This is a genomic window from Hasllibacter sp. MH4015, assembly GCF_020177575.1.
Taxonomy (GTDB): domain Bacteria; phylum Pseudomonadota; class Alphaproteobacteria; order Rhodobacterales; family Rhodobacteraceae; genus Gymnodinialimonas.
Genome location: NZ_JAHTBK010000001.1, coordinates 2,560,734 through 2,674,217 on the forward strand (window position 1 = coordinate 2,560,734; position 113,484 = coordinate 2,674,217).

A 113,484-nucleotide genomic window follows, 5' to 3' on the forward strand; every position below is an offset into this window, starting at 1 on the left:
GTCACCGAGAACGCGATCGAGGTCTATGTGGGCCGCCTGCGCAAGAAGCTTGACGGGGCGGGCGTGCGGATCGAAACGGTGCGCGGCCTGGGCTATCGGATGAGCGCATGAGCGTGCAGACCGGATGGCCCATTGCGCGGAAACTGACGCTTTTTCTGGCCGCGATCGTCGCGCTTCTGGCGTTCATCAGCTGGGGTATGGTGACCAGTTTCGCGCGGGAGGCGGCGGGCCGGACCCAAGACAACATCCTTGCGGCGTCGGCCACATCCATCGCCGAAACCCTGCGGTCCGAGGCCGGGGCGATCCGGTTGGAACTGCCCTATTCCGCCTTCTCCATGCTCGGCGCGATCAGCGAGGATCGGGTGTTCTACCGCGTGACCGCGGCGGGTGAAGTGCTGACGGGATACGACGATCTGGTGGTGGAAGGCGGCGCGGAGGCACCGGGGCAAGTCAGTTTCGCCACCCTGCCCTATCGCGGCACGTCGGTGCGCGCGGCGCAGGTCACGCGGGTGATCCTTGCCGATGGCGAGGCGGTGCCGGTCACCGTCACCGTCGCCCAGACCCGCGCGGGTGTGCAGGGGATCGCGGCGGGGCTGTCGCGGCAGGCGGCGATCCTGTCAGTGGGGATCTTCATTCTGGCGGTTGGCCTGTCGGCCTATGCGGTGCGCGCGTCCCTGCGTCCGCTAAACACCATGGCGCAGCATGTCGCCACGCGCGGGCCGTCCGATCTGCGCCCGTTGCGCAGGCAAGGTCCGCCGGAACTGATGCCGCTGGTCCGCGCGCTCAACCGTTTGATGGATCGCCTTGGAGCCGCACAACGCCGGTCCGAGGATTTCATCGCGGAGGCCGCCCACCGCGTCCGCACGCCCCTTGCCATTGTCCGGACGCAAGCGGAAATCGCGCTGCGCTCCACCACCGATGAGGATCAGAAACGCACCCTGCGCCGGGTGATCCGGGCCGTCGACGACAGCTCCCGCTCCGCCGGGCAGTTGCTGGATCATGCGATGGTGTCGTTCCGGGCCGATGATCTGGCGCGCGAACGTGTGGACCTGCCCGCGCTGGCCAGCGCCGTGGCCGATGCCCTGCGCCCCACAGCGGAGATGAAGGATATCGACATCGCGCTGGACGCGAGTGCGGCGGCAGTGGAGGGCGACGCGATCCTGATCCAGAACGCCCTGCGCAACGTGCTGGACAACGCGATCAAATATTCTCCCGCCGAGACGATTGTGCATGTGGCCGTGTCCAATGGCGGGGGGGAGGCGATTGTCGCCGTCAGCGATGAGGGGCCGGGATTTGGCGACGGACCGGCGGGGCATCTGACCGAACGCTTCCGACGCGGTGAACGGGCCGAAGGTGTCGTCGGATCGGGCCTTGGCCTGACCATCGCGGAAGAGGCCGTGCGCGCCCATGGCGGGCGTCTGGACCTGGGACCGGCAAAGGGGGGGAGCGGCGCATGTGTGTCACTGATCTTGCCCGCCGCCTGATCGGCGCCGCGTGTCTGGGCCTGTTGCTGGCATCGCAGGCCGTGGCGCAGGATTTCGAGATCGAGGACAGGCGCGTCTATCCCGGCGCGGACGGCCCGATGCTGCGCGTCATCTCCACCGCCGATCTGGATGTGTTCGAGCCGTTCCTGTTGCGGTTTCAGACGGACAATCCCGGCGTGGGCATTGATTACAATACCGTATCTTCGTCCGAGCTGAACCGCGCGATCCGGGGCGGCGCGGTGTTCGACCTTGCGCTGTCGTCGGCCATGGACCTGCAATTCTCGCTGGCCAATGACGGATACGCGCAAAGCTACAGCTCCGGCGCGACGGCGGCGCTGCCCGATTGGGCGCGGTGGAATGACCAGCTTTTCGCATTCACCGCCGAACCCGCCGTCATCGTCATCAACGCCGCCCGTTTCGAGGGGCTGACCCTGCCGCGGAGCCGTGCCGAATTGGTGACATTGCTCCGCGACAATCCCGACCGCTTCGCGGGGCGTCTTGGCACGTATGATCTGCATGTCAGCGGGTTGGGGTACCTTTTCGCCACGCAAGAGGCGCGATCCTCGGACGCCTATTGGCGCCTGACGGAAGTGATGGGACGGCTGGATGCGCGGCTTTATTGCTGTTCGTCCCAGATGATCGACGACGTGCAGAGCGGCGATCTGGCTCTGGCCTACAACGTCTTAGGCTCCTACGCCGCGCAGCGCCTGGATGCGGAGGCGGGGCTGACCGTGTTGCCGTTGGAGGATTTCACCAACGTCATGCTGCGCACGGCGCTTATCCCCGCCACGGCGGAGGAGATGGATGCGGCGGGTCGGATGCTGGACGCGCTGCTGAGGGAGGGGATGGGGTTCGGCCCCGCCACACCCGTCTTGCCGCCCCTGCAAACCCGCGGCGCGGCGGAGCAATCGCCGTTCGGTCCGATCCGCCTTGGGCCCGCGCTGATGGTCTACCTCGACCGTTTGAACCGCGCGAGTTTTCTAGAGGCGTGGGATGCCGCGATGGTGCAGCAATGATGCAGACGTGGTGAAGACCGCGCGGTGACGCCGCGCCGAAGAGGCCGGTCCATCACGCGACAGCCGCCAAGAGCGCCGCGTTGCCGCCCGCGGCGGTGGTGTCGATACAGGTGTGCCGTTCCAGGATCAGGCGGCGGGTCGGGTCGGCCTCCGTAATCAGGGGCAGGATCGGGCCGTCGCGCGCCGCCAATGCGGTACGGTAAGCGCTGGCAGTGTCGTCGTCGCCCCAATGGATCGCGGCTTCGAACGGCGGCAAGTCGGCGATGGCTTCCGGCGGCAGGTCCGGGGCGAGGGCCGGGGCGCATCCCGTGGCCGTGGCGAACCGGGCCTGCGCGCGCACCGCCGCCTCACCCGGGCCCAGGCACAGAACCCGGCCCCTCGGATGCGTGGTCAGCCGGTTCGTCTCCCCCGTCGGGCCCGGCAGGTCTTCGGTGCTCAGGACGCGCGGCGCGGCGATGGCGATGCGCAGATCACGCGCGGCCTCCTCGGGATCGCTTGCCGGACCGGGCGTACCCTCACCTTTTGCGGCCCGGGTAAACCGCGGCACGTAATGTGGCCCGCCCGCCTTGGGGCCAGTCCCCGACAGGCCCTGCCCCCCGAACGGCTGACTGCCCACGATTGCGCCGATCTGGTTGCGGTTCACATAAAGGTTGCCCGCCTGGACACGGCCCGTGACGTCGGCGATGCGGTCGTCGATGCGGGAATGGATGCCGAAGGTCAGGCCATAGCCGGTTGCGTTTACCTGATCGACCACGTTGTCAATTTGATCCGCCGCGAAAGTCGCCACATGCAGGACCGGGCCGAAGACTTCTTCTGCAAGATCGGCAATGCCGGAGATCCGGATAACGGTCGGTGCAATGAAGGATCCCTTCTCCGGCGCGCCCAGTTCGCGCAGCACCCGCCCGTCGGCCCGCGCCGTGTCGATATGTGCGGCAATGCGGTCCCGCGCCGCCTGATCTATGACCGGACCGATATCGGTTGCATGGGGCCATGCGGGGCCGATGCGCAGCTCCTCCATCGCGCCGTAGAGGGCCGTGAGGAAGGGTTCGGCCACATCCTCCTGCACATAGAGGCAGCGCAGGGCGGAGCAGCGTTGCCCCGCGGATTGGAACGCCGATTGGATCACGTCCTTCACCGCCTGTTCGGGCAGGGCGGTGCTGTCGACGATCATCGCGTTCAGCCCGCCGGTTTCCGCGATAAGCGGCGCAGAGGGGGCGAGGTTCGCGGCCATCGCCCGGTGAATGGCCTGTGCCGTCGCCGTGGACCCGGTGAAGGCGACCGCGTCGATCCGCGGGTCGGATGTGAGCGCGGCGCCGATTGTCGCCCCCTCCCCCGGCAAGAGATGTAGCGCAGTGTCCGGCACCCCGGCTTCGTGCAAAAGCGCAACCGCCCGCGCGGCGACCAGGGGCGTCGCCTCCGCCGGTTTGGCCAAGACGGCGTTTCCGGCCGCAAGGGCCGCGGCGATCTGACCGGTGAAGATGGCCAGCGGGAAATTCCACGGCGAGATACAGGTGACGCGGCCCAGTGGGGGATCGGTCAGATCGGCGATCCGCGCGGCGTAATAGCGCAGGAAATCGACCGCTTCGCGCAGTTCCGCCTCGCAATCGAGAAGCGTTTTTCCGGCCTCCCGCGCAAGCAGGGCAAAAAGCTCCGCCGCATGTGCTTCATAAAGATCGGCGGCGCGGTTCAGGATGGCGGCCCGGTCGGGTGCATCCCAAGGCGTGCTGGCGGCGATGGCGGCCCGTGCGCCGCCTGCCGTGGTCAGCGTGACATGGCCCACCAGATCATCCGGGTCGGCGGGGTTGCGAATGTCGTGCGTTGGACCGTCCGCCTGCGCCCCTGCCCCCATCGGCCCGGCCGTCCAGACGTGATCGCGGAACGGCGCGCGGGCGGCTTCGATCTGCGCCAGCGCCATGGGATCGCTCAGGTCATAGCCCTTGGAATTGATCCGCTCCGGCGCGTAGAGGGCGCTTGGCGGCGTCACAGCGTCCGGGGCCCGCCCCAGCAAGGTGAAGGGATCGGCTGCCACGTCTTCGGGGCGGACGCTTTCGTCCATGATCTGATGCACGAAGGATGAATTCGCGCCGTTTTCCAGCAGGCGGCGCACGAGGTAGGCCAGAAGGTCCCGGTGCGCGCCCACGGGCGCGTAGATCCGGCAGCGCGCGGCGTTGGACCGGCGCAATTGGTCGTGCAGGGCCTCACCCATCCCGTGCAGGCGTTGGAATTCGAACGTGTCTGGGTCATCGGCCATTTCCACCACGGCGGCGACCGTATGGGCGTTATGGGTGGCGAATTGCGGATAGATCCGGTCGGTCATCCCCAACAACTGCCGCGCGCAGGAGAGGTAGCTGACATCGGTTGCCGCCTTGTGGGTGAAGACGGGAAAATCCGGCAGACCCGCCACCTGTGCGCGCTTGATCTCCGTATCCCAATAGGCGCCTTTCACCAGCCGCACCATGATGCGACGGTCGAGCGTGTCGGCCAGCGCATAGAGCCAGTCGATCACCGGGGCCGCGCGTTTGCCATAGGCCTGCACCACCACCCCGAACCCGTCCCACCCGGCAAGGCTTTCGTGGCGCAGCACCGCCTCAATCACATCGAGCGACAGGTCCAGCCTGTCGGCCTCCTCCGCGTCCACGTTCAGGCCCATCCGCGCGGCCTTGGCCTGTTGGCACAGCTGCAAGAGGCGCGGCGCAAGCTCGGCCATCACGCGGTCGCGCTGCGATTCCTCGTAGCGGGGGAACAGGGCGGACAGCTTCACGGAAATGCCGGGGTTCTTCCGGATGTCCTCGTGTTTCGCGTGGCCCGAAAGGTGCGCGATGGAATCGGCATAGGCATCAAAAAACGCCTCCGCTTCTTCCGCCGTGACCGCCGCTTCGCCCAACATGTCATAGGAGAACGTGTAGCCCTGCGCGGCACGGTCCGCACCGCGGCGGACGGCCTGCTGGATCGTTTCACCCAGGACGAACTGGTTGCCCATCTCCTTCATGGCGCGGCGGGTGGCGGTGCGGATCACCGGCTCCCCCAACCGTTTCACGGCACCTTTCAGCGTCCCGGCAATGCCCGCACCATCCTCATCCGACAGGACCCGGCCCGTCAGCATCAGCGCCAAAGTGGAGGCATTGACGAGCGACGATTTGGAGCGGCCCCGATGGGCAGACCATTCGGCGGGGACGATTTTGTCCTCGATCAACGCGTCCACCGTTTCGTCATCTGGCACGCGCAGCAATGCCTCCGCCAGTCGCATCAGCGCCAACCCTTCGGAGGTCGACAGCCCGTATTCCGCCAAGAACACCTCCATCAATCCGCCGCGATCTTCTGCCCGTATCTCCGCCACCATGCGCGCCGCGCGGGTGGAGGCCGCTTTGCGCATTTCCGTGGGAATAGGGTGGCCGTCGATCAACCGGGAAAGCGCGCGCTCTTCCGGCTCCAGGTAAGCGGCGTGGATGGCTTGGCGGTGATCGGTCAGGCGGGACATGGCGAAAGCTCCGTCAGAATCGCGGCGATGCCTCAGACTAGCATTTTGCCGAAAGGCTGTTTGCCTGCAATCAGGCCGCTGGATAACATCATTTCCTGAAATGCCCACGGAGATTGGCCCAGGATGCCTTTGAATGCGCGTATCGACAGCCCACTTGACGCCGCCGATCTTCGGATCCTCAGCGTGCTTGCCCAAGACGGGCGTATCCCGGTGACGGAATTGGCGAACCGGGTCGGATTGTCCAAAACGCCCTGCCAGACCCGCATGAAGCGCCTTCAGGAACAGGGCTATATCCTTGGCTTCCGCGCGATCCTCAACCCCGCGCGCCTGGGCCTCGCCCATGTCGCCTTCGTGGAGGTCAAGCTCAGCGACACGCGCGAAGCCGCGCTGCGCGCCTTCAACGAGGCCGCCCGCGATGTGGCGGAGATCGAGCAGATCCACATGATCGCGGGGGCCTTCGACTACCTTCTTAAAGTGCGGTCCACCGATATCGGCGATTACCGGAAGATCCTGGGCGAGGTCATATCCCGCCTGCCCCATGTCGCGGCGACGTCCACCCACGTCTCAATGGAGGCGGTGAAGGACGAAATCGGGCGCGGGTAATCACAGGACTTGCGTTCAGGGATGGGACGGGCAAGCTGTCGTGCGGGACCGGGATGAGGGGGGATCATGGTCAAGGCGACATTCGATGCGAACCCGACACGCACAGCTTATGATGTGGTGGTTGTCGGCGGCGCGATCATGGGGTCGTCCACCGCGTGGTGGCTGACGGAAAACCCGGATTTCGATGGCACGGTGCTGGTGGTGGAGCGGGACCAATCCTATGAGAATTGCTCCACCGCGCACACGAATTCCTGCATGCGGCAGCAGTTTTCGACCGAATTGAACGTCCGTATCAGCCAGTTCGCCGCCGATTTTGTCACCAATATCCGGGAGCGCATGGGTGGGGACGACCGAATCCCCGACTTGCCGATCCGATCCTTCGGCTACCTCTACCTCGCCGATACCGAAGACTTCGCGAATGTCCTGCGCCAGAACATCAAAGTACAACACGCCGCCGGGGCCGCGACGGAGCTTCTGTCGCATGACGAGATCCTGTCGCGTTACCCGTTCTACAATGTGGACGACATCGTCCTAGGCTCCATCAACACAGTGAATGAGGGCTATTGGGACGGGGCCGCCGTCTTCGATTGGTGGAAAAGACAGGCGCGCGAACGCGGCGTGGAATACATCGCCAATGAAGTGGTGGCCATGACGCGCGGCGCGTCCGGCATCGAAAGCATCACTTTGGGAAGCGGAGAGGTCGTGGCCTGCGGACAGGTCGTCAATGCGTCGGGCCCCCGCGCCGCCGTGACGGCCCGGATGGCGGGGATCGACGTGCCGGTTGAGCCGCGCAAACGCTATACCTGGGTCTTCAAGGCGGAAACGCCGCTGGACCGTGACCTGCCGCTGACCATCGACCCGTCCGGTGTGCATTGTCGCGAAAACGGCGGCGGCACCTACCAGGCGGGCGGCCATGCAGACATCGACCCGGCGGTGGAGTTCGACGATTTCCGCATGGATCACAGCCTTTGGGAAACCCATGTCTGGCCAATCATCGCTACCCGCATTCCCGCCTTCGAGGCGGTGAAGGTGCAGGCGGAATGGGCCGGGCATTACGCGGTCAACACGCTTGACCACAACGCCATCCTCGGCCCGCATCCGGATGTGCCGAATTTCATCTTCCTCAATGGGTTTTCGGGCCACGGCCTGCAGCAGAGCCCTGCCATGGGCCGCGCAACCGCCGAATGGCTGACCTATGGTGAATACCGCACGCTTGATATGCGGCCGTTCGCCTATGAACGGATCGTCGCAAACGATCCCATTCTTGAAACCGCCGTGATCTGAAAGGCCCTTCGCCATGCTCAAGAAAATCGTTCTGACCGGGGCCGCGGGCCGTTGCGGCACCATCTTGCGGCCCGCCTTGGCCGCGATGTGTGAGGAGCTTGTGAGTTCCGACATCACCGACGACATCGGGGAGCTGGCGGCAAACGAGACCTACGTGAAGGCGGACCTTGCCGATCACGCGTCAATCGCCGCGTTGATGGACGGGGTGGAGATGGTCTGCCATTTCGGCGCGATCGTGGATGAAGGACCATTCGAGGAATTGCTCGGCCCCAATTTCATCGGGTCCTACAATGTCTGGGAAAGCGCGCAGAAGGCAGGCGCGCGGCGGATCATCTATGCCTCCTCCATCCACGCGGTCGGCATGCATCCCCGAAATTCTTGTATAGGAATTGACGCGGAGCACCGTCCCGACACGTTCTACGGCCTGGCCAAGTGCTTCACGGAGGATCTGGGCCGCATGTATTGGGAGAAGCGCGGGATCGAGAGCGTGCATCTGCGCATCCTGTCCTGCGCGCCGGTGAAGAACGCCCGCGCCCTTGGCACATGGCTGAGCGACGGGGACCTTGTGCATCTGGTCGAACGCGCCATCGACACGCCCACGACCGGGTTCAGCGTGATCTACGGAGTTTCCGCCAATGACCGCGCACCGGTGGACAATTCCAAGGCGGCCTATCTCGGCTATCGCCCGCGCGACAACGCAGAGCAGTTCGCGGAGGAGGTGCTGGCCAATGAGGGACCGAGCGACCCGACCGATCTGGCGCAGATGGTCCACGGTGGCCCGTTCGGAACGGTCCCGTTGGGTCAGGGCGGTGCAGCGGCGGCGGCCAAAGGCGACGATTAAAGGCGTGCCTCACATCGCGGCTGCGAAAAGTGCACGCATGTTTGCTTCGGTCAGGTCCACAGGGTTACCGCCACAGGACGGATCGCGGAGGGCCGCCGCCACAAGATCGTCGATCCGGTCCGCCGTCACCCCCATCTCTGCCAGCCCCTTCGGGATGCCGAAACGGGCGTTGAAATCGTCCACGAAGGCCCGGAACCCGGCAAACCCGCCCTCGATCCCAAGATAGCCCGCGGCGCTGTCAAACCGCGCGGCAATCTTGGGTGCGTTCAGGTCCAGCACGGCGGGCATGCAAACCGCGTTCGTCGTGCCGTGATGGGTGTTGAAGATGGCGCCCACGGGATGGCTCATGGCGTGGATCGCACCAAGGCCCTTCTGGAAGGCCGTGGCCCCCATCATCGCGGCGCTCATCATATGCGCGCGCGCCTCCAGATCCGCGCCGTCGTCATAGGCGCGGGGCAGGTTCTCGATCACCAGACGAATCCCTTCCAGCGCAATGCCTTGGGACATCGGATGATAATGGGGGCTGGAAAACGCCTCCACACAATGGGCGAAGGCATCCAGCCCGGTGCCCGCCGTGATCGCCTTGGGCATTCCGACGGTCAGTTCCGGGTCGCAGATCACAACGGACGGCAGGACCTTGGGGTGGAAGATGATCTTTTTCACATGGGTCGCGCTGTCGGTCAGGACGGAGGCGCGGCCAACTTCCGATCCGGTGCCCGCGGTGGTCGGCACCGCCACGATAGGCGCGATCCTTTCGGCATCGGCCCGCGTCCACCAATCGCCGATATCCTCAAAATCCCAGACCGGGCGCGATTGCCCCGCCATGAAGGCGACCATCTTGCCCAGGTCGAGGCCCGACCCCCCGCCAAACGCCACCACGCCGTCATGGTCGCCCATCCGGTAGGCCTCTATCCCGGCATTCAGGTTTTCCTCGGTCGGGTTGGCATCGACTTCCGCGAAAATCGCCCGGCCAAGGCGCGCTTCGGCAAGGCAATCCAGGGCAAGTGTGGTGATCGGCAAAGCGGCAAGGCCCCGGTCCGTCACCAGAAGCGGCCGGGTGATCCCTGCCTGTTCGCAGGCATCGGCCAATTCAGCAATGCGCCCGGCCCCGAACCGGATCGACGTGGGGTAGGAGAAGTTTGCCGTAAGGTTCATGGTCCCGACGCTCCGTCTTCGATGGCCTGACCCGCCATGAACAGGAACGGACCGTGGATCACATGAAATTCCCGCTGGTTATAGGGCCGGTCAAAGGGCGCGCGGTAATGGCCGTCTGGCAATTTCACGATCTCCGCCTGATGCGTGGCCCAGAGCGTGTCGACATCATCGCAATCAAGGTAGATGACGATCTGCCTGGCCGGGTCATGCATATCCGCATCGGGCGGCGCATTTATGAACCGCACAGCCCCCTGCCCGCTTTCGCAATAGGCATAGCCGTCGCTTCGGTAGGTCGTCTCGAACCCAAGGCAGTCGCGCATGAAGGCACAGGCCGCATTGATATCCCGGACCGGCAACAGGGCTGTCGCATCTCGGATCATGCCTTCTCGAACCCGCGCTTGATCTCGTAGTCGGTGACCGCCCGGTCAAATTCCTCGATCTCCCATTCCGCGGCCCGCGTGTAATGGTCGATGACGTCGTCCCCCATCGCATCGCGCAACATCGTGGAGCCGTTCATCGCGTCCCGCGCGTCCCTCAGCGTGCGAGGGATATGGCCCCCCTCCTTTGCCGCTGCATCCTTGCCGTAGGCGTCGCCGTCGAACGGATCGGGCAGGCTCAATTCCTCCTCGATCCCGGCAAGGCCAGCGGCCAGCACGGCAGGCAGCCCCAGATAGGGGTTCATGTCCGAGCCGGGGATACGGCATTCCACGCGGATACCCGCCGTCCCCTCCCCCACCAACCGGAATGCGGCGGTGCGGTTGTCGATGGCCCAGACGATCTGCGTCGGCGCGAAGGTCCCCTTCGCGAATCGCTTGTAGCTGTTGATGTAGGGCGCGAGGAAACAGGTGATGTCGGAGGCGTACTTCAACAGGCCCGCCATGTAGTGATCCATCATCCGCGACTTACCCATCGGACGGTCGGGATCGGCGAATGCATTCTCGCCATCCCTGAAAAGCGATTGGTGAATATGGGCCGCGGAGCCGACGCTGTCTTGGCTGAGCTTGGGCAGGAAGGTCGCCGCATAGCCGTTGAGATGCGCGATCTCCTTGACGCCGTGCTTGGCAAGCGTGTGGTGATCGGCGCAGGCCAGCGCGTCCGCGTACCTTATGTTCAGCTCTTCCTGCCCGGCCTCCGCCTCCCCCTTGGAGCCTTCGACCGGTATGCCCATCGCGCGCAAATGGTTGCGGATCGGGCGCATCACCGGTTCTTCCTTGGTGGTCTGGAAGATGCTGTAATCCTCGTTGTAGTGGCTGATCGGGCGCATATCGCGAAAGTTTGCATCGGCGATCTGATCATGGGTGCCGTGGAACAGGAAGAACTCCAGCTCCGTCGCCATCACGGGAGACAGCCCCATCGCCTTGGCGCGGTTCACCTGCTGCTTGAGCATCTCGCGCGGCGAATGAGGCACCGGCGCGTGGGTGAGGTGGTCGAGGACATCGCAGAGCACCATCGCGGTTCCATCGAGCCACGGCACGGGGCGCAAGGTGGAGAGATCCGGGCGCAGCGTGAAATCGCCGTATCCCCGCGCCCACGAGGCCGAAGCGTATCCCTCCGGCGTCGCCATTTCGAGGTCTGTCGCCAGCAGGTAATTGCAACAATGCGTCTCCCCCTCCGCGATGTCGAGAAACGCTTCGGCCTGGAACCGCTTGCCCGCCAGCCGTCCCTGCATGTCCACGATACAGACCAGGACCGTGTCGATCGCACCGGACGCGATCTGCTGCTTCAAGGCGTCGAAATCGTAGTCGAATTGCATGTCGGATAGGCCTCATCGAAGTCCACACGGAACCACGGCCCCGCCTGCGGCCATCTTCATCCCAATCGGGGCGGGATGTCCAACAATCTGCCGCGCGCCGGACAGCAATATCAGCTTCCGTTCGGGCGTGTTGCGGCGCTAGGGCGCGCGCAGGCCCAGGATCGCGCGCGCCTGTTGCCAGGTGGCGACGGGGCGCTCATTGCGGGCGCAGATCTCTGCCGTGCGGGCGACCAGGGCCGCGTTGGACGGCGCAAGCGTGGTCTTGTCGAGCCGCACGTTATCCTCCAGCCCCGTCCGCGCATGGCCGCCCGCCGCAATCGCCCATTCGTTCAGCACGATCTGGCTCGCCCCGATCCCCGCCGCACACCACGGCGCGTCGGCCCCGAAGAGGCGCGCGTGGGTCTTCACGTAGAAATCGAAGACATCCCGGTCGGCGGGCATCGCGTTCTTCACCCCCATCACGAACTGCACGTAGGGCGTTCCGGCCAGCTTGCCCTGGTCGGCCATCCCCTTGGCGTGCAGGATATGGCTCAGGTCGAAGGCCTCCACCTCCGGCTTCACGCCGTGCTCCAGCATCTCCGCGGCCAGCCAATCCACCAGGTCGGGCGGGTTCTCGTAGACGCGGGTCGGGAAATTGTTGGAGCCCACCGACAGCGACGCCATGTCGGGTTCGAGCGGCAGCATCCCGCCGCGTTCCCGGCCCGCACCGGACCGCCCGCCGGTCGACAGCTGGATGATCATGCCGGGGCAGTGTTTTTCCACGCCCTCCTTCAGGGCCGCGAATTTCTCGGGATCGGAACTGGGCGTCTCGTCGGGGTTGCGCACATGGGCATGCACGATGCTCGCGCCCGCCTCGAAGGCCTCCTGGGTGCTCTCGATCTGCTCGGACACGCTGATCGGCACCGCCGGATTGTCCGCCTTGCGCGGCAGCGAGCCGGTGATCGCCACGCAGATGATGCAGGGGGCGGTCATGGCCGGGCCAGGACAAAATCGTGCTCGACCAGATAGAACGGACCGTCGAAACCGGCTTCCGCAATCGCCGCGGGATCCTCGATCAGGTCGAACTTGGCCATCAGGCTGGCTTTCACCCCGAAGACGCTGTCGGAATGGATGTAGGGATCGTCCGGATCGAAAATGTGCGTTGTCAGGCTTTCGAACCCATCCGCTTCGAGGATGTAATGGAAATGCGCCGGGCGGTACGGGTGTCGCCCCAACTTGCCCAGAAGCTGACCCACCGGACCGTCATCGGGGATCGGGTAGAATTTCGGCTTCACCGCGCGGAAGCTATAGACCCCGTCCGCGCCGGTCCGGAACACGCCGCGGAGGTTGAAATCGGGCTGAATGCCCTTCTGTTGCACATCGTAAAAGCCTTCGTCATTTGCCTGCCAGACGTCGATCTTGGTGCCGTCGATGGGATTGCCGTCAATGTCGAGGATGCGGCCGCGCACCAGCATCGGCTCCCCCTTGCCATCTAGACAGATGTTGGTGCCCATCGGCAATTCCGGCGCATCGGCCACGTGGAATGGTCCCAACACCGTCGATTCAGACGCGCCGGAGGGTTTGCGGTTGTTGATCGCGTCGACCAGCATCGACACGCCCATCACATCCGAGAGCAAGATGAATTCCTGCCGCCAGTCGTCGCACATATGCCCGGTTCGGGTCAGGAACATGACGGTCTCGAACCATTCCTCCTGGGTGGGCTCGATCTCCTTGATGGCGGCGTGGATGTGGCGCACCAGGATGTTGACGCTGTCGCGCAGGCGCGCGTCCTTGGCGTCCGCGTTACGTGCGGCGACCACGTCGGCGCTGTTTTCCTCGGTGAAATATCCGTCGTTCTGTATCGTCATCGCGCTCACTCCGCCGCCATGGCGGCGCCATCGCCGCGCCCGAGGATAAATGTCAGGACCCGGCGCAGGTCAGCGGTCGGATCCTCAGTCAGGTCTTCGGCCCGCCACGCCACGTGGTGGTCGGGCCGCACGAGGATGCAGCCTGTATCGTTGATCTCGCTCGCGCGCGCCCAATCGCCGGTGTGATCCACGTGGTCCCGGCGCGGCCCGATGACATGGACGTTGATGGGAAGTCCGAATTCGGCGCCAACACTTCGCGCTGCGTCGGCCCACGCCTCCCCACCCGGCCCGGTCAGAAGGGAGAACGCCCCGTGCCCGCACAGATCGAGGGTGGAGACTTTGTCGCCCGTATGGTGATCGAAGACCCAGACATGGGGCAGTCGCGCGCCCGGCCAGGTGGTGGGCTGGTAATGCAATTCGGCATCCAGCTCGAAAGCCGGTTCCATCTGCCCATCGGTAACGATCGCGTCAGAGCGGTAACGCTGGTTCATCTCGACCCCGTGCGCGTCGAACTCGTATTTCTTGAAGGCGATCGCTTCCCGGATCGCCTCTCGCTGCGCGGCGGATTCCGGGGTGGGATCGCAGCGCGCGTCCATGTTGGCCTGGATGACCTCATGATCCGAACCGCCTGTCATGCCGAGCGCATTGAAGATCGGGCCGAACTCGCCGATGGATTGGTTTGCCCGCGTCACGATCTGCTTGGCGACCGGTGCGCGTTCGTCCGAATAGCTTTCCAGCAGCGCCGGGCTGGCTTGCCCCTTGAGGACCGCGGCCAATTTCCACGCAAGGTTGAAGCCATCCTGGATCGACGTGTTCGACCCCAGACCGTTCGACGGCGGATGCCTGTGGGCCGCGTCGCCCATGATGAAAACGCGGTCCCTCTGCATGTGTGTTGCGTACATGTTGTTGACCGTCCAGGTATTCGCCGTCAGCAGCTCGATCTCCAGCTCCGGGTCGCCGACAAGCTGCCGCGCCACCTGTGTCGCGAGCGCCTCATCCACGACCGGCGGTTCCTCGTTGATGTCATAGCCCCAGACGATCAACCACTCGTTCCAGGGCCGGACCATCCGTACCAATCCCATGCCGATCCCGCCTACGTCGGAGCCCGGCTGCATCACCCAGTAAAGCACGCTTGGCCGGTGGGCGACGTATTTGGAAAGGTCTGCGCGAAAGACGATATTCATCGACCCGCCGACACCCATCTGTCCCTCGAAGGGCAGGTTCTCATGGTCTGCCACAAGCGAATTGCCACCATCCGCCCCGACCAGGTATTTCGACCGGATCTCGAATTCGCGACCCGACAGGCGGTCGCGGCACGTCGTTGTCACGCCATCTGTATCCTGCACGTGGCTCAGATACTCGGTGCTCATCCGGGCCTGCGTGCCGCGCTTGCACGCCGTGCCGAACAAGATCGGCTCCATGAAGGTTTGTGGCAGATCGTTCATCATCGTCGGGCTGCTGAGCAGATGCTCGGCCTTGCTGAGCGGATGGTTGCCCCAGCTTTTCATCCGCCCGATCTCTTCCCCCGCCAGGCTTTCGCAAAACACGTTTTCGCCCATCAGGTCCTGGTGGGCGGCGTGCATGTAGGCCTCGTCCTCCACCTCGCGGCCCAGATCGCGCAGCACTTCCATCGTGCGCTGGTTGGTGATGTGGGCGCGCGGTGTGTTGGCCAGCCACCGGTAGCGGTTGATGGCCATGTTCTCGATCCCGTAGGAGGACAGCAGCGCCGCAGTGACCGAGCCCGCGGGGCCGGTGCCGATAATCAACACGTCAGTTTCGATTTCAGCCATGATTAATCCTCCTTCAGGGATCCGCCGCTCAAACGACGACGGACGGGAAACAGTTGAATGCCGGTCTTGTCAGTGATGAGACCCCAGATCCCGCGGGGTGCCACAAGCATGACGACGATGCCGATGATGCCGAGCGTAAACAGATACCAGGAGCCGTAATCGGCCAGCAGGGATTGCAGCAGGAAGAAGACGATCACGCCGATGATCGGCCCCTCGATCGTGCCGATCCCGCCGATGATGACGATGAAGAGCACGTAGGCGGTCCAGTCGGTGACGCTGAAGGCCGCATCGGGGCTGATCCGCGCCTTCTGGACGTAGATCAAGGCGCCCGCCAAACCGGTGCCGAAGGCGGAGGTCAAGAAGACCACCCATTTCATCCGTCCCGCGTCCACGCCCACGGATCGCGCCGCCTCCGGATTGTCGCGCACGGCCGAGAGCGCGAGGCCCCGCTTGGACCGCAGAAGTGCGTAAATCGCGGCAATGGTCGCGGCGGCCAGCGCAAGGGCAAGCCAGTAGGTCAGGATATCCCGCGCGGCGGAATTGCGAACGTCGAACAATGCAGCGACCCATTCCGTCGCCCACATCTCCCGCGTGGCCGAGCGCGGAAGCGACGTACCTGTCCCGCCTCCCAAGGCCTGCACCTGCGCCATGATGAGGCGCATAACTTCTGCGATGACCCAGGTGCCGATGGCGAAGTATGGACCTTGCAGACGGAAGGCGAAGAATGCCGTTGGCACCGCCACGACGAGCGCGGCCCCGCCCCCCAGGAGGATCGCCGGGATCGGATCGACACCGGCCAGGATCACGCCGCCGAACATGGCATAGGCGCCCATCCCCACAAAGGCCTGCTGACCGATGGAAACAAGGCCACCGTAGCCCGCCAGAAGGTTCCAGAACTGTGCCAGAACCAGCATCGTGAGAATGAAGAACAGGTCCTGGATCAGGCCGCGCCCGGCGAAAAACGGCAAGAACACGAGCAGCGTGACCAACGCCACCGCTGCGACCGCCGTGATCTGCGACGCGCGGGTGTGGGTGGATACGATGTAAGCGGGTTGGGATGTATCGGTCATCAGTCAACGGCCCTCGGAAACAGGCCCCTCGGGCGGACCAGAAGAACAAGCAAGAAGGCGACGTGCCCTGCAAGGATCTGCCATTCGGGATTGATCGCCGCGCCGACCGTCTGGGCGAGGCCGATGATGATCCCGCCGGCCAACGTCCCCCACAGGCTGCCAAGCCCGCCGATAATCACGGCCTGGAACGCGTAGATCAGACGCGCCGGCCCGACGGAGGGGTCGAAATTCGATCGCATCCCGAGGTAAAGCGCCGCCAGTGTCACGACCAGCATCGAGATGCCCGTGGCCTTTGCGAAGATGTTTCCAGGCTTGATCCCCATCAGGCTCGCCGTCGTCGGATCGTCCGAGGTCGCGCGGAAGGCGCGGCCAAGCTCCGTGCGATAGAACAGCTGGTTCAGGCCCACGATGACCGCAACCGCCGAGCCAAAGGTCAGAAACGGCAGGACGCCCACGTTGATTACGCCCAGATCAAGGGACGCCGTCGAAATCGCGCCGGTCGGAAGCCGCTGGCTGTCGGCAGTGAAGCCTTCCAGCAGCGCGTTCTGAAGCGCGATGGACAGGCCGAACGTCACCAGAAGCGGCGGCAGGATGTCGGTGCCGAGGGTCCGGTTCAGCAGGTGCTTCTGCAATCCCCATCCGATCAGATACATCACCGGGGCGGCAATGGCGGCGGCCACGAACGGCGACAGGCCCAAAAGCGTGACCAGAAGCAGAATGAGGTAGGCCGCCATCACGATGAGATCGCCATGGGCAAGGTTCACCAGCCGCATGATTCCGAAGACGAGGCTCAAGCCCGCCGCGAAAAGGGCATAGAGCCCACCCAACAGCACGCCCTGCACGAATGTATCAATCCAGATCATGCGCCCACTCCGAAATAGGCCGCGTGAATGTCCGCGCGGCTGAGGCCCTCGGGCGTGCCATCCAGCGTCACGCGGCCCTCCATCATGCAATAGACCCGGTCGGCGACTTTCATCGCCTGCCCGATATCCTGCTCGACCACGACAAGGCTGGCGCCGCTTTCCTGGATTTTCGGGACCGCCGCGTAGATGTCCTTGATGACAACGGGGGCGAGGCCGAGGCTGATCTCGTCACAAAGCAGCACCTTGGGGTTCGACATCAGCGCGCGGCCGATCGCCACCATCTGCTGCTGCCCGCCCGAGAGGGCCGTGCCGGGATTGTGCCGCCGTTCGGCCAGGATCGGGAAGAGGTCATAGATTGCGTCGAGCGACCAATGGCCCGGCACCTTGCGGCCATAGGTGCCGATCAAGAGGTTCTCTTCCACGCTCAACGACGGGAACAGCCGTCGCCCCTCCGGCACCATGGCGAGGCCGAGGGGAAGAATTTCGTCGGCACTCATCCCGCCGATCTGCTGGCCGTCCAGTGTGATCATCTCGGGCGCATTCCTCAATACGCCCGAAAGCGAACGCATGAGCGTTGTCTTGCCCGCGCCATTCGCGCCGATGATCGCGACCGTCTCTTCCTCGCTCAGGGTGATATCCACACCGAACAGCGCCTGAAAATCCCCGTAATGGGCGGTCAATCCATGGGTCGAAAGCAGGCTCATACCTCGATCCCCAGATAAATCTCGCGCACGTCCTGCCGCGCCATGATCTCGTCCGGGGCACCGATACCGATGACCTTGCCGAAATCGAGCACAAGCAATCGTTCGACCACGCGGGTCAGCGCATGGAGCACGTGCTCGATCCAGATGATCGTCACGCCGCGTGCGTGAACCGACTTGATCGTGTCGATGAGCGCGATGCACTCCCCTTCCGTCAGTCCGCCCGCGATCTCATCGAGCAAGAGCAACTTGGGGTCGGTGGCCAGCGCACGGGCCATCTCCAACCGTTTGCGTTGCAGAAGCGACAGGCCCGCCGCCGGATTGTTGGCGACCGGCAAAAGCTCCGTCTGTTCAAGGATTTCTGCGCAGGCCTGCTGCACTTCTGCCTGGCCCATGTTCCGGCCATGCATCGCCGCGACCAGAAGGTTCTCGAACACCGTCAAATTGTCGAAAGGCTGTGGGATCTGGAACGACCGACCGACACCGGCGAAACAACGCTGCATCGCCGCGACCCGCGTCACGTCTTGCCCCTCGAAATGCACCGACCCGCTGTCGGGTGAGAGATTGCCGGTGATCAGGTTGAAAAGCGTCGATTTGCCCGCGCCATTGGGCCCGATGATACCAAGCGCCTGGCCCTGCGGGACATCGAAGCTGACATCGTCGGTCACCTTCAATTGCCCGAAGCTTTTCGACACGTTCCTGAGTTCGAGGATGGACATGAATTGCTCCTGCCGGGGCGTTGGGGACGCAGGCGCCCCCAACCGCGCTCAGGCCGTGATCTCTTCCATCGTGCCGCCGGTCGGAATGTCCGGTTGGTCGGAATTGTCCACGATCACAAGGTCATATCCGCCGCCGTCGCGCAGCCGCCACTGGCCACCGACCAAGGGCGTTTTCGCCACGTTCGCGGCGGCGAAAGGCGGCAGGCCGGCGCCGTCGAAGGCGATCCGCCCCACAAGGCTGTCGAGTTGCGTCGCCGCAATCGCCTCGGCCACCGCGTCGGGGTCCCCGCTGTCATCCACGCGGCCCATGACGTTGGCCGCCATCTCGAAGAGCGCATGGACAAAGCCGATGGGCTGCGTCCATTGCCGCCCCGTCGCCGCGGTGAACCCGGCGGCAACCTCTTCGGCGCTCTCGCCCGTCACCGAGGAGCTGAACGGGTGCGAGGGCGACCACCAGACCTCGGAGGAGAGGTTGTGGCCGGTATCACCCAACGCTTCCACCGCCTGCGGGAACAGGATCGCCTTACCAATGGAAGCCGCCTTGGGCGTGAAGCCCTGCTGCTTGGCCTGGGTCCAGAATGTCGTGAAATCGGGCGGGATCGGCACGCCGGTCACGATCTCCACATTGTTCTGGCGGAATGCGTTGATCTGGGCGCTGAAATCATCGGTCAGGTTCTGGTAGCGGCCCGGATCGGTCAGACCGAAGCCCTGCGCCTCCAACACCGGCGGGAAGCCGACGTTTGGATCGCCCCACGCATTGCCATCCCCGTCATTGGGGAACAGGCCACCGACCTGCTTGTTGGTGTCCAGCTGGTTCCACATCGACGTGAAGACGGAGATCACATCCTCCAACCCCCAGAAGAAATGGTAGCTGTAGTAGAACCGCTCCCAACTTCCCGGATCGCCCGGATTGCCCTGTTGGCCGATGAAATAGGGCTGCCAGGGCGCGACGGTGGAAATGCACGGGATCTCTTCCGCCTCGCAGGTCGTGGCGACCGGGTTGGTGGTTTCCGGTGTGGAGGCGACGAGCATCAGGTCGATCTCGTCGTCGATGATCAATTCGCTGGCGACATCGGCGGCGCGGTTGGGGTTGGACTGGCTGTCCTTGACGATCACTTCGAAGTTCGCCCCGACCTCGGAATTGGCGAAGGCGTCGAGGATGAAGCTGTCGGCTTCCGAAAACGCGGCCAGCGGTCCCGATTGCGGGCTGACATAGCCCAATCGGATACGCGCGCCCTGCGCGATGGCCGGAGCGGCCAGCCCGCTTGCGGCCATCGTAAGGCCTGCGGCAGAGGTGGTTTTCAGCAATGTACGACGTGTGATCATGGTTCGTCCTCCCAAACGAATGGTGATGTCTCAGGCCTGCGGGGGTCGTCCGGCCCAGGCGCGGTGCAAGAGGGCTCTGATCCCCTCCGCGGTGATCTTGCGGGGGTTCCAATAGGGGTTTTGCGTGGCCAGATCGGCCATGCGATCCAGATCGCCCTCCGTCACGCCGAGGTCCTTGAGCGCCATGGGCGCGCCCAAAGACGCCGCAAAGTCCCACATTGCCCGGGCCGGATCGTCTTGGCCGAACACGTCCCTCAGCGGGGCCAGTTCCTCGGCTGCCGCCGGCGCGTTGTAGGCCAGGGCATGGGGTAAGATGATGGTGTGTGTTTCCGCGTGGGGCAGGTTCAATGCGCCACCCAGCGTGTGGCAAAGCTTGTGGTGCAGCGCCATGCCGACCTGACCAAGCACGGTGCCACAGGCCCATGCGCCTTCTTGCGTGGCCTGCCGCGCGGACAGATCCGTCGGGTCGGCCAGAACCTCGGGCAGCGCGCGGCGGAATGCGGCCAACCCGTCCAGCGACAACTGGGTCGCGGCCTCGTTCCGGTCCTTGGCGTAGAGCGCCTCAACCGCATGCGCCATGGCATTGAAGGCGCTGGTTACGGTCATCTCGACAGGTAGGGTCGCCACCAGCTCCGCGTCATAGAGCACGACCTGCGGGCGCAGTTTGGGATCGCTGATCGTTGTTTTCACGCCATTTTCGGTCTGGCCGAGGATTGGGGTGCATTCACTTCCGGCATAGGTTGTCGGCAAAGCGATCTGTCGTGCGCCCGTACGCAGGGAAATGGCCTTGCCCAGCCCGATCGTGGAACCGCCGCCGACCGACAGCACCGAATCCGCGCCCGCATCTTGCAGGTGGGACAGCGCCTCCGCCGTGACATCGGTAGGCGTGTGCATCGCGGCCTTGGAGAATATTCCAGCAGCCATCGGTCCCAATATCTCAGCAAGCTCAAGCCCGAGGTCCGATTGATGCGGGGTCGTCAGGACAAGGACCCGGCCGCATCCCGCCGCATCGGCGTGGTCGCGGGCCTTCCGACGTATTCCCGCGCCGAACGCCACGGTCTGATCGGAGGCAAGATGGTCAATGTCCAACACGCTGCTGTATCCCTTCCGGTTGAAGCGACTATGCCCGCCCGAAACCGCAACTTGATCGAATCTGGAACGCACTTCATAACTTGATGTTATGAAACTCGATCCACATCACCTCGAAATGCTGTTCGCCATCGTCGATAGGGGTGGATTGGGCGAAGGGGCGGAGATGCTGGGGAAGTCCCAGCCAAGCGTCAGTCGATCCCTCGCGCTCTTGGAGAAACGCATCGGGATCGCGCTCTTCGAAAAAGATCGTCGCCCGTTGCGACCGACCGAACTGGGCCTCGCGCTGGCGGCTGAGGGGCGCAAGATCCATGAAGCCGGTCGCAGCAGCGCGGCCCTTCTCGCGCAATATCGCGATGGCAAGACCGGGGCGGTGCGGGTCGGCGGCACACCGTTTTTCATGGACGGCGTCATCTCAGGCATGTTGGCGGGGTTCCAGTTTGCGCGGCCCGACGTGCGGATCGACCAGATCTATGGCTACCTGAACGACCTGCTGCCGCGCCTTGAGGATGGCAGCCTTGACCTTGCGATCCTGCCGATGCGGGCCTCGATCATCCCCGAGGGGTTCGACTTCGACCAGATCCTGCCGGGGCGCAATGTGATCGCTTGTCGGACGGGCCACCCCCTCGCGCGGCGCGGCTCCGTCAAATTGTCCGATATCGGCCAATATCCCTGGATTGCGCCACCGGCGGACAGCCCGCTGTACCAAGACCTTCGCACCGTGTTGAAGGAGATCGGCATCCGGGATTTCAAGGTCAGCTTCACGGGCGGATCGCTTAGCGCCACGGTCAACATCCTCACCGGATCGGACGCCCTGACGGTATTGCCATTCTCCGTGGTTTTCATGATGCGCGCCCAACGCTCCGTCGGTGCTTTGTCGATCCGCATCGGTGATCCGGACCGCCATCTGGGAATCCTGACCCGGAACGACGCCGATCTGAAGCCCGCGGCGCAGCGGGTGCGGAACCATATCCGGCAGGAATTCGATGCGCTTTCCAGCAGCATCATCCGGGTCAGTCAGGATATGGTGTGGCGGCCTTAGTCACACCCTTGGGCGGCAAGCGCAACGAAGGTGCGGTTCGGCCCGCGCTCATGGCAAATCCGGCGCCTTAATCTGGAGAACCATCCGGCCCCTGCGCCCGTGCGCTCAATCCAAGCTCGTGCAGAAGGCTGTCGGTATCCGCGCCAAGGTCGCGCGGTGGGTGGGCTGGGGCGAAGCCGTGCCCGGCGATCTGGAACGGCAAGGTCGGAACCGATGCACCGCTAGGCAGCGGATGAAACAGCCCCCGCGCCGCCGCATGGGGGGAGGCGACTGCGTCGTCCAGCCCGCGCAATTCGGCCGCCGCGACGCCCGCTTTGCGCAACCGATGCTCCCACGTGCTGGCATCCTCCACGCTTAGCGCGTCCAGCAGCTCCGCCTCCAGCGCCTCGGCATGGTTTGCGCGGGCCGCACGGTCGGTGAAGCGCGGATCGGACAGCCAGACCGCCCGGTCCACGGTCCGCGCCAGCGCCTCGAACTGCGCTTCCTCGTTCACCCCCAAGGACAGCAGGCCAGAGCGACAGGGAAATGTCCCCGACGACGGGCTGCGGGAGTTGGCGGCGTTGCCCCGAGGCTGCGGTACGTGGCCCGTGGCGGACATGTCTGTCACGGCCGAGGCCATCAGCACCATCGCGGTGTCGAACATGGAGACGTCCAGAAATGCGCCACGCCCCGTCCGCTCCCGCTGAAGCAGGGCAGAGACGACGCCGAACCCGGCGGCGAGTGCGGTGCCGTAATCCATCACCGGCGCGCCCGTGCGCAACGGCCCGCTTTCGGCGGTCCCGGTCATGGTCATCAGGCCGCAGGCTGCCTGAATATTCACGTCATAGGCAGGGGCATTCTCCATCTCGCCGCCACGGCCATAACCCGTCATCGCACAGTGGATAAGGCGCGGAAACCGGTCGGTCAGGTTGGTCAGGCCGAGGGTGCGAAGGGTCTGCGGAAGATGGTTTTCGACAAGCACATCTGCCGTGGCCAAAAGCCGGTCCATCGCGTCGCGCCCGAACGGCGTTTCAAGGTCCAGCACCACCGACCTTTTTCCTGCGGCCTGTGTCGACCAGGCGGTCGATCGCCCCTCCGCCGCTGCCGCCTTGTCGGTGCCGCCACGCCAGCGCATCGCGTCGCCGCGCGGGCTTTCGACCTTGATGACCTCCGCGCCCAGAAGCCCCAGCATGTAGCCGCAGGCAGGCCCGGCAAGGACATGGGTGAAATCGACGACCCGGATGCCGGAGAGTGGCAGGGGCGGATCGCGATCCTCGCTCATTGCGCGTTCGCCCGCCGCTGGCGGCGCTGGCCGATCATGCGGGCCAGCAGGACAAGGACGCCCACGGCCAGGAAGCCGCCCGCCACAGGCTCCTTCAGGAAAATAAGCGCACCATCGTCGCTCAGCAGGAGCGCCTGGCGAAAACTCTCCTCCATCGGGCGCGCAAGGACGAAGGCGATCACGAATGCGGCCGGTGCGAAATCGGTGCGCCGCATCGCGTAGCCGATCACACCGAAGAGAAGCGCGATAGCCACGTCGAGGATCGACGCGCGGGCGGAGAAGCTGGCCGCCACGGCCGTCAGGAAAATGAACGGATAGAGGTAGCTTGGCGGAATCCGCGCAATGGTCTTGCCAATCAGCGGCCCACCCCAGAAGCCCATCACGCCATAGGCGGCGATGCCCACGAGACCGGCGGCGAACAACGCGAAGACCAGCTCGCGGGACGAGAAGAAATCGCCGCTATCGGTGATGATCATGTTGCTTTCGCTGAACAGGAGCGGGCCGACCTGGATGCCGTGGATCAAGAACACGCCGATCAGCACTGCCGCCACAGTGGAGCCCGGCACACCCAGCGTCAAAAGCGGGATCATCGACGGTCCCGACACGGCGTTATTCGCGCTTTCCGGGGCCGCGATGCCCTCGATCACGCCGGTCCCCCATTGCTCGGAATTCGCGGCGCGGCGCTTTTCCTCGCCATAGGCCACGAAACAGGCCACGGATGAGCCCAGCCCCGGCATCATGCCGATGAACGATCCCATGATCGACGAGCGGAACATTAGCGGCACCAGCCGCCGCACCTCAGCAAGTGTCAGGCGGTCGCCGCGATGGTCATCGGCGAGCCCTGCGTCGATCACAGTCTCCTTTCCGCGCTTTTCGGCCTGGATTATGATCTCCGAAATCACGAATACCCCGATCAGAAGGGGAACGAGGCTCATCCCGTCGCGCAGGTCCTGGGTTCCGAAGGTCAGGCGCGGGGTATTGGTAATGACGTCCGTGCCGATCAGGGCAACAAGCGCGCCAAGGATTGTGGACAGGATGCCCTTGGTAATGGATTTCCCCACCACCGATCCAATCACGACAAAGGCCATCAGGTAGATCGCAAAATATTCGGTCGGGCCGAATGTGCGGGTATATTGGGCGATCCAGACGGCGCCGAAGATCAGGATGATCTCGCCCGTGTAATCCCCGAAGACACTGGCGACAGTTGCCGTGCGCAGGGCGCGGTTCGGCTGGCCGCGCTTGGCCATCGGGTGCCCGTCCATCATCGTCGCCGCACTGGCCGCCGTGCCGGGCGTGTTGAACAGGATCGCCGCGATAGAACCGCCATAACGCCCCGATTTCCCGATCACGTAGAGAAACGCCAGCGCGGGCAGCGGCCCGAGGTAGAAGGATAGCGGCAGCAGCATCGCGATGGCCGCACTCGCCGTCAGGCCCGGAAGCGCGCCGAAAATGATGCCGACGAATGCCGCGAGCAGGGTGAAGAAGATCGCCTGCGGATCGGAAAAGAGCATTCCGAAGCCGCCGATCAGGTCATTGAACGCGTCTATCATTCAGGACCCCGGCGTGATCAGGCGCGACAGCCAGCGCAGGTCCACAAGCTCCCCCCGCGGATCGAGCAGGCCCATCAGACCCATAAATACGAATTGGTAGACGATACCGGCCAGGATCGGCAGGAGCAGCAGGATGATCGGCCGCCGCACCCCGAAAACCCATAGCATCAGGCCGGTCCCGACGATCATCGCCACCATGTATCCTGCCGCCCAGAAGATCGCGGTACAGATCGCACCGACGGCGATCACCGACAGCACCCGGCGCACATCGCTGTTGCGGAAACCGAAGCTCTCGGCCTCCTCCTCCGGCGCGCCACCAGCGACAGCGCCGATGGCGATTATCGCCCCAAGCGCGATCATCAGGACGGCCAAGAAGACCGGCACGGATCGCGGCCCCACCGCCTCATAGGAGGCCGGGTCGATGCGCCATGCCTCCACCGCGAAGACCGCACCAATGGCGATGACGGTAGCGGCGACACCAAGGTCGATGCGACTGCGATAGGTCATGGGGTACGGGCCGATCGGACATAGGCGTCCCGGGGCCGCGAACGGCACCCGGGACTGGGGAGAGAGCTTATTCCTGCGCCGCCGCGATCTCGGCGATCACGGGCTCGAACGTCTCCATCAGGCGGTTGAGGTTCTCGGCCCCATCCTCCGGCGTCAGGTGCATCGCGGCCAGGCCGGAGCGACCCATGAAACGGCCGAAGCCTTCCAGTTCGACGACCGCTGCGACGGCGGCGGAGACATCCTCCATCACCTCATCGGGCAGGCCGACCGGGCCGTAAAGGCACATCGGCCCCGTCACGTTCAGGGCGTCCAGACCCTGTTCCGCGAAGGTCGGCACGTCGGGGTTGGCCGGGTCGCGCTCCAGTGACGGCACGCCAAGCACACGAATGTCATCCTCGAAGCCTGACACAAGCTGGTTGCCATTGAAGCTGGCCGTTACATCGTCGGCCACTAACGCATTCCGTGCGTTCGATCCGCCACGGAAGGGCACGACCTGGTGGTCGATGCCGTTGGCATTCATGAACAGGTGGCCCACAACCGCATGCATCGTCGCCGCGCCCGAGGTGGACCAGCGCACGGTCTCACCGCTGTCGCGCACCATCTCCACCCATTCCGCAGCCGTCTGTGCGGGATGTTCGGCAGGGATTTGCAGGCCGGTGACAAGCTGCGTCACACAGCCCAGGTTCACCAGGCTCTCGCGCGGGTCGAACTCCGCCTCTGGCGTCGAAAGCGAACTGCCCGACAGCGTGCCATTGTTGATGATGTAGAGCGTATAGCCGTCCGCGTCCGCCTCGGCGACGGTCTGGGCGGCTTGCAGGCCCGAACCGCCGGGCTGGTTCACGATCACCATCGGCATGCCGTTCATGCTTGGTGCCTCTGCCGCGAAGGAGCCGAAGCCCCGCGCGGATGTGTCGGTGCCGCCGCCCGCCGAGAAGCCGACGATAAGCCGAACCGGACGTTCGGGATAGTCGGCGAAGGCCGCCGTTGCGGTCAGCGCGATAGCCGTGGAAAGCAGAAAAGTCTTCATGATGGTCCTCCCTTGCAGGCCGCGTCTTGCTTGCGCAGTGCCTGATCCGAAAAGGGTTGCATGGTGTGAATGCATTTACAATTGCTAAGGTTCTGGGTTTACTTGCGCAAAATGCAAGAGAAGGAACGCCGTTGCGCACCGACACCCTCAAGGCCTTTCAAACGGTGGTCGAGCTGGGGTCCCTCAGTTCCGCAGCCCGCGCCCTCAACCTGTCGGAGCCCGCCCTGTCGCGCCGCATCCAGGCCCTGGAGGCCGAGCTGGATCTGGTCTTGTTTGACCGGTCGCGCCGGCAATTGCGCCCGACGGAGGCCGGTCAGGCCTTCTTGCAGGAGGTTCAACCGATCCTGTCGGGATTGAACCGGATCTCCGATTTCGCCAACGACATCCGCACCGGCGCGCGGCGGCGGTTGCGGCTGGTGTCGATGCCGCGCCTGGGCGCCGCAATCACCGCGCCCGTTGTGGCGCGTTTCAAGGCCTCCCATCCCGATGTCGCGCTCAGCGTCGATATCCAGCCGCGCCGCTTCTTGGAGACTTGGATCACCGGCCAACGCTTCGACATCGGGTTGTCGAGCCTGCCGGCGCGCCATCGTGACATCGACACGCGCCTGCTGTTCGAGCTTCCTGCCGTGGCGGTGCTTCCCGTGGGCCACCGCCTGGCCGATGCGCCGTCGCTGAGCGTGGAGGACCTCTTGGCGGAGGACAATTTCCTGACGCTCGGCAGCGGCACGCTTTTGCGGCAGCAGACCGAGACGATCTTCGGCCATGCCAATGCGATGCTGCGCCCGAGGCTGGAGGTCAGCCAGGCGCATCTGGCCTGTCACCTCGTGGCGCTTGGCGCAGGCGTGACGATTTGCGACCCGCTGGTCCCAACTGGGTTTCCGGAGCAACTGGCCACCGTGCCGATCGTGCCGCACTACCCGATGGCATTCGGAATGCACTTTTTGCGCGGCCATACGCTCAGCGACGAGGCGCTGACCCTTGAAGGGATCGTGCGCGCGCGCGCCGACGAATTCATCGAAGAATTGGGTATCACCCCATGATCGCGATGCGGAAGAAGTTGAGCCCCCCGAAAACGGTCAGCACGTCGATGGCCACCTTATGCCAGCCCTCACCCATACCGCGCAGCACCTTCTGGCCGACCCAGTTGCCCGGGATCGTGGCCAGCCCGCACAACACGCCAAGCGCGAACCATCCGTCCCCCAGCATGTCTGTTCCCCCGTAAACACTCGTGCGAGTGATGTTCATCGTCAGCGCGATGGCCGCCAGCGTTCCGACGAATTCCCGCCGGTTCAGGCCGTGGCCCGTCAGGAACGGGATCAGCAGCATCCCCGCCCCGATCGACGCGCCCGAAGCCACACCATAAACCGCACCCGCCCCCATCAGCGCGCGCGGTCCGGCCTCGATCTGCCGCCGCGCGGCCCAATGGCGCACGGGTACAGAGGCAAGGATCGTCGTGCCAAGGATGATCGCGATGGCCGTGGCGTTCAGGTTCGAATAGATCAGCGCCGCAAGGATCACGCCGGGGATCGTCGTTATCATCACCAGCCTGTAGGCCCCCCAATGCAGCGCGTCGCGGTTGAAGAACACCCGCGCCACGCCGCTGATCGTCAGGGCCACGGCCAGCACCGGCACAGTCGCGACGACACCGATCAACGGCGCCAGCACGATGGCCATCAGGAACCCGCCGCCGATCCCGGTGCCGCCGTGAATGATCGAGGTGACGAAGGCGGCCAGCAGCACCGCCGACAGGATCAGCGGATCCATCGCAAGGATCGCGGTCAGGTCCATCCCTTGCCCTCCGCCCGCAGGGTCCGCACTATCGGCGCATGTCTGATCTGCATGTCGAAACCCGCGATGGCGCACCACATTTGACGTTCGCCCATGCGCTTGGCACCGGGGCATGGGTCTGGCAGCCGCTGCTCGGGCATCTGCCGCCTGACTGGGGTATCACGACCTACGATCTGCGGGGCCACGGACAATCCGGGGGCGCAGGCGACCGGATGGCGGATCACGCGGCGGACCTCACCATGCTGGCCCCGAATGGCGCTTGGCTCGTGGGCTTGTCGATCGGCGGGCAGATCGCGATGCAGGCCGCGCTCGATGCGCCGGGGCGGTATGCAGGCCTGATCCTGTGCGACACCGCGCCTGTCATCGGATCGGCGGAGTATTACGCGGCCCGGGCCGCACGCATTCGGAGTGAGGGGATGGCCCCTTTCGCCGCCGATCAGGTGAAACGCTGGTTCGCGCCCGCCTTCGCTGCCGCCCATCCCGAAGTCGTGGCCCACGCACAGGCCAGGCTCGCCGCGCAGCCGGTCGACGGCTACCTCGCCGCCTGCGCCGCCATAGGCGAGACCGACCTGTCGGACGACCTGAGCGCGTTGGACTTGCCGGTGCTGTGCCTTGGCGGGTCCGAGGATGTCTCCACCACGCCCGACACGATGTGCGCGCTGGCCCGGTCCCTGCCACGGGCGGAGGTTCGGATCATCGACGGTGCGGGGCATCTGCCCCTGTTGGAGGCCCCGCAGGCAATGGCCGACGCCATTGTGGAGTTCATCACCAAGGATCACGCCACCTCATAGATCAGCCGCAGACGTGCCCGATGGGCGGCGCGGATATGGGCGCGCGCGGCCTCTTCGGCGCGGTTCGCGTCGCGCGCGGCGATCGCGGCGAGGATCGCGCGGTGTTCGTCCCGCGCCGCGTCGATGCGGCCCTGCATGCTAAGCGTGGTGGGCCCAAGCAGCGTCAGTGCGCTGGAAATCCCGTCCATGGCAGACAACAGAAACCGGTTATGGGCGGCCTGCCCGATGGCCCCGTGGAAGATCGCGTTACGGCGACTGGCCTCCGCCGCGTCCAGATCGGCGCTTTCCGGTGGCTGTGTCGCCAAAACCTCCTCCAGCGCGTCGATCTCCGCCGAGTTCGCATGTTGGGCGGCAAGGCGGGCTGCCGTCCCCTCCAGCACTTCACGGATCGTATAAAGCTCGGTGATCGAGGATTGGTCGAGGCTGCGCACGACCGCGCCCTTGTGGGCGGCATGTTCGACGATCCCGTCCTGTTCCAGCCTCCGGATCGCCTCTCGCACCGGGGTGCGCGACAGGCCCAGATCATCGGCCAATTCCACCTCGCGCAGGCGGTCGCCCGGCCGGATCTCTCCGTTCAGGATGCGGGCGCGGATCTGTTCATAGGCGGAGGCCGGGGCCGGGGATTTTGTCATGGGCTCAGAATTGATACCTCCGCAGGCCCCCGTCCACCGCAATCATCGTGCCCGTGATATAGGCGGCCAACGGCGAGGACAGGAACACGGCCAGGTTGGCCAGCTCCTCCGGCTCCCCGTAGCGGCCGACGGGAATTTCGGTGCGCGACTGCTCAGCGCGGTATTCGGGCGAATAATTGCGGCGGATCTGGTCCGACATGATCCGACCGGGCGCGATGCAATTGACGGTCACTCCGTCATTCCCGACCTCGCGGCTCAGCCCTTTGGCCCAGGAATGGATACCCGCCTTGGCGCAGAACGCGCCGTTCACGCCCTCGGGCTCGGACTTACCGGTGATGTTGATAATCCGACCCCACCCTGCATTCTGCATTCCCTCCAGAAAAGCATGGGCGATCTGGCGGGGCCGCGTGAAATTCAGCGTCAACGCCTCGTCCCATTGCTCCTCCGTCGCGTCCTTGCCGAAAGGGCGAGAGCCGCCGGCATTGTTCACAAGGATGTCGACCTGCCCGAGCGCGTCTATCGCGGCGGCTTGGATCTTGGTGGCGACCGCATCGTCGTAAAGGTCGGCGACCATCGTATGGGCCTCGCCGCCCGCGTCCAAGATCTCGGCCTTGCCGCTTGCGAGTGTTTCCTCGTTGCGCCCCGTCAGCAGCACACGGCACCCTTCCTCGGCCAGGATACGCCCGATGGCGCGCCCGATCCCCGCATTGCCGCCGGTCACAACCGCCGCTTTGCCCCGCAGTTCCAGATCCATGGCCACCTCCCTGTTGCATTGGATTGCATACATCTGTATCCAATATCGAAAGTCGTGACAAGGAGACACCTCTTGAACCTGTCCGAGGCAACTGTCCGCAGCCTGCAAGCCGTTGGAACAAAGACGATCTTTGGCTATCCTGGCGATCCCTCCGTGGGCTTCCTGGAAGCCTGTCGCACTGAAGGGACGGAGTTCATACTGGCCCGGCGCGAAGGCACGGCGGGTCTGATGGCGGAGGCTTGGGGGATGCTTACGGGGCGGCCCGGCTGCGTGTTGTCAACGCTTGGCCCCGGCTCCACGAACCTCGCGAACGCCGTCGCTAACGCGTACCTGGATCGAGTGCCGATGGTGGCGATTTCCGGACAGATCGACACGGGTCGCGTGGCGACATTCACCCACCAGGTCGTCGACCAACGCGCCCTCTTCACGCCGATCTCCAAATGGGCCGCGGACCTGACGCCCAACGCCGCCGACCCCGTCCTGCGCCGCGCGCTGCGCCTGGCGATGGCCCCGCGCCCCGGCCCGGTTCACCTGTCTATGCACGCCGATCATGTCACGGCGGAGGTTGCGGGCGACGTGGTGCCCCCGCCATTGACACCCTTCCATCACACCTCCGTCACCCATTCCGGCACCGCGCCAGAGGCGATGATCGCCCGCGCGAAGCGTCCCATGATCCTCTTCGGGATTTCCGCGATGCAGGAGGCCGCGGGCGATGAAATTGTCGCGCTGGCTGAACGGATCGGCGCGGCAATCGTCGCCGCCCCCATGGCCAAAGGGACTGTGGCCGAAGATCATTCACTCTTTGCCGGCACGCTCGACATGGCCTGCCAGGCGCTGATGTGGGATCTGATGCAATCGGCGGATCTCGTGATCTGCGCCGGGTTCGATCCGGTCGAGTTGATCAAGCCGTGGTCGGTCAAGGCTCCGGTCCTCCACATCGACCAGGTGCCGAACACCGATCAGGTCTATGCCGCCGAGGCTGAGGTCGTGGGGCCCATCGCGCCCGCGCTGGCGTGGCTTACCGATGCGGCTTCCGCAGCGGCGGGCTGGCCTTTGGCCGAGATCGCCAGCCATCGCGATCACCTCGCTGCCGCGTTCGACGATGGGCGCGTCAGCGGCACGCTCAACCCCTCCGACGTGATCCGCGTGGCGCGGGATGTCCTTCCCGCCGACACCATCGCCAGCGTCGATGTCGGCTCTCACAAGCTGCTTGTCGGACAGGGCTGGCGCCCCTCTGCGCCCCGCAGGTTCCTGATGACGAACGGCCTCAGCTCCATGGGGTTCAGCCTGCCCGCCGGGATCACCGCCAAGCACCTGCACCGCGACGCGCCGGTCGTGGCCTTCACCGGCGATGGCGGATTGGCCATGGTCCAGGGGGAGCTTCGGCTGGCCGCAAGCCTGAAACTGGGCCTCAAGGTGCTTGTCTTCGTCGACAATTCGCTCAACCGGATCGAGTTGAAGCAGATGGCCAAACAGGTCCCCTCCACCGGCACGATCATCGAGGAGACGGCGATCGAGCCGCTGGCAGCCTCCATGGGCTGCAACGGCATCATGGCCGAAACCGAATCTCAATTGGCTGAGGCGTTGGCCGTGGACCCCGGTGACACCCCGCTCGTCATCGGCGCGCGCATCGACCCCGCGCAATACGCGGCGCAGTTCTGATGCGGGTCGCAAACCTCATCGACGGCGCATGGCGCGCGGACGGGTCGGAAATCGCGGTGTTCGACAAGTACCATTTGTCCGAGGCCTACCGCCTGCCCAGCGCGACCCCGCGCGACGTAGATGATGCATTGGCCGCGGCCACCAGCTACGCCGCGGCCCCGCCCCCGGAACGGGCGGCCTGTCTGCGCCGCGCCGCCGATCTGATAGAGGACCGGCGCGATGCGATCCGCGCCGCCATGGTTGTGGAGGCCGGCTTCCCCCTCAAGGACGCCGATGGGGAAATCAATCGCGCACTGGCAACCCTGCGCCTGTCGGCGGAGGAGGCGACGCGGATTGCGGGCGATGTCGTACCCTTCGACGGGGCCATCGCGGGGCGCATGGGCTTCACCATCCGCGTACCCGTTGGCGTGGTCGTGGCCATCACGCCGTTCAACGCCCCGCTGAATACCCCCTGCCACAAGCTCGGCCCCGCGCTTGCCGCCGGGAACGCCGTCATCCTGAAGCCGTCCGAGAAAACGCCCGGCCCAGCCGCCCATCTGGTCTCGGCACTTCTGGACGCGGGCTTCCCGCCCGGGGCGGTGCAGATGCTCCATGGCGGGGCAGAGGTCGCGCGCGCGCTTCTCGCCGACCCAAGACCCGCCTTCTACGCCTTCACCGGCTCCACCAAGGTCGGTGCCGCGATCCATGCCGCTGCAGGGCTCAGACGTACGCAGATGGAACTTGGCTCCATCGCGTCCACGATCATCGACGCCGACGCCGATCTGGAGGTCGCGGCGAAAAAATGTGCCGGTGCCAGTTTCCGCAAGGCCGGCCAGGTTTGCACCTCGATCCAAACCCTCTACGTCGCGCGCTCCGTCCACGACGCCTTCCTCGGTCACTACGTGACAGCCGCCCGACAGCTCGTCGCCGGGGACCCGACGGACCCCGCCACCGATATCGGTCCGATGATCTCCGAAGACGCGGCGGAGCGGGTTGAGACAATGTTCGACGGCGCGCATATCCTGCTTGGCGGCACGCGAGAGCGCAGCCTCATGCAGCCCACGATCATCACCGAGCCGACCGACGCTTTCCTGACGGAGGAGGCTTTCGGCCCAGTCGCCGCCGTGATCCCCATCGACACCCTGTCCGATGCCATCAACCGCGTGAACGCCACGCCCTACGGCCTTGCAACGGGCCTCTTTACACAAGACATCACCGCCGCCCTGAACGCCGCGCGGCGGCTCCACGTCGGTGGCGTGCACATCAACGAAACCTCCTCCTCCCGCGTTGACCTGATGCCGTATGGCGGCGTGAAGGCCAGCGGCTTCGGCCAGGAAGGCCCGCGCTACGCAATCCGCGAGATGACGGAAGAGCGGCTCATCACCGTGTCGGGTCTTGCATGAGCTATGACGTCCTGATCGCAGGCGGTGGCAATGCCGCACTCTGCGCCGCGATCTGCGCTGCGCGGGGAGGTGCGCGGGTCCTGGTGGCCGAGGCCGCGCCCATGGCCATGCGCGGCGGCAACACGCGCCACACCCGCAACTGCCGCATCGCCCATGACGAGGGCAACGGCATCCTGACCGGCCCCTATCCGGTGGACGAATACCTCGACGATCTGATGCGCGTGACCAAGGGCAACACGGACGCGGAGCTTGCGGAACTGACCCTGCAACGCTCCACCGAGGTTTGGGATTTCCTCGAAGCGCAGGGCGTCCGGTTCCAGCCGTCGCTGGGTGGCACGCTAAGCCTGGGGCGCACCAACGCCTTCTTCCTCGGTGGTGGGCGCTCAATGCTCAACGCGCTCTACCGCATGGCGGAGGACCTCGGCGTCGAGTGCCGGTACGAGACCCGTGTGGCCGACATCGAAATCGAGGATGGCTTTTTCCTAGGCGCAACGCTGGAGGCGGGCTGGGAAACCGACACGCCCCGGCGCGAAACGGTCACGGCACGCACCTTCGTCGCTGCAGCCGGGGGATTCGAATCGAACATCGACTGGCTGAAGGAAGGCTGGGGCGAGGCGGCGGAAAACTTCCTGATCCGCGGCACGCCCTACAACACCGGCGGCGTCCTGCGGCTGATGCTCGATGCCGGGGCCGACAAAGTCGGTGACGTGGACCAATTCCATTCCGTCGCCATCGACGGGCGCGCCCCGAAATTCGACGGCGGTATCGTCACGCGCCTTGATTGCGTGCCCTTCGGTATCGTGGTGAACCAGAACGGCGAACGCTTCTATGACGAGGGCGAGGATTTCTGGCCCAAGCGATACGCCATCTGGGGCCGCCTCGTTGCCGCGCAGCCTGACCAGGTGGGCCATGTCATCATCGACGCGAAATCAGCCGACCTGTTCATGCCGTCCGCCTTCCCCCCGGAGATGGACGACACGTTGGAGGGGCTGGCCGGCAAGATCGGCATCGACGCCAACACCTTCATCAAGACCGTCGAGCGATTCAATGCCGCCTGCCTGCCGGGAGAGTTCGACCATACGACCCACGACACGTGCCGCACCGAGGGGCTGGAGCCACCGAAGACCCATTGGGCGCGACCGATCGCCGACCCACCGTTCCGCGCCTACACGCTGCGCCCCGGTATCACGTTCACCTATATGGGCCTACGGGTGAACCGTGATGCGCGCGTGCTGTTCGACGGCGCGCCCTCCCCGAACATCTTCGCCACGGGCGAGATCATGGCGGGCAACATCCTGGGCCAGGGCTACTTGGGCGGGCTCGGCATGACGATCGGCACGGTTTTCGGGCGCATCGCGGGGACAGAGGCCGCGCGCAGCCTGACCAATGACAGGAGCAGCCCATGAGCCGCGTCGATCTCCCCTCCCTCGCCACCGCCGCCCAGGACGAGGTCGCGCGCCAGATGACGATCTGCAACGCTTGTCGCTATTGCGAGGGGCTCTGCGCCGTTTTTCCGGCCATGGAGCTTCGGCGTGTCTTCGAAGGGTCGGACGCCGACTACCTCGCCAATCTCTGCCACAATTGTGGGGCGTGCTATTACGATTGCCAATACGCCCCGCCGCACGAATTCGCCATCAACGTGCCCCAGGCAATGGCGGACCTGCGCGAGGAGAGCTACGCACGGTTTGCTTGGCCCGGCGCTCTCGCACCCTTGTTCGCGCGCAACGGCATGTGGATCGCGGGCCTGTCCGTGCTGTCTGTCGCGGGCTTCATCCTAGGCTTCGCGCTCTGGTCCGATCCGGGCGCGCTGACGGCGTCGGGTGATTTCTACGCCGTGATGCCACACAACGCGATGGTGGCGCTTTTCGCCCCGATCTTCCTGTTCTCGCTCCTGGCGATGGCACTTGGGCTGCGCAACTTCTGGCGCGCCGCCGACGGGGGCAATCGCGTGCCGGTGACGCTTCCCGCGCTCTGGCAAGCGGCGCGTGACGCGGGTCGGATGCGCTATCTCGATGGCGGCGGGATGGGCTGCATGAGCCAATCGTCGCGCCCGGACAAGCACCGCCGCCTCTTCCACCAACTCACCATGTACGGCTTCCTGCTTTGCTTCGCCTCCACCTCCAGCGGGACAATCATGCATTACCTGCTGGATTGGCCCGCGCCCTACGGCTTCTGGACACCACCGAAACTTCTGGGTGTTCCGGGCGGGCTGGGGCTGGTTATCGGAGCGGCGGGTCTGATCTGGTATGATCTCCGCCGCGATCCCGCGACGCGTCCCCGTGACCGCACCGGCATGGGACCCGCCTTCACCTGGACGCTGCTGGGGCTCGGCGCCACTGGCCTTGCCCTTTACGGCCTGCGTCAGACACCCGCCATGGGCCTGTTGCTGGCCCTGCACCTGGGCTGCGTCTTCGCCTTCTTCGTGACCATGCCCTACGGCAAGTTCGTCCATGGCCTCTACCGTTTCGCGGCGCTGACCCGCCACGCCCACGAGCAGACTGCCGGGCATCAAACCATCGCCGCCGCCCCCGTGGAAGGATGGAGCCGTCCATGAAAGTCGCCTTCATAGGATTTTCGGAGGCCGGTCCCGCCTTCGCCGACGTGATGATCCGCAACGGTGCCGAGGTCAGGGCCTTCGACCTCCGCTCACTCGATCCCGAAACGGCCGTCGACCAGCGGGCGCGCACTGCGCGGGTCGGCGCGAAGCATTCCGGCAGCATGGCCGCGGCCTTCGATAGCGCGGAGCTGATCTTTTCCACCGTCACCGCCAGTGCCGCATTTGCCGTGGCGCGCGACGCCGCGCAGCACCTGACGCAGACGCAGATCTTCTGCGACCTCAACTCCGTCGCACCCGCGACCAAGCTCGCCATACGCGATGCGATCACTCCCAGCGGGGCGCGATTCGTGGAAGCCGTCGCCATGGGCCGCACCGCCGAAGGACGTTTGCCGCCGCTCCTGCTTGCCGGCCCCCACGCCGCAACGCTTGCGCCGATTTTGCTGCAACTCGGGATAGACGCAGCGGTCGCGGGCGAGGAATGGGGCGCCGCCGCGACGGTCAAGCTCCTGCGATCCGTTGTCGTCAAAGGGGTCGAGGCGGTCTTGTCGGAGGCAATTGAGGGGGCCGAGACCATCGGCGCAACGCCCGCCCTGTTCCACACGCTCTCCGACTGGGCACCGGGCATCGACTGGCCCACCTTCTCCGCCTACCACCTGAACCGCGTGGCCAAACACGGCACCCGCCGCGGCGCGGAACTACGTGAATGCGCGGCGCTCCTGAAAAGCCTCGGCGTCGATGCCCCCACGACAAGCGGAGCGGCCGAACGTCAATCCAACATGGCAGGCCGCAAAGTGGTCCTTGCGAAGAATATCTGAAAGCACCCCGAGGCAAGACTCGTAGGTCATCTTTGCAAAACCAGACGAATTAGTGGCCACCGAATGGGGCGCTTGCGTCGGGTTAGGCTGCCTTTCCAACGGCAGCCGCAAGATTTCCAATCGGCCCGCCTGAGGCCGAGAAACCAGCGGTCCTCAGCCAAGCTATAGGGGCCACAATCGGGGCATATTTCTCGGTTGGGTGGTGGGTGGCGGAGACGAAGTCCGAAAGTTGCTCTATATCAGTGACTTAAGTCGTTGTATTCGTTGGAGGCTCGATCTCCGCGTGTTGCGGGTTGTGCAGCATAGTGTGCAGCAGAATTAGGCAGTTTTCGCTGCTCTCAGTCTCCGGTTGGGACTAATAATGCTGAGTGTCGATCGCATTTAAGACTGATGGCTTTCGCGGTCTTTTCGGTCAACAACTGAAGTGTCGGGTCGCAGATAAGGGTGCTTCAAAGCGACGTTCTCGGCCCGTAGCGGACTTTGACAATTCTTTGTTCGCGGCATCGCAACGACTACAGAGCCGACGTTGGCAAATAGCTTGATGCCCGATGCAAACTCTTCGTTAACCTTGTCGTGCAATAAGAAGTCATGCTTCAAGTTTGGAAAATCGTTGTGCCTTCCGAGTGTGGGCAATTGTCTTCCGCCCTAGGATGGGCAGTGGCCAGTACAGCCGAAGAAGCGAAACAGCTATCAGGGACGCCGAAAGCTATCGTGAGTGCCGATCCGGAGCGCCTTTGGATCGCAAATGAGCGGGTTGTTTGGCAAACATCTACTGTTGAAGCCTAATCTAACTCGGCCGAAAGCCGCCATCCGCCGGTAAGCAAGGGTGCTGCCGTCGCAGCACCAGTTGCGGACATTCGCCGCAAATGCGCAATCTCGACGGTACCAAAGCTCATTGTAGCTCGGAATCTGGTTCCCGGCCGCGTCAAGAATTTCAACACCGGCAGCGATATGCGAAAGGCGTCTTTCAGCGAATGGTGCATTCGCAGCAAGACATCTTGCCTACCCGCGCTTCTCTCATGCTAGAATTTTCGCAAGTCTTCTGAAGCCATCCATTCACCGTGGAAAAAAACACCATGCACACTGGCCTGACCCATTCCATTCGCCGTGCCACAGCGATCTGCCTACTGCTCGGCGCACCCGTAGGGGCAATGGCCGCCACGTGCGGCAATGACGCCTCCGGTTTCGCCAGATGGCAGCAGGAATTCGCAGCGGAAGCTGCCGCCGCCGGTATCGGTCCAGCCGGGTTGCAGGCTCTAGCCGCTACCACCTACGCCACACGCACGATCTCGGCAGACCGCAACCAGCGCTCTTTCAGTTATTCACTCGAAGAATTCATGCGAGTTCGCGGTGCCGATACGATTGTGCGACAAGGCCGACAGCGGATCGCCGCAAATCCTGCGTTCTACGACTCTCTCGAGCGTGCCTACGGCGTACCCGCTGCAGTGATCGTCGCAATTCACGGAATGGAAACCGGATTTGGCAATTTCATGGGCGATGCAAACGTCCTCTCGGCCATCGCAACTCTTGCCTATGACTGCCGCCGCTCTGCCTTTTTCAGCGAACATGCGCTGGCCGCGCTTACGCTCGTAGATCGTGGCACAATCAGCCCCAATGCAATCGGCGCGATGCATGGTGAACTGGGACATACGCAATTCTTGCCGGGCAACGTTCTGCGCTACGGCGTAGATGGCAATGGCGACAGGCGCATAGACCTGAATAATCTCACCGATGCCCTGGCCTCGACCGCGAATTTCTTACGCCAGAATGGCTGGCGGCCTGGCCAAGGGTATCAGGAAGGCCAGCGCAATTTTAGGGCAATCCAAGCCTGGAATGCGGCGCCGGTTTATCAGCGGGCAATCGCGATCATGGCGAGCCAGATAGAAGGCTGACCTTGGTTGCGGATTAGACAAAAGCGGGTCGGCGAAGCGAAGTCGGAGAAAGCTTGGAATTGCGAAATACTTTGAGCGAGCGGCCCATAGCCGCCATTTGAAGTTTAGTACAATGCCGCGCCACAGCATCCCAAAAGCAGACGCCCAATCCGCTATGCGCTGGGGAAAAACGTTGCTGATTTGGACACGCCAGTGACACTCGCTTCGTTCAATCTTACGGAGCACCAAAGACATGCGAAAATCTGCACACGCCCCTTCGTTGTCCTCTCAGGAGAACGTGAGAAAGCTACAGCCAAGAAACAGCCCCTATTGGAACATCCTGGAGTTCTGCCGTCACATTGGCCTGCAGAAGCAAGCTTCTGACAGATTGTATTGGATGGCCCGAGTTCGTCGGTTGGACGGCGGCTATTCCCAGACAAGGCTTGGGCCGCACATGATGATGGAGGATGATGGGCTGACCTACAAACAGGCATTGCAGCGCGCAAAGATTTGGTTCGCCGAACCAAATGTTATTGCCACTGCTTCGGAGCCTTACTCTGCAGGGGTCAATAGCAAGCTGAACTACACCAAATCGGAGAACCGTTTCACAGTAGGCGACGCGATGCATGCCTTTGTGGAATGGAAACGTATCGCGGCAGCAAGGACATACTTCGAGACGTCCCTGTCGCTAATCAACCATCACATCATTCCTCGTCTCGGTCATTTGCCCGTCGAGGACCTCAGCCAATCTATTTTCACCCAGTTCTGCATAGACGTCCTTGAGACCGCGCCTAAGAGGGGTCGAGCCAACCAAGGGAGCCGCGTGCGCCTCGAGCATCTCGATCATGAACGACTTCGCAAAAGGAAAAAGACCCTCAACACTGTCATCGGACTTCTCCGAACTGCAATCGAGATGTCATGGGAAAACGGCGATGTCAAAAGTGAGCTGTACTGGCGGCGCCTGCGGCGGGTGCCACACGCTGATACCCCGCGGCAGTTCTTTTTGACCCGCGCCCAAGCAAAACGACTTATCGCCTCCTGCCGTCCCGATTTGGCGCTCTTAGTACAGGGTGCACTCTACACGGGCTGCCGAGTGTCCGAATTGGCGGGCCTGAGAGCTCGACATGTCGGCGGACACGTTTTTGGAATCTACCTCGAACCAATGAAGAGTTATCGCGGACGATACGTAGTACTGCCAGCCGAGGGCATGACATTTTTCTTGGATCAAATTGAAAACTTAGGTGACGAAGACCTCGTCTTCCGGATGTCCTCGGGTCGGTCATGGTCTGGATGCCATAAGCACTTGTTTAGGGAAGCCGTTAGGCGGGCTGGTTTGCCGGAAGGCTTCGTTTTTCACGGCCTTCGACACACCTACGCTAGCCAACTGGTTCAAGCCGGGACGCCACTTGCAATGATTGCCAAGCAGCTAGGTCACACCAACACTGATACTGTTAGCCGGACTTATGGTCATCTGTGCTGCGATGGACTGGAATCCGAAATCTCACGCCGATTTGCACCTCTTAAGGTGGCCGTGGATGATCCGAGACTAAAGCGCTTGCGGGATGCACTACAAAGCAAAGCAGAGCCCCAATGGTCTTGGCCAAGAAGGAATAGGAGCAAGGCCTCTGGTGAATTGGTAAGTCTGCTCCGAGAACGCGAGGACGAACTAAGGTAAAGTACGGCCAAAGCAGTGGTTCGTTCGCGGTAGGCGAGCTGCAGGTCAAGGGGCTGCCGTTTTGGTTTCAACGGATTGATACCGCTTAGATAAACAGAATTGGGCTAGCAAAAATGCCGCCAGCAATGCCTCCCCAAAAAACCTGCGAAACTGGCGGAGAGAGCGGTTTGGATATCCGTGAAAGCCTTCTCTATAACGGCCACTTCACCCATACGGCGACACCAGGACTACTGCCTCAGTTTGATCCAATTGCAGAATTGCCGAACGGATTACGTCTACGTGTCAGAAATAATAGGTTCTACGCCTTTGCCGACTGACTACACCAAGAAAGTTGTGGTATCACCACACTCTAGCCAATCCAAGAAATGATGGCATCTGGCGTGATTATCGATCTGCACTCAATCCGCGTCATCGGATGGGATGTGCTGCGGTCCAATTATGTCTTGTCTCTTACAAAGCAGTACAAGCGCTGTCTCAGCTCAACGTATGGAATGCCAGTGTCCTCGCTCAGTCCTCGAATTGTTCCGTCATAAATATCCAGTGCAGCGAACGTCCCGTGAATTTCGGAGTAGTCCAGCGCCATCTCCGCAATCAGATGAAATACCCTGTCAACGACAACCATCCCCTTCCTTCCCTCCACTCTTTGCCAGATCACATTGGTGGAGTTTGGTTAACAATTTCCTAACCAGCTCCGGCAACGTTGCAGCCTCCCTATCTGGGCTTTGTCCTATGCTCGGAGAGACGTAAAGGTCGGCGAGCTTCGGCGACGTCTAAAAGGTATTGTTCTCGGTGTTGGTTGAACTCGACGTGTCACCGTTGCCGCATGCTTGACCTGCAACTCCGCCGCTCTGACACATTGCAAGAGCGTTGTCACAATTGGACAGGTGCAAGGGTGTTCTCGAATAGTGCTACGGAACCACAGACCGCGATACTGCCCGAAACGCACGCATATTGTATCGACTGCGCTTTAGGTCAGTGTTTGTCTCACCTGGGCGACTATCACATCGACGTTCGTCGCCGTTTGCGCTGCGCAAATGACCAACTCTCACTGTAGTGAGCGTGCTCTTTGAACGGACACGGATCGAATAAGCTCCTCAAGTACTAATCCGAATTGACCAACAGTCTACGCTACAGCCAACAGGACGGCGATCGTTGGGCTCCAGCCGTCTTTATCAATTTCAATTGCGCGAAATGGCCTGCCTAGTCTGAGCTTCATTACGATGACGTTGATCACGCCTTGACGGCAACACTAAGGCCAAAAATGCAGGGACGGGTTCTACACCTGAACGGCCACGATTGGGTTGGGTCACCAGTTCAAAAGGTCGCATCGCAGATGCATACGCGCTGCAAACATCCGGCGCGTTCGTGCCCGTCCGGCGCTACTACAGGATGGCCATCATTTGCGGGTCGCAAAAGTCGCTTCTCTTCATAGTCTGTATGAATTTATTTGAAGAACAGGCTCTCCGCAAATCGAGGTCTTCTTTGGAGCAGCAAAACAACTCATTCATACTGAGTGTACGTCAAATATCCGTGTGGTGGCAAAGAGACGTTGACCTAAGGTAAGGATATCAATGGTGCCAATACTGGCTCCACCTACCACATATCGGCGACTTTCCGCCAACGGCACCCCGAATTAACCTGATGTTAACTATTCTTAGATCAACCTTAAATTGTAGTAAACACGGGTGCTCTTATGGATATCGACACAAAATTCCTCGCACGCTTGAAGCACGCAGAACTGGTTGCCCGGGAGTACGGGTTCGACCACACCGCTGAAGTTTTGCGCAAGCTCGCCAACGCGGAGGCTTCAAGCGCAGACCGAGCAGACAAGACGCAGCTGAGTGTACAAGAGCGTGAATCATTGCCACAGCAGTAACAGCACGACTTTACGGTTTATTCACGGGTGCATGAAAAATACTGGAATCAAATGCACCGGAGGCCGATGTGAATTTTCATGAAATTCTTTTTAGAATTGTCGCCGATTTGGCACGAGATGAAGCGGCCCCGAGAAGCAGTGCGTTTACAATAGGCTATGACGAGCTCATTTCAGCTGCACAGGAGGATACCAAGCTCACACTTGACGAAGTATTGCTCGGCATCCACAGGGCCGATACGAAAAGCCGCCTAGAAGGCTCCTACTATCGGATTGCACCAAAGCAATCCGATAGTGTGAAACCAAGTGCCAAAAAATCCCATTTGTGATTAGGGTATTTGGAACGGGAGCGGCCAGCGTATTTTTCTCGGCTTGTTTTTGTTTCCAAAGATTTTCTAGGGCTTTGCAAAATTGGAGCTACATCACATTTCTATTTTGTGCTCAACTGCGCTTCAGGCACTCTCTTTTCTTCCGGTTCTGTCGCTTCGGATCCTTCAGCCGCCCACTTGTATTCTGACTCGGTTGCCCGTGACCTACCCCCTGAAACGTCTTGGATTCGACGTTAGCTTGTTCTCCAACAAAGGAAACAGACGATGAAGAGAAACTGTTTCAGCGAAGCGCAGATCATTGGGATTCCGATGTAGCACACACCGCGCATGAGCTCGCCTGACCTGTACTGCAAGCATGGGATCGGTGATGCGGTGTTCAACCACTGACGGCGAGGGTACTTCGACGTGCGGTCGCCTACCCCAAGCGGCTGATGGCGTTTGACGGCCAGAATGCGAAACTCAAGAAATTACCGGCCGTGCAAATGATTTACGTGGCAACGCTGGAAGAGATACATGAAAAATCTTCTGAAGCCCAGCTCATCGAGCAAGGCTGTGAAATGGGCCACGAAGAGCAAAGGTTTCACTCAGCGGCAGGCTTGCGCGTTTGTCGGAGTCGATCTGCACATACACCGGCGTGCATCGAAGCGCCAGACTGACAGGGAGCTGCGGGACGTGTGAAGAAACGCGCGTCTATACGGCGGCGGCTCGTCTATTAAAGGCGTCACATCCCGCTCGAGCGCGACGGCAAAAGGGTGAACGGGCATAAGGTCTACCGGATCTACCGCGAAGAAGGGTCAATCGCCCATAAACGTTACGAACACAAGCGGGCGATCGGAACCAACAGACGGACTGTCACGCCTCGAGAACCGAAACAGCGCTGGTCGCTCGACCTCGTATCGGACGCCACGTCGGATGGACGTCAGTTTTGCATTCTCTACGTGGTCGACGACTTCACTCGCGAACGTCAGGCGGCGGCCCTGGACACTTAGGTCTCCAGTGTCCGGGTCGCCCACTAACTGGACCGGCTCCCCGGAAATAGTCTGGTAACCCCAATTGATAGTCGGCGATATCGGAGACGAGCTTACTCCAAACGCGATGCTTAGAGGAGAGGAGAAGCGCCGGGCGTAAATGCGCTACATTCCGCCAAGCAAGCCACTGCAGAACGGCTTCTTCGGAAGCTTCACCGCCCGCCTCCGCATCGAGTGACTCAACTAGCACTTGTCGCACCCACGCGCGATGCCCGCCATCTGATTGCGGTATGGCACTGCGACTACAATCAACTGCGCCCCCACGCTACTTTCGACCGGCTCACACGCTGGAAGTATCATCAACGGATGAGAGAGTACCAAACTCTGATCAGAGCCAATTTGTATACGTGGAGCCCACAGGAAGCCGGTTATAGCCTCCGAGCTTAGGCTGAAAATCTTAATAGGACCATTGGCCGTAACCGATGAGGCAGCATTGCCACGCGGTCACCGTGTAAGTCATCCAGCATCCCTCCAAAGTTTCGTAGTAAAACGAATCTAAACAGTAAGTGGAAAACTGTCGAAACATGACCAAGATCTGACCCAAAGAAGATCCGCTCACCACGAATTTCCGCCATGTGGACCATGCATCTTGGCAGCGACCGAACACTGATGGTGGCTCCAAATGGATTACGTAACAATAACAGATGTCAATGAAACCAACCAATACATGGAGGCGGGCTACTTCAATACGAACCTCTTGCCGTACGCGAACACCGGTGAGACTCCATTCGGAGGCAATGGTGGAAACGAACTAGGGATCGTTACGAATGAATCCAACTCCGCAGTTCAGTTATTTGATATCGAATATGTCAGGTTTCCCGCAGGACAAGAAAAGGCGGCCTTCTCCGAGTCGGGAATACTTGAAGACGGCGAGATTCCACAATTCCTCGCAAACTTCCTGGACTATGCCTTGGAAAATGGAATAGGTGTAAACATCGTAATTCCAGTCGAAGGATTAGAAGCTTATGGGGGACAGAATCAAGAAGAGATTCTCACCCAACTTCCAGTTCTCGTTGAGAAAATTTCTGAAAAATATGCCGACGTCGTGAAGGGATTTGAACTTGGGAACGAATATTGGTTTGGACGAACGCCAGGCGATGAAAGCCGAGAAGTTGAATATGGAATGGCCGCTGCAAAGGCGGCACTAGCAATCAATTCCGGTATGCAAAACGGATTTGACGCGTCAATCATTATCCAAGCGAGCGGAAATCTCGCGGCTTCCTATGGCAACAATTTGACCGAAGCAAATCAAGCCATACGGGATGCATTTTCCTCCGTGGCAGATCCAGCTGACCTGATTGATGGGGTGGTACGCAACTTTTACTGGCGCGATGGTGATACGGGTGCTTTCGATAACGATTCTGGAATCTTCAAAGAAGATCGTGGAATCTATGAGAACCTGCACGACGAGTCAGGTACGGGATGGAACGACTGGGCAGGTACCGATCTCACCACCTACGTTGGTGAGTACAACTTAACAAATCGGATGTCCTTTGCGGAAAACGAGCTAGACCTTGGTGTCCATGGAGCTTCCATGCTGCTTGAACACTACACGAACATGATTGAAGCCAACGTCGATTACGCTTTTGCTTGGCCAATTCTGCACAACACGAGAAATGCGTTTCTTCATCGACATGAAGAAATTGAAGTATCCACTATCGGAGAATTGGAGATAGTTTCCAACACCACTCGCGCTGCAATGTTTGACTTGCTTAGGCAAACTGTGGTGGGGCACGAGCTCTTGGATATCGATTGGGATAGCAACTCTGGGCTTGAACTTACCGCCTTTAAAGGACATGGGAGAGAACCCGTCTCCGATCAAAATACAGCCTATGATATCACAATCTTCTTTAGCTCCCGATCCGAAACCTCGGTTCTTCACGCAATTGATCTTTCTTCTCTGGTAAATTCCTTTACTGGGTTTTCTGGCATAAGTATCTTTTATGGAAATGAAGATGATCACCAACGCGATGCGCTGCTTACTGAGATTGAATTGGACTTTCTTGGTGACATCACCGCATTCGAGCTGCTTCTTCAACCGTATGAAGTTGTTCAAATTACCTTTTCGCTCGGGTACGAGGTATCGCCCGAGGGAACAATGCGATTTACAGAGAGCGACGACCATTATGAGTCGAATTCAACTTCTGGCAGTTATGATCTCGGCGAAGGAGACGATACTATCATTGGTGGAATTGGCTCAGACACAATAATCGGTGGGACGGGAGATGATCTCATATTTTCTGGAAACGGCGATGACGTCATTAACGGTGACGGAAGTTCAGATACCATTTTTGGTGAAGCGGGTAATGATCATATCCGTGGCGGTTGGGGCCGCGACTCGATTAATGGTGGTGAAGGAAACGACAGCATTTTTGCCGGCTCAATGAACGATACAGTAGATGCGGGAGCCGGCAATGATTGGATTACTGGTGATGCTGGTAAAGACCAATTGTATGGCGGTTCGGGACATGACCTAATTGACGGGGGTGACGACGCGGATCGCATGTATGGGGGAGCTGGGGTGGATACTCTCTATGGGGGCTCGGACTCTGATCTCTTGCACGGCGAGGCTGGTGATGATCTTGTCTGGGGCGGCGAAGGTGACGACGCTTTGCTTGGTGGAAACGGGAATGACCGATTGTTTGGGGAAATCGGCGAAGATACCATAATTGGTGGGCGCGGTGACGATTTGGTTCGCGCCGGATCTAATAGTGACGTGGTCAAGGCAGGATCCGGTTCGGACACCATTTTTGGTGGCGGTGGATTTGACTTCCTAGATGGTGGTGAAGGAAACGACTGGATATCTGGGGGCTTCAATGCTGATCGCTTCATATTTGGAGAGAACCATGGAGACGATACCATAAGCGACTTTGAATATCAAAATCCTGCAGAAAAGATTGTGATCTTTTCAGGGGATGTACCCCTCGATTTCTCAATGCTTCTTGATGGCGCTGTCGATTTAGAAAGTGGGGTCGTCCTAGATACAGGTATCGGTGGTTCGATCCATTTATTGGGAGTTTTTGCGGCGGACTTGGACCCTTCGGACTTCGCCTTTTTCTAGGTCGGGCGAGCTTCTGGCAACAACATCGTTTGTATTCGATCGAGCTGACAGGTGATCCGTTAACTACGACGTAAACCCACTAGGTACCTGAACATAGGGACGTGATATGAACCTAGTACGTGGAGGTTTTCGATGATTGCATTCCTTGCTTTACTGACCATGGGACTTGGCTTGGTAGCTATGCTGCCGGATGGGGAAGATGAGATGATGTCGGCCACTGAAGAAGAAGGCGCCGACGCGGATTTGGGAAGTGACCTTCTTCCCTACGATGCTGATGGACAAGATCTTCTGGATAGTATTGACCCACCTTTGACAACTGACAGTTCTGTCAATGATCTCGAGACTGGAGAACTGCCAATCACCGGTGACGCTCAACTTGAAGATATCTTGGATGGGTCCGAGGCGATGGATCCGGTAGTTGACCCAGGTGGATCGGTTGGGGACGCGACTTATGAGGTGGAACTCGACGTAAATGAATTCGACATCGTCGATTTGACGGGAGATGACAGCGATCTGCTAAGCGGTGGGGCGGGCGGAGATCTTCTTGTGGGAACCTCAGGCAGCGAAGAAATTTCTGGCAACTCTGGTAATGACTTCATACATGGCGGAGGCGGCACTGACACTCTTTTGGGCGGCGACGGGGATGATACATTGATTTCACTTCACCACCCTCATTTTTCCGACGCCAGTGAGCCAGCTCGGCTAGTCGGCGGTTCTGGTGACGATGTCCTCGTTGCTGAGGATGGGGATATTCTGGTGGGAGGTGAAGGCAATGATCTTTTTAATGTCTTTTCAGATGAGATCACCGAGAGCGATGTAGCTGAGATCGAAGACTTCGAGATTGGAAAAGACCGCATACTTTTGGAAATTCGAGATAACCTGCTCGGGGGAACGCTAGACTATACGCTTAGTGTCGACGAAACCGGCGTCACAGTATCGGTTGATGGTACGCCGGTCGCTCTGTTGAAAGGAGTTTCGACCACGGAAGGTCTCGATATTGAGGTTAGAAGCGTAGGGCACTAGATGCGCTGCAAATTGTTCTACCTTGTGGCTATCCGCGCAGGCCTCCTGAGTATTGTCGCGATACAGTCGCTGTGATCCTTGTATGGTAAGTCGTGAACCAGTGCTCCAGGATAGGACTAGTTCCTTTTTGTTGGAGCTTTTCAGTTCACAAATTTGCGGGCAAGTTAACGTTGTGTTTACAGTATTTGTGCCATCAAGTTTTAGGCAGTCACTAAACAAATCAACTTACTGAAAAACCTGAAAATTCTCAGCTAGCCCGCCGATCAGGCGTGGCTAGCTCAATTTTCAAAGATTTACTGGAAATTTCTTGCGCGCATCTGCCCCCTTGCCATCTCGAAAGCTCAATTTCGGGTACTCGGCGCAGTACTTGAAAACAGCGGATTGGAACAAAAGAGGGAAACTTAGCACGGCTTCAGATCGAAGCGTGTCCGCGAACCATTTGAATTGGAGTTCCGCAGGCATCAAGCTCATTGCGCAACAAGACAAGCTCAGATCCGCACTGTCGAAAGAAGGATCACGAGATGTTCAAAATAGCTGGTTCTCTCGGTATCATAGCAGGTTACCGAGGTTGCATCTCACGACAACAGTTGCGACCAGGTATCGTCAACGTTCTTCACTGCATAGTTCTGCTCCACGCCGGCCAACATCCCATTAACGAGTAAGCGTTGAACTTCCTCACCCGAACACACACTATCGGCACTCATTGCCTCGACTATTTCATCGAAGTGTTCGGCCAACGCGAAACGACTGCAAAGTTCTGCCTTAACCAAGAGCTCTGCCATGAGGCTGATCGTCTTTCTAGGAATATTCAAGTTGCCCTCCAACCACTTCCAACGCGCAACTTGGACAAAGGTGGTTAACAAATGGCTAACGAGGAGTTGCAAACTAGCGCTGTGATTGTGAATGGTCGAAATCCTGCACGGATCTAAGTTTCTTGAGTCTGTGCCTGAAGTATGTGAACCCCGTTGGCCTAAGTCTGTTTCGCGAATACCAGATCGTCGGTCTCATCCCAATGCCGCGCAAGTGTGCTTGCGGTAACCGGAAGCGTACGTCGCTGCTCAAGGCTGAAGATATCTGCAGCTAGCACCGCTACAACTCGGTAAACATCCAATGGCTTTGGGAACCCTTCGGCACCATCTCGACCGAGACTAACCTCTAAGTTTGAAGCTACGGCCGCGAGAGTGAAGCAAATACAGAGTGCTGGCATTTCTGGAAATCTTTCTGCCAACCCACGCGTGACTGGACCGATGGCTTCACGACGCACGAGCAACTGCTCGGCCGCAAATGACTCCATGAGCGCCAAATTCCGCGCCGTGCCTCTCAACAACTGAACCTACCTAAATACCTAAACTGTTGGAAGTTAACACATGTAGGCGAATGTGAGCCAGCGTTCCTTCTGCTGCATATTGTATTGCGGGGCGCTGAATTTTCATCAGCAAGCGATCGTCGATGAACCAAATCTCACTTGGCGCAGCGTATTGCAATTTTTGTCAGCTTCCGAGGCAGGGCTCCTGATCTTCAAACTAGAAATCAAAAGTCGGCCATGCGCCATAGAAAGACCCCCGGCGGGTTCGGGCCGTCGCATCCGACAACCTCGCAAGACGCCAGCCCAGCGCCCAAGCTTCGGCGTCTCCGCATTAAACCAGGTCGCCAAGGATTCTTGCATCAGGATTTTCTGATAGTGGTCGCGTAGCATTTCAGCATAGCGGCCACGCGCTGACTACTATACCTATTCGGTTCGTTTCCAAGTGCAAAGACGGGCGGTTTTCGACAACTGCATGTTTGCGCTTCAACCCGACAAGTTTGACTGAATCCAACCAAATTTTCGTCAACGATGATCGGGGAATGGAATCCCGGGGTGCTATTTTGTCTATCGCAGACAGCTATGGCGGCAATCCGATACCGGCTTGAATATTTCACTTCTATGAGGTCACAGATCACATACGAGACCAGATAAGCTAGAGCCGGACCCTCAACGATTCACTAACTCTTGAGATCGCAACGTAGAAACCGAGCAAATCATGGGAACGGCCTACCCATTGGGAGCTACCGGAGCGCGCACAAAGGTTGTATTGGCCGGAACGAATTTCGGAAATGTCGACCTAGGTAACTGTAGCCGAAGAAAACATCGTCGTCGCGACCGGCCACCTTGATGAGACCGACGATGGTCATTTCCTAGGTGTACCAGCGTTCGGTGCCGAAGTGAGTGTACCCGATGCCACCGTTTTGACATCCCGCCCCCGGCCGGTCGTCGAGATGCGCTATTTCAGCGATCTGAAGGCAGTCATGACATCAAATGGCGCGTCAGCGTCAACAGAATAGCTTTCTTAGTCTCGCTTCGGTGCCAACTGTAAAGCCGGCGAGCAGAGCCGTAGCGTAGGAAGCGGCCTTCGGAGCGTATGCATAATGTTGATACTTGAAGCGACCTACTTCGTTGAAGACGGCCCATAGCGGACGTTGACTGCTATTGCTCATGATGCGATGCAGGGATCGCAATAGCGGACGGTCGCAGCATTTGCGCAATCTTGGGGCGGTAGATAAGGTTGGATCACTAGCTTTCCCTCGGGCCTGACAAAGAGGAAACGCGCCCCGTAGAACGCGCTTCAATGTGGTGCTACTTCGAGCTTGTTAACGGCTCGACCGCGAATTCTGAACATTGAGAATGTTGCACGGACCAGTCACACTTTCAAGTTGCAAGGGCCTCCCACGTCTCAGAGACTTCCCAATACTGAATGTGGAGGAACAAGATGCGCCTGGGTCTGGACATCGGCACCAATTCCATCGGCTGGTGGCTGTACGAAACCGACGGTGCCGAGGCGAATGCCCGGATCATAGGGGTGATAGATGGAGGTGTGCGCATCTTCTCGGATGGGCGCGACCCGAAATCTGGGGCCTCGCTGGCCGTCGATCGCCGGGCTGCCCGCGCCATGCGCCGCCGCCGTGACCGGTATTTGCGCCGTCGCGCGACTCTGATGAAGGTTCTTGCCAATGCCGGTCTGATGCCTGCCGACCCGCAAGAGGCGAAGGCGTTGACCGGGCTCGATCCTTACGCCCTTCGGGCAACCGGCTTGGATCAGGCCCTACCGCTGACCCATTTGGGCCGAGCATTGTTTCATCTGAACCAACGGCGGGGCTTCAAATCGAACCGAAAGACGGATCGGGGCGATAACGAAAGCGGCAAGATCAAGGACGCGACCAAGCGGCTTGACTGGGCGATGAATGAGGCAAAGGCCCGAACCTATGGTGAGTTCCTGAACAAGCGCCGCCAGCAGGCGGGCGACCCGCGTCATGTGCCAACGGTGCGCACCCGGCTCTCTGTCGCCAATCGGGACGGGCCGGACGGCAAAGAGGAGGCTGGTTATGACTTCTACCCGGATCGCAAACACCTGGAGGACGAGTTCCATGAGCTGTGGGCGGCCCAAGCCCCGCATCACGTTGAGCTGACAGACGAGCTACGCGATCTGGTTTTCGAAAAGATCTTCTACCAGCGCCCGCTGAGGGAGCCAGAAATAGGGCTTTGCCTGTTCTCCGGGTATGACGATGTCCCGCCCGACGAGCGCCGCCTGCCAAAGGCCCACCCCCTGACCCAACGCCGCACGCTTTCCGAGACCGCGAACCAATTGCGCGTCACAGCGGATGGGCGAGAATCCCGGCCTCTGACGCTGGAGGAGCGCAACCAGATCGTTTATGCACTGGACAACAGAGGGCCCACAAAAAAGCCTCCAATGTCGGCATCGAAAGGACCGGCGCTGACACTCAAACATCTGGCTGACAAAGTCCTACATCTCCCGGACGGTCAGCGCTTCACCTTGGAAACCAGCGTGCGCGATGCCATCGCCTGCGATCCGGTTCGGGCCAGCCTCTCGCATCCGGATCGCTTCGGCCCGCGCTGGTCCACGCTGGACAGCGATGCGCAATGGGAGGTGATCTCTCGCATTCGCAAGGTGCAGAGCGAGGCGGAACACGCCGCGCTGGTGGAGTGGCTGATGCAAGCCCATGCGCTTGACCGCGACCATGCCGCGGCCACTGCGAATGCCCCGCTGCCGGAGGGATACGGGCGCTTGGGGCTGACCGCGACCATCCGCATTCTGGAGAAACTGGAAGCGAACGTCGTCACCTATGCCGAAGCCGTTGCCGCCTGCGGCTGGCATCATTCGGACCAGCGGACGGGCGAGTGCCTTGATCGCTTGCCCTATTACGGCGAAGTGCTGGACCGCCATGTTATCCCGGGCACCTATGACGAAAAGGATGACGAGATCACCCGCTATGGCCGCATCACCAACCCGACAGTGCATATCGGGCTGAACCAGCTGCGGCGGGTGGTGAACAGGATCATCGAGACCTATGGAAAGCCCAACCAGATCGTGGTCGAATTGGCGCGGGAGCTGAAGCAATCCGAGCAGCAGAAGCGGGACGCGATGAAACGCATCCGCGACACGACGGAGGCGGCGAAAAAACGGAGTGAGACCCTCGAAGACCTTGGGATCAAGGATAACGGGCGCAACCGGATGCTTCTGCGGCTATATGAGGACCTCGGCCCCGCCATCGGGCCGCGCTGCTGCCCCTATACCGGCAAGCCGATCAGGGTGGGAATGGTCTTCGACGGCTCGTGCGATGTTGACCATATCCTGCCCTATTCGCGCACGCTGGATGACAGTTTCGCCAACCGGACACTCTGCCTCACGGAAGCCAACCGCGAAAAGCGCAACCAGACCCCGTGGGAGGCTTGGGGCGACACCCCGAAATGGGATGCGATTGAGGCCAACCTGAAAAACCTGCCCGACAACAAACGTTGGCGTTTCGCCCCGGATGCGATGGAACGTTTCGAGGGCGAAAACGATTTCCTCAATCGGGCCTTGGTGGACACTCAGTATCTCGCCCGAATTTCTCGTGCCTATCTGGACACGCTCTTCACCAAGGGTGGCCATGTCTGGGTTGTTCCCGGGCGGCTGACCGAGATGCTGCGGCGCCACTGGGGGCTGAACTCGCTGCTGAGCGACAAGGATCGCGGTGCCGTGAAGGCCAAGAACCGCACCGATCACCGCCATCACGCCATCGACGCCGCCGTGGTGGCTGCCACCGACCGGAGCCTGCTGAACCGGATCAGCAAAGCCGCTGGGCAGGGTGAAGAGGCGGGCCAGTCCGCCGAGCTCATCGCCCGCGACACGCCCGCGCCCTGGGAGGGTTTTCGCAGCGACCTCGAAGTGCAACTCGGAAAGATCATCGTCAGCCACCGCGCCGATCACGGCCGCATTGACCGGGAGGGTCGCAAGCAGGGCCGCGACAGCACAGCTGGGCAGTTGCACAACGACACCGCCTACGGGCTGTCGCGATTGGACGGCGAAGAAGAAAAGGTGGTTAGCCGTTACCCGCTGCTGTCACTAAAACCTGGCGATATCGCGCTGACGCCAAAGGGCAAGAACATCCGCGATCCGCAATTGCAAAGGGTGCTGGAAATCGCGACCCGCGGCAAGGACGGCAAGGAATTTGAAGCCGCTTTGCGGGCGTTTGCCCTAACGCCCGGACCCTATCAGGGCCTCCGCCGTGTTCGGCTGATCGAGACCTTGCAGGAAAGTGCCCGTGTCGAAATTGGCGCCCGCCCGCAGGGAGGTCCTCTCAAGGCCTATAAAGGGGATAGTAATCATTGCTATGAGCTTTGGCGTCTGCCGGATGGCAAGGTAAGACCGCAGGTCGTCACAACGTATGAGGCTCATACCGGCATCGAAAAACGTCGTCACCCGGCAGCCAAGAGGCTACTGCGTGTCTTCAAGCGCGACATGGTGGCGTTGGAGCGAGAGGGCGAGACGGTGATCTGTTGCGTGCAGAAGTTCAACCAAGCGGGGATATTGTTTTTGGCACCTCATTTGGAAAGCAATGCGGATGCCCGGGATCGTGACCCAAATGACGATTTTGCTCTTTTTCGGATGAGTCCAGGACCGATGCACAAGGCGGGCATCCGCTGTGTTTCTGTCGATGAAATCGGCCGCCTTAGGGACGGCGGCCCACCAGCCCTCTGACCCGGATTCGCTCGAATCGCTAAAATATGTCAGTCTTCCAAGGGTTTGGAGAGTGACGTATGGACCAGATCGTGGATATCACCACGGACGGGCGGCATCTGTCGCGCGAGCGAGGGTTCCTGAAAGTAAGTGACGGTGCCGAGGAGATCGGCCGCATTCCGCTGGATCAAATCGCCGGTGTGATTGTCCACGCCCATGGCACCACGTGGTCGACCTCGCTGCTGACCGAACTGGCGGATCGCGGCGCCCCCGTTGTCCTTTGTGGGTCGAACCATGCGCCCCGCTCCGTCCTTCTGCCGCTTGAGGGGCATCATGCTCAGGGGGCCCGGCTTCGCGCCCAGTGGCAGGCCAAAGCCCCGCTCATGAAACAAGCGTGGAAGCAGATCGTTATCTGCAAGATCGCAATGCAGGCCGCCGCACTGGAGGCCGTGGGTGAGGCCCATGCGCCCGTCGCCATACTCAAGCGCAAGGTCACCAGTGGCGACGCGACCGGCGTCGAGGCTCAGGCGGCCCGCCATTACTGGCCCCGGATGATGGGCGAGGATTTCCGGCGGGACCGCACGGCGCCCGATCTCAACGCGCTCTTGAACTACGGCTATACCGTACTGCGGGCCGCCACCGCACGTGCCGTCGTTGCCGCCGGACTGCACCCTACCATCGGATTGCACCATTCCAACCGGGGCAATGCCTTTGCCCTAGCCGACGACTTGATGGAACCCTTCCGCCCGCTTGTCGATTGCTGCGTGCGTTCTCTCTCTGCGCGCAACGGGCCACAAGTGGATACCGAGGCAAAGCAGACGCTAGCCCAGCTCATCGCGCTCGACCTACCGTTGGGCGATGGCCTCACGCCCGTGTCGGTTGCACTCGGCAAGCTCGCCATTTCATTGGGTCAGAGCTTCGAGGCCGGGACGCTGAACCTGGCGCTGCCAGCCCCTCCTGATGCACTTACTCTTGCGGGGCTGGGGTCATGACCGCCGCCCCTGTCTTTATGTCTGGATACTGGATTATGTGGATACTCGTGATGTTCGACCTGCCCACCGACACCAAGCCGCAACGTAAGGCGGCAACGAAGTTTCGGAATTTCCTGCTGGACGAAGGGTTCGAGCGTAGCCAGTTCTCGGTGTATGCCCGGTTCGTAAACGGCAAGGAAGCCTTCAAGACCCGCGTGAACCGGATCGAGCGGCATCTGCCTGAAAAGGGCGACATCCAGATCCTCAACTTCACCGACCGGCAATATCGTGATATCGTGCATTTCTCGGATCAGGGCCGAAGAACGGCTCGTAAAAATCCGGAGCAATTGGCGCTGTTTTGATGATTTTTTCTCAGATTGCCTCACCCGACCTCTCCCAAAAACCTCATTTTTTCAGGGGCTTGGAAGAGGATCGAGTTTAGCTGTTCAGAATTCGAGGTCCAGCCGCAACACATCCGTCATGTGGGGGTGCTGGAAGGTCAGTTTAGCTGTTCAGAATTCGAGGTCCAGCCGCAACGTGTCGGTATCGATGCCACTCGCAATGCGAAGTTTAGCTGTTCAGAATTCGAGGTCCAGCCGCAACACTGCGGCCAACGCAGGCGAAAGCGCGAAGAGTTTAGCTGTTCAGAATTCGAGGTCCAGCCGCAACTGTTATGGCCTAAAAGCATCAGCTGTCTCAAGTTTAGCTGTTCAGAATTCGAGGTCCAGCCGCAACGAGAGAGCGCGCGAGGAGGAGAAACGGAAAGTTTAGCTGTTCAGAATTCGAGGTCCAGCCGCAACTGTCGTCGGCAACGGCGCTCACGCGGTTCAAGTTTAGCTGTTCAGAATTCGAGGTCCAGCCGCAACAACCGTCGGTGCTGGCCGTGACATGATCTGAGTTTAGCTGTTCAGAATTCGAGGTCCAGCTGCAACCAGGAGGAACACCCGTTTTACGTTCGGCCTAGTTTAGCTGTTCAGAATTCGAGGTCCAGCCGCAACGTTCAACAGCCTCGACGCCTGGCGGGCGCAAGTTTAGCTGTTCAGAATTCGAGGTCCAGCCGCAACGAAGCGGATGCCGGGGCGTCCGGAGTACCGAGTTTAGCTGTTCAGAATTCGAGGTCCAGCCGCAACCGGCGAGTTGATTGAACACTTCCTGAGAAAAGTTTAGCTGTTCAGAATTCGAGGTCCAGCCGCAACTACGGAGCTTGTTAAGGCGACGAACCATGCAGTTTAGCTGTTCAGAATTCGAGGTCCAGCCGCAACCCAGGCGGGCGCGCAGCAGTCGTTCCTTGAGTTTAGCTGTTCAGAATTCGAGGTCCAGCCGCAACGATGCTGAGTGTGTCTCCCTCGCACTTCAGAGTTTAGCTGTTCAGAATTCGAGGTCCAGCCGCAACTATCGTAGGCACGCGGGCGCGGGTTGCCGAGTTTAGCTGTTCAGAATTCGAGGTCCAGCCGCAACGCAGGTTGCGAGCATCTCAAAGAGGTGCCCAGTTTAGCTGTTCAGAATTCGAGGTCCAGCCGCATGCCTTTGAACGGCTGCTTTCACTCAAAGACACATTAGCACTCGCATACGCAGCGAACTTCCGCTTTCCGCCCTCATCGTCCCTTAACGCCCCAGCCCCCGCTGCCTTCCGAACGTCCAGTCGATACCGCCCCCGGGCATCCCGACACCGGACACCTGCCGCCCGATGCGCCGTCCCAGTGCATCGTTCCATGGCACCAGGCTGAAGCCCAAGCCGTCATCGACCATGGCGAAGCGCCCGCTGGCCAGTTGCATTCGCCCCGTCAATTGACCATCGAACTGGCTGCCGGGCTCTACAGGTTGCCAGCGAAGGCCCAGCTTCTTCGCCGTCGCGCTCCCGACGCGCTCCACCTCACGCCCCTCCAGGCGCCGGATCAGATCCTTCGGCATGCGGATTCGACCATTGCCAACATCGATGGCATCGCCGCGCTTTACCAGCACCCGTTTGCGGCGGTCCATCGCCTGGCCGGCCTGCGCGCCGAAGCCCGCCATCCGCAGCGCGCCTTGCCGCTGTCCCGCCAGTTCCCGGTCGAGCCAGGTTGCCCCATCATGGGTCACCTGCCGCTCCAGACTGATCGGTGACAGCACGGTCATGCGCGGGCCGGGACCGTGGCGTTTGCGGTCGTAAGCGAGCCCCTGTTTGGGCAGGTCTTTCGGCACCGACCAGTGGTCCTCGTCCCATCGCTCGACGATGCCTGCGCGGCGTAGAGCTTCGAGTCGTCGCACATGGGATGCCACATAGCGATCCGGATCGGGGCTGATCTCTCGTGCCCGTGCGATCTCGATATGCCGCGACGGGCTGTAGGTTCCGTCGCTCGCCCTCGTCGCCAGGATGTTGTGGTCCGCCACGCGGGGCTCCGTCGGCGGCGGTGTCGCCGACACGATCATGCCGCGCCTGATGCCGTCGCAATGGTCGGCCTGCAGCTCGATCTGGTGCACCTGACCTTCGGTTCCGTCGATCACCAGTTGCATCCGGTCGCCTGCTTCATTGACCGAAAGCTCCTTGCTCAGAACCCGACCGACGACCCTTTGCCGCAGATTTTCCCTATGCAGGGAGAGCGGCAGCTCCCCTCGTTGCACCTCCAGATAGTTCGCCTCCAGCGCGCGATACATCGATTTGAGGATATCGCCCCGTTCCCCCATCGCCCGCAAAGCGGGTTCCGCATTCTCGCGCAAGTGCCAGACGCCCGCATCGATCTTCAGCGCCAGCCCGAGCTTCTCGAGATACTGCGCCCGCCCGATCAAGAGCGCACGATTGCGCTTCATCGTCTCGAGCGTGTCCTTGTCCGGTCTAAGATCGGCGAACGCGCTGTTAGTCCGCTGCTCGGCCATCAGCATCCGGTCAAGGCGAGTGAAGCGCTCCGAATGCACCTCGCGGCGCAACTGATCGGTGACTTGAAGGTCGGTCTGGCGGCCCAGTTCCAGCGTCACAACTTCGCTCGCCCGCTCGCGGATGCCGTGCGCGATGTAGTCGCCCGCGATGTTCAGGATCTTCCCGTCATCGGTGATGCCCCGGACAAGGATGTGGGTGTGCGGATGCCCGGTATTAAAATGATCGACGGCGATCCAATCGAGCGTCGTCTGCAGATCGGCCTCCATCCGCGCCATCAGATCGCGGGTCATCTGGCGCAGGTCGTGAATCTCCGCTCCGTCCTCCGCGGAGACGATGAAGCGGAACTGGTGGCGATCCTCGCGGCCCCGGTCAAGAAACGCACCGCCGTCAGCGACGTCACCGTCTCTTGCGTAAACCTGACCCTTCTCGCCGTCCAACGTGACGCCATCCCGCAGCAGATACCGAAGATGCGCATCGACGGCCTTGGCGCTCACGAAAGACCGCCCACGCGCTGCCCCGCGCTGCGGGTTCAGCTTCACGATCCGCGCCTTCACCGTCACCCGACGGGCGCGGGTGCGGGTCCCGTCAGCGCTCCGGCTCCATTGGTTCCGACCTTTCAACCGCGCCGCCACCTTCGCACCGCGACCGCGCGCATTATACCGTCCGGAAGCTTTTCCACTCCCGGCCAGCTTGTTCGGATCACCGCCCGCTCGGCGGATCGCCCGGTGCACATCCGCAAGGAAGCCCCGCGCCGGGCGCACCACGCGCTCTGAGCTCTGGGTGCGGTCCCGGACCTTGCCAGGGCGGACGCGGATGTCGGTGTCATTGCGGGTCATGGGACGATCATCAGGGCCACAAAGGGACCGTTCAAGAGCCGTCTGCGGGTCTTCGTGACCCGGCGTACAACGAGAAGCTGTAGCGTAGATTGGCGTAAACGTGCCGCGCGTTGGCACGGTTCAAGCCATTGAAATTAAGAAAAAATGCGAAAGTGTTGGCGGCAAGGAACAGAGTGCCGTGCCAAATTGACCCCCAAAAAACAATGTGCAGACAACAGCTTAGGGCCAGAGGCCCGGCCAGCGAGGAACTCGCTTTATCTTGCCATCCCCTTTCGTTGCTCCTGACGGCTCTCGCATACCGCCCATCAAGGCAATTTCATCATGCCGCCAATGCGTCGACGCAGCCATCCGGACCGACCCGATTCGAGGGGCATCAAATCAACTTGAATCGCGACTGCCGGCAATCAAGCACAAGACGATACGTCGATGTGGACGACAATCTCACTGTCCGATTTGCACGCTGCGGCAAGCCGTATTGCGAGCGTCGGTTTGATGCTCTGCACAAGTCCAACGCTCTGGCCCATGCTCCTCGGCATGACAGTGTCTCGCCATTCGCAGCAGCAGACCCGCCCATCCCAGACGGTCGACGCGGCGCGGATCGAGGCGGCATTGATGAAGATTGCCGCTCTGGTCGCAGATGACCCGGGCTTCACGCCGATCTTCGAGCGGCTGGAAGCAGAATTGGACGTGGCCGTAAAGAAGGAGAGGCGGCTGTCGGAGGCGCAGCGCCGGGCGCGGGCGCTCCTCACTCAAAAGGCGATGCGTCCGACCAACTCGGCGACCTGTTCCAAGGAAGCCCCTTTGCCGTATCGTTCGCGGTCAAGCCGGTGACCGAAGAGGTCGCGGCGGATACGGTCGTCGATCCCGGCGGCAAGCATGCGGTCCTCGAAGGCGTGGCGCAGGGAATACATCGAATGGCGAGGGGTCTCGAGCAGGCCGTTCGCGCGGAGAAACTTGTTCACGACCGCGCTGAGTGTTGCTCGGTTGCGGTAACGTGGAAAGCCCTCGGGATACTGCTCGAAGGCATTGAGCGAGACACCGGTCAGCGGAATGACACGACGCGCGTAGTGGCTCTTCAATTGCCGTCCTTCGGGTTCAATGGAGATGTGCGGCACGTCGCAATCGAGCCGGATTGTCTCGGCCGTCAACGCCGCGCCCTCGGAGGGCCGGTAGCCGGTGTTGATCATTCCCATCAGCAAAGCGCGCGCTTGGCCATTCAAACCGTCCAGCGCGCCTGGCGCGAGCAGGCGCGTCTTAATCCAGTCTTCACTGAACGGCGGGCGCGTCAGCTTCTCGCCCTCCTTGAACGACAACTCGCCGAACGGCAGCGACAGGCCAAGGCGCCTCATCGTGTTCACGGTCTTCAGCACGTCGCCGAGATGGATCAGATCCTTGTTCGCCGAGTTCGCAGTGACCTCGCCCGCCTCGATCCGGTCGAGCCAGTGCTGGCGGAAGTCCAGCATGTCGTCGCGGGTGATGTTGGCGATTTCCTTGTCGCCGACGACCACGACGAAGTTCTTCACCGCCTTCTTGCGGGGCGCTTCCCAGCGGCGCAGCTGGTCTTCGCTCTTGCCGAAGGTTTTTTCGCGCGCCAACGTCCAGTAGAGTTCCAGCGCTTTGGTGACCGTTATGCGGGGCGCCGGGACCGTGCCGAGCAGGGCGGCGGCCTCGATGCCATCAGGCTGGGTTGCGGGCGCTGGGATTGCCTCGACGCGCTCGACGACGTCCTCCACGGGCAACTTCGCCACCGCACCGGCATCCAGATACCGAAAGCCCCGCGCCCGGGCGAGATCACGAGCAGCTTCGTAGCGGGCCTCCGCGTCGTAACTGTCGCCAGCCAACCGTGCTTCCCACGCCTCAATCATCTGGCTCCACGCGCGATCCGCCTTGCTGCGGGCGACGGTCTCAGAGTCGGTGTGCAAGCTGATCCAGACAGTTTCGCGTGGCTCAACATCACGATACCGGCGCGGAACGCGGCGGCGGAGGTGGTAAAGACGGCCTCTCTTTGCAATGCCCATGACGGAGAAATCCCGCGTTTGTGCAGCAAATTGTGTAGCAAAATGTGCAGAAATTCAAGCGGACCGGGAGCCGCTACCAGCGCGATAACGCCGAATTTTACACTACTATCAGCCGGTTGCGAGATGGTGATCTTGAGAAAAATGGCGGAGACGAAGGGATTCGAACCCTCGAGACGGTTTCCCGCCTACTCCCTTAGCAGGGGAGCGCCTTCGACCACTCGGCCACGTCTCCGCCGACTCGTTTAGGGAAGGCGGGCGGGGCGGGCAAGTGGAAACCTTCGCGGGCGCTTTGAGCGCGGGGTGTTGTACCCCTGCGCGGCATTCCGATCCCTCAGCGACGCGATTGCCGGAACAGTGCGATGGAATAGAGCACCAAGGCGCCCCAAATCATCGGGAAGGCGATCATGCGCGCGGGGCCGAAAGGTTCCTCGAAAAGGAAGACAGCGACCAGGAAGATCAGGGTCGGCGCGATATATTGCAGGATGCCGATGGTGCTCAACCGCAGAAGCTTCGCGCCGTTGACGTAGAGGATCAGGGGTATCGCCGTGACCAGGCCGCATCCGATCAGAAGCCAGGTGTCCAACGCCGCGCCACGCAAGAATGCGCCCTGCCCGGTCGCTCCAAGCCACGCCACGTAGACCAGGGCGGGAAGGCACAGGATCGCGACCTCGAGAAAGAAGCCCTGGTTCGGGCCGATGGGCAGACGGCGCTTGCAAAACGCGTAGCCGCCCCAACTGAGCATCAGGGCCAGCGCCACCCAGGGCAGCCGCCCCTCTTCCACCGTCAGAACCAGCACGGCAAGCGCGGCCAGCGCCACGGCGCCCCATTGCAACGGGCTGAGCCGTTCGCCCAACAACACTGCGCCCAGGAAGATTGAGAAGAGCGGGTTGATGTAATACCCCAGCGCCCCGTCCAGTGCCCGATCATTCGCGATCGCCCAGATATAGACCCCCCAATTGATCGAGATGAACGCCGCCGTCACCGCCGCCATGCCCAGCATCGCGGAGGAGCGGATGGCCGTTTTCAGGTCGTCGGTCCGTCCCGTGATCCAGATCAGCAGCCCGATGATTGGCAAGGACCACAGCACACGGTGGGCCACGACCTCCATGGCCGGGACATGGGACAGGGCCTTGAGGTAGATCGGCAAGCCACCCCAGAGGACGTAGGCGCTGACGGCATAGGCAAACCCGGCCGGCGTGTCATCATTGGTCGTGGGATGCGCCATGGGCCGGCCTTCGTATTGCGGTTGGGCGGCGGATGCGCCCGACGGCGCACCTCACCTTATCCGGGCGGCCTTGGCAATTCAGGGAATGTGATGGCGCAGATCACGGAACCTGAACGCGCGCGCCGCCGATCGGTCACAGAAATTTCCAGAAATTTCTGCATGTATTCCAAAGTGTTGGAAAGAACACACGGCGCGCACCCGAAAAACCGCGACGGAAATGCGGCCTGCGCCCGTGTGACCTTACATCGACAGCAAGTTGATTATTTCAAACCAAAGACTTTTCAGAACCCAAAGGAAAATTAGCCATGAAACTGAACATCAAAGCCCTTGTCCTGATCGCCGTCGCCGCGTCTGCCGCGCTACCGGCCTCGGCCAACACCTTCCTTGGTGCCCGCGTCGCGGCCGATACCAGCGATATCGACGTCATCAGCGTCCCCGGACCCGCGCTGTTCCGCGAGGTGCGGTTTTGCGTGGTGAACCGCGCCGTGCATTTCGGTGACGTCGACGTGCGTTTCGCCCTCGGCGGCAGCCAGGACCTCAACGTCCGTCGCATCGTGACGCCTGGCAATTGCACGGGCTGGTTCAACCTGCGCGGCCCGGTCCGCAACATCGATGCGATCCGCTTCCGCTACCAGACCATCGTGAATGCCGGTCCCCAAGCGCTCGTGACGGCCCACGGGCGGTAAGGGCGAAGCGCAAGCGCGCCCAAAGACCCGTTGCCGCAGCTTCCCCGGGGGCTGCGGTTATGCGCGTCCCGACGGGACTCAGGTCGCCGTATCATCGTCTTTCTTGGACAAAGTATCGCGCAGCAGCGTCAACGCGCCTTTGAGTGCGTCCATCCCGAGCAACGTGGTCACGATCAGGCTCCACGGGATCAGAAGGATCAGCACCCCCCACAATTCCACAACAAGGCCAAGAACCCGCTCTCCCACGGCGCCGTAATCTATCGGCAGCGGCGGGGTGTTTGGGGATGCGCCCTCGGCCAGCGGCAATTGATCCGCCGAGACACGTTCGCCGCCCGTCAAGGAATAGATGGGGTTGTCGAACACGATGGTGTCAAAGACCAGAAGCGAAAAGAACAAGGCCAGGGGAATGACGCCCAGTAGGATGGACAGGATCGCGGAATTCTTCACCCGGTAGACGATCAGGCCGAGGCTAAGAAAGAACAGCGTCAGAAGGACGGCTTCGAAATTGACTGCGATCCAGCCCAGGCTTTCGAAGGGCGCCAGGGAAACGACCACCATCAAGAACAACGCAACCACGGTAAAGCTCAGCGCGGTCCAGAACGTGTCGGCGACGATCCGGGTTTCCGTCTTTCGAGTATAAGAGACGACGTAAATCGGCTCCCCCCTGTGGTCGAGCGCCATGTGATGACCCGTTCGGTCGAAGGTCGTCGGCGTTCCGTCCCTGGCAATGACAAGCTTCGGCTCCGTCAGGAACGCCTCATCCACTGCAGTCCAAGTGTAGAGTTCCGCGCCCGACGGCTTCTCGACGCCGCGAATATTCACCAGCCGCTCCGACAATCCGCTCCCTTTCGCTCAGTGGGTCACGGCAGCGTAGCAGAGGTTCTGGAGTTTTCGAAACACGCTTATCCCGAATGCAGGATATGCAGGACGTCCCCGTCCTTCACCACGTATCCCTTGCCCTCGGCGCGCATTTTGCCGGCCTCCTTGGCCGCGTTCTCCCCGCCCAGGGCGACAAAATCGTCATAGGCAATCGTCTCGGCCCGGATGAAGCCCTTCTCGAAATCGCCGTGGATCACGCCCGCGGCCTGGGGGGCGAGCGTGCCCTCCTTGATGGTCCAGGCGCGTGCCTCCTTGGGGCCGACCGTGAAATAGGTCTGCAGGTTCAGCAGCGCGTAACCCGCGCGGATCAACCGATCCAAACCGGCCTCCTCCAGCCCGAGCTCCTGCAGGAACATCTCCGCATCCTCGGCGCTTAGCTGCGCGATCTCTTCCTCGATCTTGGCGGAGATCACCACGTGGGCGTTGCCCTGCTCCGCGGCCATCTCGGCCACACGGGCGGATTGCGCGTTCCCGGTCCCAGCATTCTCCTCTTCCACGTTGCAAACATAGAGGATCGGTTTCGCCGTCAGCAGCTGGAGCATCGACCACGCCTTGGCGTCCTCTGCGGCCACGTCCACCGTGCGGGCGGGCCGCCCCTCATCCAGCGCGGCCTTCGCGGCCTCCATCAGGCGTTGCGCCTGCACCGCCTCCTTGTCGCCGCCGCGCACCTTGCGGACGATGTTCTGCAAGCGCTTCTCGATGCTTTCCAGATCGGCCAGCATCAGCTCCGTCTCAATGGTTTCCGCATCCGCAATGGGGTCCACGCGGCCATCCACATGGGTCACGTCGCCATCCTCGAAACAGCGCAGGACATGGGCGATCGCGTCCGTCTCCCGGATGTTGGCGAGGAACTGGTTGCCCAGGCCTTCGCCCTTCGATGCGCCCTTCACCAAGCCCGCGATGTCCACGAATGTCATGCGCGTGGGTACAATGGACTTCGACGCCGCGATCGCCGCCAATTTGTCGAGCCGCGCATCGGGGACGGCCACGTCCCCCACATTGGGTTCGATCGTGCAGAACGGGAAATTCGCCGCCTGTGCCGCCGCCGTTTTGGTCAGCGCGTTGAACAGCGTGGATTTGCCCACATTCGGCAGGCCGACGATGCCCATCTTGAAACCCATGATGCAGGTCCTTTTCCTGAAACCAGCCGCCTTCTACGGCCCATGACAGGTCGGGGCAAGGTGGCGCGCGCCGTGCCGCCGCCCCTAGACCCGAGGCGCGAAACCCCCTACACGGCAACTCCACCAAGATTGTCCCGAAGGACCGGACCCATGGATCACCCGTCGCGGGGCTGAGGCCCCCTATCAACCCGAGGAACGCGCCCGTTCCCCCAGCGACCTTTTGGCCGGGCCCGTCCCGGTGGTGATCCCATGACTGCGCCCCATACCACGCCCATCAACACGCCCCCCGTCGCCGATTCCACCCGCGCCGAGATCTGGCCCCTCATCAAGCTGGCCGTGCCGCTGATGGCGGGCCTTGCGGCGGCGCTTCTGATCGGTGTCGTGGATACGGCCATGATCTCTCCGCTCGGGACCGTGCCGCTTGCCGCGGCTGGGATCACGACGGCGGTTCTCATCATCATGATCTCCGCGCTTTGGGGTTTGATTACCGTGATCTCAGTCCAGATCAGCCAGGGCGAAGGCGCGGGCGATCCGAAGCGCGTGGCCCGCGCGCTCCGCTCCGGTCTGCTGTTGTGCGCACTTGGCGGCGGGGGCGGCGGGCTCTTGATGCTGGCGATCTACCCGCTACTCGGCCCGCTTGGCCAACCGGCGGAGGTTCTGGCGATCCTTCTGCCCTACTGGGTGTCCATGGCTGTCTGGATCCTGCCCTTCACGCTCTTCTTCGGCCTGAAATCCCTGTTCGACGCGGTGGAATGGCCCTGGGTCGCGGTGGGCCTGTCCTATATCGGCGTCGTGGTGAACGTGCCCGCGAACTACACGTTCATCCATATCCTCGACCTCGGACTGCTCGGGGCCGGGCTGGCCAGCATCCTGTCGCAATGCTGTTCCCTTGCTGCGGCGGTCGTTGTGCTGCTGCGCGCGCCCGGCATGGCCCCCTATCGCCAGAAGGTCGCGGTGGCTTGGGCCGATGTGTGGGACCAACTGAAGCAGGGTCTGCCGCTTTGCCTGGGTTATGCCGGCGAAGGCGGGGCCTACGCGGTGATCGGCTTGATGATGGGTTGGCTGGGTGCGGAGGCACTGGCCGCCCACCAGATCGTCAACGCACTCGCAGGTGTGGCCTACATGATCCCGCTGGGGATGGCCGGGGCGGCCTCGATCCGGGTGGGGCAGGCCGTGGGCGGCACGCGGCTGACCCGGCTCAGGCCGATCCTCAAGGCGTCCTTCGTGCTGGTGACGCTGTGGCAGATCGTGGCGGCGGCGGTTTTCGTGTTCGGCGGACGTTGGCTGGCGCAGGCCATGTCCTCCGACCCGGCGGTGGTGGAGCTTGCGACGCTGCTGTTCCTTATGGTGGCCCTGTTGCAGGTGGCCGATGGCATCCAAGGTACGGCACTGGGCGCGTTGCGGGGCATGTCCGACAACACCTGGCCCTCGCTCATCACGCTGGCGGCCTATTGGCCTCTGGCATTGCCAGCGAGCTACCTTCTGGGCTTCGTGCTTGGCTTCGGTGCGGTGGGCGTATGGATGGGATACATGCTGGGGCTGGCCGTGGCGGCCATCGTTCTGCCGCTTCGGTTCTGGCGGCTGACGGCCCCAAAGCCGTCCGCCTAGTCGCGTTGCGCCGCCTGACGCCGCTCGAAAATGATGAACCATGCCAGAAGCACGAACATCGGATGGGTCAACCCGCCCGAGAAGAACAGGGCGAGAATCCAGACCGGCGCGATCAGGATCCCGAGGATCAGACGACCCGCAAGGAAGATCGACAGCGGCGGCAGCAATATGGCGAGCAAATAGTTCATGGAAGACAAATGGGGATGCCCCCCGAAAGGTTCCATAGGGAATGGGAAGGATGTGCCGGATTTCCCCGCCCCATTGATTTCCGCGCCGCCTTGCCGCAAACGAGGCCGGACCACCTCAACGGAGCCCCCCATGACCCGCATCGACGATACATTCGCCCGCCTCAAGGCCGAGGGGAAGAAAGCCTTCGTCTCCTACATCATGGCGGGCGATCCGGATTATGGCACGGCGCTTGAGGTGATGAAGGGCCTGCCCGAGGCGGGCGTCGACATCATCGAGCTTGGCTTGCCATTCACCGACCCCATGGCTGACGGCGCGACGATTCAATTGGCCGGCCAGCGGGCGCTGGAAGGCGGCATGACGCTGGAAAAGACGCTCCAGATGGCGCGCGATTTCCGCGCGGGCGACGACACGACCCCGATCGTCTTGATGGGTTACTACAACCCGATCTATTCGCGCGGGGTCGCTGCGTTCCTTGAGGATGCCAAAGCGGCGGGCATCGACGGCCTGATCGTCGTGGACCTGCCGCCGGAGGAGGATAACGAGCTTTGCATTCCCGCCCAGGATGCGGGCCTCAACTTCATCCGCCTCGCCACGCCCACAACCGACGATGCCCGCCTGCCGGCCGTCCTGACCAACACGTCGGGCTTCGTTTATTACGTCTCCATCACCGGGATCACCGGGGCGGCTGCGGCCGAGGCCACGGATGTCGGACCCGAGGTCGCCCGCATCAAGGCACAGACGGACCTGCCCGTGATTGTCGGCTTCGGCATCCGCACGCCCGGCGCCGCGCGCGCCATCGCATCTGTCGCCGATGGATGCGTCGTGGGGTCCGCCATCGTGTCGGAAATTGCAGATGGCAAACCGGTGGACGAGGTTCTGGATTTTGTGCGGTCCCTCGCCGACGGCGCGCATCGGGCGTAATCTCGGTAGCGTCCGGGCGGCCGCACCGCCCTACCCCCGCCGCTCGTCCAGCACCTTGCGCAGCCGCTCCAGATTCGGCAGCAGCGCCTGCGCCTCCGCCGGGCTGAACGCATCGGGCAGCCACGCCATTTCTCCGGCCAGCGCGCCGATCGCCTCCTCCCGGAACGCGCGCCCCGCATCCGTCAGCCAGACCTGCTTCGACCGCTTGTCATCGGGGTTGGGCCGCATCTCGATCCAGTCGCGCTTCTCCAGCAGCATCAGTGTATGGCTCATCGTCGTTTTGGGCACCTGGAAGGCGCGCGACAGGTCGAGCGGCGTCCTGCCGTCACCCAGCCGCACCATGTGGTTGAGAACCGAGAAGTGAGAGACCAGCACGCCATCGGGCAGCCGCGCCTCGAACAAGGCACGGCTGAGTTGCTCTATGATCCCGATCTCGTTGAACAGCTGGAAATACAGCCTCGGGTCGTTGCTATCGGACAATCTTCTCCTCCAACGGCCAGCGGGGGCTGACCGGCACGTCAGGCCCGTATCCGACCCGCGCCCACATTTGCACGGTCCCGCCCTCCGGCGCCAGATCGGCGTGAACCTCTGCGTACATCGCCGCCATCTCTTGATATTCCTGAAGCGCTTGGCTGAGCGGTTGCAGATCCAACCCCTCGGCGGTCGCGGCAAGGTTGATCCGCACCCAATCCTGCCCCGCCCGGATCTGTGTTGCGCGTGAATTATCCGGTGTGACGTACCACAGATGTGCCATGGCGCTGTTCATGTTCTCGGCAAACGCGGCATCGGCAGAGCTGTAGACGATGCCGTCGGGGTTCATCGAGGCCTCCCGCGTGAACAGACGCGTCATGCGCATGGATTCGAACATCGGCCCGGTGAAGTCGATGCCGTCGGGATTGGCGTTCACCTCCCGATGGCCGATGCGGAACAGGTCCACGGATTCGCGCAACGTGCGCTCTGTTGCGAATTCGATGCGAAGGGCCTCCAGCGATTGCGCCCGCATCCGGGCGACCCGGTCGGTGTCGCTGGTGAACCCCATCGCATGGTGGCGCGGCGCCTGGGCGATCCGTTGCAGCGCGTCACTCGGCACCGGGCGGGTCAGGTCATAGGGCTCCTTGTTGGAGCGACGATGTGGCACCTGCGCAAACAGCGGATCGCGCCCGTCTTGCGTGGGCGCGAAGCGGCAGACGGCCACCGGTCGCGCATCCAACGCATCCGGATCGCTTCCCTCCGGGAACAGCTCGAACGTCACCGCCAGACCGTCTTCCAGTGCCGCCATCCGCATGACCTCAAGAAAGCAGCCAAGGCCCACTGTGATCTGCCGGTTGAATGGATCGGTCTCCGGCAACAGCCGCGCGGTATCGACGTAGAGGATCGCGGTGTCGGATTGGGACAGGTCCACTTGCCACGGCTGCCTGTTGTGGGGGTTGGGCGACAGGATCGCCCAGCTCAGCGCGCGCATCCGCGGATCATCGTAGCCCCCGGCGGCCTCCCAGGGCCGAAGCGCGTCGTTCGGCAAGCGTGTGACGTCGTACCCCGCCGCCGCCGTCGCGGCCAGGATCGTGCCGCCGCCAATCAATGTGAGTGTCTTTCTGCGTGTCAGGTTCATCTCGATACATCCTTTTCCAGTCGCGTCGATAATTAATGCGATGTCGTACTAAATGGGAGATAGTACGACATCGCATTATATGCAAGGCTTTTCGCAATGGACGCTCCCATCCGAAAGTGGTAAAGAAAGTTTACCAATAGAAGGAAGGTGGACATGCCGGTCATCACCGAAATTGCGGACCTCAAGCGGATCTACAAACGGCGTGTGCCGAAGATGTTCTACGATTACGCCGAAACCGGCAGCTGGACGGAGCAGACGTTTCGGGAGAACACCAGCGACTTCAGCAAGATACGCCTGCGCCAACGGATCGCGCGGGACATGACGGGCCGCTCCACCGCGTCGAAGATGATCGGGCAAGACGTCGCCATGCCCGTGGCCCTCGCCCCCGTGGGGCTGACCGGCATGCAGGCCGCGGATGGAGAGATAAAGGCCGCCCGCGCCGCCGAGCGGTTCGGCGTGCCGTTCACGCTGTCCACCATGTCCATCTGCTCGATCGAGGATGTGGCCGAACACACGCAGAAGCCGTTCTGGTTTCAGGTCTACACGCTCAACGACGACGACTTCATGAAGCGCCTTTTCGCCCGCGCCAAGGATGCCAAATGCTCCGCGTTGGTCATCACCGTGGACCTGCAAATGCTGGGGCAGCGCCACAAGGACCTCAAGAACGGCCTCTCCGCCCCGCCCAAACTGACGCCCAAGAGCATCGCCAACATGATGACCAAGGTGCCCTGGGGGTTGGAGATGCTGGGGACCAAGCGGCGCTTCTTCGGCAATATCGTGGGCCATATCGACGGGATCGACGATCCCGCCTCCCTCAGTTCCTGGACCGGACAGGCCTTCGACCAGAGCCTCGATTGGGCGCGCATCAAGGAATTGCGCAGCTGGTGGGACGGCCCGGTGATCCTGAAGGGCATTCTGGATGAAGACGACGCGAAAGAGGCGGTGAATGTCGGTGCCGATGCGATCGTCGTCTCAAACCACGGCGGGCGTCAGCTGGACGGCGCACTCAGCTCCATCCGCATGTTGCCGCGCATCATGGATGCCGTGGGCGACAAGATCGAAGTACACCTCGACAGCGGCATCCGGTCGGGGCAGGACGTGTTGAAGGCGCTGGCGCTGGGGGCCAAGGGCACGATGATCGGACGGGCCTTTGTCTATGGCCTGGGCGCGCGGGGCCAACAGGGTGTGACCGAGGCGCTGGAGGTGATCCGAAAGGAACTCGACACCTCCATGGGCCTATGCGGCGAACGCAATGTCGCCGACCTGGGCCGTCACAACCTGCTGATCCCCAAAGGGTTTCACGACGCCTTCGAGTAACGCGCGCCGTTTAGGTTCAGGTAGATCGCCAGAAGCGGGGCCAGCACGGCGACCGCCGCGACACTGGCAAAGGCAAAACGCAATCCGAACGCGCCCGATACGAAGCCCATCAGCGACGGCGCCAGCACGAAGCCCATGAACCCGATCACAGCGGCGCGGGCCACGGCGGCCGTCCGATGCTCCGGGCGCACCATACGCCCCACGATGGCCAGGCCCACGGGGCCCACCGCCGCGATCCCAAGCCCCATCGCACCGAACCCGGCATAGGCCATGGCCGGGGACGTCGCCACGGCTGCCACAAGCGTTCCGCAGATCGCCATGCCGCTGCCGATCACGATGATGGCCGTCTCAGAAAACCGCTCCGTCAATGCCTGGCCGGAAAACCGCCCGATCGCCATGGTCAGGCCCAGAACCGCCGGCCCCAACGCCCCCTCCGCCGCGCGCCCGCCCAAGGTGCGCTCGATATGCAGGGCCGACCACGCCTCCACCGTCGCCTCCACGAAGAAGGCGATCAAGACGATGGCACCGCACAGGATCACAGTGGCCCAGGGAAAGCGGTTGGCGCGGCGCGCCGCGTCGTCCACCGGCTCCACTTCCATCCGCAGGGTCAGGGACAGGCCGACAATCGTCAGCGCGATCACGGCGAAGATCTGCAACGGCTCCCACCCGGCTTCCCGCGCGAGGCCCGTCATCACCGCGCTGATCGCATAGGCGACGGAGAACATGGCGTGGTTGGCGTTCATCAACGACCGCCCGTTGCGCGCCTCCAATTCCGATACCCGCGCATTCATCACGACGTCCAGCATGCCGGAGCAATAGCCCGCCAGCACCATCGCAAGGAAGAACGCGAACAGGCCGCTGGCTAGGGCCGGTCCAAGCGCGGCCGCGGCGAAGATCAGGCCCGCAATCGGCATCGCATTCGGCCCGAAGCGCCGGTCGAAGATCGGGGCCAGCCACATCGTCGTCACCAGGCCCGCAGATGTTCCCAGCAGGATCAGGCCGAACAGCGCGTCGTCGGCCCCGATCCCCGCCTTCAGGACCGGCACCTGCGCCGCAAAACTGCCCCAGAACAGGCCGACGATCATGAAGGCGAGCACCGGGCGGCGGCTGAGCGAAAGGGCGGAAAGGATGGACATGGCTGCAAGCGGTGTCACGGCCCGCAAGCACACGCAAGAGGGGGGTTTTCAATCGCGCGCCCCTGTCCTATACGCGCGGCTTCTGTCGCCCATGCATAGGGGCGCAGGGATATGTCACGGGACCGACACCCTTGGAGGCGGTCCAAACCTAGGAGAATAGCAATGGCTGGTGAGATTCCTGATCTTATCGCTGAGGCACGGACGGGGACAGGCAAGGGGGCCGCTCGTCAAGCACGCCGTGAAGGCAAGGTGCCCGGTATCGTCTACGGTGGTGGGGCCGACCCGCTGCCGATCCAGATCCCCTTCAATGTCCTGCTCAAGAACCTCAAGAACGGGCGCTTTCTGTCGACGCTCTTCAACATGAAGGTCGACGGCCAGGACGATGTCCGCGTGATCTGCCGCAACGTGCAGCGCGACGTGGTCAAGGACCTGCCGACCCATGTGGATTTCATGCGCCTGCGCCGCACGTCCAAGGTCAGCCTGTTCATCCCCGTCGAAGTGATCGGGGAAGAGAACTGCCCCGGCCTCAAGAAGGGCGGCACGCTGACCATGGTGCGTCCGGAAGTGGAGCTTCGCGTGACCGCGGGCGACATCCCCGAGCAGATCACCATCGACATCGAAGGGCTGGAGATCGGCGATACGATCACCATCTCGTCTGTCTCCCTGCCGGACGGCGCGAAAGCCACGATCGACCGTGACTTCGTGATCGCCAACATCTCGCCGCCGAAAGGTCTGGGTGGCGGATCCGACGATGAGGATGACGGCGAAGAGGTTGCAGCCGACGAAGTGCCCGCGATCGAAGTCGATGAAGGCGGCGACGAGGAGTAAGCTCCCACTCTGCCCCGAACACACGACACATCGCGCCGCCCGGACATCCACCGGGCGGCGTTTTTCTTTGCGCCCGTCCCAAAGCGGTGAAATCCTGAACCCGGACGGGAAAGGGACCGGAATGCGAATGACACGGCGCTCCAGCATCGGTGTGATGGCCGCGGGTTTTGCCATGGGCGGCACGGCAATGGCGCAGGGTCGCCCATGGCACATGCCCGCCGAGGAAGAACGCCACGACGCCACCGTCATGCAATGGCCGGTCAGCCGCGAGGTTCACCCGGATGCGGGCTTTCTCCGGGACCTGCAGATCGCCATCGCCGACATCGCCAACACGATTTCCGAGTTCGAGCCGGTGATCGTGCTGATGCCGGCCGATGCCCGCACGCTGCTGGCCCAGGACGTCACGATCTGGGACATCCCCACCGAAGACCTTTGGGCGCGGGATTCCGGCCCCGTCTTCCTTCTTGACGGCAGCGGCGGGCGCGCGGTGACGGGATTCAACTTCAACGGCTGGGGCGGCAAGCAGGGCCATGTCCACGACGGCCAGATCGCCCGCCGCGTGGCGGCGCGGATGGGGCTCTCCTACATCGACAGTCCCGTTGTTGGAGAGGCGGGCGGACTGGAGCAGGACGGCGCGGGCCTCGTCATGGCACACGAAAGCTCCTGGATAAACGACAACCGCAACCCCGGTATGACCCGGGAGGAGGTGGAGACGGGCATCCTCTCCACCATCGGCGCGGACCGGATGATCTGGGCGCCCGGCCTCGCCGGGTATGACATCACCGACTACCATATCGACGCGCTGGCGCGGTTCACCGCCCCGGGTCGCGTCCTGATTCAGCTGCCCGAAACCGCCGACCCGGCTGACCCCTTCAGCGTCGCCGCCTACCAGACCCGCGACGTCCTGCGAGACGCGGGCCTGCGCCTGACCGAACTGGCCGAGCCTTGGAATACCCGCATCACAACCGACGATCTCGTCGCGTCCTATGTGAACTACTACGTGTGCAATGGCGGGGTGATCGCGGCGCAATTCGGGGACCGTCGTGCCGATCGCGCCGCCCGCCGAACGCTCGCGGCGCTCTATCCGGACCGCGAGGTGGTGATGCTGAACGTCGATCCCCTGGGTGAAGTGGGCGGCGGCATCCATTGCGCGACGCAACAGATGCCATCCGCCTGAACCCGCAACATCCGGGTCGCGCCCTACGGGTGACATCGCACAGAACAGGGTAACAAATCCATCAGATAGGTGCCGTCATGTCCTTTCGAATCCGCGGTCTCGACCCCGCCCCCTTCGCCCACCTCTTCGGCCTTTCCGACCCGGCATTGGCCGAACACGGGGCGGAGCGCCACATCGCCACCCAACCCAACGCCCTGCCCGACCGGATCACGATGTGCGATGCCGAACCGGGGGAGGCGATGATCTTGCTGAACCACACCTACCAACCGGCGAATTCACCCTATTTCGGGACCCACGCGATCTACGTGAAGGAGGGCGCGCAGGAGGTGTACGAGGCCGTCGATGAGATCCCGCCCGTGATGGCACACAGGCTTCTGTCGCTTCGCGGGTTCAACGACGCCGACAAGATCGAGGAAGGCCGCGTGGTGCCTGGCAGCGAGGCTACGGCCGCGATCAACAAGATGTTCGAGAACCCCGCCATCCGCTACATCCACGCCCATAATGCGGGTCATGGCTGTTACGCGGGCCTGGTGGAACGCGCCTGATCCGGCATGTGCTTGCGATGCTTCGGAACTGGAGGGACCGTAGGTCCTGCCTTAGGTTCCCTCGCTCCAGACCCGACGAAAGCCGAGGATCTTGCCGCGTGACGTGACCGGATCATAGGTCATGTCCATGGAACTCATCCTGTCGATGATCTTCTTGATCACATCCGCCCCGTATTGGCGGGGATGGATTTCCATCACGCAGAACCTGAGCGGGCATTTCCAGGGGCGATCGAAATATCCAGACTCCGCCCCCTCTACATCCATCAAGACGACATGGGGGCGGTGAGCGCGCAGAAGCTCGTGAAACCCGATCAGCGGCACCTCGACCTGCCGCCCGCCCTTGGCCCCCAGCCGCGAACCGGTGAAGCCGCCTGCGATGTGGAAACTGGCCGTGGCCCCCTCCTCCGCGTGGCCCACGACCGCGCCGTGCATCACGCTGACATCGCCCACGTTGTTGCGCGCGTGGTTGGCCTCGATCACCGGCAGAAGGTCCGGGTTCGCCTCCACCGACAACACATTCTCGGGCTCCGTCTTCTTGGCGGCAAGCGTGCCGACGTAGCCAAGCCCCGCGCCCAGTTCCAGCACCCGGAAGCCGGGCCGCACACAGCGATCCACCGCGCGCGCCTCGTCCCCCTCATAGGTGCCATCGGCCAGCTTCTCGACAATCGCCTCCGTCGCAAGGCCAGCGGGCAGGCCGAGGTCGACGCCGTTCAGGCGGTAGAGGGTGGCATTGTCGGGGCCCATGTCGGTCATCTGCTGATTCATCGCTCGCGTCGTTAAGGGGCAATCTTGGCGAATTGTGGGCGCTAGGACCCGAGATCGGGCAGGCCCAGATCGTAGGCCCCGGTTGAGATCAGCGTCTTGCCCGCGCTCATCGCCTCCGCATAGGCGGCGGGCGCATCAGTGGCCTCCTCCAACGGGACGACCTTAGCCACATGGGTTTCCGCAAAGCCCCCTTGCAGGCTTTTCGTGACCTCGCGTGTCAGCAACAACATCTGCGGCACCGATTTGCGCGCCAGCCATTTGCTCAGCCAGAAGCCCCGGACGTCCAGTTCCTTGAAGATCATCGTGCCGGGATGCAGCGCGATCGCCTTGTCCGCCAGACCGCCATAGACAAGTATGCGCCCGTCGGCCCGCAAAGCCTGGGCCAGGGCATAGGTCATCTGCCCCCCCACCGCGTCGAAGGCCATCTTGCACCGTAATTCCTTGCACAGGTCGGCCAGCTGCGCCTCGAAATCCGCATCCGTCTCGTTCAGGACATAGCGCGCGCCGTCGGCCTTCAGATCCTCGACCTGCGCGTCACGGCGCACGATGTTGATGATCTTCACGCCCTTTTGCCTGGCGCGCCTGCGGATCATCGCGCCCAACGCCCCGCCCGCCGCGGTGGAGATCGCGGACCATTGCCCGGCGCGGCGCACCTCGCTGACCAGCGCCATCGCCGTTAGTGGATTGACGAAACTGCTGGCGCCCACCCCCAGCGGCATGTCGGCGGGCAAGGGCAGCACCTGGTTTGCGGGGATCGCTGCATATTCGGCCCACACGCCCTGTTTTCCCGCGGCAACCGCGACGTTCTTTCCCTTCATCATCGTCGCGATCAGGCCGCCACCCGACGCCACGACATGACCCGAGCCTTCCAGGCCGGGGATCAGCGGATAAGGCCAGGCCAGCCCGTATTCGCCTCGCAACATCGCCAGGTCCGACGGGTTGATGGGCGACGCCGCCATGCGCACCACGACCTCACCGGGCTTGGGCCTCGGGCACGGGACGTCCTTCACGGCCAGGCGCTGCCCCGCCTCCTCCAGGACCAGTGCGCGCATCGTGTCGGGAAGGTCTTTCATCGTCGGGCCCCTGATCCAGCTCTCGCCCGCCAACCTGCCACGCGCGCCCGTGCCTTGGCAAACCGCGAATGGCCCCATATCAAACGGGCACGTCGTCTTGAGGATACGCGCCATGCAACTTTGGGTCGGACTGGGCAATCCCGGGTCCAAATACGCCAGGAACCGCCACAATATCGGCTGGATGGCGCTGGACCGCATGGCGGCGGATCACGGCTTCGCCCCGTGGCGCTCGAAATTCCAGGGACAGTTGAGCGAGGGCAAGTTCGGGAGCGAAAAGGTCATGCTCCTCAAGCCCGAGACATTCATGAACCTGTCCGGTCAATCGGTGGGGGAGGCGATGCGCTTCTTCAAGCTGGAGCCGCCCGACATCACCGTTTTCCATGACGAGATCGACCTTGCGCCCGCCAAGGTCCGCGTGAAGGCGGGCGGCGGCCATGCAGGGCATAACGGTCTGCGCTCCATCCACCAGCATATCGGCCCGCATTACGATCGGGTGCGCCTCGGTGTCGGCCATCCCGGGCACAAGGATCGCGTGCCGGGTTACGTGCTCAGCGATTTCGTCAAGGCCGATCAGGATTGGCTCGACGATGTGATACGCGGGATCAGTGACGGCGCACCGGACTTGGCGACGGGCGACAGCGGCAGGTTTCTCAACGCGGTCGCGCTGCGCACCGCCCCGCCGCGCTCTTCCACCTCCACACCCAAACCCGCCCCCGCATCCAAATCCGCCCCGGAACCGGACCCCGCCCCGGGCGCGGAGCCCGATACGCGCAATCCCCTGCAAAGGCTGGTGGACAAGTTTCGGTAACGACGCGCGTGCCCGATCGGTCTTTCCGCGCCCTGACCTTTCCGCTAGCGTCGCCCTTGAACGACCTGAGCTTCTGAAGCGAGGGACCAGACCATGGGCTTCACGAAAGCCGCATCGCTCAACGTGTTCGGCGACCCACTTGAGGTATGTTCAAACGACCCCCTGACCGGATTCTTCCGCGACGGATCCTGCGAAACCTGCGCCGAGGATCGCGGATCGCACACGGTCTGCGCCATCGTCACGGCGGAATTCCTCGCCTTTTCCAAATATGTCGGGAACGACCTGTCGACGCCCCGCCCCGAATACGGGTTCACGGGTCTCAAACCCGGCGACAGTTGGTGCCTTTGCGCCAGCCGGTGGATGCAGGCCGCCGAGGAAGGGGCCGCGCCCCCGGTCAAACTGACCGCGACCCACCGCCGGGCGCTGGAGATCATTCCGCTGGAGACCCTCCAGACCCATGCGGTGGAGCCGGACAGCTAGGGCCGGCCTCAGGCTTCCGTCATATCCCAGCCCAGCGCGCGGGCTACGGTGAAGATATCCTTGTCGCCGCGACCGCACATGTTCATGATGACCAAGTGATCCTTGGGAAGGTCCGGCGCAATCTTGGCCACATGGGCCAGCGCGTGGGACGGCTCAAGCGCCGGGATGATGCCCTCGGTCTCGCAGCTGAGCTGGAACGCCTCCAACGCCTCCTTGTCGGTGATGGAGACATATTGCGCCCGCCCGATCTCGTGCAGCCACGAATGCTCGGGCCCGATACCGGGATAGTCGAGGCCGGCAGAGATCGAATGGCCTTCGAGTATCTGCCCGTCATCATCTTGTAGAAGATAGGTCCGGTTGCCGTGCAGGACGCCGGGCCGCCCGCCGGTCAGGCTCGCGCAATGTTCCATCTTCTCATTCACGCCGTGGCCGCCCGCCTCGACCCCGATGATCTGCACATCCTTGTCGTCGAGGAACGGGAAGAACAGGCCCATCGCGTTCGACCCGCCGCCAATCGCGGCGATGATCGTGTCCGGCAAACGACCCTCCGCCGCCATCATCTGGTCCTTGGCTTCCTTGCCGATGATCGCCTGAAAATCGCGGACCATCGCCGGATAAGGATGCGGACCCGCAACCGTGCCGATGCAATAGAACGTGTCGCGTACATTCGTGACCCAATCGCGCAGCGCGTCGTTCATCGCGTCTTTCAATGTGCCGCGCCCGGAGGTGACGGGAATAACCTCGGCCCCCAGAAGTTTCATGCGGAACACGTTCGGGGCCTGCCGCTCTACATCTGTGGCCCCCATGTAGACCACGCATTTCAACCCGAACTTGGCGCAGACCGTCGCGGTCGCCACGCCGTGCTGGCCCGCACCGGTTTCCGCGATGATCCGCGTCTTGCCCATGCGCCGGGCCAGGATGATCTGCCCCAACACGTTGTTGATCTTGTGCGCGCCGGTATGGTTCAGTTCATCGCGCTTGAGGTAGATTTTTGCCCCGCCCAGACGCTCGGTCAGACGCTCGGCGAAATAAAGCGGGGAGGGACGGCCCACGTAATGCGTCCAGAGGTCGTGCATCTCGGCCCAGAACGCATCGTCGGTCTTGGCGAACTCGTATTGCTTCTCCAGCTCAAGGATCAACGGCATCAGCGTCTCGGACACGAAACGCCCGCCGAAATCGCCGAACCGGCCCTTGTCGTCGGGGCCGGTCATGAAGCTGTTCAATAGATCGTCGGGCATGGTCTCAACTCCTCTTTCACCGGCGCACCGCGGAAATGCAGCAGGGGCGGGTCAACCGATGCCGTAATAGGCAAGCACGCGGTTATACCAATGGCTTTCGACACGCACGTCCAATTCATGCAAGTCCGGCCCCTCATCGACCGAATTGGCGGGGCAACCAAGGGTCACGAAACCGCCCTCCCAGTCGATCGTATCGACCATTCCGGCAGGCACGACCCGCTGATGTTCGATTCCCGATGGACCGGCATGGAGGATCAGCATCGCCAACTTGCGCGCCTCGGTATCGAGAATGAAATCCATCACCGTGCCGGCCTTGACACCGTCGGCGCCGCGCACCTCCACCTCGTCGATGGTCTTGAGACTGTGAAGCGGGCCTGAGCCCTCCGCGGCGGCCACGTCCGCGGGGTCGGGGGCGCTGTCCGGGTCGCACAGAAGCGGCACCGGGCCGCTGCCGGCACCCTTGATGTCTCCCTCCGTCACCCGCGACGGCCACTCCCCCTCGTCCAGGTCGGGCGCCCCAAATGCGTCGGCGCGGATGGCACAACCGCTTCGGTCGAACCACCGTCCCAGACGGGTCAGCACATGGGTCACCGCAAGCGAGCCGTCGACCAGCACATCGGTCACGGCATGTTTGCCGCCCTCCGAATCCAGAACGGTCAGCGAGGTAAGGTCGGCAAGGCGGATGAGCATCGGCTGGCTCCTCGTGTTGAATTCGACGGCTCGATACCACGGGCGCGGTCGCATCCGCAATGCAACCCTATGCGCCCGCCCGCCTAGTCCAACGCCCGGGCAAAGGCCCGCATCAGCGCCGGATCCTTCACGCCCGGCGCGCTTTCCACGCCGGAACTCACATCCACCTGTTTCGCGCCGGTCAACCGCACGGCCTCGGCCACATTGTCCGGCGTCAGGCCACCGGCCAGCATCCACGGCACCGTCCAGTATTTACGGCCCGCCAGAAGCCGCCAGTCAAACGCCAGCCCGTTGCCGCCCGGCAAATCTGCGCCCTCGACCGGTTTGGCGTCGATGAGCAACTGGTCGGCCACGTCGCTGTAGGCGTCGATCGCCGCCAGGTCCGCCGCGTCCCGCACGCCGATGGCCTTCATCACCGGCAGGCCGTAGCGCGCCTTGATCTCCGCGACGCGCCCGGGCGTTTCGGAGCCGTGAAGTTGCAGCATATCCAGCGGCACCTCCGCCACGATCCGGTCCAGCGTGGCGTCGTCGGGGTTCACCACAAGCGCCACCTTCGCGATGCCGGGTGCGACATCCATGGCCAGGGTACTTGCGGTCTCCACCGACACGGTGCGCGGCGATTTCCCGAAGAAAACAAAGCCGATATAGCGCGCGCCCGCGGCCGTGGCGGCGGCAACATCTTCGGGGCGGCTCAGGCCGCAGAACTTGATGGCGATGTCGGACAAAGGCTCAGCGCGCGGCGTCTGCGTCGTCCAGGATCGCAAGGATTTCGTCCTTGTGGTCGCGCGACCGGCCCTTGATCGTGGCGACCTCCTGGCTCAACCGCTGCGCCTCGCGGCGCTGGGTCCGCGCCTCCGCCCGGTGGCGATACTCGCGCAGCCATTCCCACACGAACCCGACCACGATCCCGATCAACAGCGCCGCCACCACGACCAGCACCAGCGGCAACGTATACGTGTTGCGCATCCCCATCGCCGTGGCCATCGCATCGGGCAGAAGATTCAGCGTCACCGGCTCATTATTGGCGAAAAACAGCAAAACCAGCGCCAGGGCGACCAGCACGAGAAACAGGATTTTGACGAGACGTAGGATTTTCATCGAGCTCCCCCGGGGGGCCTTGGCCACCACTCCGGGGCGACCGGGCCTTTAGCTATCGTGACCGTTCAGCCTGTCGCGTAGCAGCTTCCCGGCCTTGAAGAAAGGGACATGCTTCTCTTCGACATTCACACTGTCGCCGGTGCGCGGGTTACGGCCAATGCGCGCGTCCCGCTTCTTGACGGAAAACGCACCGAAGCCACGCAACTCGACGCGGTTGCCGGAGGCGAGTGCGTCTATGATCTCTTCGAAGATCGCGTTCACGATCCGCTCAACATCGCGCTGATACAGATGCGGATTCTCGTCAGAGAGCTTTTGGATCAGCTCGGAGCGTATCATAGATCATCCCCCAGGATCGGTATTGGCGTGGCAGTGCCGATAGCCAGACACTATAGGCAGATCACGGTGCGGTGAACATACAAAAGCCGTCATTTTCCGGCTCCAGACACCGCCAAACGCCTGTTTCCAAGCGCGATTTCGGACATGTGCAGCATTGTGCACCGGCGCCGGCCCGTGAATCGCGGTGCCGCCGATACCGATTCGCGCGGCCTTGGCGGGCCCAGAAGGACTCGAACCCTCAACCTGCCGATTAGAAGTCGGCTGCTCTATCCAGTTGAGCTATGGGCCCGCTTGGCCGCAGGTCTTAGCGGCTCGCGCCGGGGCCGTCCACGGGCGAAACCGGCGATATAGGAGTGGTATAGGGTCGGTATATTCCCGGTATAGACACCCGCCCTAGAGCGCGCGCGTCATGAACACGCTTTCGGGGTCCTCGACATACCCGCCGAAGGGCGCGCAATAGTCGAACCCGGCGCGCTCATAGAGCCGACGCGCGGGGGCCGATGCGTCCCGGCTGCCGGTCTCCAGCCAGATGGCGACCATCCCTTCGGCGCGCGCCGCCTCCATCAACACATCCAACATCGCCGCGCCCGCGCCGTGCCCCCGAGCGGACGGGGCGACATGCATTGATTTCACCTCGGCCTGCCCATCCGCCCAGGGCACGTATCCACCCATCGCGACGACATCCCCCGACAGCCACCCGGCGAACAGCCGGACGCCTTTCGCGGCCATCTCGGGGCCTGTCAGGTGATGGTTGCTTTCGGCGGGGTAATGCGCGTCGCCATGGGCGGCATGGCGCGCGATCAGGTCGGCGAGGCCGGGATCATCGGGCGCCACGGGCCCGATGCGCAGGCCCCCGCTCAATGGGTCCAGGCGCCCCGGCGGTTGGTTGCGAAGTTCTCTCCGTAACCGCCCGGGCGAATATTCGGCTTGCGCGTCTTGGGCTTCATCACCACCGCGTCGATCCTGTGATCCTTGGCGTAATCCTTCGCTGCCTCGACGCTGTCGAACCGCAGGCGCACCTGGCTGTTCATGTCCGACGACGAGGTCCAGCCCATCAGCGGGTCGATCGAGCGCGCCTCGGTCGCCTGGAATTCCAGCACCCATTCCTTAGTCTTCGCCGTGCCCGAGGACATGGCGGTCTTGGCGGGTTTGTAGATACGTGCGCGCATGGGGCGGACCTCTTGGCTGATCGTCGGGGGCGTTATGGAAAGGAACGCCGCGCTTGGCAACGGGAATGGTGTCGCAAGTGTCTAACAGCGGAATGCCCTGATCGGCATGAGCGTGAATTCGGCCTGGCGCGATGTATTGAGGGTGTTTCCATCGGTCGAGCCCGTCACCCTCTCTATCTTGTTTTCATCGCATCGCCAAAAAACACGACCGGAGAATTCCTGCTCTAGCACGACGCCCCCTTCATCAAGCAAACGCACATCAAGAAACGTTGTCTCCCGTGAACGGGTCTGTTTCGATTTCACTCCGTATTGCAGAAGGAACTCGAATTCACGTTTGCCGTCGATAAGATACTCCGCCAATTCCAGAACCATATTGTCCACGATGACCGGTTCGGTATCGAAAATTCCGTCGCTGCGGTAACGCATACCCCAAACGAAGGTACAATCCAGGTTCCCTTCTATGCACATGCGCACGAAATCATCATTTTCTTGCAGCGGTTCGGATTGTGTCACACGCAGGCTTTGCTGTTCCGAAGTTCGAATGAGCTTGTCATCAGATGACATGAAAATGCTCCATGATTGAGAAAACGGGGCTTATCACGAAGGCAACCCTATCACAGCGCCTTACCTCACCTAGTAGCAAGTTCAATATGCAATGGCCTGCCGGCTAGAATGCTGCGCTTGGCAACGGGAATGGTGTCGCGGGGCGGCACGGCCTTGCGGGACGGAGCGGCCCATGAGCCGGCTTCTGCGAAGGGTGCCTTTCAGACATCGCATGGCCTGTGTATCAAGGCATCATGCGGACACTCATTGCGCTTCTACGTGCGGTCAATGTCGGGGGAACCGGCAAGCTCCCAATGGCCGATCTGCGCGCGATGGCAGAGGCAGCGGGCTTCACCGATGTGCGCACTTACATCCAGTCGGGTAATCTCGTGTTTTCCTCATCCGAAGAGATGTCGGTGGTAAGAGCGGCACTTGAACAGCGGCTGGCGGCTTATGCGGGCAAGCCGGTCGGCATCCTCTTGCGAACCGCCGATGAGTTGCAGGACGTTCTTGAAGCCAATCCGTTTCCGCAGGCCGAACCGAGCAAGGTTGGCGTCCTCTTCCTCGATGCACCGCCGCCATCGGACACGATCGAGACGGTTTCGGGCAAAGACTGCGAAGAACTCGCGCTTGGGCAACGGGAAGTCTTCATCCACTATCCATCCGGGATGGGCCGCACCAAATTGAGATTACCGGCGCTTTCGGGAATGTCAGAGGGAACGACGCGCAATATCAACACCGTCGCAAAACTGGTGAAGCTGGCGGCGGAATAGCGTATATTGCTCCTCGATTCCGTCATCTATGCACGCCGCAGCGTCGGGCACCTCGGCGTCAAACCTGCCCCTCGCCACGGCTATTCCGCCGCTCCAATCTCCACCCGGACCCGCATCAGATCCCGGTCCAGATGGCCGGACCCGAAGTTCAGCCGCGTGAAGTACAGATACGCCTCCGCCCCGCTTGTATCGAAATTCTGTCCGGGCGCGGTGTGGTCGATTAGTGTCGGGTAAAGGTACGTCGTCTCCGGCCCCGTGGCCCGCCACGGAAGGTGGACTTCCAGAAGCGGCACGCGGGGCGCCCAATTCACCAGATCCTCGGACAGCGCATAGTAGAAGCCGAACGGGTTCGGATCGCGCGCGGGATCGGAGGAGGTGCCGACGAGGATGAAGCGCTCCAACTCCGTATTCCAGGTGATGCCTTCGTACATCTGCGCGATGTCCGGCAGGGCGATGGGCGTGCAGGTCGTGGCCCGGAGCGCGCGGAGGTCATCGCGGTAGGGGTCGGCGAAATGGCCATTGAACCCGAACCCGTCCCAGTAGCGCCAGGCGTCAGGGTCGCCCAGCGTCTCGGTCCGCATCAGGCAGACATGCTGTTCACCGAACGGGTGGGTCTGCACCTTGATGAAGGCGAAATAGGCCCCGTCGTGTTCGATGATGTTGGACGGGCTGAACGCGCCGAAGATCCCTTCATCCGGGCGATAGGTTTCGGGGATGGAGGCGACGAGGTGATCGGGCGCGGGGATCGGGCGGTGGAAGGACGCACCTGCATCGTCGGACCGGGCGTAGGTGATCGTGTTGTACCAACAGCTGAAATAATCCGCGCTGGTGCAATCGGTGTAGCGGTTGCCCTGATGCTCGTTGTGCAGAAGCGCGTGGACCGTTTCCCCTTCGATCCAGGTCGCGGCGATCCATTCGATGTTGGAGAACATGTCCGGCGCGCTGTTCTGGGCCGAGGACATGAGGACATCGCAGGACAGCGTGAGGCTGTCGAAATCCGGCCCGGTCATACGCCGCGCGCTGTCGTGGCTGAGGATCAGGCTCACCTGCCCGTCCCCGTCCCGGAAGGCGCGCACGGGCAGGTCGGGGATCTGGTAATCCTCGCAGCGGTCCGTTGTCCAATCGAAGACGGTCTCGAGGGCACCGGCGATCTGGACGGGGCCGTCCTGGGCATAGACACGCGGCGGGTCGGCATCGGCGAAGGACGGGGACGCAAGGAATGCGAGCGGGACGAATAGAGTCCGCGGGTGCAATGCTGGGAGGTTTGAGGTCGGGAGGAATGGGCGCAAATCAATCATGCGCGTGTGTCTACCACAGAACCACTTCGCGGCAGGCATTCGAATTGCCCGGGAAGAGTTGGTTGCCAGCCCTGGCCGAGGGAGCGAGGGGTGGGTGGGTAACGGCCGAGGGCCGGCAACCGCTTCTGCTGCTTGCCCCTTATGCCTACGCCATGGGAGGTCGGCAGGCAAAGGAATAGTCGCGCGAAATCCCCTTATTTTGTTAACCTTTTCGCCCATATTATCCTAGGAAGTGTTAACGCGCCCGACCGGGACGGAGGACCCCTCCTGACACCGTCCTGTCACCAGCATCGCCCCCTGCCCCTTGCGCCCGCCCGCGCGCGACCCATTCTATGTCACGACCGATGGAGCCGATGATGCACAACAACTCGCCCGAACAGATGCCCGATACCGGCCGTGCCGTGGACGCGATCCGGGCGCAGCTGAAGATGGAGGGCGGCAAACGCTTCGTCATGAATTCCGAGTTCGAACCGGCGGGCGACCAACCCACGGCGATCCGGGAGCTCAGCCAGGGTGTGCTGGACGGTGAGCAGAACCAAGTGCTTCTGGGTGCGACGGGCACCGGCAAGACCTTCACCATGGCCAAGGTGATCGAGGAGACCCAGCGCCCCGCCATCATCCTTGCGCCGAACAAGACGCTGGCCGCGCAATTATACGGGGAATTCAAGGGCTTCTTCCCGGAAAACGCGGTCGAGTATTTCGTGAGCTACTACGATTACTACCAGCCCGAGGCCTATGTCGCGCGGTCGGACACGTATATCGAGAAGGAATCTCAGATAAACGAACAGATCGACCGGATGCGCCATTCGGCCACCCGCGCGCTTCTGGAACGCGACGACGTGATTATCGTGGCCTCGGTGAGCTGCATCTACGGCATCGGCTCGGTGGAGACCTACGGGGCGATGACCCAGGACCTTTATGCCGGGCGCGAGTATGACCAGCGCAAGGTGATCGCCGACCTGGTGGCCCAGCAATACCGCCGCAATGATGCTGCGTTTCAGCGTGGCACGTTCCGGGTACGCGGCGACAGCCTGGAAATCTGGCCCGCCCACCTGGAGGACCGCGCGTGGAAGCTGTCCTTCTTCGGAGAGGAGTTGGAGGGAATTACCGAATTCGACCCGCTGACCGGAGAGAAGACCGACAATTTCGAGAAAATCCGCATCTACGCGAACTCCCACTACGTCACGCCGCGCCCCACGATGCAGCAGGCGATGAAGGGGATCAAAGCGGAGCTACAGATGCGGCTCGACCAGATGATCGGGGAGGGCAAGCTGCTGGAGGCGCAGCGGTTGGAGCAGCGCACCAACTTCGATCTGGAGATGCTGGAGGCCACGGGTGTCTGCAACGGGATCGAGAACTACTCTCGCTACCTGACCGGCCGCGCGCCCGGTGAACCGCCCCCCACCCTTTTCGAATACATCCCCGACAATGCCATCGTCTTCGCGGACGAATCCCACGTCTCCGTCCCGCAGATCGGCGGCATGTATCGCGGCGACTACCGGCGCAAGTTCACGCTGGCCGAACACGGTTTCCGCCTGCCGTCGTGCATGGATAACCGCCCGCTCAAGTTCGAGGAATGGGACGCGATGCGCCCGCAATCCGTCTTCGTCTCGGCCACGCCCCAGGCGTGGGAACTGGAGCAGGCGGGCGGCGTCTTCACCGAACAGGTGATCCGCCCCACCGGCCTGATCGACCCGCAGATCGAGATCCGCCCCGTGGAGATGCAGGTCGATGACCTCCTCGACGAAGTGCGCAAGGTCGCCGCCGACGGCTTCCGCACGCTCGTGACCACGCTCACCAAGCGCATGGCCGAGGACCTGACGGAATACATGCACGAACAGGGCATTCGCGTGCGCTACATGCATTCCGACATCGACACGCTGGAACGGATCGAGATCCTGCGCGACCTGCGGCTTGGCGCCTTCGATGTGCTGATCGGCATCAACCTGTTGCGAGAGGGCCTCGATATTCCCGAATGCGGGCTGGTCGCTATCCTGGACGCCGACAAGGAAGGGTTTTTGCGCTCCGAGACCTCGCTCGTTCAGACCATCGGCCGCGCCGCGCGTAACGCCGAGGGGCGCGTCATCATGTATGCCGACAAGATCACCGGCTCCATGGAACGCGCCATGCGGGAAACCGACCGCAGGCGCGCCAAGCAACTGGCGTACAACGAGGAACACGGGATCACGCCCGCAACGATCAAGAAGAACGTCGATGACATCCTGCTCGGCACCTACCAGGGCGACGTGGACATGAGCCGCGTCACCGCGAAGGTCGACAAACCGCTGGTGGGCGCAAATTTGCAGGCGCATCTCGACGGGCTGCGCGACCAGATGCGCAAGGCCGCGGAGAACCTGGAATTCGAGGAGGCCGCAAGGCTGCGGGACGAGGTCAAGCGGCTCGAAGCGGTGGAACTGGCGATAGCCGACGACCCGCTGGCGCGGCAATCGGCGGTGGAGGCCGCAGTGGAAGGCGCGCAGAAGGCGAGCGGGCGCAGCACCGGAGGCCGCGGCGGCATGCGCGGCGGCAAGGCGCGGCGGGGGCGGTAGGTGCGAAAGAGGGCCATCGCCTGCCCGTGGGATGGCGATCCAACGGCCCTGTGAGGCACTTTACGGTTGCCAAGTCCGTGCGACATCTATCCGTCTCGCTGACCCAATCAAATCGCCCGCTGCCCGACAGGCTCGTTTGCAACGCAAAAGATGCCGAGAGGGAGCCCGCCGGGACGGGCAGACGATGGCCCGGGCCGCTGCGCGGCTGTTAACCGGGCGGGGAAAAGAAGGCGATAAGATTCTAGCACAACAAATGAATGAGCGTGGAAAGATAGACTAATGACTTTGAATGACTTTCCCACCGAGCTGGAAATTGATGAATATGCCTTCGGATTTTACGGGTACGGTGATCTTGAAGCCCCGCTATGGTTTGTCGGAATGGAGGAAGGAGGCGGAAACTCTGCGGCGGACGTCACTCAGCGCGTCCAAACTTGGCAAGACCGGGGTCGCAGAACCGTCGATGATGTAGCTGAGTTTCACGATGCGATAATCGATAAGGGCTTCGCTTCGATCACCAATCAACCGACTTGGACGATGCTGAGCCGCATTCAACTTGGATTCGACCAAGGCGCTGAAGGCGCAAGAGATCCAAAGAAACACTGGCAAACCATTCTTGGAAGACAAAGTTCAAAGACGTGTGTTCTGGAACTGAACCCTTTGCCTTCTCCAAGCACGTCAAAGTGGAAATACCCCGAATTCACCGATTACTTATTCTTGGCAAACCGCGAGGTCTACAACCTCCGATACCGAGCCAAGCGCATCCAAACACTAAAGAATCTGATCGAGGAGCGCTCTCCCAAAGCCGTAGTGTTTTTTGGAAGAATGTATCAACCGTTCTGGGAGGTCATCGCCGGTGGCCTTTTCGGCTCGGGTGAAACGCCAAGAATTCTTGAGAACGGTGCAACGACCTTTGTTTCTATGGATCATCCCAATGCAAGAGTGCCGGGGCGCACGAAAGACGCATTGGCAAGGCTCGGAGCGCAATTGGCTACGGTCTAGTATTTTAGGGTGGGTGGAAGCCACCTTCCAGACATCGGCATGTCCCCATTGGACGGCATGGTCCGTGGCCTTCATCGCCTTGCAGAGATCGTTGAATTCATCGCGGGTCATAGCGCCCAGCTTCGCGCCTTCCCGTGCGAAAGCCAAGGCGGGCGGGTGGAATATGGCGATTGCACCGCTATCTGATGCGCCATGAAAATTGCTCTCGCCGCCGCTCTCGTTGCAATCGCGTCGCCCGTTCTCGCGTGGGAGGCGGGAACCGATGGCACGCTGTGTACGCTCACCCATGCGGAGCCGGGCGTCGACGTGCGCCTGACATTCGATCCGACGATCCCGCTCTACACGATCAGTGTCGCCGGCGATGGGCCCTGGCCCGTCGCGCCCGCCTTCGCGATGCAGTTTGTCGGGCCGCGGCCCAATACGATCACGACCGATCGCCACGTGCTCGGCCCCGACCGCGCGCGCCTGACGGTGGCCGATCGCGGCTTCGGCAACGTGCTGGACGGGCTCGCCTTCAACCGGAGCGCGCTTGCCCGATCGGGCGACCGCATCGTGGAGATGTCCCTCGACACCGCCGCAGAGGCGGTGGAGGCCTTCCGGAATTGCGGCGCGACCCCTAGCGTTTGAACCATTTCGGTAACGAAGTGTTAACGGGAATCGCGACACCCTTGCGCCATGCCCAACGATATGTCCCACGCCCCCGACCTGACCGCCCCCGGCCCAGCCTTGGCCGACCGTGCGGATCGCTTTGCCGCGCGGGCGGCGACGCTGGTGGACGATCCCCGCCTCACCACGCGCCAAGCCGCCGAGGCGATGGGTCACCTCGCCCGGCTCCAGGCCGATATTGCAGCCGCGCGGCGGGAGGAGAGCCGGGCGCTCAAGACGCAACTGACACGGCTGGAGGCGCGGTTTCGGCCCCATGAACGGAAGCTGGAGACCGCCCGCGCGGCCCTTTCGGATGCGATCCTGCGCGCGGTGCCGGACGGCGAGGTCGACTACCGGGTCGTACCCCATGGGGAGGTCGCGGCCGATGCCGGGGCTGATCCGGTAACGCCCGTCTCCGCCTGCCGCGCCCTCCTGGACCTGGAGGCTTTGCGCCCGTTCCTCTCGGACGAGGCCCTGCGCGACGCGATCCAGGCCCATGGGAGCGCGCGGGGGGCGCAGGCCGTGGCGGGTGTTACCTATGCACGGCTCCCCAAAGACGCCGTGGCGGAGTGCCCGGTCCTGTGAACGGCTGAAGGGCGAGGTCGAATCAACGCGGCACATCCGTCGCATTTGCGCCCGGAGACGGCACCGAAACACCGCCGGACTCCCTTGATTTGGTTAAAATCCGGCCGAAACGTCCGCACCGATGGCCGGATTTCAGCCGAAAGCCCCGCGATATTCATGTCTGCGGTTGATCCGTCACAGGCGGCCAGATATGAAGACTTGAATTCAATTTTGGAGATGCGCCATGAAAAAGGCACTTTTGACGACTGCGATCATCGCAAGCCTCGGCACCGCAGCCGCGGCGCAGGGCATCCAGCCCGTTGCCACGACGACGCCCGGAACCGACGTGACCGTCGGCACGCAGGCCTCCGCCGTGATCAACCCGCTCTACATCGTGGCCGGTGTCGTGGTTGCCGGTGTGATCATCGCGGGTGCGTCGGCAGACGGCACCAACTGATCCAGTCCCATCGAGGGACAGCAAAACGCCCCGCCGGTTGATCCGGCGGGGCGTTTTTCGTTTGCGTGCGGGCTATGGCACCGCCGGACCATCATTCCACGGCGGAGGCACCGAGGCTGATGATCGACGGCGTGATCTGGTCGATGACACGGTTCCAGCGCGTTATCGGTTGCTCCGCCACGAAGATGACGTCGCCGGGGCGCAGTTCCATCCGGGCCGCCAGAACGAGGTTCGCCGCGTTCGACCCGTCCAGACGGTAGGCCGTGACCGCGCGCAGATAGGCGGAGCTGTCTTCGGCGCGCAGCAGGTAGATCTGGGACGGATTGCCGGTCCCCTCGCTCCAACCGCCCGCATCGAAGAGCGCATCGGCCAGAACCGCGCGATTCTCGAAGGGAAGTTCGAAGCGGCCGGGCTCCCGCACCTCTCCGGCGATGTAGACGAATTCTCCACCCTCCGCGCCGAATTCCACCCGGTCGCGGAAATTCTGGCGGCTTTCCTCAAGCGCGCCGCGGCGGATCGAGACCTCCACCTGCAATTGCTGGATCGCGTCGGCCCGCGCCGAGCGGGTGTAATCGGCCCGCGCGATCACCTCTTCGAAATAGGCCTGGGCCTGTTCGAAATCATAGGCGGTATCGACGAACAGGCTGTCGCCGTCCACGAGGCGGATGCGTTGCAGGCCCCGGTCGGAATAAAGCTCGGACGTGGGGATCTGGTAGAGATTGCCGTCCCGGAAGATGCGGATCACGGCGAAATCGTCGGCATCGAGCGCAAGGCCGCCCGCATTGGCCAGAACCTCGTCGAGGTAGAGCGGGGTCATCCCCACGGGCACGACGCCGGGATTGCGCACCGCCCCCCCGACGGAGACGCGCTGCGAATTGAATTCCGCCACTTCCAGGCTGAAGGACGGATCGAGCCGCGCCTCGATCAACGCCTCGAAAATGGCATCCTCGGCCTCGGCCAGGGTCATGTCAGCCACCATGATCCGGCCCACGTCGGGGATCGCGACATCGCCGTCATCTTGCACCGTGTAGCCCTGGCGCTGGTTCTGCGCGGCGACGAGGCCGGCCAGCTCCTCCACCGAATCGCCGCGGGGCGTGGCCAGAAGCAACACATCCCCGACACCGATGCGGTAGGGGCCGGGGCGCACTTCGGGCGGGACCCGGGTTTCGATTGCGCCCGGGCGGATCTGTGCGTCGAAGACCGGATCGGGCAGACGAGCGGCCCCCCGCGGCTGGCTTCCCGCACCCGCGATCCGCGAAAATGCGGCGGGAAGGTTCTGCGGATCATAGGCGCTGCGGTTGGCATGGGCGACGGCGGCGGGCGTCATTTCGACCACCTGGACGCCGTCTTCGCCCGCAAGGCTGGACACGTCGGACGACACATAGGCGCTGCCGCAGGCGGCAAGGGCAAAGAGGGACGCGGCCACGAGAGCGGCGCGGAACTTGAACATCATAACATGCCTCCGTCAGCGCGCGTTCAGACTCGCACGCCTGCTTTTTCGTGTCGGAACTTAGCGGAATACGGAAGGCATCGCTGAGCTCGGGCGCTGTTTCGGCGGAAAAATTCTGGGCAGATGCATTCCCGCCACGCTCGGGTTAGGCAGGGACGGGTAACATCGGAGAGACGAATCATGACGCCGTGGCAACCGCCGGCGCCTTCGGAGCGTGTGTATATCGTGGGCGACATCCATGGCTGTGTGGGGCAGCTGGGCCGCTTGCTGGACGCCATTGACGGGGACATTTCAAAGGCGGGCGGCGCGCCGGGGCGCGTGGTGTTCGTGGGCGATTACATCGACCGGGGCAAGGACAGCGCGGATGTGCTGATCTTCGCGGGCCAGATCCTGCGCGATTATCCCGACGTGCTGGTCGGATTGATGGGCAATCACGAGCGGATGCTGCTCGATTTCCTCGACGATCCGGCGGGACCGGCGAAGCGTTGGCTGCGCTATGGCGGGTTGCAGACGATGGCGAGTTTCGGGGTCGGCGCGGGCTTGAGCGCCGACACGAAATCCATGGGCGCGCTGCTGGATGCCGCGGGCGATCTACGTGACGCGATGGGCCCCGAACTGGTGACGTGGCTGGAGCACCTGCCGAAATCGTGGAACTCCGGCACGCTTTGGGTGGTCCATGCAGGCGCCGATCCCGATGCGCCGATGGACAGGCAGGCGGACAAGGCACTGATGTGGGGGCACGATGCGTTCCTGAAACAGGAGCGCACGGACGGTCAGTGGGTCGCCTTCGGCCACCAACCGTTCGAGGAGCCCTTCGCGGAGGCGGGCAGGATCGCCGTAGATACTGGCGCAGTATATGGCGGCACGTTGACGGCAGCGCGCGTCGATCCCGATGGCATGGTATCGTTCCTGAGCGTCTGAGCCGACGTGCGGCGCGTCGCCCTGTGGCGGGCCGGACGACCGGGCCAGTCCCCGCGACCGGTGCAGATAGTCACGATCGTCCGCCAGAACACGAAGCCTTCCTGACGGAAGCCCGCGCGGCTCAAATACCGCAGATCGGCGCGCACCTTGTCGCGCGTCGCCTCCACCCCTTCTGCATAGCCCAGTTCGATCTGGGCCAGGCCGCTGAGCCCCGGACGCACGGCCAGCCGTTTGCGGTAATCCGGGATCACACGCATGAACAATTCGGCATGGGAGAGGCAATCGGGGCGCGGGCCGATGAGGCTCATTTCGCCGCGCAGGATGTTGAGGATCTGCGGCACTTCATCGAGGCCCGAGCGGCGCAGGACCTTGCCGAACGCCGTGATCCGCCGGGTTTCCAGCGGATCGGACGGGCCGCGCACGACATCAGAGGCCAGCATGGTGCGGAACTTGTAGGCCACGAAGGGGACACCGTGCCGGCCCATGCGGATCTGGCGATAGATCAGCGGGCCGGGATTGAGGCGCGGGTTGGCGAGCAGAAGGATCACCGCAAGAAGCGCCATGATCGGCAGAAGGACAAATGCGCCCACATAGTCGAACCCGGCCTTCGCGGCCCAGAACATCCGCGATCCACCGACATGGGGCGCAGGCGTCGCCGCACGTCCGGCGCGGCCAGCGTGGGCAGCGATGCGCGGGGAACGGATATCCTGTGCAGCGGGCATTTCGGGTCCTGGTCACTTCGGCCCGGAAGGGCGCGATGGGCAAATCATTCGATCCCGTAACTACCGCGCGTGCCTTGAAGATTCGGTTAAACCGCCGCGCGCCCTCGCCCAATTCCATCTCGCGGTGCTATGCAGGGCCGATGGGCCATGCCACTCGCATCGCCCGCCGGACGGGAAGGGACGCCATGGCGCGCGCCGCACCTTTGCACATCGCCATCCTTGGCTCCGTCGGGGTGCCGGCGCGCTATGGCGGGTTCGAGACCCTGGCGGAGAACCTCGTGCGGTATCACGCGGCGACGGACCGGCCCGAACGGCTGAGCGTCTATTGCTCCGGCCCCGCCTATCCCGACCGGCCCGAACGGTTCGCCAATGCCGATCTGATTTATTCCCGGTTTCGCGCCAATGGTGCCGCAAGCGTGGCCTACGATGCGACGACCTTGCGCGACGCAGTGGCACGCGGCGTGGATGTGGCGCTGCTGCTGGGGGTATCGGGGGCGGTATCGCTGCCGCTGCTGCGACGGGGCGCGATGCGGCTCATCACCCATGTGGACGGGCTGGAATGGCGGCGGGGCAAATGGTCCGCCCCCGTGCGCGCCTTCCTGAGATATTCCGAGACCCTGGCCGTGCGGCATTCCGATGCGATTATCGCCGACAATCCGGCCATCGCCACGCATCTGGGCCAGGCCCACGGCATCACGCCCGAGATCATCGCCTATGGCGGCGACCACGCCGTTGAGCCGCCCGATCCACCCTCCGCCCCGCGCGGAGACCTGCCCGGGACCTACGCCCTCGCCCTGTGTCGGATCGAGCCGGAGAACAATGTGGCCATGATCCTTGAAGCGTTTGCCGAAAGTCCGATGCCGCTGGTCTTCGTGGGGAATTGGGACGACAGCCGGTACGGTCGCGGGTTGCGAGCGACATACGGCGGCCGGGACGGGCTGCACCTGCTTGACCCGATCCACGCGCCGGGGCCCCGATACGCCCTTCGGGCCGGGGCGGCGGCCTATATCCACGGCCATTCGGCGGGCGGCACGAACCCCGCGCTCGTTGAAATGATGCATTTCGGGCTGCCGATCTTCGCCTTCGACTGCACCTTCAACCGGCAGACCACCGATGGCCGCGCGCTGTTCTTCCACGATGCGGGCGCGTTGCGAAAGCTTCTGGCCGCCCCCCTGCCGCTTGATGTGGGACCGGCGCTTCGGGCCAGGGCGCAGGACGCGCTGACATGGGACCGGATCGGGGACGCCTATTTCGATCTGTTCACGAGAATGGCCGGAGCCTGACGCCCGCGATCAGAAGTCGAAGATGTCGTCGAGGAACGAGCCGCGCTTCTTCTTCCGGCGGCCGCTGCCATGGTCGTCATTGTAGCCACGCGCGGGCGGTTCCGGGGTCGCGGGCGCGGCGGGGACGGAGCGTTCGATGATCTTGTCCAGTTCCCCACGATCGAGCCAGACGCCCCGGCAGGTCGGGCAATAGTCGATCTCGACCCCTTGCCTGTCGCTCATCACGAGGGTGGTGTTGTCAACCGGGCATTGCATGGCTCTCTCCTTGAGAAAAATCGGCGCCGTCGGGTTGATATCTAGGTACGCTGACCGCGCAGGCAATGACGGGCGGGTCATTCGCCGCCCAGGGCGGCCTCGATTTCCTGCGCGATTTGCGTCGCCCACTGGCCGATGATCGGGATGAATTCGATCTGGCTGAGAATCCAGACGAGGATCGACAACAGGAAGGTTGCGCCCACCACGGTGCCGAGACCCACGGCCATACCAGCGGCGAAGCGGAACATCATCACCCGCGGGACGGATTGGTAGATCTGGACCAGACGGTGCCGCCGCAGGAACGTCATCTCCTCCCGCAGGGCCTTGACCTCCGCGGCGAGGATGGCGGTGTCGGATTGCGGGAGCGCGCCCGGATCGGCCTTGTCGCCCTTCGCGGCATTCTCAGTCTCGGACACGTCTTGCCCCCCTTTGCCGTGGCGGGCCACGCACTCGGCCCCGTGCCGCAAACTATCACGCCACCCGCGCTTTCCCAGCGTCGGATGGCGTGTCGTGTGTTTTCGTGTGACCGAAGGGCCGGAACTGGCCCTCGGATCAAAGGCGCAAGCCGGATCAGTTCGTGGTGACGATCGGATCGGGATCGGGGGCGGGATCGGTTTCATCATCGAGGGCCGCCGTGGGGAAACCACTGTCGATTTCGTAGTTTTCCATGATCGCGCTCGTCTCCGTCCCCGTGTCGCGCACGGCCCCGGACACCAGAACCGCCGACAGAAGCCCCAGCGACACGGCACCGGCGGTCAGAACGACCCAATCGACGGTGATGGCGCCGCTTTCGTCGGCCAGGAAGGTGAAGGCTTTGTTGAGCATTTTTGACTCCGTTACTCGATATTCCCAATGTGATTAACCATGAAGAAACACCTCAAATGCGGCACGATCCGGGCCGGTTGAGGGAATTCGTTAGGGTTCTCAGGGACCTAAGCGAGGCATTAACGCAGATAGGCGCGCATTGCCTGGTAGATGACGGCGGTTGCGGCATTGGACAGGTTGAGCGACCGGATATGGGGCGACCGCATGGGCAGGCGGAATGTGCGCGCGGCACGGCCCTGCAAGACCTCCTCCGGCAGGCCCTTCGTCTCCTTCCCGAAGACGAGATATGCGTCGGGCGGATATTGCGGGTCATAGACGGTGCCGCCGGTGCCGCCATTCTCGAACAGGAACAGCGCATCCTCGGGCGGCGCGCGGTCGGCCATGAACGCCGCCCAGGTGTCGTATTCCGTCAGGCGCACGTGTTTCCAGTAATCAAGGCCCGCCCGGCGCACGGATTTTTCCGACAGATCGAAGCCGAGGGGGTGGATCAGGATCAGCTCCAGATCAAGCGCGACGCAGGTGCGCCCGATCGAGCCGGTATTGCCGGGGATTTCCGGATGGACCAGCACCACTTTCATCCCGGCGCCCGGTTCGGGGCTGTCAGGCATGGGGTCGGTCGCGTCCGCCCACAAGTCCGGTCCAGCGGCGGGGGCCCGCGGCCACCTGCCGTTGCTGACGGGCCAACATGGAATGCACCGCTTCGCGCCACGGCCCTTCCAGACGGCGCGACGCGAAGTCCCGCGCCCAGTCCAGAATGATCTCGTGATCCCGCGGGCGAACCTGCAAAGCCCCTTCCACCAACGTCGAGACCGATCCGGCCGGGGTATACCAGCGATCCTGAAGGTCGCGCAGGCGCCCGGGGAGGATCTTGCCAAGGCCACGGATCATGCCGTTATCGGCGAAGCGGTGGATCAGCTGCCCCATCTCGTCGCGATCGTAGGAGATCAGGGGCGGAAAGGTATCGAGGAAGAGCGGCCCCGTTTCGTCCATGCCGAAGCGTTCGATCCGGGAATGGAAGCCGATGCGTTCGGGCCGTTGCGCCACGCGCCGCCAGAATTCCGCCACGTCCCGACCGATCTGGTCCAAAAGGCCGATCGCCGTCTCGGGCGTGGCGCGCTTGAGGAGGTGCGGCAGCATCATCTCCTCCGGGATGGCGCGTTGCACGATCACCGGGCGCAGGGTGCCGGCCTCATCCAGAAGTCGCAATTGGGTGTCGGGCACGCGCACACCGGCGAGCCGCAGGCAATCGGTATAGGCCTCGTGCCGCCGGGCCAGAAGCTCCTGCACCTCCGGATCGCGACCGCCGCGGTACAGCGTCAGGACACGGTCGGCCAGCGGCCCGGTCAGGGGCCGCATCGGCACGCCGAAATATCGCGGTTTGTCCTGGATCGTCCCGGCATCGGCCAGGGCGGCGCGTATGGCACCCGTCAACTCTGACACTCGTTACAATCCCCCTCTGCCGGACGCGCATGGGACATCCATGTCGCGGCGCATTCCGTGAGCATCCCGGGGGGTGGATCCGTGCGGCAGCGGCACGGACAATTGCGCGATTCCCCCCAGAACAGCGCGTGACGTCCGGGCGACCATGCCCGTGTGGCCTTGGGACGGGCAAGCGACGTTAGGGTTTTGTTAACCAACAGGGGGGCTAATCGCAGCCATGCGTTGCCCATGCGTCACAATATGGGGGGTCATTGCCCTGCTTGCCGCGGCCGCCGGCCCGGTGGCCGCCGGCCCATGGGCGCGCGGGGCGGGGGAGGGATTCGTTTCGCTCCAGCTTTCGGCGGAGGAGGCGCAGGCCGACCTGATGGCCGGCCTGTGGGAGCCCGAAACCTATCTCAGCTTCTACGGAGAATACGGCCTGGGCCGTCGGATGACCCTTGGTGCGGATATCGGCGGCGGAGACATCAGCCGTCAGGCCACCGCCTTCCTGCGCTACACCCTGAGCGCGCCCGAGGCGGCGTGGCAGATCGCCGTGCATGGCGGCCTGGGGGCACGGCAGACCGGCGATGCGGATCCCCATGGATTGATCCGCGTCGGTGCGTCGATCGGGCGTGGGTTCGGGGAGGGCGGCGGCGGGGCGTGGTACATGCCGCTTGCCCATGACGGCGGATGGGGCGTGCTGGAAGCCGTGGCGCTTTACGACATCACGGACGAGGCGATGATCTATCAGTTGGAGGGGACGATCGGCTTGCACCTTGCGCCGCGGCTGTCGGCCACCTTCTCCGTCAAGGCGGAGGATTGGCCGGGGGCCGATCCGCTGGTCACGCTTGCGCCGTCGCTGATCTATTCGGTGAGTGATGCCACGTCCCTGCGCCTTGGCGCGCGGGGTGCCGTCGCGGGCAGCGAGAATGTGGGGCTTTCCCTGTCGCTTTGGCACGAATTCTGAGGGCTGATCCGGCGCGCGAGGCCTGCTAGCGTGCAATCATGGAGAACCGGCCTGAAGGTCCGATCCGGCCCACGGATGACGAAGCGCGCGCGCTGGCGCGGTCGCTGATTACGGAGGCACGTTTTGCGGCCCTTGGCGTCCTGGACCCGGAAACGGGGCATCCAAGCGTCACCCGGATCGCCATTGTCCCCGGGGCCGACCACGCGCCGCTGACCCTGATCTCCACCCTGTCGAGCCATAGTACCGCGCTGGATGCCAATCCCGCCTGCTCTGTCCTGATCGGGGAGCCGGGGGACAAGGGCGATCCGCTGACCCATCCGCGCCTGACCTTGCAGGCCATCGCAGAGGGTGCGGACAAGGCCGCGCTGCGCGCGCATTACCTGTCGCTCTATCCCAAGGCCCGGCTCTACTACGATTTCGGCGACTTCCGGCTGATGCGCTTCGCCCCGCAATCGGCTTTGCTGAACGGCGGCTTCGGCAAGGCATTCCGGCTGAGCACGGCGGACATTGTTGCCTGAGAGACTCACCTCCGCGCGCAGCGTTCAGAATGATTAACAGCGCGCGCGTTCCGTGCCATTGTGCCCCCATGAACGACGCGCCCCTTGATCCGGCCCTTATCGGCATCTGGCTGCTGCCCGGGCAGCCGCAGACCTACGAGATCACCGAGGACGGCAAGTACCATTTCGCGGAACCCGAGGAGCCGGTAAACTTCTCCGAGGACGGGGCGACGATGATCTGGGGCGGGCGCGTCTATCACCGCTCCGGCACCGGCGGCGAGACGCCGGTCGGCACGTGGCGCGAGCACGATACCGGCGATGGCTGGGACTTCACCGAGGATCACGGCCTGACGATCCTGACCGCCGATCCCGGACAGGACCGGGCATTCGTGGGCATCTGGGCGCTGCGCGATGACGGGCAGAGCCTGTGGGTGCGAGAAACCCATGCCAATCTGGAAACCGACGGCGCGCATCTGACCTATCACATGAGCACCGGTGAAGTGTTTCGCTATGGCTATTCGGTGTCGAACGGCATCCTGACCCTCATGGATCCGGAGACCTGGGCGGAGTTGACGCGCTATGTCAGCGCGACGCGGCTGCAACAGAGCTTCGCCACCGGTTGACCCCCCCTACCAATGCATCGTGCCTGCCGCGCCCTTCACCCGGCCGGTGAGGTTCGGCGTCACCCATCCGCCATAGAAATCGCCGGGCTGCGGCTGCACCTTCACATTGCCCACGAAGGCCGCGTCGAGCGCGGTGGCGTAGAACGCGATGTGATCGCGCAGCGGGGCGAAGCGCGCGGTTGGTGCCGGATAGGACCAGGCCGCATTGGGGGAACGACGGCCATTGACGACCAGATCGAAATAGACCGCCCTACCCTTCCATTCGCAAAACGTCTCCCGCCCCGTGGGAACGAGTGCGGACATCACGATGTCGGCGGGCGGGATGTAGTAGGTGGGCGCGTGGTGCGTCTCCAGCACGCGCAGGCTGGCCTCGCAATCGGCGACGGGCAGGTCGTTGAAGATTGCGCGCAGGCGTTGACCCACCGGTTCAAGCGCCGGAGGGCGGGGATAATCCTGCACGTTTTCGACGGCGAGCATGGTGAATGTCCTGATCTGGCCCTGTGCTGACCCTCAGGTAGCGCGGCACGGCCGGACGGGAAACGCGAAATTCCCCCCCGGGGTCCTGCGCCGATGGAACCCGGGGGGACGCCCCGCCCCGCAGATACGGGGCGGATTCAATGGCCAAGCTCAGTTGTCACAGCGCGCCGTCACATAGGCCGCACCGCGCACCGGTTGCGACCATCCGACATGAAGGGATGTTCCGTTGGCACCCTGGAAACCCTGCGTCCAGGGCGCGGTGTAAATCGCCACGTTCGAGGTGGAGCGCACCGGGCCATCCGGCATCACCGACAGCGCGTATTTCACCGGGGCGCCGAACGGTGTGACGTCCGACATATCCACCACCCAGGTCTGCGTCGCGGTGTTCTGCACGGCGCGGATATAGGCCGGGTTTTCCGCCCGCCGGACGATGCCGTGATAGGTGTTGCTGTCGAATTGCAGATCGGCGGTGCGGTTCAGATCCAGATTGGCGATCGAATTGTCCACGCCCTCCACCTGCTCCAACTGCGCGCCGTTGGTCTTCTTGAACAGGTTGCCGGTGATCGAGAGGCCATTGATGAAGTGGTCCGTGCCGAACGGCTTGATGGAGATGAAGCGCATCCACGGCGCAGTGTTGGTGGCGAAGAAGATGTTGCCCTGGATCGTCAGACCGTGGAACGACAGGCCGCCGGTGAAATCGGGCGTCGGGTCCTTTTCGTTCGTCCATTCGATGTAGCAATTGTCCACGTAATTGTTGGAGAACGTCATCTTGGCGTTGGCGTCCGCGATCACCAGGCCGGGAGACCGCACCCCCTCGACCACGCTGTCGCCCTGGAAGAAGTGGTTGCCGGTGATGATGTTGCCGGAGCCGGAAATCACGCCGAAATGCAGGAACTTGTTGGCCCGGTTGTCACGGATCTTGCAATCGGACGAGTTGATGTTGAAGCAGATCGACTTGCGTTGCGGGACGTTCGTGGCCTGTTCGTTGGACAGGAACTGACAGCGGTCGATCTGCATCCCCTGACAGCCTTCGTCGGCGGACGTGATGGCACGGTCCTTGGGTCCGGTGAAGAAGCAGTCCTGGATTTGGAAGACGAGCCCATCCAGCGACAGGTTGATCGCGGAGCACTGACCGCCGCACAGGAATTCGATATCCGACACGACGAAGCGTTGCAGGTTCTGCCAGCCGATGAAGTCCAGCATGTATTTGAACCGGGTGAAGGTATAGGTCTGGCTGGCCGGGGGCGCGACCAGAGGCGAGGACAGAAAGACCTTGCTTTGCGCGGCATTGACGGCACGCACATAGACTTCGCGGCCCACGCCCTGCGGCCCGGTGACGAGGGAGCCCACGGGGATGGACGCCGCGTTGGAGACCCCGGAAATCTCGAACGGGGCGGAGGCCGACCATTGACCGGCCCGTGTGTTCACATCGTCGTTCCAGGCAGAGCCGGAGGCCGCCACGAATTGCCCGTTCCGCAGCACACGGCGGTTGGCATAGGTGTTGCGATTGCCGACGATGGCCTGGATGTCCAAGGGCTCCGTCAGGGTCAGGCGGCGGCCGCACAGGTCGAACGCCTCGAACTCGGATTGGTTGAAGAGCTGCTGGATGCCCTTCTTCAGGCCTTCGACCTCATCCCCGAACGCCTCCGCATAGCCGTCGAGATCAAAACTCTCGTTCAGCGACAGGCGCGCGGCCGCGGGCATGACGAGCTTGCCCTCGAACCGGACCGGATTGGTGAAGGTCAGGTTGGAGCCGATATAGAAATCGCCTTCGGGCACCAGAACCTCCCGCCCGTCGGCGGCGATATCGGCGGCGGCAAAGGCCGCGCGGTCATCGGTGGTGCCATCGCCCACGGCACCGTAATCGCGCACATCGACCCAATCCATGAGCTTGCGATGGAAGATGGAGGTGACGTCTTCGACCGTGATCGACTCGATCCGCACTTGCCCGCCATTGGGGCCCGTCAGATCAAGGCCCACATGGGCGTAGGTCGGATCGGCGCCCCAGGCGAGGTCCACGCCGCCGCGCTGACCGGTGCCGAGGATCGCCGTGACCGTCACGATGGACCCGTAGGCCGCGACGCTGGTCGACCCGGCACTTTCCGTCAGGCCCGACACGTAAACGTTGCTCCCCTGCCCCGGCCACGCGGCGATGCGAACGCTCGGCAGATTGCCCGACAGGACCTTTATCCGCGCAGAGACACGCAGATACGTTCCGGGGATGATCGGGGTTTCGCCCATGTAGCGCAGGCGCGTCGTCGCCTCGGTCTTCAGGATCTCAAGGCAATCGCCGAAATCCGAATCCGCCGCGACAAGCGCCGCATTCGGCGCGGTCGCCCAAGTGTCACTGCCCGGTCGCCCATCCTGGCGGGACCAGACGGCCAAGCCGTCGGAGAATTGAGGCGGCATCAAGATAAGGCCGTCCGTGATCACCTGGTTCATGTCATACCCCTTTGCGCAGCACGGGGGTCCGCCAAGGAGCGGGGCCACCATGCATGGACCGCGAACAAGGGAACCGAGGCGCCCTAAACGGTCACCTCGGTTGTTTTGCAATGTCTGAAAAAGGTCCGGGCAGGGCCGACTGGGACGGCCAATTCCGGGATGCAATGACAGAATTACGCGAAAGAGATTAAGGATCGGTTAATCGCGGGCCGCGAATTTGACGGGTATCTGCCAAGGATGCGCTGTCAGAGCGACGGCTTGACCTGCAACAGGCGCATCACGTCTGCCATTTCAGGCCCACGTTCCATGCCGGTGACAGCCTTGCGCAGGGGCATGAAGAGGGCCTTGCCCTTGCGGCCCGTCGCCTCTTTCACTGCGTTGGTCCACGTGCCCCACGTCTCACCATCATAGGGCGCGTCGGGCAGCATGGCGAAGGCTTGCGCGACGAACTCCCGGTCTTCCGCGTCCACCAGCGGCGTGGCGCCGTCGCGGAACAGCGACCACCAACCGGCCATCTCGCTTCGCTTGCTGATATTGGCGCGGGCCACGTTCCAGAAGGTCTCGGCCAGGTCGTCGGGCACACCGATGGCGTTGATCTCGTCCCTGACCTCGGCGAACGGGGTTTCGTGCAGCACGCGGGCCGTCAGGGGCCAGAGATCCTGCACATCGAACTTGGTGGGCGCGGAGCCGAAATGGTTCAGGTCGAACCCCTCCGCCAGCTCGTCGATGGAGCCGGCAAGCTCCACCGGCTGCGACGATCCGATCCGCGCCATGTGGGACAAAAGCGCCATCGGCTCCATCCCCTGCTCCCGCAGATCGCGGAGCGCCAGGGTGCCCAGGCGTTTGGACAAAGCCTCCCCCTGGGGGCCGGTCAGAAGGGAGTGGTGCGCGAAGGCGGGATGGTCATGGCCAAGTGCCGCCATGATCTGGATTTGCGTGGCGGTGTTGGTCACGTGGTCGGAGCCGCGCACGACATGCGTGACGCCCATATCCGTGTCGTCGACGACCGACGCGATCGTGTAAAGCACTTGCCCGTCGGCACGTATCAGAACCGGGTCGGAGACGGAGGCCGCGTCGATGCTCAGATCGCCCAGGATGCCGTCGGTCCATTCGATGCGTTCGTGGTCGAGCTTGAACCGCCAAACGCCCTGCCCTCGCTCCGCCCGCAGTTTGTCCTTGTCCTCGTCCGACAGCTTCAGCGCGGCGCGGTCATAGACCGGCGGCTGGCCCATGTTGAGCTGTTTCTTACGCTTGAGGTCGAGCTCGGTCGGCGTTTCCCACGCCTCGTAAAACCGTCCCTTCGCGCGCAATTCGTCCGCCGCGGCGGCGTAGCGGTCAAAGCGGTAAGACTGACGCTCGATCCGGTCCCAAGTCAGGCCAAGCCATTCCAGATCTTCCTGGATCGCGTCGGCGAAAGCCTGGGTGGAGCGTTCGGGGTCCGTGTCGTCGAGGCGCAGGATAAACTGCCCGCCCGCCTTCTTCGCGATCAGGAAGTTGAACAGCGCGGTGCGCAGGTTTCCGACATGCAGATGACCGGTGGGCGACGGCGCGAAACGGGTGACGACGGACATGGGAATTGCCTTTCGGGACATGCGGCCCTTCCTCTTTCATGTCGTCCGCATTTTGTCCATATCGAGGCAATGGATGCCACGGATCAGACCGCCCCGGACCTCGCCATGATCGAGGATATCGCCCACCAGACCCGCGCGGCCCTGCCCGCGCCGTGGATCGGAGCGGCGCAGCAGGTGGCGATCCGGGTGGAGGAGATGGCCGACCCGGCGCTTTTGTCGGACCTCGGCATGGAAGATCCGTTCGAGTTGACGGGATTGTATGACGGCGTCCCGCTGACCCAGAAATCGGTGATGGACCAGCCGGAGGAGCCGGACCAGATCTGGCTGTTCCGCCGCGCCATCCTCGATGAATGGATCGACCGCGGCAACGTTACGCTGGCGGAGCTTGTATCCCATGTCTACGTCCACGAACTGGCGCACCATTTCGGCTGGTCGGACGACGATATCGCCAGCGTCGACCGGTGGTGGGAGTAACGCGTGGGCGGGGGGCGCGGTGAGACGCGTCCCGTCCGGTCCGGCAACCTCCTGTTAAGGTTGCGCGCCTAGTCTGGGGCGCAAGCGCAAGAAGATCAGAGATTTCACGATGAGCATTATGGACATGCGACGCGACGGCCTCGCCCTGTCACGGTTGACGTCCTGGGTCGACGGACTCGACCTGCCTACCTTCATGGTGATCCTCAAGGAAGACGGGACGCTGGAATTCGCCCATGCCAACGGCGCGCTTGGGCGGATGTCCGGTATTCCACCGGAAATGTTCAATGGCCGAAACGTCAGCGACCTTTTCCCGACGCGAACGGCGGCCCGGCTGGAGAAGAATTACCGACAGAGTTTCGAGACCGGGGAGCCCGTTTCCTACGAGGAGTGCCTTTTGATCGAGGAGCGGGAGACATGGTGGCAAACCACCCTGTCGCGCCCCGACGGGTTCGACGGGCGCGTCGTGCTTGGTGTGGCGGTGCCCATTACCGAGCGCAAGGAACGCGAATTCGCCTCCGCCAAGGCGCTGGCCGACCTCAATGCCCGTTTCGACGAATTGCGCCTGTTTTCGACAATGGCCGCCCACGATGCCCGCAGCCCGCTGGCCACCGTATCGAGCCTGATCGATCTCGTCCTGGACGGGTTCGAGGATATGGGGGACGGCAAGGCGGAATTGCTGCGCCTGTGTTCCAGCACGGTGGACGAGGCGCTGACCCAGATCAGTGCCACCCTCGACCGTGGGCAGAGCCTCAATTCCGGTGTCGAGTTGAACAGCCGCGTCGATCTTGGTCGCCTGTGCGGGGACATCGCCGCGATGCTTGACCCGGAGATGAGCCTTTCAATCACGACGCCGGACCTGGTGGTTATCTGCGACGAAGTGGTCGTGCAGATGGCGGTGCGCAACCTGATGTCGAACGCGGCGCGGTTTTGCAGGTCGCGCATTGCCGTGGAAGCGCGGATCGACCCTGACCGTCGCCAGATGATCCTGGACGTGACGGACGATGGTCCCGGCATGCCCCGAGGCAGCACCTTGCGCGATCTAACCAAGTCCGCGGAGACACGCGACGGCACCCACGGCGTCGGCCTTGCCTCCATCGCGACCCTGCTGCGCAGTCGCGGCGGCGCGTTGGATATCGTGCATAGCGGCGGCGATCAGGTGCTTGGTGGCGCGCGGTTCCGCGTGACGTTGCCGGCGGAGAAGTACACGGGCGCGACGGCGGGCGTCGGGGTTGATGTGAATCCGATCGCGTCGATTGTAAATGAATGACCCGCGCGGCTGCGCAAGGGCGTCGGGCCATTAGGCGAAGGACAGGCGTCGAGCGTAGAGTGCGCTCGATCCCGTCACGTTGGATGGGACCGCGCGCCGAAGGCCGTACGCAGTTCCACGCAGGCGAAGAGCGTGCGCGTCTATTCCGGCTGTACCGGCCATTTCGCATCGAGGTTGCGCAGACCGGCGCGGATCAGTTCTTCCAGCACGGCCGTGTCGATATCCGCCAACTTGTTCACGTAGAGGCAGGATTTGCCCATCTTGTGCTTGCCGAGCCGCGCGAGTATGTCGCCAAAATCCGCGTATCCGGGCATAATGTAGATAGACAAATTCGCCTTGCGCGGGCTGAAACCGGTGGCGAGGTAGGATCCTTCGCGCCCGCTTTCGTAGACGTAGTGATACCGCCCGTAGCCCACCATCGTGGGGCCCCACATCCGGGGGGTGAAGCCCGTAACCTCACGGAAAAGCGCATCGAGCGCGAGGCCATCGGCGCGCCGCGTCGGATGCTCGACACTTTCGAGAAACGCGATCACGTCGGCCTCGGTCGCGCGGGTTTTGTTGTCGGCCTTGGTCATGGCGCGGTCCTTCAGTCAGTCTGCGGATCGTGTAAAGGCTAACACATCCAGCGGGTCAGAAAAATGAGGGCGGATTTCGGGCGGTCGAGCAGCGCGTGCGGGCGTACCGATTTCGGTGGCATCCGCCGCGTGCACAGCGTCAAGCGCGCCGCTTGACCCGGACGAACGCGATCCGTCAGGGAGGGTGCGAAGGGCCGCGATTTGGCTCAACCCCGTGTCGTCTTGGACCTGCTCGGGGGGTCGCCTCACAGGACATCAAGCGCGGCTTGCCGTTGGCCGTCCGGCCGGTTGCAGCGCACGGCAGAACAGTCAAATAGACGCGACCGACGACGAATGTGCGTCTGTGGAACCGGTGGTGGGGTATAACGGCCCGAAAGCGCGTCGGTCAGACGCGGTCGCCGGCGGAAAGCCTGTCCAGGAACTCCTCCGCGCTTTGCAACGTATCCGCGCGTTTCTCGTCGGACATGCGCATCCAGGTGCGATACATCTGCGCCATACGGGGGTTCTTGCCGAAGCGGTCCTTGTGGCGGTCGAGGAAGGCCCAGTAGAGGTAGTTGAAGGGGCAGGCCCCCTCCCCTGTCTTGACCTTCACGTCGTAGGCGCAGTCCTTGCAGTAGTCGGACATCTTGTTGATGTAATTCCCGCCCGAAACGTATGGCTTGGAGCCGACGATGCCGCCATCGGCAAACTGGCTCATCCCGATGACGTTGGGCGCTTCGACCCATTCATAGGCATCAGCGTAGACGGCGAGGTACCATTCGTGGACCTCGTAGGGGTCGACACCCGCAAGAAGGGCAAAGTTGCCGGTGACCATGAGGCGCTGGATGTGGTGGGCGTAGGCCTCATCCCGGGTCTGGGTGATGGCCTCGTTGAGGCAGGTCATGCGGGTGTCCGCGTCCCAGTAGAAGCCGGGCAATTTGCGTTGGTGGTTGAGAATGTTGCGGCGCGTGTAGTCGGGCCCTTCACGGAAATAGATCCCGCGCATGTATTCCCGCCAGCCGATGATCTGGCGGATGAAGCCTTCGACGGCGTTGAGTGGGGCGTGGCCGGTCTTGTAGGCGTCTTCGGCGGCGTCGCAGATTTCACGCCAGCCGAGGAGGCCTGCGTTGAGGTACATGGAAATGACCGAGTGGTAGAGGAAGCGTTCGCCCACCATCATCGCGTCCTGAAAATCGCCGAACTTCGGCAGGGCGCACTTGATGAAATGGCTGAGCGCACGGCGGGCCTGCCCGGTGTCAGTGGCGAACCAGAAGCCATCAAGCGTGCCGAAATTATTGTCGAATCGGGATTTGACCAGCGCCAGCACCTCTTCGACCGTTTCGTCCGGGGTGAATTGCATGGGCGCCGCGTCGACCGATCCCGGCGGCGGTTTGCGGTTCTCGTGATCGTAATTCCACTTGCCGCCTTCGGGTGTCTCGCCATCCATGAGCAGGCCGGTTTTGCGGCGCATCTCACGGTAGAACCATTCCATCCGCAGCTCTTTGCGATCCGCCGCCCAATCCTCGAATTCCGCGTGGGAACAGAGGAACCGATCGTCGGGGAAGATGTGGACCGGGATCGGCATCTCTTCGAGGGCTTCGATCAGGCGGAACTCGCCGGGTTCGGTGGCCAGTACCTCCTCGGCCTTGGCCTCGTCGCAGGCGCGCAGGATTTCGCCGGGGATCGAGCGTGAATTCTCGGAATCGTCGAGCTTGCTATAGCGGACCTGCCAGCCGTCGCTTTCGAGTTTAACGGCGAATTTGCGCATGGCGGCGAAGAGGAAGGCGATCTTCTTGGGGTGATGGGGGACGTAGGACGCCTCATCCGCGACCTCGGCCATCAGAAGGATATCGCGGGCCTTGTCGGCTTCGCGCAGCGCGCGGATATCGGGTGAGAGTTGATCGCCGAGGATCAGGATGATGCGGGGCTTCACCAAGGCACCTCGGCCCCGGAATAGTCGTAGAAGCCGCCGGTCTGGTCGGGGCGCAGGCGTTCCATCACGTCGCAGAGCATCTTTGCGGTTTCATCGGCGGGCACGGTCTTGTGAGTGGCGGCGTAGTCTTCCGTGAAGGGGGTCGCGACGGTGCCGGGATGAAGCGCGACGGCGATGGCGTCCTTGTGGGTGCGCTTCAGTTCGATCGCCGCGCCGTGCACAAGCATGTTCGCTGCCGCCTTGGACGCGCGGTAGCTGTGCCAGCCGCCGATCCTGTTGTCCCCGATGGAGCCCACACGGGCCGTCAAGACGGCGCTGACCGACCGGCCCTGTTTCGGCAAGAGGCGCGGCAGGTGACGCAGGATGTTGGCGGTGCCGATGGTGTTCACCGCAAAGACCTCTGCCATGGCGCGCGGCTCGATCGCGGAGAGTTGTTTTTCGGGGGCATGACCTTGGGCGGCGAGGATGCCGGTGGCTACGAAAATCGTCTGGAACGGGCCTTCGAGGTCGCCGAGGATATCATCGACGGTTTCCGCATCGGTGATGTCCAACCCGTCCGCGCTGCGCGACAGGCCGGTGACGTTGCCGCCGCGCGCGCGCATCTCGCCCGCCACGGCCTGCCCGATCCCGCCGGACGCACCTATCACAAGAGCATCAATCATGGAGGGGCGAGGTAAGGCCGTGCGCACTTGCGTCAAGCGCCGGGCACGTTAGGAGGAGCGCGAAGGAGTGAGAACTATGGGCGAATTGATCCTTGTCCGGCACGGGCAGGCAAATTCCGGGGCGACCACGGAGGAGGCGTACGATCGGCTGTCAGCGTTGGGGCATCGCCAGGCCGGATGGTTGGGCGATTGGTTTGCCGCGCAGGAAGCGCCCTTCGATCAGGTCTATCGCGGCACGATGCGGCGGCATCGCGAGACGGCAGAGGGGATCGGGGTTGAGGCGCAGGCGGACGCGAGGCTGAACGAGTTGGATTATTTTGCGCTGGCCCGCGACATGGAGATCACCCACGGCATGCCGATCCCCGCGACCCAGCAGGATTTCGCGGATCATATCCCCCAGACGCTGAAGGCGTGGCACGCGCAGGAGATTGCGGGCGCGGAGCCCTTCGCGGCGTTCGAGGCACGGATCGCAACGGTTCTGGCGGAGGCCGCGACGCCGGGCCGGCGGGTTTTGTGTGTGACGAGCGGCGGCGTGATCGCCATGTCGCTGCGAATTGCGTTGGGGTTGGACATGGACCGGTTGGCGCAGGTTTTGCTGCCGATCTTCAACTCGTCCGTGCACCGGTTTCGGGTGGTCGAGGGCGGTACGTTCCTGACCAGCTTCAACGCCGTGCCGCATCTGGAGGGGCCGGAGCGTGTTGAGGCGCGGACCTGGGTTTGAGGCGCGCGTCGTCGGGCCGCGGTGCGGCGATCTAACGTGGATTTCGGCCACTTTATGCCCGCCAAGTCGCCCTTCGCCTCATTGAAACATCAAGACCAGCCAATTCGCCGTGCCGGGGGGGCGGCCCGACGATGCGCGGCGGCTTCGCCTTGGTCCCGCGCAGGGTGGCAACGCCGGGTAGGGGCTTTTCATTTACGTTTTCCGAGGTATGGTGCCTCCTATGTTGACCAAGCAGCCTCATATCCTTTTGCCCGCGGATCGTCCGCGTGCCGCCCTGCTTGGCCTTCTTCTCCTTAGCCGCCTCTGAGCGTGCCATTCGGCGCGACCGCTCAGGGGAGGACAGCGCCGGAGAGACACCCAAAACGCCTAAGGATATGAACGATGACCTCTGAAAACCGAGTCCTGATTTTTGACACCACCCTGCGCGACGGTGAGCAATCGCCCGGCGCCACGATGTCCCACGATGAGAAGCTGGAGATTGCCGGGCTGCTCGATGAGATGGGCGTGGATATCATCGAGGCGGGCTTTCCGATTGCCAGCGAGGGCGATTTCGCCGCCGTCTCGGAGATTGCGAAGAACGCCAAGAATTCCACGATCTGCGGGCTGGCCCGCGCGAACTTCAAGGATATCGACCGCGCGTGGGAGGCGGTGAAGCACGCGAAATCGCCCCGCATCCACACGTTCATCGGGACGTCTCCGCAGCACCGGGCCATTCCGAACCTGACGATGGACGAGATGGCGGATCGCATCCACGAGACGGTGACGCATGCCCGCAACCTCTGTGACAACGTGCAGTGGAGCCCGATGGATGCGACGCGGACGGAGTGGGATTACCTGGCGCGCACGGTTGAGATTGCGATCAAGGCCGGTGCCACGACGATCAACATTCCCGACACCTGCGGATATACGGCTCCGGTTGAAAGTGCGGATTTGATCCGGCGTTTGATCGCCGAAGTGCCCGGCGCGGATGAGATCATCTTCGCCACCCATTGCCATAACGATCTGGGTATGGCGACGGCGAACTCTTTGGCCGCTGTGGCCGGTGGTGCGCGGCAAATCGAATGCACGATCAACGGCTTGGGGGAACGCGCGGGCAACACGGCGTTGGAAGAGGTCGTGATGGCCATGAAAGTCCGCCACGACATCATGCCGTACACGACCGGCATCGACTCCACCAAGATCATGCATCTCAGCCGCCGGGTCGCGACCGTGTCGGGCTTCAACGTGCAGCCCAACAAGGCGATTGTCGGCAAGAACGCCTTCGCCCACGAAAGCGGTATCCACCAGGATGGGATGCTGAAATCAGCCGATACGTTCGAGATCATGCGGCCCGAGGATGTGGGCCTGGCCGAGACCAATATCGTCATGGGCAAACATTCGGGGCGCGCCGCGCTGCGGAGCAAGCTGAAGGATCTGGGCTATGACATGGCCGACAATCAACTCAACGATCTGTTCGTGCGGTTCAAGGCGCTGGCGGATCGGAAGAAAGAGGTCTTCGACGATGACCTGATCGCGCTGGTGACGGATGCGGGGTCCGATGGCGAGGGGCATCTGGAGGTCAAGTTCCTGCGCGTGATCTGCGGGACGGAAGCGCCGCAATCGGCGGATTTGACCTTGCGTGTCGGGGATACGGATCAGCAGGCGACCGCGCAGGGCGACGGGCCGGTGGATGCGGCGTTCAACGCGGTGAAGCAGCTGTTCCCGAACGAGGCTTCGTTGCAGCTCTACCAGGTGAGCGCCGTGACGGAAGGAATGGACGCGCAGGCGACCGTGACTGTGCGCATCGAGGAAGACGGACGGATCGCCACGGGCCAGTCAGCGGATACCGACACTGTGGTGGCAAGCGTGAAGGCTTACGTGAACGCGCTCAACCGCCTGATCGTCCGGCGGGAGAAGACCGGCGGAGACGTCAAGGAAGTCAGCTATAAGGATGTGGGATGATGCGGATTTGGATGTCTCGATGCGCGGGACTGGCCCTTGGGTTTCTCACTCTTTTCGGGGTCAATCACACCGCGCACGCGCAAAGCGCGTGTCCGAATGCCGCGGACCTGCGCGGCGGGATCGCTCTGATCCGGGATGAGCCGTTCTATTCCAACGTGATGACGACGGTGAACGGTGGCCTTGCCGAAGCGCGCGTCATGCAACGTGGTGCGACTCCGGAGGTTGTATCCACCACCTATTCCCATGCCCTGACAGTCACACGTCGGGTGGGAGCGAATGGCGTACTCGAGCTGGTCTACGACGACGACACGGCAATGCTCGACCGCTTGGCGCAGATCGGGTCCTGGACCACGGGCGTGACGCTTCTGTCCGGTGGCGTGCAGCAAGGCACCGGTACATTTACCGCCCGGTATGTGGACACCGTGTCCCTGCCACTCGGCGATTGCACCTACGAGACCTGGCACGTCCGCACCGCGCTGGCTCTCGAAGGGCGAGATACGATCTTGCAGGATCGCTACTTCGCCCCGGTGCTCCGGCTTTCGCTTGCCACTGTGTCACTCGATGCCGGTGGGAACCCGGTCAGCGGCGTGGTCTACGATCGGATCGAGGCGCGCTAGGGGCGTTGAACCGGCCGGATGCGGCAGCCCGCCGCCGATCCGCGCAGCCTCCGCCCCTTGCAGGCTAAGGGGGTAGACGTCTATATGCCGAGTCTCAGGTGGGCGTCCTCGTGAAGGGGAGGCCCCTTTTTGAATTGACGAACGGACCGCGTGCCCATGGCCGGATTTCTTGGCAACCTCTTCTCCTCCGATATGGCGATCGACCTCGGGACGGCGAACACGCTGGTCTACGTGCGCGGGCGGGGTGTGATTTTGAACGAGCCCTCGGTCGTGGCTTATCAGGTCAAGGACGGCGTGAAGAAAGCCCTCGCATTCGGCGAAGACGCGAAGCTGATGCTGGGGCGGACGCCGGGCAGCATCCAGGCGATCCGGCCAATGCGCGACGGGGTGATTGCCGACTTCGATGTGGCCGAAGAGATGATCAAGCACTTTATCCGCAAGGTCCACAAGCGCACGACATTCAGCAAGCCGAAGATCATCGTCTGTGTGCCCCACGGCGCGACCCCGGTGGAAAAGCGCGCCATTCGCCAATCCGTGTTGGGTGCGGGCGCACGCAAGGCGGGCCTGATTGCGGAGCCGATTGCCGCTGCCATTGGCGCGGGGATGCCGATTACTGACCCGACGGGATCGATGGTTGTGGACATCGGCGGTGGTACGACCGAGGTGGCGGTTTTGTCGCTGGCCGACATCGTCTACGCGCGGTCCGTGCGTGTGGGTGGTGACCGGATGGATGAGGCGATCATCTCCTACCTGCGCCGCCAGCATAACCTGTTGATCGGTGAAGCCACAGCAGAGCGGATCAAGACCTCCATCGGGACCGCGCGGATGCCGGATGACGGACGCGGCGCGTCGATGCGTATTCGCGGGCGCGACCTTTTGAACGGCGTGCCGAAGGAGACCGAGATCAGCCAGGCGCAGGTGGCCGAAGCCTTGGCCGAACCCGTGCAGCAGATTTGCGAGGCCGTCATGGGGGCGCTGGAAGCCACCCCGCCCGATCTGGCCGCCGACATCGTGGACCGGGGCGTGATGCTGACCGGGGGCGGCGCGCTGCTGGGGGAATTGGACCTCGCCCTGCGCGAGCAGACCGGTCTTGCCATTTCCGTGGCCGACGAAAGCCTCAACTGCGTGGCGCTCGGCACCGGCAAGGCGTTGGAGTATGAGAATCTCCTGCGTCATGCGATAGATTACGACAGCTAATCCGTCCGACGACCCGAAAGGCGATCCATGGCCCGGGACAGCTACGACGATTCCTATTCCAGACCCGTCCGGCGCTTGCTGTTGGCGGTGCTGGTGCTGTTCCTCGTCTCGCTGGTGCTGGTCTGGCGCATCGACAATCCCAGGGTGGAACGCATGCGCGCGGCGATTGTGGATCGCTATGTGCCCAACATGGAATGGATGCTGGCACCTGTCACCGGGATCGCGCGGATGGCCGAGGATTTCCAAAGCTACACACGCCTTTTCGAGCAAAATCAGGAGCTTCGCCGCGAGTTGCAGCAGATGCGAGCCTGGCGGGAGGCCGCCCTGCAGCTGGAGCAGGAGAATGCGCGTCTGCTGGACCTGAACCGCGTGCAACTGGACCCGGAATTGACCTTCGTGACGGGGATCGTGCTGGCCGATAGCGGATCGCCCTTCCGCCGCTCCGTGCTTCTGAACGTGGGCGGGCGCGATGGCATCCTCGACGGATGGGCCACGATGGACGGGCTTGGCGTGGTCGGCCGCATCTCGGGCGTGGGAGAGCGGACAAGCCGTGTCCTGCTTCTGACCGACGCGGCGAGCCGTATCCCAGTGACGATCCAGCCATCAGGGCAACAGGCGCTGCTGATGGGCGACAACACCGCCAACCCGATCCTCGATTTCGTGGAAGACCCCGAAGACATCGCGGCGGGCGACCGGATCGTGACCTCCGGTGACGGTGGCTTGTTCCCGCCGGGCTTGCTGGTGGGACAGGTCGTCTTCACCTCCGACGGACGCCTGCGCGCGCGTTTGTCGGCGGATTTGCAACGGCTGAACTTCATGCGCGTGATGCGCAGCCACCCGGGCACGACGCTCAACGACCCCGCGGGCCTGATCGGTCCGCCTTGGCCGCCGACGGGCATGATGCTGGACGAGGAAGGCGTGCTGGTCCCCGATCCGTCCGCGCGCGCGGCGGCACCGATCGAACCGGAGCAGTGACATGAGCGCGCTGACCGCCCGCCATGTCTGGACCTACCGGTTCCTCTATTTCGTGCTCGGTCTGGTGCTGATCACGCTGAAGCTCTTGCCGCTGAACCTGGCGGCAGGTGGCATCCCGGGACCCGACCTGTTGGTTCTTGTGACCTTCGCCTGGCTGGTGCGCCAACCCAATGTTGTACCGCTGGGGCTTGTCCTGATCCTGTTTCTGTTGGCCGATTTCCTGTTCCAACGTCCGCCGGGGCTTTGGACCCTCCTGGTCATCCTGGCCTGCGAAAGCCTGAGGCGGAGGCGCCTGACGATGACGGAGTTCCCATTTCTGGTGGAATGGGGCGCGGCGGCGATGGCGATCATCGGCATGGTTCTGCTCAACCGCCTCGTCCTTTGGGTGCTGCTGGTGGACCTCGATCCGCTGGGGCTTACATTGGCGCACGGCCTTGTGACCATCGTGTTCTATCCGGTGGTCGTCGGCATCTCGAAATACATCTTCGGATTGCGTAAACTCGGCCCGGCTGAGCTGGAATCCTTCTGAAAGCACGACCCCGCACATGAAGAAGACCCAAAGAGAGATCGAGGACAGCGCGCGCCAGATCGGACGCCGCGCCCTTGTCGTGGGCGGCATCTTCGTGGGCACCGGCGCGATCCT

General features: G+C 62.8%; 109 protein-coding genes, 2 tRNA genes, 1 pseudogene and 1 CRISPR repeat array (2 of these 113 running past the window's edge). Of the genes and pseudogenes, 56 read left to right on the forward strand and 56 right to left on the reverse strand.

The window, feature by feature from the left end; all coding sequences use genetic code 11:
• The 3 genes in view from KUW62_RS13160 to KUW62_RS13170 are tightly spaced (each overlapping or abutting the next) and all read left to right on the forward strand, a layout consistent with a single transcriptional unit that may run on beyond the window.
• On the forward strand, positions 1 to 111 hold the 3' portion of the coding sequence (locus KUW62_RS13160; RefSeq protein WP_224815925.1) for a response regulator transcription factor. Its footprint begins 549 nt before the window's first position; 111 of the gene's 660 nt are visible here — the last part of the coding sequence; the start codon falls outside the window, past its left edge; the stop codon is at positions 109 to 111.
• On the forward strand, positions 108 to 1,484 hold the full coding sequence (locus tag KUW62_RS13165) for a sensor histidine kinase (protein ID WP_224815926.1): 1,377 nt from the start codon (positions 108 to 110) through the stop codon (positions 1,482 to 1,484). Before KUW62_RS13160 ends, KUW62_RS13165 begins: the two co-directional genes overlap by 4 nt.
• A complete protein-coding gene (locus KUW62_RS13170) occupies positions 1,454 to 2,500 on the forward strand; it encodes an ABC transporter substrate-binding protein (RefSeq protein WP_224815927.1) in 1,047 nt (348 codons plus the stop codon). The genes KUW62_RS13165 and KUW62_RS13170 overlap by 31 nt, the downstream gene beginning before the upstream one ends.
• A 52-nt stretch (positions 2,501 to 2,552) precedes the next feature.
• On the opposite strand, the gene putA is transcribed toward KUW62_RS13170, so the two are convergent.
• Positions 2,553 to 5,978 (reverse strand): bifunctional proline dehydrogenase/L-glutamate gamma-semialdehyde dehydrogenase PutA, encoded by a 3,426-nt coding sequence (gene putA / locus KUW62_RS13175; protein WP_224815928.1) that lies wholly within the window; start codon positions 5,976 to 5,978, stop codon positions 2,553 to 2,555.
• 123 nt (positions 5,979 to 6,101) lie between these two features.
• On the opposite strand from putA, the gene KUW62_RS13180 reads away from it, so the two are divergent.
• The 3 genes from KUW62_RS13180 (at position 6,102) to KUW62_RS13190 (ending at position 8,706) form a co-directional block, all read left to right on the forward strand.
• A complete protein-coding gene (locus KUW62_RS13180) occupies positions 6,102 to 6,581 on the forward strand; it encodes an Lrp/AsnC ligand binding domain-containing protein (RefSeq protein ID WP_224815929.1) in 480 nt (159 codons plus the stop codon).
• A 66-nt stretch (positions 6,582 to 6,647) separates the two neighbouring features.
• Positions 6,648 to 7,865 (forward strand): FAD-binding oxidoreductase, encoded by a 1,218-nt coding sequence (locus tag KUW62_RS13185; RefSeq protein ID WP_224815930.1) that lies wholly within the window; start codon positions 6,648 to 6,650, stop codon positions 7,863 to 7,865.
• A gap of 13 nt (positions 7,866 to 7,878) precedes the next feature.
• Positions 7,879 to 8,706 carry an NAD(P)-dependent oxidoreductase gene (locus tag KUW62_RS13190; RefSeq protein WP_224815931.1) on the forward strand — a complete coding sequence of 276 codons (828 nt, stop codon included), beginning with the start codon at positions 7,879 to 7,881 and terminating at the stop codon, positions 8,704 to 8,706.
• A 9-nt stretch (positions 8,707 to 8,715) separates the two neighbouring features.
• On the opposite strand, the gene KUW62_RS13195 is transcribed toward KUW62_RS13190, so the two are convergent.
• The 12 genes from KUW62_RS13195 to KUW62_RS13250 all read right to left on the reverse strand — a co-directional run bounded on the left by KUW62_RS13195 (position 8,716) and on the right by KUW62_RS13250 (position 21,022).
• Entirely contained in the window at positions 8,716 to 9,861 is a 1,146-nt protein-coding gene (locus KUW62_RS13195; RefSeq protein WP_224815932.1) for an iron-containing alcohol dehydrogenase, read from the reverse strand.
• A complete protein-coding gene (locus KUW62_RS13200) occupies positions 9,858 to 10,241 on the reverse strand; it encodes a VOC family protein (RefSeq protein WP_224815933.1) in 384 nt (127 codons plus the stop codon). Before KUW62_RS13200 ends, KUW62_RS13195 begins: the two co-directional genes overlap by 4 nt.
• Positions 10,238 to 11,614 (reverse strand): glutamine synthetase family protein, encoded by a 1,377-nt coding sequence (locus KUW62_RS13205; RefSeq protein WP_224815934.1) that lies wholly within the window; start codon positions 11,612 to 11,614, stop codon positions 10,238 to 10,240. The genes KUW62_RS13200 and KUW62_RS13205 overlap by 4 nt, the downstream gene beginning before the upstream one ends.
• Before the next feature lie 138 nt (positions 11,615 to 11,752).
• On the reverse strand, positions 11,753 to 12,586 hold the full coding sequence (locus KUW62_RS13210; protein WP_224815935.1) for a 3-keto-5-aminohexanoate cleavage protein: 834 nt from the start codon (positions 12,584 to 12,586) through the stop codon (positions 11,753 to 11,755).
• Positions 12,583 to 13,461, reverse strand: a complete 879-nt coding sequence (locus tag KUW62_RS13215; RefSeq protein ID WP_224815936.1) for an intradiol ring-cleavage dioxygenase — start codon at positions 13,459 to 13,461, stop codon at positions 12,583 to 12,585. Before KUW62_RS13215 ends, KUW62_RS13210 begins: the two co-directional genes overlap by 4 nt.
• Positions 13,462 to 13,466: 5 nt before the next feature.
• Positions 13,467 to 15,251, reverse strand: coding sequence for an FAD-dependent monooxygenase (locus tag KUW62_RS13220; protein WP_224815937.1), 1,785 nt, complete (start codon positions 15,249 to 15,251; stop codon positions 13,467 to 13,469).
• 2 nt (positions 15,252 to 15,253) lie between these two features.
• Positions 15,254 to 16,321, reverse strand: coding sequence for a branched-chain amino acid ABC transporter permease (locus tag KUW62_RS13225; protein WP_224815938.1), 1,068 nt, complete (start codon positions 16,319 to 16,321; stop codon positions 15,254 to 15,256).
• The gene (locus KUW62_RS13230) at positions 16,321 to 17,184 is read right to left on the reverse strand and encodes a branched-chain amino acid ABC transporter permease (RefSeq protein WP_224815939.1); all 864 of its coding nucleotides are present in this window, start codon (positions 17,182 to 17,184) and stop codon (positions 16,321 to 16,323) included. The genes KUW62_RS13225 and KUW62_RS13230 overlap by 1 nt, the downstream gene beginning before the upstream one ends.
• Entirely contained in the window at positions 17,181 to 17,888 is a 708-nt protein-coding gene (locus KUW62_RS13235; protein WP_224815940.1) for an ABC transporter ATP-binding protein, read from the reverse strand. Before KUW62_RS13235 ends, KUW62_RS13230 begins: the two co-directional genes overlap by 4 nt.
• Positions 17,885 to 18,604 carry an ABC transporter ATP-binding protein gene (locus KUW62_RS13240; RefSeq protein ID WP_224815941.1) on the reverse strand — a complete coding sequence of 240 codons (720 nt, stop codon included), beginning with the start codon at positions 18,602 to 18,604 and terminating at the stop codon, positions 17,885 to 17,887. The genes KUW62_RS13235 and KUW62_RS13240 overlap by 4 nt, the downstream gene beginning before the upstream one ends.
• Positions 18,605 to 18,652: 48 nt before the next feature.
• Complete coding sequence (locus KUW62_RS13245; RefSeq protein ID WP_224815942.1) at positions 18,653 to 19,930, reverse strand: ABC transporter substrate-binding protein; 1,278 nt, start codon at positions 19,928 to 19,930, stop codon at positions 18,653 to 18,655.
• Between the two features lie 30 nt (positions 19,931 to 19,960).
• Positions 19,961 to 21,022 (reverse strand): maleylacetate reductase, encoded by a 1,062-nt coding sequence (locus tag KUW62_RS13250; RefSeq protein ID WP_224815943.1) that lies wholly within the window; start codon positions 21,020 to 21,022, stop codon positions 19,961 to 19,963.
• A gap of 88 nt (positions 21,023 to 21,110) precedes the next feature.
• Between KUW62_RS13250 and KUW62_RS13255 the strand changes: the two genes are divergently transcribed.
• On the forward strand, positions 21,111 to 22,061 hold the full coding sequence (locus tag KUW62_RS13255) for a LysR family transcriptional regulator (RefSeq protein WP_224815944.1): 951 nt from the start codon (positions 21,111 to 21,113) through the stop codon (positions 22,059 to 22,061).
• 67 nt (positions 22,062 to 22,128) lie between these two features.
• On the opposite strand, the gene KUW62_RS13260 is transcribed toward KUW62_RS13255, so the two are convergent.
• The 4 genes from KUW62_RS13260 to KUW62_RS13275 all read right to left on the reverse strand — a co-directional run bounded on the left by KUW62_RS13260 (position 22,129) and on the right by KUW62_RS13275 (position 26,406).
• A complete protein-coding gene (locus KUW62_RS13260; RefSeq protein WP_224815945.1) occupies positions 22,129 to 23,322 on the reverse strand; it encodes a CaiB/BaiF CoA-transferase family protein in 1,194 nt (397 codons plus the stop codon).
• Complete coding sequence (locus KUW62_RS13265; protein WP_224815946.1) at positions 23,319 to 24,872, reverse strand: tripartite tricarboxylate transporter permease; 1,554 nt, start codon at positions 24,870 to 24,872, stop codon at positions 23,319 to 23,321. Before KUW62_RS13265 ends, KUW62_RS13260 begins: the two co-directional genes overlap by 4 nt.
• Positions 24,873 to 25,379, reverse strand: coding sequence for a tripartite tricarboxylate transporter TctB family protein (locus KUW62_RS13270; RefSeq protein WP_224815947.1), 507 nt, complete (start codon positions 25,377 to 25,379; stop codon positions 24,873 to 24,875).
• 67 nt (positions 25,380 to 25,446) lie between these two features.
• Positions 25,447 to 26,406 carry a tripartite tricarboxylate transporter substrate binding protein gene (locus KUW62_RS13275; protein ID WP_224815948.1) on the reverse strand — a complete coding sequence of 320 codons (960 nt, stop codon included), beginning with the start codon at positions 26,404 to 26,406 and terminating at the stop codon, positions 25,447 to 25,449.
• A 131-nt stretch (positions 26,407 to 26,537) separates the two neighbouring features.
• Between KUW62_RS13275 and KUW62_RS13280 the strand changes: the two genes are divergently transcribed.
• Positions 26,538 to 27,446: a LysR family transcriptional regulator gene (locus KUW62_RS13280; RefSeq protein WP_224815949.1), complete on the forward strand. Its 909-nt coding sequence runs from the start codon at positions 26,538 to 26,540 to the stop codon at positions 27,444 to 27,446.
• Here the strand turns inward: KUW62_RS13280 and KUW62_RS13285 are convergent.
• Positions 27,436 to 28,194: a sulfite exporter TauE/SafE family protein gene (locus KUW62_RS13285; RefSeq protein ID WP_224815950.1), complete on the reverse strand. Its 759-nt coding sequence runs from the start codon at positions 28,192 to 28,194 to the stop codon at positions 27,436 to 27,438. The two genes, KUW62_RS13280 and KUW62_RS13285, sit on opposite strands and share 11 nt — an antisense overlap.
• Before the next feature lie 38 nt (positions 28,195 to 28,232).
• Here KUW62_RS13285 and KUW62_RS13290 point away from each other — a divergent pair, with 38 nt between their 5' ends.
• Entirely contained in the window at positions 28,233 to 28,985 is a 753-nt protein-coding gene (locus KUW62_RS13290) for an alpha/beta fold hydrolase (protein ID WP_224815951.1), read from the forward strand.
• On the opposite strand, the gene KUW62_RS13295 is transcribed toward KUW62_RS13290, so the two are convergent.
• Positions 28,970 to 29,617, reverse strand: coding sequence for a GntR family transcriptional regulator (locus tag KUW62_RS13295; protein WP_224815952.1), 648 nt, complete (start codon positions 29,615 to 29,617; stop codon positions 28,970 to 28,972). The two genes, KUW62_RS13290 and KUW62_RS13295, sit on opposite strands and share 16 nt — an antisense overlap.
• Positions 29,618 to 29,621: 4 nt before the next feature.
• Positions 29,622 to 30,371, reverse strand: coding sequence for an SDR family NAD(P)-dependent oxidoreductase (locus KUW62_RS13300; RefSeq protein ID WP_224815953.1), 750 nt, complete (start codon positions 30,369 to 30,371; stop codon positions 29,622 to 29,624).
• A 72-nt stretch (positions 30,372 to 30,443) separates the two neighbouring features.
• Between KUW62_RS13300 and KUW62_RS13305 the strand changes: the two genes are divergently transcribed.
• From KUW62_RS13305 to KUW62_RS13360, 12 genes are all read left to right on the forward strand, one after another.
• Entirely contained in the window at positions 30,444 to 32,033 is a 1,590-nt protein-coding gene (locus KUW62_RS13305) for a thiamine pyrophosphate-binding protein (RefSeq protein WP_224815954.1), read from the forward strand.
• Entirely contained in the window at positions 32,033 to 33,415 is a 1,383-nt protein-coding gene (locus KUW62_RS13310; RefSeq protein ID WP_224815955.1) for an aldehyde dehydrogenase family protein, read from the forward strand. Before KUW62_RS13305 ends, KUW62_RS13310 begins: the two co-directional genes overlap by 1 nt.
• Positions 33,412 to 34,821, forward strand: a complete 1,410-nt coding sequence (tcuA, locus tag KUW62_RS13315) for an FAD-dependent tricarballylate dehydrogenase TcuA (protein ID WP_224815956.1) — start codon at positions 33,412 to 33,414, stop codon at positions 34,819 to 34,821. Before KUW62_RS13310 ends, tcuA begins: the two co-directional genes overlap by 4 nt.
• Positions 34,818 to 35,969 carry a tricarballylate utilization 4Fe-4S protein TcuB gene (gene tcuB, locus KUW62_RS13320; protein ID WP_224815957.1) on the forward strand — a complete coding sequence of 384 codons (1,152 nt, stop codon included), beginning with the start codon at positions 34,818 to 34,820 and terminating at the stop codon, positions 35,967 to 35,969. Before tcuA ends, tcuB begins: the two co-directional genes overlap by 4 nt.
• On the forward strand, positions 35,966 to 36,787 hold the full coding sequence (locus KUW62_RS13325) for a DUF1932 domain-containing protein (protein WP_224815958.1): 822 nt from the start codon (positions 35,966 to 35,968) through the stop codon (positions 36,785 to 36,787). Before tcuB ends, KUW62_RS13325 begins: the two co-directional genes overlap by 4 nt.
• Positions 36,788 to 37,863: 1,076 nt before the next feature.
• The gene (locus KUW62_RS13330) at positions 37,864 to 38,679 is read left to right on the forward strand and encodes a lytic transglycosylase domain-containing protein (protein ID WP_370632923.1); all 816 of its coding nucleotides are present in this window, start codon (positions 37,864 to 37,866) and stop codon (positions 38,677 to 38,679) included.
• A 376-nt stretch (positions 38,680 to 39,055) separates the two neighbouring features.
• Positions 39,056 to 40,333 carry a site-specific integrase gene (locus KUW62_RS13335; RefSeq protein WP_224815959.1) on the forward strand — a complete coding sequence of 426 codons (1,278 nt, stop codon included), beginning with the start codon at positions 39,056 to 39,058 and terminating at the stop codon, positions 40,331 to 40,333.
• A 1,693-nt stretch (positions 40,334 to 42,026) separates the two neighbouring features.
• Positions 42,027 to 42,209: a hypothetical protein gene (locus tag KUW62_RS13340; RefSeq protein WP_224815960.1), complete on the forward strand. Its 183-nt coding sequence runs from the start codon at positions 42,027 to 42,029 to the stop codon at positions 42,207 to 42,209.
• A gap of 68 nt (positions 42,210 to 42,277) precedes the next feature.
• Positions 42,278 to 42,535, forward strand: coding sequence for a hypothetical protein (locus KUW62_RS13345; protein WP_224815961.1), 258 nt, complete (start codon positions 42,278 to 42,280; stop codon positions 42,533 to 42,535).
• A gap of 431 nt (positions 42,536 to 42,966) precedes the next feature.
• Positions 42,967 to 43,191, forward strand: coding sequence for a hypothetical protein (locus KUW62_RS19110; RefSeq protein ID WP_370632893.1), 225 nt, complete (start codon positions 42,967 to 42,969; stop codon positions 43,189 to 43,191).
• A gap of 994 nt (positions 43,192 to 44,185) precedes the next feature.
• Entirely contained in the window at positions 44,186 to 46,624 is a 2,439-nt protein-coding gene (locus tag KUW62_RS13355) for a calcium-binding protein (protein ID WP_224815962.1), read from the forward strand.
• 132 nt (positions 46,625 to 46,756) lie between these two features.
• On the forward strand, positions 46,757 to 47,647 hold the full coding sequence (locus tag KUW62_RS13360; protein ID WP_224815963.1) for a hypothetical protein: 891 nt from the start codon (positions 46,757 to 46,759) through the stop codon (positions 47,645 to 47,647).
• A 575-nt stretch (positions 47,648 to 48,222) separates the two neighbouring features.
• On the opposite strand, the gene KUW62_RS13365 is transcribed toward KUW62_RS13360, so the two are convergent.
• Complete coding sequence (locus KUW62_RS13365) at positions 48,223 to 48,531, reverse strand: hypothetical protein (protein WP_224815964.1); 309 nt, start codon at positions 48,529 to 48,531, stop codon at positions 48,223 to 48,225.
• A 1,863-nt stretch (positions 48,532 to 50,394) separates the two neighbouring features.
• Here KUW62_RS13365 and cas9 point away from each other — a divergent pair.
• Genes cas9 through cas2 form a run of 3 tightly spaced genes read left to right on the forward strand, consistent with a single transcriptional unit; the run spans position 50,395 to position 54,976 of the window.
• Entirely contained in the window at positions 50,395 to 53,664 is a 3,270-nt protein-coding gene (gene cas9 / locus KUW62_RS13370) for a type II CRISPR RNA-guided endonuclease Cas9 (RefSeq protein WP_224815965.1), read from the forward strand.
• Positions 53,665 to 53,723: 59 nt separating this feature from the next.
• On the forward strand, positions 53,724 to 54,635 hold the full coding sequence (cas1, locus tag KUW62_RS13375; protein ID WP_224815966.1) for a type II CRISPR-associated endonuclease Cas1: 912 nt from the start codon (positions 53,724 to 53,726) through the stop codon (positions 54,633 to 54,635).
• Between the two features lie 35 nt (positions 54,636 to 54,670).
• Entirely contained in the window at positions 54,671 to 54,976 is a 306-nt protein-coding gene (gene cas2, locus KUW62_RS13380; protein ID WP_255599378.1) for a CRISPR-associated endonuclease Cas2, read from the forward strand.
• A gap of 73 nt (positions 54,977 to 55,049) precedes the next feature.
• Positions 55,050 to 56,138: direct repeats of the CRISPR family, unit length 36 nt; unit sequence AGTTTAGCTGTTCAGAATTCGAGGTCCAGCCGCAAC.
• An 81-nt stretch (positions 56,139 to 56,219) separates the two neighbouring features.
• Here cas2 and KUW62_RS13385 read toward each other — a convergent pair.
• Positions 56,220 to 58,304, reverse strand: coding sequence for a DUF3363 domain-containing protein (locus KUW62_RS13385; protein ID WP_224815968.1), 2,085 nt, complete (start codon positions 58,302 to 58,304; stop codon positions 56,220 to 56,222).
• Between the two features lie 522 nt (positions 58,305 to 58,826).
• Here KUW62_RS13385 and KUW62_RS13390 point away from each other — a divergent pair.
• Positions 58,827 to 59,135, forward strand: a complete 309-nt coding sequence (locus KUW62_RS13390; RefSeq protein WP_224815969.1) for a hypothetical protein — start codon at positions 58,827 to 58,829, stop codon at positions 59,133 to 59,135.
• Here KUW62_RS13390 and KUW62_RS13395 read toward each other — a convergent pair.
• From KUW62_RS13395 to rarD, 3 genes are all read right to left on the reverse strand, one after another.
• Complete coding sequence (locus KUW62_RS13395) at positions 59,054 to 60,322, reverse strand: DUF6538 domain-containing protein (protein WP_224815970.1); 1,269 nt, start codon at positions 60,320 to 60,322, stop codon at positions 59,054 to 59,056. The genes KUW62_RS13390 and KUW62_RS13395 overlap by 82 nt on opposite strands.
• Positions 60,323 to 60,464: 142 nt before the next feature.
• Positions 60,465 to 60,554 (reverse strand) — tRNA-Ser (locus KUW62_RS13400).
• A gap of 99 nt (positions 60,555 to 60,653) precedes the next feature.
• The gene (rarD, locus tag KUW62_RS13405) at positions 60,654 to 61,547 is read right to left on the reverse strand and encodes an EamA family transporter RarD (protein ID WP_224815971.1); all 894 of its coding nucleotides are present in this window, start codon (positions 61,545 to 61,547) and stop codon (positions 60,654 to 60,656) included.
• 90 nt (positions 61,548 to 61,637) lie between these two features.
• On the opposite strand from rarD, the gene KUW62_RS13410 reads away from it, so the two are divergent.
• A complete protein-coding gene (locus KUW62_RS13410; RefSeq protein WP_224815972.1) occupies positions 61,638 to 61,850 on the forward strand; it encodes a hypothetical protein in 213 nt (70 codons plus the stop codon).
• A gap of 2 nt (positions 61,851 to 61,852) precedes the next feature.
• Positions 61,853 to 62,233 carry a DUF2541 family protein gene (locus tag KUW62_RS13415; protein ID WP_224815973.1) on the forward strand — a complete coding sequence of 127 codons (381 nt, stop codon included), beginning with the start codon at positions 61,853 to 61,855 and terminating at the stop codon, positions 62,231 to 62,233.
• A 78-nt stretch (positions 62,234 to 62,311) separates the two neighbouring features.
• On the opposite strand, the gene KUW62_RS13420 is transcribed toward KUW62_RS13415, so the two are convergent.
• On the reverse strand, positions 62,312 to 63,055 hold the full coding sequence (locus KUW62_RS13420) for a hypothetical protein (RefSeq protein WP_224815974.1): 744 nt from the start codon (positions 63,053 to 63,055) through the stop codon (positions 62,312 to 62,314).
• An 80-nt stretch (positions 63,056 to 63,135) separates the two neighbouring features.
• Positions 63,136 to 64,233, reverse strand: a complete 1,098-nt coding sequence (gene ychF, locus KUW62_RS13425) for a redox-regulated ATPase YchF (protein WP_224815975.1) — start codon at positions 64,231 to 64,233, stop codon at positions 63,136 to 63,138.
• Between the two features lie 249 nt (positions 64,234 to 64,482).
• On the opposite strand from ychF, the gene KUW62_RS13430 reads away from it, so the two are divergent.
• Positions 64,483 to 65,841: an MATE family efflux transporter gene (locus KUW62_RS13430; protein ID WP_224815976.1), complete on the forward strand. Its 1,359-nt coding sequence runs from the start codon at positions 64,483 to 64,485 to the stop codon at positions 65,839 to 65,841.
• On the opposite strand, the gene KUW62_RS13435 is transcribed toward KUW62_RS13430, so the two are convergent.
• A complete protein-coding gene (locus KUW62_RS13435) occupies positions 65,838 to 66,029 on the reverse strand; it encodes a hypothetical protein (protein ID WP_224815977.1) in 192 nt (63 codons plus the stop codon). The genes KUW62_RS13430 and KUW62_RS13435 overlap by 4 nt on opposite strands.
• 130 nt (positions 66,030 to 66,159) lie before the next feature.
• Between KUW62_RS13435 and trpA the strand changes: the two genes are divergently transcribed.
• Positions 66,160 to 66,951, forward strand: coding sequence for a tryptophan synthase subunit alpha (gene trpA, locus KUW62_RS13440; protein ID WP_224815978.1), 792 nt, complete (start codon positions 66,160 to 66,162; stop codon positions 66,949 to 66,951).
• 30 nt (positions 66,952 to 66,981) lie between these two features.
• Here the strand turns inward: trpA and KUW62_RS13445 are convergent, their stop codons facing one another.
• Together KUW62_RS13445 and KUW62_RS13450 are read right to left on the reverse strand one after the other, a co-directional pair.
• Positions 66,982 to 67,431, reverse strand: a complete 450-nt coding sequence (locus KUW62_RS13445) for a MarR family winged helix-turn-helix transcriptional regulator (RefSeq protein ID WP_224815979.1) — start codon at positions 67,429 to 67,431, stop codon at positions 66,982 to 66,984.
• Complete coding sequence (locus KUW62_RS13450; protein ID WP_224815980.1) at positions 67,421 to 68,560, reverse strand: twin-arginine translocation pathway signal protein; 1,140 nt, start codon at positions 68,558 to 68,560, stop codon at positions 67,421 to 67,423. The genes KUW62_RS13445 and KUW62_RS13450 overlap by 11 nt, the downstream gene beginning before the upstream one ends.
• Before the next feature lie 153 nt (positions 68,561 to 68,713).
• Between KUW62_RS13450 and KUW62_RS13455 the strand changes: the two genes are divergently transcribed.
• Positions 68,714 to 69,877: an alpha-hydroxy acid oxidase gene (locus KUW62_RS13455; RefSeq protein ID WP_224815981.1), complete on the forward strand. Its 1,164-nt coding sequence runs from the start codon at positions 68,714 to 68,716 to the stop codon at positions 69,875 to 69,877.
• Here KUW62_RS13455 and KUW62_RS13460 read toward each other — a convergent pair.
• Positions 69,859 to 71,013 carry an MFS transporter gene (locus tag KUW62_RS13460; RefSeq protein ID WP_224815982.1) on the reverse strand — a complete coding sequence of 385 codons (1,155 nt, stop codon included), beginning with the start codon at positions 71,011 to 71,013 and terminating at the stop codon, positions 69,859 to 69,861. The genes KUW62_RS13455 and KUW62_RS13460 overlap by 19 nt on opposite strands.
• Positions 71,014 to 71,175: 162 nt before the next feature.
• Between KUW62_RS13460 and KUW62_RS13465 the strand changes: the two genes are divergently transcribed.
• The 3 genes from KUW62_RS13465 (at position 71,176) to KUW62_RS13475 (ending at position 73,563) form a co-directional block, all read left to right on the forward strand.
• Positions 71,176 to 71,841, forward strand: a complete 666-nt coding sequence (locus tag KUW62_RS13465; protein WP_224815983.1) for a 50S ribosomal protein L25/general stress protein Ctc — start codon at positions 71,176 to 71,178, stop codon at positions 71,839 to 71,841.
• Positions 71,842 to 71,968: 127 nt separating this feature from the next.
• Entirely contained in the window at positions 71,969 to 73,018 is a 1,050-nt protein-coding gene (locus KUW62_RS13470) for an agmatine deiminase family protein (protein WP_224815984.1), read from the forward strand.
• 77 nt (positions 73,019 to 73,095) lie between these two features.
• A complete protein-coding gene (locus tag KUW62_RS13475; RefSeq protein ID WP_224815985.1) occupies positions 73,096 to 73,563 on the forward strand; it encodes a DUF1203 domain-containing protein in 468 nt (155 codons plus the stop codon).
• 51 nt (positions 73,564 to 73,614) lie between these two features.
• Here KUW62_RS13475 and KUW62_RS13480 read toward each other — a convergent pair whose 3' ends face one another.
• Positions 73,615 to 74,328, reverse strand: a complete 714-nt coding sequence (locus KUW62_RS13480; protein ID WP_224815986.1) for an FkbM family methyltransferase — start codon at positions 74,326 to 74,328, stop codon at positions 73,615 to 73,617.
• 41 nt (positions 74,329 to 74,369) lie between these two features.
• Positions 74,370 to 75,401, reverse strand: coding sequence for a zinc-binding dehydrogenase (locus KUW62_RS13485; RefSeq protein ID WP_224815987.1), 1,032 nt, complete (start codon positions 75,399 to 75,401; stop codon positions 74,370 to 74,372).
• A gap of 112 nt (positions 75,402 to 75,513) precedes the next feature.
• Here KUW62_RS13485 and pth point away from each other — a divergent pair, with 112 nt between their 5' ends.
• Positions 75,514 to 76,209: an aminoacyl-tRNA hydrolase gene (pth, locus tag KUW62_RS13490; RefSeq protein WP_224815988.1), complete on the forward strand. Its 696-nt coding sequence runs from the start codon at positions 75,514 to 75,516 to the stop codon at positions 76,207 to 76,209.
• 93 nt (positions 76,210 to 76,302) lie between these two features.
• Positions 76,303 to 76,689: a DUF2237 family protein gene (locus KUW62_RS13495; protein ID WP_224815989.1), complete on the forward strand. Its 387-nt coding sequence runs from the start codon at positions 76,303 to 76,305 to the stop codon at positions 76,687 to 76,689.
• Positions 76,690 to 76,697: 8 nt separating this feature from the next.
• Here KUW62_RS13495 and trpB read toward each other — a convergent pair whose 3' ends face one another.
• The 9 genes from trpB to KUW62_RS13540 form a co-directional block, all read right to left on the reverse strand.
• On the reverse strand, positions 76,698 to 77,927 hold the full coding sequence (gene trpB, locus KUW62_RS13500) for a tryptophan synthase subunit beta (protein WP_224815990.1): 1,230 nt from the start codon (positions 77,925 to 77,927) through the stop codon (positions 76,698 to 76,700).
• A 51-nt stretch (positions 77,928 to 77,978) separates the two neighbouring features.
• Positions 77,979 to 78,617 carry a PRC-barrel domain-containing protein gene (locus tag KUW62_RS13505; protein WP_224815991.1) on the reverse strand — a complete coding sequence of 213 codons (639 nt, stop codon included), beginning with the start codon at positions 78,615 to 78,617 and terminating at the stop codon, positions 77,979 to 77,981.
• Positions 78,618 to 78,700: 83 nt separating this feature from the next.
• Positions 78,701 to 79,342 (reverse strand): phosphoribosylanthranilate isomerase, encoded by a 642-nt coding sequence (locus KUW62_RS13510; protein ID WP_224817119.1) that lies wholly within the window; start codon positions 79,340 to 79,342, stop codon positions 78,701 to 78,703.
• A 4-nt stretch (positions 79,343 to 79,346) separates the two neighbouring features.
• Positions 79,347 to 79,715 carry a LapA family protein gene (locus KUW62_RS13515; RefSeq protein WP_224815992.1) on the reverse strand — a complete coding sequence of 123 codons (369 nt, stop codon included), beginning with the start codon at positions 79,713 to 79,715 and terminating at the stop codon, positions 79,347 to 79,349.
• Between the two features lie 48 nt (positions 79,716 to 79,763).
• A complete protein-coding gene (gene ihfB, locus KUW62_RS13520) occupies positions 79,764 to 80,051 on the reverse strand; it encodes an integration host factor subunit beta (RefSeq protein WP_224815993.1) in 288 nt (95 codons plus the stop codon).
• A gap of 212 nt (positions 80,052 to 80,263) precedes the next feature.
• Positions 80,264 to 80,340 (reverse strand) — tRNA-Arg (locus KUW62_RS13525).
• Positions 80,341 to 80,444: 104 nt separating this feature from the next.
• A complete protein-coding gene (locus KUW62_RS13530; RefSeq protein ID WP_224815994.1) occupies positions 80,445 to 80,885 on the reverse strand; it encodes a GNAT family N-acetyltransferase in 441 nt (146 codons plus the stop codon).
• Between the two features lie 23 nt (positions 80,886 to 80,908).
• Complete coding sequence (locus KUW62_RS13535; RefSeq protein ID WP_224815995.1) at positions 80,909 to 81,220, reverse strand: ETC complex I subunit; 312 nt, start codon at positions 81,218 to 81,220, stop codon at positions 80,909 to 80,911.
• Between the two features lie 81 nt (positions 81,221 to 81,301).
• Positions 81,302 to 81,784, reverse strand: coding sequence for a hypothetical protein (locus KUW62_RS13540; RefSeq protein ID WP_224815996.1), 483 nt, complete (start codon positions 81,782 to 81,784; stop codon positions 81,302 to 81,304).
• A gap of 233 nt (positions 81,785 to 82,017) precedes the next feature.
• Between KUW62_RS13540 and KUW62_RS13545 the strand changes: the two genes are divergently transcribed.
• Entirely contained in the window at positions 82,018 to 82,536 is a 519-nt protein-coding gene (locus tag KUW62_RS13545) for a DUF1697 domain-containing protein (RefSeq protein WP_224815997.1), read from the forward strand.
• 80 nt (positions 82,537 to 82,616) lie between these two features.
• Here the strand turns inward: KUW62_RS13545 and KUW62_RS13550 are convergent, their stop codons facing one another.
• The gene (locus tag KUW62_RS13550) at positions 82,617 to 83,789 is read right to left on the reverse strand and encodes a hypothetical protein (RefSeq protein WP_224815998.1); all 1,173 of its coding nucleotides are present in this window, start codon (positions 83,787 to 83,789) and stop codon (positions 82,617 to 82,619) included.
• 425 nt (positions 83,790 to 84,214) lie between these two features.
• Here KUW62_RS13550 and uvrB point away from each other — a divergent pair, with 425 nt between their 5' ends.
• The 6 genes from uvrB to KUW62_RS13580 all read left to right on the forward strand — a co-directional run bounded on the left by uvrB (position 84,215) and on the right by KUW62_RS13580 (position 89,048).
• Positions 84,215 to 86,383 carry an excinuclease ABC subunit UvrB gene (gene uvrB, locus KUW62_RS13555; RefSeq protein ID WP_370632924.1) on the forward strand — a complete coding sequence of 723 codons (2,169 nt, stop codon included), beginning with the start codon at positions 84,215 to 84,217 and terminating at the stop codon, positions 86,381 to 86,383.
• Between the two features lie 279 nt (positions 86,384 to 86,662).
• Positions 86,663 to 87,382 (forward strand): hypothetical protein, encoded by a 720-nt coding sequence (locus tag KUW62_RS13560; RefSeq protein WP_224815999.1) that lies wholly within the window; start codon positions 86,663 to 86,665, stop codon positions 87,380 to 87,382.
• 39 nt (positions 87,383 to 87,421) lie between these two features.
• Positions 87,422 to 87,568 carry a hypothetical protein gene (locus KUW62_RS13565; RefSeq protein WP_224816000.1) on the forward strand — a complete coding sequence of 49 codons (147 nt, stop codon included), beginning with the start codon at positions 87,422 to 87,424 and terminating at the stop codon, positions 87,566 to 87,568.
• 6 nt (positions 87,569 to 87,574) lie between these two features.
• Positions 87,575 to 88,009, forward strand: a complete 435-nt coding sequence (locus tag KUW62_RS13570; RefSeq protein WP_224816001.1) for a hypothetical protein — start codon at positions 87,575 to 87,577, stop codon at positions 88,007 to 88,009.
• Positions 88,010 to 88,057: 48 nt separating this feature from the next.
• A complete protein-coding gene (locus KUW62_RS13575) occupies positions 88,058 to 88,612 on the forward strand; it encodes a hypothetical protein (protein WP_224816002.1) in 555 nt (184 codons plus the stop codon).
• Between the two features lie 223 nt (positions 88,613 to 88,835).
• On the forward strand, positions 88,836 to 89,048 hold the full coding sequence (locus KUW62_RS13580) for a hypothetical protein (protein WP_224816003.1): 213 nt from the start codon (positions 88,836 to 88,838) through the stop codon (positions 89,046 to 89,048).
• 91 nt (positions 89,049 to 89,139) lie between these two features.
• Here the strand turns inward: KUW62_RS13580 and KUW62_RS13585 are convergent, their stop codons facing one another.
• On the reverse strand, positions 89,140 to 90,501 hold the full coding sequence (locus KUW62_RS13585; protein ID WP_224816004.1) for an SLBB domain-containing protein: 1,362 nt from the start codon (positions 90,499 to 90,501) through the stop codon (positions 89,140 to 89,142).
• A gap of 177 nt (positions 90,502 to 90,678) precedes the next feature.
• Between KUW62_RS13585 and KUW62_RS13590 the strand changes: the two genes are divergently transcribed.
• A complete protein-coding gene (locus KUW62_RS13590) occupies positions 90,679 to 91,419 on the forward strand; it encodes a metallophosphoesterase (RefSeq protein ID WP_224816005.1) in 741 nt (246 codons plus the stop codon).
• Between the two features lie 77 nt (positions 91,420 to 91,496).
• Here KUW62_RS13590 and KUW62_RS13595 read toward each other — a convergent pair.
• Positions 91,497 to 92,141 (reverse strand): annotated as a pseudogene (locus tag KUW62_RS13595) (sugar transferase); the annotation flags it as partial.
• 140 nt (positions 92,142 to 92,281) lie between these two features.
• Here KUW62_RS13595 and KUW62_RS13600 point away from each other — a divergent pair.
• A complete protein-coding gene (locus KUW62_RS13600; protein ID WP_224816006.1) occupies positions 92,282 to 93,424 on the forward strand; it encodes a DUF1972 domain-containing protein in 1,143 nt (380 codons plus the stop codon).
• Between the two features lie 9 nt (positions 93,425 to 93,433).
• Here KUW62_RS13600 and KUW62_RS13605 read toward each other — a convergent pair whose 3' ends face one another.
• From KUW62_RS13605 to KUW62_RS13625, 5 genes are all read right to left on the reverse strand, one after another.
• A complete protein-coding gene (locus KUW62_RS13605; protein ID WP_224816007.1) occupies positions 93,434 to 93,679 on the reverse strand; it encodes a zf-TFIIB domain-containing protein in 246 nt (81 codons plus the stop codon).
• Between the two features lie 77 nt (positions 93,680 to 93,756).
• A complete protein-coding gene (locus KUW62_RS13610; RefSeq protein WP_224816008.1) occupies positions 93,757 to 94,095 on the reverse strand; it encodes a DUF5665 domain-containing protein in 339 nt (112 codons plus the stop codon).
• Between the two features lie 154 nt (positions 94,096 to 94,249).
• Positions 94,250 to 94,504, reverse strand: coding sequence for a pilus assembly protein (locus KUW62_RS13615; protein ID WP_224816009.1), 255 nt, complete (start codon positions 94,502 to 94,504; stop codon positions 94,250 to 94,252).
• Between the two features lie 119 nt (positions 94,505 to 94,623).
• Entirely contained in the window at positions 94,624 to 95,112 is a 489-nt protein-coding gene (locus KUW62_RS13620) for a tRNA (cytidine(34)-2'-O)-methyltransferase (protein ID WP_224816010.1), read from the reverse strand.
• On the reverse strand, positions 95,105 to 95,944 hold the full coding sequence (locus tag KUW62_RS13625; RefSeq protein ID WP_224816011.1) for a DUF6206 family protein: 840 nt from the start codon (positions 95,942 to 95,944) through the stop codon (positions 95,105 to 95,107). Before KUW62_RS13625 ends, KUW62_RS13620 begins: the two co-directional genes overlap by 8 nt.
• A 280-nt stretch (positions 95,945 to 96,224) precedes the next feature.
• Between KUW62_RS13625 and KUW62_RS13630 the strand changes: the two genes are divergently transcribed.
• From KUW62_RS13630 to KUW62_RS13640, 3 genes are all read left to right on the forward strand, one after another.
• Entirely contained in the window at positions 96,225 to 96,890 is a 666-nt protein-coding gene (locus tag KUW62_RS13630) for a hypothetical protein (RefSeq protein ID WP_224816012.1), read from the forward strand.
• A gap of 38 nt (positions 96,891 to 96,928) precedes the next feature.
• Entirely contained in the window at positions 96,929 to 97,408 is a 480-nt protein-coding gene (locus KUW62_RS13635; RefSeq protein ID WP_224816013.1) for a HugZ family protein, read from the forward strand.
• Between the two features lie 68 nt (positions 97,409 to 97,476).
• Positions 97,477 to 98,010, forward strand: a complete 534-nt coding sequence (locus KUW62_RS13640) for a hypothetical protein (RefSeq protein WP_224816014.1) — start codon at positions 97,477 to 97,479, stop codon at positions 98,008 to 98,010.
• A 6-nt stretch (positions 98,011 to 98,016) separates the two neighbouring features.
• Here KUW62_RS13640 and KUW62_RS13645 read toward each other — a convergent pair whose 3' ends face one another.
• The 3 genes from KUW62_RS13645 to gltX all read right to left on the reverse strand — a co-directional run bounded on the left by KUW62_RS13645 (position 98,017) and on the right by gltX (position 102,521).
• The gene (locus KUW62_RS13645) at positions 98,017 to 98,487 is read right to left on the reverse strand and encodes a DUF427 domain-containing protein (protein WP_224816015.1); all 471 of its coding nucleotides are present in this window, start codon (positions 98,485 to 98,487) and stop codon (positions 98,017 to 98,019) included.
• Between the two features lie 150 nt (positions 98,488 to 98,637).
• Positions 98,638 to 100,929 carry a glycosyl hydrolase family 28-related protein gene (locus KUW62_RS13650; protein WP_224816016.1) on the reverse strand — a complete coding sequence of 764 codons (2,292 nt, stop codon included), beginning with the start codon at positions 100,927 to 100,929 and terminating at the stop codon, positions 98,638 to 98,640.
• A 245-nt stretch (positions 100,930 to 101,174) separates the two neighbouring features.
• Positions 101,175 to 102,521 (reverse strand): glutamate--tRNA ligase, encoded by a 1,347-nt coding sequence (gltX, locus tag KUW62_RS13655; protein ID WP_224816017.1) that lies wholly within the window; start codon positions 102,519 to 102,521, stop codon positions 101,175 to 101,177.
• A gap of 48 nt (positions 102,522 to 102,569) precedes the next feature.
• Here gltX and KUW62_RS13660 point away from each other — a divergent pair, with 48 nt between their 5' ends.
• Together KUW62_RS13660 and KUW62_RS13665 are read left to right on the forward strand one after the other, a co-directional pair.
• Complete coding sequence (locus tag KUW62_RS13660) at positions 102,570 to 102,974, forward strand: metallopeptidase family protein (protein ID WP_224816018.1); 405 nt, start codon at positions 102,570 to 102,572, stop codon at positions 102,972 to 102,974.
• A 109-nt stretch (positions 102,975 to 103,083) separates the two neighbouring features.
• Positions 103,084 to 104,241, forward strand: coding sequence for a PAS domain-containing sensor histidine kinase (locus tag KUW62_RS13665; protein ID WP_224816019.1), 1,158 nt, complete (start codon positions 103,084 to 103,086; stop codon positions 104,239 to 104,241).
• 140 nt (positions 104,242 to 104,381) lie between these two features.
• Here the strand turns inward: KUW62_RS13665 and KUW62_RS13670 are convergent, their stop codons facing one another.
• The 3 genes from KUW62_RS13670 to KUW62_RS13680 all read right to left on the reverse strand — a co-directional run bounded on the left by KUW62_RS13670 (position 104,382) and on the right by KUW62_RS13680 (position 107,390).
• Positions 104,382 to 104,816, reverse strand: a complete 435-nt coding sequence (locus KUW62_RS13670; protein ID WP_224816020.1) for a DUF1801 domain-containing protein — start codon at positions 104,814 to 104,816, stop codon at positions 104,382 to 104,384.
• Positions 104,817 to 105,201: 385 nt separating this feature from the next.
• Positions 105,202 to 106,728 carry a cryptochrome/photolyase family protein gene (locus KUW62_RS13675; protein ID WP_224816021.1) on the reverse strand — a complete coding sequence of 509 codons (1,527 nt, stop codon included), beginning with the start codon at positions 106,726 to 106,728 and terminating at the stop codon, positions 105,202 to 105,204.
• Positions 106,725 to 107,390, reverse strand: a complete 666-nt coding sequence (locus KUW62_RS13680) for an SDR family NAD(P)-dependent oxidoreductase (RefSeq protein ID WP_224816022.1) — start codon at positions 107,388 to 107,390, stop codon at positions 106,725 to 106,727. The genes KUW62_RS13675 and KUW62_RS13680 overlap by 4 nt, the downstream gene beginning before the upstream one ends.
• A 76-nt stretch (positions 107,391 to 107,466) precedes the next feature.
• Here KUW62_RS13680 and KUW62_RS13685 point away from each other — a divergent pair, with 76 nt between their 5' ends.
• The 7 genes from KUW62_RS13685 to mrdA form a co-directional block, all read left to right on the forward strand.
• A complete protein-coding gene (locus KUW62_RS13685) occupies positions 107,467 to 108,111 on the forward strand; it encodes a histidine phosphatase family protein (protein WP_224816023.1) in 645 nt (214 codons plus the stop codon).
• A 381-nt stretch (positions 108,112 to 108,492) separates the two neighbouring features.
• Positions 108,493 to 110,052, forward strand: a complete 1,560-nt coding sequence (locus KUW62_RS13690; protein WP_224816024.1) for a 2-isopropylmalate synthase — start codon at positions 108,493 to 108,495, stop codon at positions 110,050 to 110,052.
• Positions 110,052 to 110,669: a hypothetical protein gene (locus tag KUW62_RS13695; RefSeq protein ID WP_224816025.1), complete on the forward strand. Its 618-nt coding sequence runs from the start codon at positions 110,052 to 110,054 to the stop codon at positions 110,667 to 110,669. Before KUW62_RS13690 ends, KUW62_RS13695 begins: the two co-directional genes overlap by 1 nt.
• Before the next feature lie 156 nt (positions 110,670 to 110,825).
• Positions 110,826 to 111,866 carry a rod shape-determining protein gene (locus KUW62_RS13700; protein WP_224816026.1) on the forward strand — a complete coding sequence of 347 codons (1,041 nt, stop codon included), beginning with the start codon at positions 110,826 to 110,828 and terminating at the stop codon, positions 111,864 to 111,866.
• Between the two features lie 27 nt (positions 111,867 to 111,893).
• Positions 111,894 to 112,841, forward strand: a complete 948-nt coding sequence (mreC, locus tag KUW62_RS13705) for a rod shape-determining protein MreC (RefSeq protein ID WP_224816027.1) — start codon at positions 111,894 to 111,896, stop codon at positions 112,839 to 112,841.
• Position 112,842: 1 nt separating this feature from the next.
• Positions 112,843 to 113,370 carry a rod shape-determining protein MreD gene (locus KUW62_RS13710; protein ID WP_224816028.1) on the forward strand — a complete coding sequence of 176 codons (528 nt, stop codon included), beginning with the start codon at positions 112,843 to 112,845 and terminating at the stop codon, positions 113,368 to 113,370.
• 16 nt (positions 113,371 to 113,386) lie between these two features.
• Positions 113,387 to 113,484, forward strand: partial view of a penicillin-binding protein 2 gene (gene mrdA, locus KUW62_RS13715; protein WP_224816029.1) — the beginning only. Its footprint extends 1,864 nt past the window's final position; 98 of the gene's 1,962 nt are visible here — the first part of the coding sequence; its start codon is at positions 113,387 to 113,389; the stop codon falls past the right edge of the window.

Coding starts and splice junctions, on each gene's coding strand:
- KUW62_RS13620 (WP_224816010.1), bottom strand. CDS start 95,112: ATGCCTGACAGCCCCGAACCGGGCGCCGGGATGAAAGTGGTGCTGGTC.
- KUW62_RS13215 (WP_224815936.1), bottom strand. CDS start 13,461: ATGACGATACAGAACGACGGATATTTCACCGAGGAAAACAGCGCCGAC.
- pth (WP_224815988.1), top strand. CDS start 75,514: ATGCAACTTTGGGTCGGACTGGGCAATCCCGGGTCCAAATACGCCAGG.
- KUW62_RS19110 (WP_370632893.1), top strand. CDS start 42,967: ATGGCGTTTGACGGCCAGAATGCGAAACTCAAGAAATTACCGGCCGTG.
- KUW62_RS13485 (WP_224815987.1), bottom strand. CDS start 75,401: ATGAAAGACCTTCCCGACACGATGCGCGCACTGGTCCTGGAGGAGGCG.
- KUW62_RS13290 (WP_224815951.1), top strand. CDS start 28,233: ATGTCTGATCTGCATGTCGAAACCCGCGATGGCGCACCACATTTGACG.
- KUW62_RS13635 (WP_224816013.1), top strand. CDS start 96,929: ATGGAGAACCGGCCTGAAGGTCCGATCCGGCCCACGGATGACGAAGCG.
- ychF (WP_224815975.1), bottom strand. CDS start 64,233: ATGGGTTTCAAGATGGGCATCGTCGGCCTGCCGAATGTGGGCAAATCC.
- KUW62_RS13455 (WP_224815981.1), top strand. CDS start 68,714: ATGCCGGTCATCACCGAAATTGCGGACCTCAAGCGGATCTACAAACGG.
- KUW62_RS13285 (WP_224815950.1), bottom strand. CDS start 28,194: ATGGACCTGACCGCGATCCTTGCGATGGATCCGCTGATCCTGTCGGCG.
- KUW62_RS13645 (WP_224816015.1), bottom strand. CDS start 98,487: ATGCTCGCCGTCGAAAACGTGCAGGATTATCCCCGCCCTCCGGCGCTT.
- KUW62_RS13245 (WP_224815942.1), bottom strand. CDS start 19,930: ATGATCACACGTCGTACATTGCTGAAAACCACCTCTGCCGCAGGCCTT.
- KUW62_RS13505 (WP_224815991.1), bottom strand. CDS start 78,617: ATGCTCATCCGCCTTGCCGACCTTACCTCGCTGACCGTTCTGGATTCG.
- KUW62_RS13200 (WP_224815933.1), bottom strand. CDS start 10,241: ATGATCCGAGATGCGACAGCCCTGTTGCCGGTCCGGGATATCAATGCG.
- KUW62_RS13340 (WP_224815960.1), top strand. CDS start 42,027: ATGGATATCGACACAAAATTCCTCGCACGCTTGAAGCACGCAGAACTG.
- KUW62_RS13435 (WP_224815977.1), bottom strand. CDS start 66,029: ATGAACTATTTGCTCGCCATATTGCTGCCGCCGCTGTCGATCTTCCTT.
- mreC (WP_224816027.1), top strand. CDS start 111,894: ATGGCCCGGGACAGCTACGACGATTCCTATTCCAGACCCGTCCGGCGC.
- KUW62_RS13710 (WP_224816028.1), top strand. CDS start 112,843: ATGAGCGCGCTGACCGCCCGCCATGTCTGGACCTACCGGTTCCTCTAT.
- KUW62_RS13230 (WP_224815939.1), bottom strand. CDS start 17,184: ATGATCTGGATTGATACATTCGTGCAGGGCGTGCTGTTGGGTGGGCTC.
- KUW62_RS13205 (WP_224815934.1), bottom strand. CDS start 11,614: ATGCAATTCGACTACGATTTCGACGCCTTGAAGCAGCAGATCGCGTCC.
- KUW62_RS13615 (WP_224816009.1), bottom strand. CDS start 94,504: ATGCTCAACAAAGCCTTCACCTTCCTGGCCGACGAAAGCGGCGCCATC.
- KUW62_RS13465 (WP_224815983.1), top strand. CDS start 71,176: ATGGCTGGTGAGATTCCTGATCTTATCGCTGAGGCACGGACGGGGACA.
- KUW62_RS13660 (WP_224816018.1), top strand. CDS start 102,570: ATGGATGCCACGGATCAGACCGCCCCGGACCTCGCCATGATCGAGGAT.
- ihfB (WP_224815993.1), bottom strand. CDS start 80,051: ATGATACGCTCCGAGCTGATCCAAAAGCTCTCTGACGAGAATCCGCAT.
- KUW62_RS13670 (WP_224816020.1), bottom strand. CDS start 104,816: ATGACCAAGGCCGACAACAAAACCCGCGCGACCGAGGCCGACGTGATC.
- KUW62_RS13585 (WP_224816004.1), bottom strand. CDS start 90,501: ATGATGTTCAAGTTCCGCGCCGCTCTCGTGGCCGCGTCCCTCTTTGCC.
- KUW62_RS13355 (WP_224815962.1), top strand. CDS start 44,186: ATGGATTACGTAACAATAACAGATGTCAATGAAACCAACCAATACATG.
- KUW62_RS13225 (WP_224815938.1), bottom strand. CDS start 16,321: ATGACCGATACATCCCAACCCGCTTACATCGTATCCACCCACACCCGC.
- cas1 (WP_224815966.1), top strand. CDS start 53,724: ATGGACCAGATCGTGGATATCACCACGGACGGGCGGCATCTGTCGCGC.
- KUW62_RS13470 (WP_224815984.1), top strand. CDS start 71,969: ATGACACGGCGCTCCAGCATCGGTGTGATGGCCGCGGGTTTTGCCATG.
- KUW62_RS13415 (WP_224815973.1), top strand. CDS start 61,853: ATGAAACTGAACATCAAAGCCCTTGTCCTGATCGCCGTCGCCGCGTCT.
- KUW62_RS13605 (WP_224816007.1), bottom strand. CDS start 93,679: ATGCAATGCCCGGTTGACAACACCACCCTCGTGATGAGCGACAGGCAA.
- KUW62_RS13695 (WP_224816025.1), top strand. CDS start 110,052: ATGCGGATTTGGATGTCTCGATGCGCGGGACTGGCCCTTGGGTTTCTC.
- KUW62_RS13255 (WP_224815944.1), top strand. CDS start 21,111: ATGAAACTCGATCCACATCACCTCGAAATGCTGTTCGCCATCGTCGAT.
- KUW62_RS13410 (WP_224815972.1), top strand. CDS start 61,638: ATGGCGCAGATCACGGAACCTGAACGCGCGCGCCGCCGATCGGTCACA.
- KUW62_RS13590 (WP_224816005.1), top strand. CDS start 90,679: ATGACGCCGTGGCAACCGCCGGCGCCTTCGGAGCGTGTGTATATCGTG.
- KUW62_RS13210 (WP_224815935.1), bottom strand. CDS start 12,586: ATGACCGCCCCCTGCATCATCTGCGTGGCGATCACCGGCTCGCTGCCG.
- KUW62_RS13570 (WP_224816001.1), top strand. CDS start 87,575: ATGAAAATTGCTCTCGCCGCCGCTCTCGTTGCAATCGCGTCGCCCGTT.
- KUW62_RS13170 (WP_224815927.1), top strand. CDS start 1,454: ATGTGTGTCACTGATCTTGCCCGCCGCCTGATCGGCGCCGCGTGTCTG.
- KUW62_RS13640 (WP_224816014.1), top strand. CDS start 97,477: ATGAACGACGCGCCCCTTGATCCGGCCCTTATCGGCATCTGGCTGCTG.
- KUW62_RS13475 (WP_224815985.1), top strand. CDS start 73,096: ATGTCCTTTCGAATCCGCGGTCTCGACCCCGCCCCCTTCGCCCACCTC.
- KUW62_RS13295 (WP_224815952.1), bottom strand. CDS start 29,617: ATGACAAAATCCCCGGCCCCGGCCTCCGCCTATGAACAGATCCGCGCC.
- KUW62_RS13190 (WP_224815931.1), top strand. CDS start 7,879: ATGCTCAAGAAAATCGTTCTGACCGGGGCCGCGGGCCGTTGCGGCACC.
- trpB (WP_224815990.1), bottom strand. CDS start 77,927: ATGCCCGACGATCTATTGAACAGCTTCATGACCGGCCCCGACGACAAG.
- cas9 (WP_224815965.1), top strand. CDS start 50,395: ATGCGCCTGGGTCTGGACATCGGCACCAATTCCATCGGCTGGTGGCTG.
- KUW62_RS13270 (WP_224815947.1), bottom strand. CDS start 25,379: ATGACCTATCGCAGTCGCATCGACCTTGGTGTCGCCGCTACCGTCATC.
- KUW62_RS13430 (WP_224815976.1), top strand. CDS start 64,483: ATGACTGCGCCCCATACCACGCCCATCAACACGCCCCCCGTCGCCGAT.
- KUW62_RS13580 (WP_224816003.1), top strand. CDS start 88,836: ATGAAAAAGGCACTTTTGACGACTGCGATCATCGCAAGCCTCGGCACC.
- KUW62_RS13700 (WP_224816026.1), top strand. CDS start 110,826: ATGGCCGGATTTCTTGGCAACCTCTTCTCCTCCGATATGGCGATCGAC.
- KUW62_RS13690 (WP_224816024.1), top strand. CDS start 108,493: ATGACCTCTGAAAACCGAGTCCTGATTTTTGACACCACCCTGCGCGAC.
- KUW62_RS13235 (WP_224815940.1), bottom strand. CDS start 17,888: ATGAGCCTGCTTTCGACCCATGGATTGACCGCCCATTACGGGGATTTT.
- KUW62_RS13460 (WP_224815982.1), bottom strand. CDS start 71,013: ATGTCCATCCTTTCCGCCCTTTCGCTCAGCCGCCGCCCGGTGCTCGCC.
- KUW62_RS13260 (WP_224815945.1), bottom strand. CDS start 23,322: ATGAGCGAGGATCGCGATCCGCCCCTGCCACTCTCCGGCATCCGGGTC.
- KUW62_RS13385 (WP_224815968.1), bottom strand. CDS start 58,304: ATGACCCGCAATGACACCGACATCCGCGTCCGCCCTGGCAAGGTCCGG.
- tcuA (WP_224815956.1), top strand. CDS start 33,412: ATGAGCTATGACGTCCTGATCGCAGGCGGTGGCAATGCCGCACTCTGC.
- tcuB (WP_224815957.1), top strand. CDS start 34,818: ATGAGCCGCGTCGATCTCCCCTCCCTCGCCACCGCCGCCCAGGACGAG.
- gltX (WP_224816017.1), bottom strand. CDS start 102,521: ATGTCCCGAAAGGCAATTCCCATGTCCGTCGTCACCCGTTTCGCGCCG.
- KUW62_RS13325 (WP_224815958.1), top strand. CDS start 35,966: ATGAAAGTCGCCTTCATAGGATTTTCGGAGGCCGGTCCCGCCTTCGCC.
- rarD (WP_224815971.1), bottom strand. CDS start 61,547: ATGGCGCATCCCACGACCAATGATGACACGCCGGCCGGGTTTGCCTAT.
- KUW62_RS13650 (WP_224816016.1), bottom strand. CDS start 100,929: ATGAACCAGGTGATCACGGACGGCCTTATCTTGATGCCGCCTCAATTC.
- KUW62_RS13300 (WP_224815953.1), bottom strand. CDS start 30,371: ATGGATCTGGAACTGCGGGGCAAAGCGGCGGTTGTGACCGGCGGCAAT.
- KUW62_RS13685 (WP_224816023.1), top strand. CDS start 107,467: ATGGGCGAATTGATCCTTGTCCGGCACGGGCAGGCAAATTCCGGGGCG.
- KUW62_RS13310 (WP_224815955.1), top strand. CDS start 32,033: ATGCGGGTCGCAAACCTCATCGACGGCGCATGGCGCGCGGACGGGTCG.
- KUW62_RS13560 (WP_224815999.1), top strand. CDS start 86,663: ATGACTTTGAATGACTTTCCCACCGAGCTGGAAATTGATGAATATGCC.
- KUW62_RS13195 (WP_224815932.1), bottom strand. CDS start 9,861: ATGAACCTTACGGCAAACTTCTCCTACCCCACGTCGATCCGGTTCGGG.
- KUW62_RS13680 (WP_224816022.1), bottom strand. CDS start 107,390: ATGATTGATGCTCTTGTGATAGGTGCGTCCGGCGGGATCGGGCAGGCC.
- KUW62_RS13540 (WP_224815996.1), bottom strand. CDS start 81,784: ATGTCATCTGATGACAAGCTCATTCGAACTTCGGAACAGCAAAGCCTG.
- KUW62_RS13180 (WP_224815929.1), top strand. CDS start 6,102: ATGCCTTTGAATGCGCGTATCGACAGCCCACTTGACGCCGCCGATCTT.
- KUW62_RS13240 (WP_224815941.1), bottom strand. CDS start 18,604: ATGTCCATCCTCGAACTCAGGAACGTGTCGAAAAGCTTCGGGCAATTG.
- KUW62_RS13220 (WP_224815937.1), bottom strand. CDS start 15,251: ATGGCTGAAATCGAAACTGACGTGTTGATTATCGGCACCGGCCCCGCG.
- KUW62_RS13565 (WP_224816000.1), top strand. CDS start 87,422: ATGTCCCCATTGGACGGCATGGTCCGTGGCCTTCATCGCCTTGCAGAG.
- KUW62_RS13450 (WP_224815980.1), bottom strand. CDS start 68,560: ATGAACCTGACACGCAGAAAGACACTCACATTGATTGGCGGCGGCACG.
- KUW62_RS13265 (WP_224815946.1), bottom strand. CDS start 24,872: ATGATAGACGCGTTCAATGACCTGATCGGCGGCTTCGGAATGCTCTTT.
- KUW62_RS13575 (WP_224816002.1), top strand. CDS start 88,058: ATGCCCAACGATATGTCCCACGCCCCCGACCTGACCGCCCCCGGCCCA.
- KUW62_RS13275 (WP_224815948.1), bottom strand. CDS start 26,406: ATGAAGACTTTTCTGCTTTCCACGGCTATCGCGCTGACCGCAACGGCG.
- KUW62_RS13495 (WP_224815989.1), top strand. CDS start 76,303: ATGGGCTTCACGAAAGCCGCATCGCTCAACGTGTTCGGCGACCCACTT.
- KUW62_RS13480 (WP_224815986.1), bottom strand. CDS start 74,328: ATGAATCAGCAGATGACCGACATGGGCCCCGACAATGCCACCCTCTAC.
- KUW62_RS13330 (WP_370632923.1), top strand. CDS start 37,864: ATGCACACTGGCCTGACCCATTCCATTCGCCGTGCCACAGCGATCTGC.
- cas2 (WP_255599378.1), top strand. CDS start 54,671: ATGTGGATACTCGTGATGTTCGACCTGCCCACCGACACCAAGCCGCAA.
- KUW62_RS13390 (WP_224815969.1), top strand. CDS start 58,827: ATGCTCCTCGGCATGACAGTGTCTCGCCATTCGCAGCAGCAGACCCGC.
- KUW62_RS13545 (WP_224815997.1), top strand. CDS start 82,018: ATGCGGACACTCATTGCGCTTCTACGTGCGGTCAATGTCGGGGGAACC.
- KUW62_RS13535 (WP_224815995.1), bottom strand. CDS start 81,220: ATGCGCGCACGTATCTACAAACCCGCCAAGACCGCCATGTCCTCGGGC.
- KUW62_RS13360 (WP_224815963.1), top strand. CDS start 46,757: ATGATTGCATTCCTTGCTTTACTGACCATGGGACTTGGCTTGGTAGCT.
- KUW62_RS13665 (WP_224816019.1), top strand. CDS start 103,084: ATGAGCATTATGGACATGCGACGCGACGGCCTCGCCCTGTCACGGTTG.
- KUW62_RS13515 (WP_224815992.1), bottom strand. CDS start 79,715: ATGAAAATCCTACGTCTCGTCAAAATCCTGTTTCTCGTGCTGGTCGCC.
- KUW62_RS13165 (WP_224815926.1), top strand. CDS start 108: ATGAGCGTGCAGACCGGATGGCCCATTGCGCGGAAACTGACGCTTTTT.
- KUW62_RS13185 (WP_224815930.1), top strand. CDS start 6,648: ATGGTCAAGGCGACATTCGATGCGAACCCGACACGCACAGCTTATGAT.
- putA (WP_224815928.1), bottom strand. CDS start 5,978: ATGTCCCGCCTGACCGATCACCGCCAAGCCATCCACGCCGCTTACCTG.
- KUW62_RS13395 (WP_224815970.1), bottom strand. CDS start 60,322: ATGGGCATTGCAAAGAGAGGCCGTCTTTACCACCTCCGCCGCCGCGTT.
- KUW62_RS13600 (WP_224816006.1), top strand. CDS start 92,282: ATGGGCCATGCCACTCGCATCGCCCGCCGGACGGGAAGGGACGCCATG.
- uvrB (WP_370632924.1), top strand. CDS start 84,215: ATGCCCGATACCGGCCGTGCCGTGGACGCGATCCGGGCGCAGCTGAAG.
- trpA (WP_224815978.1), top strand. CDS start 66,160: ATGACCCGCATCGACGATACATTCGCCCGCCTCAAGGCCGAGGGGAAG.
- KUW62_RS13335 (WP_224815959.1), top strand. CDS start 39,056: ATGGCCCGAGTTCGTCGGTTGGACGGCGGCTATTCCCAGACAAGGCTT.